Source organism: Streptomyces sp. NBC_01546, from assembly GCF_045208355.1.
GTDB lineage: Bacteria > Actinomycetota > Actinomycetes > Streptomycetales > Streptomycetaceae > Streptomyces.
Genome location: NZ_CP109379.1, coordinates 897,028 through 1,008,138 on the forward strand (window position 1 = coordinate 897,028; position 111,111 = coordinate 1,008,138).

At 73.3% G+C, this 111,111-nt stretch carries 106 protein-coding genes, 1 tRNA gene, 3 pseudogenes and 1 riboswitch (2 of these 111 cut by a window edge); of the genes and pseudogenes, 39 read left to right on the forward strand and 71 right to left on the reverse strand.

The annotated features are described in order from the left end of the window. Nucleotides 1–256 carry the 5' portion of an aldo/keto reductase gene (locus OHA89_RS04505; RefSeq protein ID WP_215144267.1) on the reverse strand. It extends 695 nt beyond the left edge of the window, so only the first 256 of its 951 coding nucleotides appear in the window; its start codon is at nt 254–256; the stop codon falls past the left edge of the window. Nucleotides 257–343: 87 nt separating this feature from the next. After that, nucleotides 344–2,140 (reverse strand): glycoside hydrolase family 35 protein, encoded by a 1,797-nt coding sequence (locus OHA89_RS04510; RefSeq protein ID WP_406365348.1) that lies wholly within the window; start codon nt 2,138–2,140, stop codon nt 344–346. Nucleotides 2,141–2,307: 167 nt separating this feature from the next. Here OHA89_RS04510 and OHA89_RS04515 point away from each other — a divergent pair, with 167 nt between their 5' ends. Further along, on the forward strand, nt 2,308–3,432 hold the full coding sequence (locus tag OHA89_RS04515) for a substrate-binding domain-containing protein (RefSeq protein WP_406365350.1): 1,125 nt from the start codon (nt 2,308–2,310) through the stop codon (nt 3,430–3,432). A 126-nt stretch (nt 3,433–3,558) separates the two neighbouring features. Here the strand turns inward: OHA89_RS04515 and OHA89_RS04520 are convergent, their stop codons facing one another. Together OHA89_RS04520 and OHA89_RS04525 are read right to left on the reverse strand one after the other, a co-directional pair. Then, nucleotides 3,559–4,350 carry a sugar phosphate isomerase/epimerase gene (locus tag OHA89_RS04520; protein ID WP_266612999.1) on the reverse strand — a complete coding sequence of 264 codons (792 nt, stop codon included), beginning with the start codon at nt 4,348–4,350 and terminating at the stop codon, nt 3,559–3,561. Continuing rightward, a complete protein-coding gene (locus OHA89_RS04525) occupies nt 4,347–5,423 on the reverse strand; it encodes a LacI family DNA-binding transcriptional regulator (protein ID WP_266613000.1) in 1,077 nt (358 codons plus the stop codon). Before OHA89_RS04525 ends, OHA89_RS04520 begins: the two co-directional genes overlap by 4 nt. A gap of 198 nt (nt 5,424–5,621) precedes the next feature. Between OHA89_RS04525 and OHA89_RS04530 the strand changes: the two genes are divergently transcribed. Genes OHA89_RS04530 through OHA89_RS04540 form a run of 3 tightly spaced genes read left to right on the forward strand, consistent with a single transcriptional unit; the run spans nt 5,622 to nt 8,736 of the window. Then, on the forward strand, nt 5,622–6,746 hold the full coding sequence (locus tag OHA89_RS04530) for a Gfo/Idh/MocA family protein (RefSeq protein ID WP_406368388.1): 1,125 nt from the start codon (nt 5,622–5,624) through the stop codon (nt 6,744–6,746). Beyond that, entirely contained in the window at nt 6,743–7,900 is a 1,158-nt protein-coding gene (locus OHA89_RS04535; protein ID WP_406365352.1) for a dihydrodipicolinate synthase family protein, read from the forward strand. Before OHA89_RS04530 ends, OHA89_RS04535 begins: the two co-directional genes overlap by 4 nt. Continuing rightward, nucleotides 7,897–8,736, forward strand: coding sequence for a sugar phosphate isomerase/epimerase family protein (locus tag OHA89_RS04540; protein WP_406365354.1), 840 nt, complete (start codon nt 7,897–7,899; stop codon nt 8,734–8,736). Before OHA89_RS04535 ends, OHA89_RS04540 begins: the two co-directional genes overlap by 4 nt. Nucleotides 8,737–8,757: 21 nt before the next feature. On the opposite strand, the gene OHA89_RS04545 is transcribed toward OHA89_RS04540, so the two are convergent. Beyond that, nucleotides 8,758–9,651 carry an SCO6745 family protein gene (locus OHA89_RS04545; protein WP_266613008.1) on the reverse strand — a complete coding sequence of 298 codons (894 nt, stop codon included), beginning with the start codon at nt 9,649–9,651 and terminating at the stop codon, nt 8,758–8,760. A 126-nt stretch (nt 9,652–9,777) separates the two neighbouring features. Here OHA89_RS04545 and OHA89_RS04550 point away from each other — a divergent pair, with 126 nt between their 5' ends. Together OHA89_RS04550 and OHA89_RS04555 are read left to right on the forward strand one after the other, a co-directional pair. Beyond that, on the forward strand, nt 9,778–11,403 hold the full coding sequence (locus tag OHA89_RS04550; RefSeq protein WP_406365355.1) for a N,N-dimethylformamidase beta subunit family domain-containing protein: 1,626 nt from the start codon (nt 9,778–9,780) through the stop codon (nt 11,401–11,403). Between the two features lie 138 nt (nt 11,404–11,541). After that, on the forward strand, nt 11,542–11,940 hold the full coding sequence (locus OHA89_RS04555; RefSeq protein WP_215144121.1) for a VOC family protein: 399 nt from the start codon (nt 11,542–11,544) through the stop codon (nt 11,938–11,940). On the opposite strand, the gene OHA89_RS04560 is transcribed toward OHA89_RS04555, so the two are convergent. From OHA89_RS04560 to OHA89_RS04575, 4 genes are all read right to left on the reverse strand, one after another. Further along, entirely contained in the window at nt 11,900–12,733 is an 834-nt protein-coding gene (locus OHA89_RS04560; protein WP_406365356.1) for an ABC transporter ATP-binding protein, read from the reverse strand. The genes OHA89_RS04555 and OHA89_RS04560 overlap by 41 nt on opposite strands. Then, nucleotides 12,730–13,803: a FecCD family ABC transporter permease gene (locus tag OHA89_RS04565; protein ID WP_406365357.1), complete on the reverse strand. Its 1,074-nt coding sequence runs from the start codon at nt 13,801–13,803 to the stop codon at nt 12,730–12,732. Before OHA89_RS04565 ends, OHA89_RS04560 begins: the two co-directional genes overlap by 4 nt. Continuing rightward, the gene (locus OHA89_RS04570; RefSeq protein ID WP_266613013.1) at nt 13,800–14,801 is read right to left on the reverse strand and encodes an ABC transporter substrate-binding protein; all 1,002 of its coding nucleotides are present in this window, start codon (nt 14,799–14,801) and stop codon (nt 13,800–13,802) included. Before OHA89_RS04570 ends, OHA89_RS04565 begins: the two co-directional genes overlap by 4 nt. Nucleotides 14,802–14,846: 45 nt before the next feature. Further along, nucleotides 14,847–14,989, reverse strand: a riboswitch (cobalamin riboswitch). Nucleotides 14,990–15,058: 69 nt separating this feature from the next. Further along, nucleotides 15,059–15,135: transfer RNA gene (locus OHA89_RS04575), tRNA-Trp, on the reverse strand. 149 nt (nt 15,136–15,284) lie between these two features. Between OHA89_RS04575 and OHA89_RS04580 the strand changes: the two genes are divergently transcribed. The 3 genes from OHA89_RS04580 to OHA89_RS04590 all read left to right on the forward strand — a co-directional run bounded on the left by OHA89_RS04580 (nt 15,285) and on the right by OHA89_RS04590 (nt 18,233). After that, nucleotides 15,285–15,776, forward strand: coding sequence for a hypothetical protein (locus OHA89_RS04580; protein WP_266942039.1), 492 nt, complete (start codon nt 15,285–15,287; stop codon nt 15,774–15,776). Nucleotides 15,777–15,918: 142 nt separating this feature from the next. Then, the gene (locus tag OHA89_RS04585) at nt 15,919–17,253 is read left to right on the forward strand and encodes a glycoside hydrolase family 18 protein (RefSeq protein WP_406365358.1); all 1,335 of its coding nucleotides are present in this window, start codon (nt 15,919–15,921) and stop codon (nt 17,251–17,253) included. Between the two features lie 95 nt (nt 17,254–17,348). After that, nucleotides 17,349–18,233 carry an aldo/keto reductase gene (locus OHA89_RS04590; RefSeq protein ID WP_406365359.1) on the forward strand — a complete coding sequence of 295 codons (885 nt, stop codon included), beginning with the start codon at nt 17,349–17,351 and terminating at the stop codon, nt 18,231–18,233. On the opposite strand, the gene OHA89_RS04595 is transcribed toward OHA89_RS04590, so the two are convergent. Both OHA89_RS04595 and OHA89_RS04600 read right to left on the reverse strand, forming a co-directional pair. Then, a complete protein-coding gene (locus OHA89_RS04595; protein ID WP_406365361.1) occupies nt 18,220–19,230 on the reverse strand; it encodes a PfkB family carbohydrate kinase in 1,011 nt (336 codons plus the stop codon). The genes OHA89_RS04590 and OHA89_RS04595 overlap by 14 nt on opposite strands. Beyond that, nucleotides 19,227–19,877: a bifunctional 4-hydroxy-2-oxoglutarate aldolase/2-dehydro-3-deoxy-phosphogluconate aldolase gene (locus tag OHA89_RS04600; protein WP_266613020.1), complete on the reverse strand. Its 651-nt coding sequence runs from the start codon at nt 19,875–19,877 to the stop codon at nt 19,227–19,229. Before OHA89_RS04600 ends, OHA89_RS04595 begins: the two co-directional genes overlap by 4 nt. An 88-nt stretch (nt 19,878–19,965) precedes the next feature. Here OHA89_RS04600 and OHA89_RS04605 point away from each other — a divergent pair, with 88 nt between their 5' ends. Continuing rightward, complete coding sequence (locus OHA89_RS04605; protein WP_406365363.1) at nt 19,966–20,766, forward strand: IclR family transcriptional regulator; 801 nt, start codon at nt 19,966–19,968, stop codon at nt 20,764–20,766. Between the two features lie 26 nt (nt 20,767–20,792). Here OHA89_RS04605 and OHA89_RS04610 read toward each other — a convergent pair whose 3' ends face one another. After that, the gene (locus tag OHA89_RS04610) at nt 20,793–21,773 is read right to left on the reverse strand and encodes a hypothetical protein (RefSeq protein WP_406365365.1); all 981 of its coding nucleotides are present in this window, start codon (nt 21,771–21,773) and stop codon (nt 20,793–20,795) included. A gap of 117 nt (nt 21,774–21,890) precedes the next feature. Between OHA89_RS04610 and OHA89_RS04615 the strand changes: the two genes are divergently transcribed. Next, the gene (locus OHA89_RS04615) at nt 21,891–22,550 is read left to right on the forward strand and encodes a MerR family transcriptional regulator (RefSeq protein WP_257552901.1); all 660 of its coding nucleotides are present in this window, start codon (nt 21,891–21,893) and stop codon (nt 22,548–22,550) included. Nucleotides 22,551–22,626: 76 nt separating this feature from the next. Continuing rightward, nucleotides 22,627–24,258, forward strand: a complete 1,632-nt coding sequence (locus OHA89_RS04620) for a sigma-70 family RNA polymerase sigma factor (RefSeq protein WP_266613026.1) — start codon at nt 22,627–22,629, stop codon at nt 24,256–24,258. Nucleotides 24,259–24,277: 19 nt separating this feature from the next. Here OHA89_RS04620 and OHA89_RS04625 read toward each other — a convergent pair whose 3' ends face one another. Continuing rightward, on the reverse strand, nt 24,278–25,132 hold the full coding sequence (locus tag OHA89_RS04625) for an RNA polymerase sigma-70 factor (RefSeq protein WP_257552903.1): 855 nt from the start codon (nt 25,130–25,132) through the stop codon (nt 24,278–24,280). Between the two features lie 67 nt (nt 25,133–25,199). Beyond that, entirely contained in the window at nt 25,200–26,591 is a 1,392-nt protein-coding gene (locus tag OHA89_RS04630; protein WP_266613027.1) for a glutamate decarboxylase, read from the reverse strand. 264 nt (nt 26,592–26,855) lie between these two features. Between OHA89_RS04630 and OHA89_RS04635 the strand changes: the two genes are divergently transcribed. Together OHA89_RS04635 and OHA89_RS04640 are read left to right on the forward strand one after the other, a co-directional pair. Next, nucleotides 26,856–27,251 carry an apotyrosinase chaperone MelC1 gene (locus OHA89_RS04635; RefSeq protein ID WP_215150502.1) on the forward strand — a complete coding sequence of 132 codons (396 nt, stop codon included), beginning with the start codon at nt 26,856–26,858 and terminating at the stop codon, nt 27,249–27,251. Further along, complete coding sequence (locus tag OHA89_RS04640) at nt 27,248–28,096, forward strand: tyrosinase MelC2 (protein WP_215150501.1); 849 nt, start codon at nt 27,248–27,250, stop codon at nt 28,094–28,096. The genes OHA89_RS04635 and OHA89_RS04640 overlap by 4 nt, the downstream gene beginning before the upstream one ends. On the opposite strand, the gene OHA89_RS04645 is transcribed toward OHA89_RS04640, so the two are convergent. Together OHA89_RS04645 and OHA89_RS04650 are read right to left on the reverse strand one after the other, a co-directional pair. Next, the gene (locus tag OHA89_RS04645; protein WP_215150500.1) at nt 28,051–28,755 is read right to left on the reverse strand and encodes a response regulator; all 705 of its coding nucleotides are present in this window, start codon (nt 28,753–28,755) and stop codon (nt 28,051–28,053) included. The two genes, OHA89_RS04640 and OHA89_RS04645, sit on opposite strands and share 46 nt — an antisense overlap. After that, a complete protein-coding gene (locus tag OHA89_RS04650; RefSeq protein WP_406365367.1) occupies nt 28,752–30,362 on the reverse strand; it encodes an ATP-binding protein in 1,611 nt (536 codons plus the stop codon). The genes OHA89_RS04645 and OHA89_RS04650 overlap by 4 nt, the downstream gene beginning before the upstream one ends. A gap of 106 nt (nt 30,363–30,468) precedes the next feature. On the opposite strand from OHA89_RS04650, the gene OHA89_RS04655 reads away from it, so the two are divergent. Together OHA89_RS04655 and OHA89_RS04660 are read left to right on the forward strand one after the other, a co-directional pair. Beyond that, nucleotides 30,469–31,824, forward strand: a complete 1,356-nt coding sequence (locus OHA89_RS04655) for a cation:dicarboxylate symporter family transporter (protein ID WP_215150499.1) — start codon at nt 30,469–30,471, stop codon at nt 31,822–31,824. Nucleotides 31,825–32,089: 265 nt separating this feature from the next. Beyond that, nucleotides 32,090–33,865, forward strand: coding sequence for a S8 family serine peptidase (locus OHA89_RS04660; protein ID WP_266613032.1), 1,776 nt, complete (start codon nt 32,090–32,092; stop codon nt 33,863–33,865). A 59-nt stretch (nt 33,866–33,924) separates the two neighbouring features. Here OHA89_RS04660 and OHA89_RS04665 read toward each other — a convergent pair whose 3' ends face one another. From OHA89_RS04665 to OHA89_RS04675, 3 genes are all read right to left on the reverse strand, one after another. Next, nucleotides 33,925–34,596: a (2Fe-2S)-binding protein gene (locus OHA89_RS04665; RefSeq protein ID WP_266613034.1), complete on the reverse strand. Its 672-nt coding sequence runs from the start codon at nt 34,594–34,596 to the stop codon at nt 33,925–33,927. A gap of 27 nt (nt 34,597–34,623) precedes the next feature. Next, nucleotides 34,624–35,874, reverse strand: a complete 1,251-nt coding sequence (locus OHA89_RS04670; RefSeq protein WP_406365368.1) for an MFS transporter — start codon at nt 35,872–35,874, stop codon at nt 34,624–34,626. 78 nt (nt 35,875–35,952) lie between these two features. Next, on the reverse strand, nt 35,953–36,753 hold the full coding sequence (locus tag OHA89_RS04675; protein ID WP_266613036.1) for an alpha/beta fold hydrolase: 801 nt from the start codon (nt 36,751–36,753) through the stop codon (nt 35,953–35,955). A 140-nt stretch (nt 36,754–36,893) separates the two neighbouring features. On the opposite strand from OHA89_RS04675, the gene OHA89_RS04680 reads away from it, so the two are divergent. Then, nucleotides 36,894–37,580, forward strand: coding sequence for a GNAT family N-acetyltransferase (locus tag OHA89_RS04680; RefSeq protein ID WP_215150494.1), 687 nt, complete (start codon nt 36,894–36,896; stop codon nt 37,578–37,580). Nucleotides 37,581–37,634: 54 nt separating this feature from the next. On the opposite strand, the gene OHA89_RS04685 is transcribed toward OHA89_RS04680, so the two are convergent. Beyond that, on the reverse strand, nt 37,635–38,663 hold the full coding sequence (locus tag OHA89_RS04685) for a hypothetical protein (protein ID WP_266613038.1): 1,029 nt from the start codon (nt 38,661–38,663) through the stop codon (nt 37,635–37,637). Between the two features lie 251 nt (nt 38,664–38,914). Between OHA89_RS04685 and OHA89_RS04690 the strand changes: the two genes are divergently transcribed. Beyond that, nucleotides 38,915–40,159, forward strand: a complete 1,245-nt coding sequence (locus OHA89_RS04690; RefSeq protein WP_322975494.1) for an alpha/beta hydrolase-fold protein — start codon at nt 38,915–38,917, stop codon at nt 40,157–40,159. On the opposite strand, the gene OHA89_RS04695 is transcribed toward OHA89_RS04690, so the two are convergent. Then, the gene (locus OHA89_RS04695; protein ID WP_406365369.1) at nt 40,137–41,618 is read right to left on the reverse strand and encodes a carboxylesterase/lipase family protein; all 1,482 of its coding nucleotides are present in this window, start codon (nt 41,616–41,618) and stop codon (nt 40,137–40,139) included. The two genes, OHA89_RS04690 and OHA89_RS04695, sit on opposite strands and share 23 nt — an antisense overlap. A 194-nt stretch (nt 41,619–41,812) precedes the next feature. Between OHA89_RS04695 and OHA89_RS04700 the strand changes: the two genes are divergently transcribed. Then, on the forward strand, nt 41,813–42,100 hold the full coding sequence (locus tag OHA89_RS04700; RefSeq protein WP_266613041.1) for a chaplin: 288 nt from the start codon (nt 41,813–41,815) through the stop codon (nt 42,098–42,100). A gap of 66 nt (nt 42,101–42,166) precedes the next feature. On the opposite strand, the gene OHA89_RS04705 is transcribed toward OHA89_RS04700, so the two are convergent. The 6 genes from OHA89_RS04705 to OHA89_RS04730 all read right to left on the reverse strand — a co-directional run bounded on the left by OHA89_RS04705 (nt 42,167) and on the right by OHA89_RS04730 (nt 47,347). Further along, nucleotides 42,167–43,024: a tyrosinase family protein gene (locus OHA89_RS04705; RefSeq protein ID WP_406365370.1), complete on the reverse strand. Its 858-nt coding sequence runs from the start codon at nt 43,022–43,024 to the stop codon at nt 42,167–42,169. Between the two features lie 16 nt (nt 43,025–43,040). Beyond that, nucleotides 43,041–43,406 carry a tyrosinase cofactor gene (locus OHA89_RS04710; protein WP_257552911.1) on the reverse strand — a complete coding sequence of 122 codons (366 nt, stop codon included), beginning with the start codon at nt 43,404–43,406 and terminating at the stop codon, nt 43,041–43,043. Between the two features lie 137 nt (nt 43,407–43,543). Next, the gene (locus OHA89_RS04715; protein WP_406365371.1) at nt 43,544–43,897 is read right to left on the reverse strand and encodes a TRIC cation channel family protein; all 354 of its coding nucleotides are present in this window, start codon (nt 43,895–43,897) and stop codon (nt 43,544–43,546) included. Between the two features lie 170 nt (nt 43,898–44,067). After that, entirely contained in the window at nt 44,068–45,183 is a 1,116-nt protein-coding gene (locus tag OHA89_RS04720; protein WP_266613045.1) for an acyl-CoA dehydrogenase family protein, read from the reverse strand. After that, nucleotides 45,180–46,373, reverse strand: coding sequence for an acyl-CoA dehydrogenase family protein (locus tag OHA89_RS04725; RefSeq protein ID WP_406365372.1), 1,194 nt, complete (start codon nt 46,371–46,373; stop codon nt 45,180–45,182). Before OHA89_RS04725 ends, OHA89_RS04720 begins: the two co-directional genes overlap by 4 nt. Beyond that, nucleotides 46,370–47,347, reverse strand: coding sequence for an NADPH:quinone oxidoreductase family protein (locus tag OHA89_RS04730; protein ID WP_406365373.1), 978 nt, complete (start codon nt 47,345–47,347; stop codon nt 46,370–46,372). The genes OHA89_RS04725 and OHA89_RS04730 overlap by 4 nt, the downstream gene beginning before the upstream one ends. A 194-nt stretch (nt 47,348–47,541) precedes the next feature. Here OHA89_RS04730 and OHA89_RS04735 point away from each other — a divergent pair, with 194 nt between their 5' ends. Beyond that, the gene (locus tag OHA89_RS04735; RefSeq protein ID WP_406365374.1) at nt 47,542–48,678 is read left to right on the forward strand and encodes a hypothetical protein; all 1,137 of its coding nucleotides are present in this window, start codon (nt 47,542–47,544) and stop codon (nt 48,676–48,678) included. Nucleotides 48,679–48,726: 48 nt separating this feature from the next. After that, on the forward strand, nt 48,727–49,647 hold the full coding sequence (locus tag OHA89_RS04740; RefSeq protein WP_266613048.1) for an SDR family oxidoreductase: 921 nt from the start codon (nt 48,727–48,729) through the stop codon (nt 49,645–49,647). Here the strand turns inward: OHA89_RS04740 and OHA89_RS04745 are convergent. From OHA89_RS04745 to OHA89_RS04765, 5 genes are all read right to left on the reverse strand, one after another. Further along, complete coding sequence (locus OHA89_RS04745) at nt 49,644–50,489, reverse strand: enoyl-CoA hydratase/isomerase family protein (protein WP_406365375.1); 846 nt, start codon at nt 50,487–50,489, stop codon at nt 49,644–49,646. The two genes, OHA89_RS04740 and OHA89_RS04745, sit on opposite strands and share 4 nt — an antisense overlap. Before the next feature lie 44 nt (nt 50,490–50,533). Next, a complete protein-coding gene (locus OHA89_RS04750; protein WP_266613051.1) occupies nt 50,534–51,298 on the reverse strand; it encodes a PIG-L deacetylase family protein in 765 nt (254 codons plus the stop codon). A gap of 53 nt (nt 51,299–51,351) precedes the next feature. Further along, on the reverse strand, nt 51,352–52,656 hold the full coding sequence (locus OHA89_RS04755) for an alpha/beta hydrolase (protein WP_257559238.1): 1,305 nt from the start codon (nt 52,654–52,656) through the stop codon (nt 51,352–51,354). Between the two features lie 120 nt (nt 52,657–52,776). Beyond that, nucleotides 52,777–53,865, reverse strand: coding sequence for an S-(hydroxymethyl)mycothiol dehydrogenase (locus OHA89_RS04760; protein WP_257559239.1), 1,089 nt, complete (start codon nt 53,863–53,865; stop codon nt 52,777–52,779). Nucleotides 53,866–53,938: 73 nt separating this feature from the next. Beyond that, complete coding sequence (locus tag OHA89_RS04765; RefSeq protein ID WP_266613053.1) at nt 53,939–54,871, reverse strand: LysR substrate-binding domain-containing protein; 933 nt, start codon at nt 54,869–54,871, stop codon at nt 53,939–53,941. A gap of 71 nt (nt 54,872–54,942) precedes the next feature. Here OHA89_RS04765 and OHA89_RS04770 point away from each other — a divergent pair, with 71 nt between their 5' ends. Next, complete coding sequence (locus OHA89_RS04770; protein ID WP_406365376.1) at nt 54,943–55,881, forward strand: dihydrodipicolinate synthase family protein; 939 nt, start codon at nt 54,943–54,945, stop codon at nt 55,879–55,881. 375 nt (nt 55,882–56,256) lie between these two features. Continuing rightward, the gene (locus tag OHA89_RS04775; RefSeq protein WP_406365377.1) at nt 56,257–56,991 is read left to right on the forward strand and encodes a transglycosylase SLT domain-containing protein; all 735 of its coding nucleotides are present in this window, start codon (nt 56,257–56,259) and stop codon (nt 56,989–56,991) included. 6 nt (nt 56,992–56,997) lie between these two features. Here the strand turns inward: OHA89_RS04775 and OHA89_RS04780 are convergent, their stop codons facing one another. From OHA89_RS04780 to OHA89_RS04825, 10 genes are all read right to left on the reverse strand, one after another. Then, on the reverse strand, nt 56,998–57,603 hold the full coding sequence (locus OHA89_RS04780; protein ID WP_257552921.1) for a response regulator transcription factor: 606 nt from the start codon (nt 57,601–57,603) through the stop codon (nt 56,998–57,000). Further along, nucleotides 57,600–58,700, reverse strand: a complete 1,101-nt coding sequence (locus tag OHA89_RS04785) for a sensor histidine kinase (RefSeq protein WP_406365378.1) — start codon at nt 58,698–58,700, stop codon at nt 57,600–57,602. Before OHA89_RS04785 ends, OHA89_RS04780 begins: the two co-directional genes overlap by 4 nt. A 147-nt stretch (nt 58,701–58,847) precedes the next feature. Further along, on the reverse strand, nt 58,848–59,567 hold the full coding sequence (locus OHA89_RS04790; RefSeq protein WP_406365379.1) for an ABC transporter permease: 720 nt from the start codon (nt 59,565–59,567) through the stop codon (nt 58,848–58,850). Continuing rightward, nucleotides 59,564–60,511 carry an ABC transporter ATP-binding protein gene (locus OHA89_RS04795; RefSeq protein ID WP_266613058.1) on the reverse strand — a complete coding sequence of 316 codons (948 nt, stop codon included), beginning with the start codon at nt 60,509–60,511 and terminating at the stop codon, nt 59,564–59,566. The genes OHA89_RS04790 and OHA89_RS04795 overlap by 4 nt, the downstream gene beginning before the upstream one ends. A gap of 95 nt (nt 60,512–60,606) precedes the next feature. Then, a complete protein-coding gene (locus OHA89_RS04800) occupies nt 60,607–61,521 on the reverse strand; it encodes a squalene/phytoene synthase family protein (protein ID WP_406365380.1) in 915 nt (304 codons plus the stop codon). 70 nt (nt 61,522–61,591) lie between these two features. Next, entirely contained in the window at nt 61,592–63,235 is a 1,644-nt protein-coding gene (locus OHA89_RS04805; RefSeq protein WP_406365381.1) for a serine/threonine-protein kinase, read from the reverse strand. A gap of 27 nt (nt 63,236–63,262) precedes the next feature. After that, a complete protein-coding gene (locus tag OHA89_RS04810) occupies nt 63,263–64,903 on the reverse strand; it encodes a peptide-N4-asparagine amidase (protein ID WP_406365382.1) in 1,641 nt (546 codons plus the stop codon). Between the two features lie 173 nt (nt 64,904–65,076). Then, complete coding sequence (locus OHA89_RS04815) at nt 65,077–65,343, reverse strand: GlsB/YeaQ/YmgE family stress response membrane protein (RefSeq protein ID WP_215149134.1); 267 nt, start codon at nt 65,341–65,343, stop codon at nt 65,077–65,079. Between the two features lie 77 nt (nt 65,344–65,420). Continuing rightward, on the reverse strand, nt 65,421–66,314 hold the full coding sequence (locus tag OHA89_RS04820; RefSeq protein WP_266613065.1) for a hypothetical protein: 894 nt from the start codon (nt 66,312–66,314) through the stop codon (nt 65,421–65,423). Then, nucleotides 66,311–67,108 (reverse strand): phosphatase PAP2 family protein, encoded by a 798-nt coding sequence (locus tag OHA89_RS04825; protein WP_266613067.1) that lies wholly within the window; start codon nt 67,106–67,108, stop codon nt 66,311–66,313. The genes OHA89_RS04820 and OHA89_RS04825 overlap by 4 nt, the downstream gene beginning before the upstream one ends. A gap of 151 nt (nt 67,109–67,259) precedes the next feature. Between OHA89_RS04825 and OHA89_RS04830 the strand changes: the two genes are divergently transcribed. Continuing rightward, nucleotides 67,260–67,886: a TetR/AcrR family transcriptional regulator gene (locus OHA89_RS04830; protein ID WP_266613069.1), complete on the forward strand. Its 627-nt coding sequence runs from the start codon at nt 67,260–67,262 to the stop codon at nt 67,884–67,886. Nucleotides 67,887–68,040: 154 nt separating this feature from the next. On the opposite strand, the gene OHA89_RS04835 is transcribed toward OHA89_RS04830, so the two are convergent. The 7 genes and pseudogenes from OHA89_RS04835 to OHA89_RS04865 all read right to left on the reverse strand — a co-directional run bounded on the left by OHA89_RS04835 (nt 68,041) and on the right by OHA89_RS04865 (nt 74,508). Further along, nucleotides 68,041–68,571 (reverse strand): TerD family protein, encoded by a 531-nt coding sequence (locus tag OHA89_RS04835; protein WP_266613070.1) that lies wholly within the window; start codon nt 68,569–68,571, stop codon nt 68,041–68,043. Nucleotides 68,572–68,667: 96 nt separating this feature from the next. Then, nucleotides 68,668–69,846 carry a DUF2201 family putative metallopeptidase gene (locus OHA89_RS04840; protein WP_257552928.1) on the reverse strand — a complete coding sequence of 393 codons (1,179 nt, stop codon included), beginning with the start codon at nt 69,844–69,846 and terminating at the stop codon, nt 68,668–68,670. A gap of 12 nt (nt 69,847–69,858) precedes the next feature. After that, the gene (locus OHA89_RS04845; RefSeq protein WP_406365383.1) at nt 69,859–71,055 is read right to left on the reverse strand and encodes an AAA family ATPase; all 1,197 of its coding nucleotides are present in this window, start codon (nt 71,053–71,055) and stop codon (nt 69,859–69,861) included. Further along, entirely contained in the window at nt 71,052–72,701 is a 1,650-nt protein-coding gene (locus OHA89_RS04850; RefSeq protein ID WP_406365384.1) for an ankyrin repeat domain-containing protein, read from the reverse strand. The genes OHA89_RS04845 and OHA89_RS04850 overlap by 4 nt, the downstream gene beginning before the upstream one ends. Next, the gene (locus OHA89_RS04855) at nt 72,698–73,834 is read right to left on the reverse strand and encodes a gala protein (protein ID WP_406365385.1); all 1,137 of its coding nucleotides are present in this window, start codon (nt 73,832–73,834) and stop codon (nt 72,698–72,700) included. The genes OHA89_RS04850 and OHA89_RS04855 overlap by 4 nt, the downstream gene beginning before the upstream one ends. A gap of 60 nt (nt 73,835–73,894) precedes the next feature. Beyond that, nucleotides 73,895–73,967: pseudogene (locus OHA89_RS04860) on the reverse strand. 80 nt (nt 73,968–74,047) lie between these two features. Beyond that, nucleotides 74,048–74,508, reverse strand: a pseudogene (locus OHA89_RS04865) (hypothetical protein). A 217-nt stretch (nt 74,509–74,725) separates the two neighbouring features. On the opposite strand from OHA89_RS04865, the gene OHA89_RS04870 reads away from it, so the two are divergent. Next, nucleotides 74,726–75,538 carry a glutamate ABC transporter substrate-binding protein gene (locus OHA89_RS04870; RefSeq protein ID WP_215149096.1) on the forward strand — a complete coding sequence of 271 codons (813 nt, stop codon included), beginning with the start codon at nt 74,726–74,728 and terminating at the stop codon, nt 75,536–75,538. Here OHA89_RS04870 and OHA89_RS04875 read toward each other — a convergent pair. Together OHA89_RS04875 and OHA89_RS04880 are read right to left on the reverse strand one after the other, a co-directional pair. Next, nucleotides 75,522–76,499, reverse strand: a complete 978-nt coding sequence (locus tag OHA89_RS04875; RefSeq protein ID WP_266613078.1) for an SMP-30/gluconolactonase/LRE family protein — start codon at nt 76,497–76,499, stop codon at nt 75,522–75,524. The genes OHA89_RS04870 and OHA89_RS04875 overlap by 17 nt on opposite strands. A gap of 152 nt (nt 76,500–76,651) precedes the next feature. Then, entirely contained in the window at nt 76,652–77,218 is a 567-nt protein-coding gene (locus OHA89_RS04880; protein ID WP_266613079.1) for a DJ-1/PfpI family protein, read from the reverse strand. 216 nt (nt 77,219–77,434) lie between these two features. Here OHA89_RS04880 and OHA89_RS04885 point away from each other — a divergent pair, with 216 nt between their 5' ends. Further along, a complete protein-coding gene (locus OHA89_RS04885; protein ID WP_266613080.1) occupies nt 77,435–78,241 on the forward strand; it encodes an endonuclease I family protein in 807 nt (268 codons plus the stop codon). Between the two features lie 26 nt (nt 78,242–78,267). Here the strand turns inward: OHA89_RS04885 and OHA89_RS04890 are convergent, their stop codons facing one another. Then, on the reverse strand, nt 78,268–79,332 hold the full coding sequence (locus OHA89_RS04890) for an alkene reductase (protein ID WP_215149100.1): 1,065 nt from the start codon (nt 79,330–79,332) through the stop codon (nt 78,268–78,270). 134 nt (nt 79,333–79,466) lie between these two features. Here OHA89_RS04890 and OHA89_RS04895 point away from each other — a divergent pair, with 134 nt between their 5' ends. Beyond that, a complete protein-coding gene (locus tag OHA89_RS04895; protein ID WP_266942092.1) occupies nt 79,467–79,991 on the forward strand; it encodes a MarR family winged helix-turn-helix transcriptional regulator in 525 nt (174 codons plus the stop codon). Here the strand turns inward: OHA89_RS04895 and OHA89_RS04900 are convergent. From OHA89_RS04900 to OHA89_RS04910, 3 genes are all read right to left on the reverse strand, one after another. Continuing rightward, nucleotides 79,988–81,646: a beta-N-acetylhexosaminidase gene (locus OHA89_RS04900; RefSeq protein WP_406368391.1), complete on the reverse strand. Its 1,659-nt coding sequence runs from the start codon at nt 81,644–81,646 to the stop codon at nt 79,988–79,990. The genes OHA89_RS04895 and OHA89_RS04900 overlap by 4 nt on opposite strands. A gap of 63 nt (nt 81,647–81,709) precedes the next feature. Next, nucleotides 81,710–82,138, reverse strand: coding sequence for a heme-binding protein (locus OHA89_RS04905; protein ID WP_215149102.1), 429 nt, complete (start codon nt 82,136–82,138; stop codon nt 81,710–81,712). A 46-nt stretch (nt 82,139–82,184) separates the two neighbouring features. Continuing rightward, nucleotides 82,185–83,411 (reverse strand): MFS transporter, encoded by a 1,227-nt coding sequence (locus OHA89_RS04910; RefSeq protein ID WP_266613087.1) that lies wholly within the window; start codon nt 83,409–83,411, stop codon nt 82,185–82,187. A 237-nt stretch (nt 83,412–83,648) separates the two neighbouring features. On the opposite strand from OHA89_RS04910, the gene OHA89_RS04915 reads away from it, so the two are divergent. After that, nucleotides 83,649–84,110, forward strand: a complete 462-nt coding sequence (locus OHA89_RS04915; RefSeq protein ID WP_257552939.1) for a MarR family winged helix-turn-helix transcriptional regulator — start codon at nt 83,649–83,651, stop codon at nt 84,108–84,110. Between the two features lie 425 nt (nt 84,111–84,535). Here OHA89_RS04915 and OHA89_RS04920 read toward each other — a convergent pair whose 3' ends face one another. Then, nucleotides 84,536–85,195: an RNA polymerase sigma factor gene (locus tag OHA89_RS04920; protein ID WP_266613091.1), complete on the reverse strand. Its 660-nt coding sequence runs from the start codon at nt 85,193–85,195 to the stop codon at nt 84,536–84,538. A 468-nt stretch (nt 85,196–85,663) separates the two neighbouring features. After that, entirely contained in the window at nt 85,664–87,154 is a 1,491-nt protein-coding gene (locus OHA89_RS04925; RefSeq protein ID WP_406365389.1) for a PLP-dependent aminotransferase family protein, read from the reverse strand. 29 nt (nt 87,155–87,183) lie between these two features. Between OHA89_RS04925 and OHA89_RS04930 the strand changes: the two genes are divergently transcribed. Both OHA89_RS04930 and OHA89_RS04935 read left to right on the forward strand, forming a co-directional pair. Next, complete coding sequence (locus tag OHA89_RS04930) at nt 87,184–88,134, forward strand: EamA family transporter (protein ID WP_266613094.1); 951 nt, start codon at nt 87,184–87,186, stop codon at nt 88,132–88,134. Between the two features lie 32 nt (nt 88,135–88,166). Beyond that, the gene (locus tag OHA89_RS04935) at nt 88,167–89,057 is read left to right on the forward strand and encodes an AraC family transcriptional regulator (RefSeq protein ID WP_257552945.1); all 891 of its coding nucleotides are present in this window, start codon (nt 88,167–88,169) and stop codon (nt 89,055–89,057) included. Here OHA89_RS04935 and OHA89_RS04940 read toward each other — a convergent pair. The 4 genes from OHA89_RS04940 to OHA89_RS04955 all read right to left on the reverse strand — a co-directional run bounded on the left by OHA89_RS04940 (nt 89,035) and on the right by OHA89_RS04955 (nt 94,939). Continuing rightward, nucleotides 89,035–92,475, reverse strand: coding sequence for an endo-alpha-N-acetylgalactosaminidase family protein (locus tag OHA89_RS04940; protein ID WP_406365391.1), 3,441 nt, complete (start codon nt 92,473–92,475; stop codon nt 89,035–89,037). The genes OHA89_RS04935 and OHA89_RS04940 overlap by 23 nt on opposite strands. Before the next feature lie 143 nt (nt 92,476–92,618). Next, the gene (locus tag OHA89_RS04945) at nt 92,619–92,993 is read right to left on the reverse strand and encodes a YbjQ family protein (protein WP_215149110.1); all 375 of its coding nucleotides are present in this window, start codon (nt 92,991–92,993) and stop codon (nt 92,619–92,621) included. Between the two features lie 52 nt (nt 92,994–93,045). Further along, nucleotides 93,046–93,738: a response regulator gene (locus OHA89_RS04950; protein WP_406365393.1), complete on the reverse strand. Its 693-nt coding sequence runs from the start codon at nt 93,736–93,738 to the stop codon at nt 93,046–93,048. Further along, a complete protein-coding gene (locus tag OHA89_RS04955) occupies nt 93,713–94,939 on the reverse strand; it encodes a sensor histidine kinase (protein ID WP_266613100.1) in 1,227 nt (408 codons plus the stop codon). The genes OHA89_RS04950 and OHA89_RS04955 overlap by 26 nt, the downstream gene beginning before the upstream one ends. 437 nt (nt 94,940–95,376) lie before the next feature. On the opposite strand from OHA89_RS04955, the gene OHA89_RS04960 reads away from it, so the two are divergent. Then, the gene (locus OHA89_RS04960; protein WP_266613102.1) at nt 95,377–95,871 is read left to right on the forward strand and encodes an SH3 domain-containing protein; all 495 of its coding nucleotides are present in this window, start codon (nt 95,377–95,379) and stop codon (nt 95,869–95,871) included. 15 nt (nt 95,872–95,886) lie between these two features. On the opposite strand, the gene OHA89_RS04965 is transcribed toward OHA89_RS04960, so the two are convergent. The 5 genes from OHA89_RS04965 to OHA89_RS04985 all read right to left on the reverse strand — a co-directional run bounded on the left by OHA89_RS04965 (nt 95,887) and on the right by OHA89_RS04985 (nt 100,670). Beyond that, complete coding sequence (locus OHA89_RS04965; RefSeq protein WP_257552949.1) at nt 95,887–96,249, reverse strand: NTP pyrophosphohydrolase; 363 nt, start codon at nt 96,247–96,249, stop codon at nt 95,887–95,889. An 8-nt stretch (nt 96,250–96,257) separates the two neighbouring features. Next, nucleotides 96,258–98,531: an AAA family ATPase gene (locus OHA89_RS04970; RefSeq protein WP_406365396.1), complete on the reverse strand. Its 2,274-nt coding sequence runs from the start codon at nt 98,529–98,531 to the stop codon at nt 96,258–96,260. A 57-nt stretch (nt 98,532–98,588) separates the two neighbouring features. After that, nucleotides 98,589–99,275, reverse strand: coding sequence for an epimerase (locus tag OHA89_RS04975; RefSeq protein WP_406365397.1), 687 nt, complete (start codon nt 99,273–99,275; stop codon nt 98,589–98,591). After that, nucleotides 99,272–99,721, reverse strand: coding sequence for a VOC family protein (locus OHA89_RS04980; protein ID WP_266613107.1), 450 nt, complete (start codon nt 99,719–99,721; stop codon nt 99,272–99,274). Before OHA89_RS04980 ends, OHA89_RS04975 begins: the two co-directional genes overlap by 4 nt. Before the next feature lie 70 nt (nt 99,722–99,791). Further along, nucleotides 99,792–100,670 (reverse strand): tellurite resistance/C4-dicarboxylate transporter family protein, encoded by an 879-nt coding sequence (locus OHA89_RS04985; protein WP_406365398.1) that lies wholly within the window; start codon nt 100,668–100,670, stop codon nt 99,792–99,794. Between the two features lie 326 nt (nt 100,671–100,996). Here OHA89_RS04985 and OHA89_RS04990 point away from each other — a divergent pair, with 326 nt between their 5' ends. Next, a complete protein-coding gene (locus OHA89_RS04990; protein WP_215149117.1) occupies nt 100,997–101,449 on the forward strand; it encodes a DoxX family protein in 453 nt (150 codons plus the stop codon). Nucleotides 101,450–101,471: 22 nt separating this feature from the next. Here the strand turns inward: OHA89_RS04990 and OHA89_RS04995 are convergent, their stop codons facing one another. Both OHA89_RS04995 and OHA89_RS05000 read right to left on the reverse strand, forming a co-directional pair. Then, a complete protein-coding gene (locus OHA89_RS04995) occupies nt 101,472–102,158 on the reverse strand; it encodes a response regulator (RefSeq protein WP_406365399.1) in 687 nt (228 codons plus the stop codon). Beyond that, the gene (locus OHA89_RS05000) at nt 102,155–103,360 is read right to left on the reverse strand and encodes a sensor histidine kinase (RefSeq protein ID WP_406365401.1); all 1,206 of its coding nucleotides are present in this window, start codon (nt 103,358–103,360) and stop codon (nt 102,155–102,157) included. The genes OHA89_RS04995 and OHA89_RS05000 overlap by 4 nt, the downstream gene beginning before the upstream one ends. A gap of 131 nt (nt 103,361–103,491) precedes the next feature. On the opposite strand from OHA89_RS05000, the gene OHA89_RS05005 reads away from it, so the two are divergent. Together OHA89_RS05005 and OHA89_RS05010 are read left to right on the forward strand one after the other, a co-directional pair. Next, the gene (locus tag OHA89_RS05005) at nt 103,492–104,385 is read left to right on the forward strand and encodes an ABC transporter ATP-binding protein (protein WP_266613114.1); all 894 of its coding nucleotides are present in this window, start codon (nt 103,492–103,494) and stop codon (nt 104,383–104,385) included. Nucleotides 104,386–104,394: 9 nt separating this feature from the next. Next, a complete protein-coding gene (locus OHA89_RS05010) occupies nt 104,395–104,970 on the forward strand; it encodes a YdeI family protein (RefSeq protein ID WP_406365403.1) in 576 nt (191 codons plus the stop codon). 103 nt (nt 104,971–105,073) lie between these two features. Here OHA89_RS05010 and OHA89_RS05015 read toward each other — a convergent pair whose 3' ends face one another. Next, complete coding sequence (locus OHA89_RS05015; RefSeq protein WP_215149122.1) at nt 105,074–105,481, reverse strand: DUF5997 family protein; 408 nt, start codon at nt 105,479–105,481, stop codon at nt 105,074–105,076. Between the two features lie 58 nt (nt 105,482–105,539). Here OHA89_RS05015 and OHA89_RS05020 point away from each other — a divergent pair, with 58 nt between their 5' ends. The 4 genes from OHA89_RS05020 to OHA89_RS05035 all read left to right on the forward strand — a co-directional run bounded on the left by OHA89_RS05020 (nt 105,540) and on the right by OHA89_RS05035 (nt 109,589). After that, nucleotides 105,540–106,316 (forward strand): LysR substrate-binding domain-containing protein, encoded by a 777-nt coding sequence (locus OHA89_RS05020; protein ID WP_266613118.1) that lies wholly within the window; start codon nt 105,540–105,542, stop codon nt 106,314–106,316. Between the two features lie 124 nt (nt 106,317–106,440). Further along, a complete protein-coding gene (locus tag OHA89_RS05025; RefSeq protein ID WP_266613120.1) occupies nt 106,441–107,544 on the forward strand; it encodes a PP2C family protein-serine/threonine phosphatase in 1,104 nt (367 codons plus the stop codon). Nucleotides 107,545–107,582: 38 nt separating this feature from the next. Then, a complete protein-coding gene (locus OHA89_RS05030) occupies nt 107,583–107,954 on the forward strand; it encodes a VOC family protein (protein ID WP_257552959.1) in 372 nt (123 codons plus the stop codon). A 138-nt stretch (nt 107,955–108,092) separates the two neighbouring features. Beyond that, complete coding sequence (locus OHA89_RS05035) at nt 108,093–109,589, forward strand: cellulose binding domain-containing protein (protein ID WP_266613142.1); 1,497 nt, start codon at nt 108,093–108,095, stop codon at nt 109,587–109,589. Nucleotides 109,590–109,600: 11 nt separating this feature from the next. Here OHA89_RS05035 and OHA89_RS05040 read toward each other — a convergent pair whose 3' ends face one another. Then, nucleotides 109,601–110,248: a hypothetical protein gene (locus OHA89_RS05040; RefSeq protein ID WP_266613144.1), complete on the reverse strand. Its 648-nt coding sequence runs from the start codon at nt 110,246–110,248 to the stop codon at nt 109,601–109,603. 323 nt (nt 110,249–110,571) lie between these two features. On the opposite strand from OHA89_RS05040, the pseudogene OHA89_RS05045 reads away from it, so the two are divergent. Further along, nucleotides 110,572–110,685: pseudogene (locus OHA89_RS05045) on the forward strand (ATP-binding protein); the annotation flags it as partial. Nucleotides 110,686–110,741: 56 nt separating this feature from the next. Here OHA89_RS05045 and OHA89_RS05050 read toward each other — a convergent pair. Further along, nucleotides 110,742–111,111, reverse strand: partial view of a SpoIIE family protein phosphatase gene (locus tag OHA89_RS05050; RefSeq protein WP_406365406.1) — the 3' end only. It continues 1,709 nt past the right edge of the window; only the last 370 of its 2,079 coding nucleotides appear in the window; its start codon lies off the right edge, out of view; its stop codon occupies nt 110,742–110,744.

Consider the following 111,111-nt stretch of genomic DNA (forward strand, 5'->3'; position numbering starts at 1 on the left):
CCATGCCCGCGTAGCCGAACTTGGTGGCGAGGACGACCTGGTCCCGACGGCCCTTGAGGGCCTGCCCGAGGTGGTTTTCGGAGCCGCCGAGGCCGCCGTAGATGTCGGCGGTGTCGAGGAGGGTGATGCCCGCGTCGAGCGCGGCGTCGACAACGGCGCGGGTGGCCTGGGCGTCGAGGCGGCCGCCGAAATTGTTGCAGCCGAGCCCGACGGCGGAGACCTGTAGACCCGAACTGCCCAGGGAGAGATAGCGCATGCGTTTCATGCCTCCGCACTCGTACGATGCCTGACCGGCCGTCGGGTCAGTCTAGAAGAGGCCCGTCACGCGAAGATCCTCCCTCCCTCACTGGAGCGTGACGACGGTACGGCGGCCGAGGTCGGGCTGGTCGCGCAGCGGCAGTTCGGTGCCGGGGCGCTCGAGTTCGAGGACGACGATCTCGTTCTCGCCCGTGTTCCACAGGGGGCCGGGGGCGTAGAGGGTGCGCTGCGGGCCGCGCGGGGTGTCGTGGTGACCGAGGAGGAAGCCGTTCAGCCAGACCAGGCCGGTCCCCCAGCCGGACATGTCGAGGAAGGCGTCGGCCGGTGCGCCGGTGAGGCCGTGGGTGAAGCGGTGGAACACGGGCCGGCCCTTGTCGGCGTCGGCGGACCCTTCGGCGGTGAAGTCGAGTCCGGTGAGGTCCGTGAGCGGGAGCGGGCGGATCTCCCATTCGAACAGCTGCTGGTGGCCGTGGCGTACGCCGCGCCAGATGCCCTTGCGGTCGTCCAGGAGCGGACCGTAGTTGACCCGGCCCTGCGCCCTGACCAGGACGTCGAGAACCACGTCGGCCTCGCCGACGGGCAGGTCCAGTCCCTCGTCGGGCGCGTTGCGGTCGAGGACGCCCAGCGGCACTCCGTCGGCGAAGACGTACGCGCGGTCACCGAGGCCGTCGATCTTCACGGGCATGACGGGGCGCGGGCCGGTGATGGTGGTCCGGTAGTGGATCAGTCCGTGGCTCTGGCCCAGGCGTTCCATGGACTCGGGAGCCGGGCGCAGCACCGGCGGGCCGCCGAGCAGGTCGAGGGCGGTCAGCAGCGGCGCGGTGCCCGCGGGGGTGGCGAGGGCGGGGGTGATCCGCGGCGGCGGCTCGGGCAGCGGCGTGTCGGGCAACGGTACGTACTTGGCGATGACCTCGCGGAACGCGTGGAACTTGGGGGTGAGTTCACCGGCTTCGCCGATGGGCGCGTCGTAGTCGTAGCTGGTGACGGTGGGCTGGTAGCCGGCCTCCCCGGGGCGCGACCCGGTGTGGTTGGCGCCGGCCCAGAAACCGAAGTTGGTGCCGCCGTGGGCCATGTAGAGGTTGACGGAGGCGCCGGTGGCGAGGAGTTCGTCGAGGGATGCGGCGGCGTCTTCGACGGCGCGGACGTGGTGGTCCTCGCCCCAGTGGTCGAACCAGCCGATCCAGAACTCCATCGCGGCGAGCGGGCCGGTCTTCTGATAGCGGCGCAGGGCGTCGAGTCGCTCGGCGGGCCGGGCGCCGAAGGTGGCGGTGGCGAGCCGGCCGGGGAGCATGCCGCCTTGGAGCATGGCGTCCTCGGGGCCGTCGGCGGTGAACAGCAGGCAGTCCACGCCGCGTTCTACGAGGCCCTGCTCCACGTGGGCGCGGTAGCGGCTGTCGTTGCCGTACGAGCCGTACTCGTTCTCGATCTGCACGGCGACGACCGGGCCGCCGCGGCTCGCGAGGAGGGGCAGCAGCTCGGGGACGACCAGGTCGAACCAGCCGTCCACCTCGGCCTCGAACCGGGGGTCGGAGCAGCGCAGGTGGAGGCCGTCGACGGCGAGGAGGCGGGCGGGCAGGCCGCCGAAGTCCCACTCGGCGCAGATGTAGGGGCCGGGCCGGACGATGGCGTCGAGGCCGAGGTCCTGGGCGGTGCGCAGGAACCGGCCGAGGTCGCGCCAGCCGGTGAAATCGGCCTTGCCGGGCGCGGTCTCGTGGAAGTTCCAGGGGACGTAGGTGTCCACGGTGTTCGCGCCCATCGCGCGCAGCCGCTTCAGCCGGTCCTCCCACAGGTCCGGATGGACCCGGAAGTAGTGCAGGGCCCCCGAGACGATGCGGTGGGGGCGCTCTGCGCGCCGGAATCCGTCCTGGTCGTGCGTGAGCATGCGCTGACTCCCGAAAGAGGGTCGTGATGCCGTGAAGTGCGGGACGCCGCCGAATATATGAACGCACCGACCACGCCGTCAATGACAATTTGATCGGAATCGATCGAATCGATCGGTTCGATTGCCTATGATGGAGCTGACGGAACGGCAGAGCGCAGGGGGACACCTTGAGACCACACGTAGACCAGCGTCAGGCGCAGGTGCTCGCGCTCGTCCGGGCGCGGGGCAGTGTGCGCGTCGCGGACCTGGCCCGGGAGCTGGGCATCTCCCCCGTCACCCTGCGGCGGGACATCGAGGCGATGGCGGCGCGGGGCGAGATCCAGCGGATGCACGGGGTGATCAGCCGGGTGGAGGCGGGCGCGGCCCCGGCGGCCGGCCGGGCGGGCACGGGGGAAGCCGGGTCCTCGGCCGGGGCCGGTCACGGAGCTTCGGCCGGTGGCGGCGAGGGGCTCGTGATCGGGATGGTGGTGCCCACGACCGAGTACTACTACGCCGATGTCGTACGAGGGGCCCGCGCGGCCGTGGAGGCCCGCGGCGCCCGGCTGACGGTGGGGCTGACCCGGTACCTGCCGGGCGAGGACCGGACCCAGGCGGACCGGCTGCTGTCCACCGGGGCGCACGGGCTGCTGCTGACCCCGAACTGGGAGGCCGGGTCGCCCGGGCCCGGGGAAGGGGCCTGGACGATGGAACTCCCGGTTCCGACCGTCCTGGTGGAGCGGTGGGCGCCGCCGGGGCATCCGGCGGCGGCACTGGACCGGGTGGCCTCCGACCACGCGCACGGCGCGGCCCGGGCGGTGCAGCACCTCGTGGGGCTGGGGCACCGGCGGATCGCACTGGCCAGCCGGACCACGCCCACCACGGCGCGGCTGCGGGCCGGGTACGAGGCTGCCGTGGCCGCGCTCGGGCTGGAGCCCGCGCCGCCGTGGCCGCCGGCCGGGCCGGGCCCGCTCTCGGACGCGGACGCGTTCTCCCGGACCCTGGAGTACCTGTGCGAGGCGGTGTCCGCGGGCGGGGTGACCGCGGCCCTGATCCACAGCGACACCGACGCGATCATGCTGATCCCGCGGCTCCAGGCGCGGGGGGTGCGGGTGCCCGAGGACCTGGCCGTGATCACGTACGACGACGAGGTCGCCGGGATGGCCGACGTACCGCTGTCGGCGGTGGCGCCGGCCAAGCGCGAGGTGGGCACCCGCGCGGCGGACCTGCTGCTGGACCGGCTGTCGGGCGAGGGTCCGGAGGAGGGCCCCCGGCAGCACCTGGAACTGCTGCCGCGGCTGACCATCCGCCGCTAGGGGGACCGGCGGGGCTCGGGCGGGCGGAGGAGCCGGGCGGAGCCGCTCACGCTCCGAACTGATTACTTCGATCGGATTGCGCATTCGATCTTGGTCGAGGTCCCGACTGACCGGCTCGGCCTGACCTCACGGGGCGCTGCCCGCCACCAGTTTCGCCAGGTGCTCCCGCCCTCGGGCGAGCTGACCGGGCAGCTCGGCCGCCTCGGGGTACCAGCGTTTCTCGTACTCCCAGCAGAGCCAGCCGCCGGCCGGCGCGGCGGCCACCGCTCCGGCCAGCGGCAGTACTCCGGCGCCGAGCCCGAGCGGGGTGAGCTCGTGCGCCGAGACCACGTCCTTCACCTGTATGTAGCCGAGGTGTGCGGCCAGGGCCTGCCGCGACCGCTCGGGGGACTCGCCTCCGAGCCAGGTGTGCAGTACGTCCCACAGCGCGCCCGCAGCCGGATGCGCGACCTGGTCCAGGACCCGGGCGGCGGCGGCCCCGGTGCGGTGGGAGTCGTGGGTCTCCAGCAGGATCCGCACACCGTGCCGCTCGGCGAAGGGCGCCGCTGCGCGCAGTCTGCGCACGGCGTTGGCGTCGGCGGTCGCCTCGGGCAGGTCCCGGCCGCCCGGGAAGACCCGTACGCAGGGGGCTTCGAGGTCGGCGGCGAGCCGGACCAGCGCTCGCAGTTCGGCGAGGACCGGCTCGTCGGCACCGGCCGCGGCCACCTTGGCGTAGCCCGCGACTCCGAGGACGGCGACCCCGGCGGCGGTGAGGGTCCGCCGTCCGGCGGCGCGTTCGGCTGCCGGGCTGCCCGGGTGCAGGGGCTCCTCGGGGTGGGCACGCAGTTCCAGGCCGTCGTACCCGTGGTCGGCAGCGAGGGCGGCACTGCGCTCGAGGGGCGTTCCGGGGAGGCCGAGCGTGGAGATGGCGTACTTCACGGGCGGCTCCTTTCGGCCGGGGCAGGTCCGGTGGAGGCGCGCACCATCAGCTCGGTGGGCAGGGTGGTGATCCCGCCCGGGGGCAGCGGTCGGCGGCCGGTGACCAGCTGGGCGGCGAGTGCGCCCGCCTCGCGCAGGGGGACCCGGACGGTGGTGAGGGCCGGGGCGGTGTCCGCGCAGAACGGCAGGTCGTCGAAGCCGGCGACGGAGACGTCCTCGGGAATCCGCAGCCCGGCCTCGCGCAGGGCGGCGGCGACTCCGGTGGCGACTGTGTCGTTGGCCGCGGCGACCGTGGTGAAGGGGGCTCCGCGGCGCAGCAGTTCGCGGGTGGCGTCGTAGCCCGCAGAGCGAGTGAAAGCCGCGTGCACGGTGAGTTCGGCGCAGGCCTCGGCGAGGCGGGGGTCGTGCCGCCGCAGGGCGGCCCGGTGACCGGCGAGCCGCTCTCGGGTGGTGCTCAGACCGGGCGGGCCGGCGATGGAGGCGATGCGCCGGTGTCCGAGAGCAAGCAGGTGCTCGGCGAGGCGGAAGGCGCCGCCGTGGTCGTCGAACGTGACGGTGGCGACGGGCAGTTCGGCGGGCAGGGGCAGCGGGGGGCGTCCGCACAGGACCACGGGCGCGCCGGTCGCGGCCAGCCGGGCGACGCGGGCGGCGAGTGCCGCGGTGTGCCCGGGGTCTTCGGGGGCGCCTCCGGTGAGGACGACTCCGCCGGCCCGCTGGCCCTCCAGCAGGGCGAGGTAGGCCAGTTCGGCCGCGGGGTCCCCCTCGGTGTTGCAGACGACCGCGAGGCGGCGGGCCTCCCCCCGGCCGGTGGGCGCGAGGGCGCTCTGCAGGGACCCGGCGAGGATCCCGAAGAAGCTGTCCGCGACGTCGTGGACGAGGACGCCGACCAGGTCGGAGGTGGCGGCCGCCAGCGCGCGGGCGGGCCCGTTGGCGATGTAGCCGAGCTCTTCGACGGCCTGCTCCACCCGGGTCCGGGTGCCGCCGGCCACCGGATATCCGCCGTTGAGCACGCGCGAGACCGTGGCGGGCGACACCCCCGCGCGCACCGCGACCTCGGCCAGGGTCACCGCCATGGCGCACCTCCCCTTCTCCTGTTCCGGTCATCGTCTCATTCGGTGTGTGGATCTCCATACTCCCAGATTCAGTAAGCGCTTTCTATCACTCGTAAGAGTCTTGCACTGGCGGTGATCGCGGCCCTAGCCTGATCGAAGTGAAAGCGCTTTCTATCGAACGGGGAGGACACCGTGGACCGCAGGACCATCAAGATCGCCATGAACGGCGTGACCGGGCGCATGGGGTACCGCCAACACCTGGTCAGGTCGCTGCTCGCCCTGCGTGAGCAGGGCGGACTTCCACTGGGAGACGGCACGGTGCTGTGGCCGGAGCCGGTGCTCGTGGGGCGCCGGGAGCCGGCCCTGCGGGAGATCGCCGAACGGCACGGCCTGGAACACGTCAGCACCGACCTGGAGGCGGTGCTGGCCGATCCGGAGGTCGAGATCTACTTCGACGCCCAGGTGACCAGCGCCCGTGAGACGGCCATCCGGCAGGCCGTGGCGGCCGGCAAGCACGTGTACTGCGAGAAGCCGACCGCCATGACCTTCACGTCCTCGCTCGAGCTGGCGCGGCTGGCCGCGGCCGCCGGGATCAAGCACGGCGTGGTGCAGGACAAGCTGTTCCTGCCCGGGCTGCTGAGGCTGAGGCGGCTGATCGAGGGCGGCTTCTTCGGCCAGGTCCTCTCCGTGCGCGGGGAGTTCGGGTACTGGGTGTTCGAGGGGGACTGGCAGCCCGCCCAGCGGCCCTCGTGGAACTACCGCGCGCAGGACGGCGGGGGCATCGTCGCCGACATGTTCCCGCACTGGGAGTACCTGCTGCACGAGCTGTTCGGCCGCGTCCGCACGGTGCAGGCCCTGACCCGGACACACATAGACCGCAGATGGGACGAGGAGGGCAAGCCGTACGAGGCCACGGCCGATGACGCCGCGTACGGGATCTTCGAACTGGAGGGCGGCCCGGTCGCCCAGATCAACTCCTCGTGGGCGGTGCGGGTGCACCGCGAGGAGCTGGTGGAGTTCCAGGTGGACGGTACGCACGGGTCGGCCGTCGCCGGGCTGCGGAACTGCCGCATCCAGCACCGCGGGGCGACCCCGAAGCCCGTGTGGAACCCGGATCTGCCGCAGACCGAGGCGTTCCGCTCCCAGTGGCAGGAGGTGCCGGACAACACCCCCGCCGACAACGGCTTCAAGGCCCAGTGGGAGCTCTTCCTGCGCCATGTCGTCCTCGACGAACCATGGCAGTGGGATCTGCTGGCCGGGGCGCGCGGAGTACAGCTCGCCGAGCTCGGCCTGCGGTCCTCGGCCGAGGGCCGGCGGCTGCCGGTGCCGGAGGTGACCCTGTGAGCATCCGGCTCCCCTCGGCGGACGGCGGGTACCGCCTGCACCGGCCGAACACCGATCCCTTCGCCCCGCTCAGCTGCGGCCCGGCCCACAGCCGGAGGTTCTACTCGGCCGCGCACGTGGTCGCCGATCCGCGGACCCCGCAGGGCGCGGCAGAGCCCGCGGTCGACTGGGAGGCGACACTGGCCTTCCGCCACCGGCTGTGGGAGCAGGGTCTCGGGGTCGCCGAGGCGATGGACACGGCGCAGCGCGGAATGGGCCTGGACTGGCCCACCGCCGCGGAGCTGATCCGGCGCTCGGCGGCGGAGGCCAGGGGCGTGGGCGGCCGGATCGTCTGCGGGGCGGGCACCGACCAACTCGCCCCGGATGAGGCGCACTCACTGACGGCGATCACCACCGCGTACGAGGAACAGCTCGTGCACGTCGAGTCCTGCGGGGCGGGCGCGGTACTGATGGCCTCGCGGGCGCTGGCCGGCGCGGCTCGCGGCCCCGAGGACTACCTGGAGGTGTACGGAGGCCTGCTCCGGCAGAGCGCACGGCCGGTCGTACTCCACTGGCTGGGGCCGATGTTCGACCCGGCACTGGCCGGGTACTGGGGGCACCACGACCTCGACGCGGCCACGGAGGTCTTTCTGAAGATCATCGCCGACTGTCCGGAGAAGGTGGACGGGATCAAGGTCTCGCTGCTGGACGCGGAGCGGGAGGTGGACATCCGGCGGCGGCTGCCGGCCGGGGTGCGCTGCTACACGGGCGACGACTACCACTACCCCGAACTGATAGCGGGTGATGGGGAGCTGGCCAGCGACGCGCTGCTGGGCATCTTCGATCCGATCGCCCCGATAGCCGCGCGGGCGGCGCTCGCCCTCGACCGGGAGGACGCCGCGGGCTTCCGGGAGCTGCTGGATCCGACGGTCCCCCTGTCCAGACACCTCTTCGCCCCGCCGACCCGCTTCTACAAGACCGGGGTGGTCCTGCTGGCCTGGCTGGCCGGGTACCAGGAGCAGTTCAGGATGGTCGGCGGGCTGGAGACGGCGCGGCCCCTGCTCCATCTGGCGACCGCGTACGAACTGGCCGACGGGCTGGGACTGTTCCCGGATCCCGAGCGTGCCGAGGACCGGATGCGCGGCCTGCTCGCGATGCACGGGATGGCGTCGTGAAGCCGGCACCGGCGCCGCCGCGGTTCAGCCTCAACCAGGAGACGATCCGTCAGTGGTCGCTGCCCGAGCTGGTCGCCGGGTGCGCGGCGGCGGGGGTGGGCGCGGTCGGGCTGTGGCGCGATCCGGTCCGGGCGTTCGGGGTGCGGGAGACGGCGAAGCTGGTCGCCGGTGCGGGGCTGCGCGTCAGCTCGCTCTGCCGCGGCGGCTTCTTCACCGCCGCCGACCCGGCCGGTCGGGCGGCCGCGCTCGACGACAACCGGCGGGCCGTGGAGGAGGCGGCCGAACTGGGCGCGGACACGCTGGTCCTGGTCTCGGGCGGGCTGCCCGGAGGCGACCGGGACCTGGTGGGGGCGCGCGGGCGGATCGCCGGGATACTCGGCGAGCTGGCTCCGTGGGCCGCCGCGCACGGGGTACGGCTGGGGATAGAGCCGCTGCATCCGATGTTCGCCTCGGACCGCTGCGTGGTCTCCACCCTCGGCCAGGCGCTGGACCTCGCCGAGCCGTTCCCGGCGGAGCAGGTGGGGGTGGTGGCCGACTCCTACCACCTGTGGTGGGACGAGCGGCTGCCGGCCGATCTGCTCCGGGCGGGCGAGGGCGGGCGCATCGTGTCCGTCCAGGTGGCCGACTGGGTGACTCCGCTCCCCGAAGGCGTGCTGCTGGGGCGCGGGCAGCTGGGCGACGGCTCCATCGACCTGCGGGGCTTCCGACGGCTGGCCGACGCGGCCGGTTATCGGGGTCCGGTGGAGGTGGAGATATTCAGCCCGGGCCTGTGGGCCCGGGACGGCACGGAGGTGCTGCGGGAGGTGATCGACCGCTACCACGAGCACGTGGACTGAAGGGTGGTGCGGCGGGGTGCGTCAGTTCTCGTAGTCGTACTTCATCCCGATGCCCAGGGTGCCCTGGGCCGGGAGGAGCCCGGCTCCGACGATGTCGAGGACCGGCGGGAGGAGCAGCTCGGCGAGCCGGGCCACCTCCTGCGGGCTCAGCGCGGCCCACGGGGCGGCGGCGAGCTGGTCGGTGAGCTTCTCGACCGCGGTGCGCAGTGCCAGTCCCGCCGGGGTGGCCGTGCCGTCCTCGGCCAGCAGGCCCTGGGCGGCGAGACGGCCGCGGGCGGCGCTCCACTCGTCCGCCGTCCACTGGCGGTTCTCGAACGCCTCGGCCGGGGCGGCTCCGGCGCCGGAGTGCAGGACCAGGGACTCGACGGGATCGAGGTGGTGGGCCTGTAGGGCGGCGAGGTGGCCGTCGCCCCGGTGTTCGCGCAGGATCGTGGCGGCGTGCCAGAGCACGGAGTGCGGCGCCTCGGGCCAGGGCAGGGACGCGTTGGCGGCGGCCAGCGGGCGGCCCGCCGTGGCGGCGGCCTGCGCGGCGCGGCGGGCCAGGCGCGCCGCCTCGGCCAGGTCCGGGGAGGCCGTGCGCTCGCCCAGCAGGGTGTCGAGGGCGCGCCGGGCCGCGGTGGCGCGGGCCTCGAGTACCCGGTCCGCCGGGGCGGTGTGCCAGGCACGGTCGACGTACCGCTGCACCATGCGCGGGCTGAAGGAGTAGAAGAGGGCGCTGACGAGCTCTGCTTCGGCCGGCCCGAGCGGGGCGGCCCGGAAGGCGAAGTACATCGGCCACCGCTCGTCCGTGGGGTAGCCGAGGGCCGCGGCCTCCTCGTAGCACTCGGGAGCGAAGTAGACGATCGCGTGGACGGGTTCCAGCAGCTGCCACAGCTGCCGGACGGCACCCAGGTCGTGTACGGCGTCGTACGTCATATCGCTTTCCCCCAGGGTCGGTTGAGGCGTGGCAGGGCAGGGGCGTCAGCCTAGACGCCGACGGGCGGTACGGGGCCGGGCGGGGCGGTGGGAGTGGGGGCGGAAGGGTGACATAACGTGCCCTCCATGGATCAGGAGCACATATCCGGGGATGGCGAAGGCGCAGGCAGGCGGCGGTTCCTCGCGATCGCGACGGGGGCGGCCACGGCGGCCGGGCTCGGGGCCGTGGCCGTGGCCGGCTGCGCGAGCGGGGACGGCGGGGCGGACGGGCCGGGCGGTGACGCGGCGGCCGGCGGGTCACGGGCGGCGAGCGGGAAGCCGTCGCCGGGGCCGGCGGGCTTCGACGTCAAGGCCGAGAACGCCCGTCCGGGCAACGCCGACTGGCCGGTGACCAAGGCCGGAGCGGCCCGCGCCATCGAGGGCTTCGCGGACCGGGTCAGCGTCCTGCCCGGGGAGTCCTTCGGTCTGTACGTGTCCACCACCGCGCCCCGGTTCACCGTCTCCGCCTACCGGATGGGCTGGTACGGCGGAGCCCGGGCCCGCCTGGTGTGGCGCTCCGAGGCCCTGCCCGGGGTGCGGCAGCCCGAGCACACGGTGGACTCCGGAACCCGGATGGTCCGCACCCGGTGGGCCCGTACCACCACCGTCGACACCAAGGACTGGCCCGAGGGCTGCTACCTGCTGCGGCTCGACGCGCAGGGCGGCGAAGGCCAGCGGTTCGTGCCGGTCACCGTCCGCTCGGCGGCGACGGCCGGCCGTACGGTCGTGGTCAACGCGGTGGCGACCTGGCAGGCCTACAACCGGTGGGGCGGCTACGGCAGTTACGACGGACCGGGCGGCGGCTATGCGACGCGCTCCCTCTCGGTGTCCTTCGACCGGCCGTACGAGTACGACGACGGCGCGGGCTTGTTCCTGGTCTACGAGGCCCCGCTGATCGCGCTCGCCGAGCGGCTCGGCATACCCCTCGCGTACACGACGACCACCGACGTGGCCCGGGAGAAGCGGCTGCTCGAAGGGGCCTCGGCGGTGCTCTCCCTCGGGCACGACGAGTACTGGTCGCCCGACCAGCGGGCGCACTTCACGGCCGCCCGCGACGCGGGCACCAACATCGCGATCCTCGGCGCGAACTGCTGTTTCCGCCGGATCCGGCTGGAGGCCTCGGACCTGGGGCCGGACCGCACGCTCGTCTGTTACAAGTCCGCCTACGACCAGGACCCCGGGTTCAAGCGCGGCCACCCCGCGACGGTGGACTTCCGCTCGGCGCCCGGCGCGGATCCGGAGAGCTCGCTGCTGGGCGTGATCTACGACGGCTACCCGGTGGACGCCCCGTACGTGGTGACCCACCCCGGCCACTGGCTGTTCGAGGGAACCGGCGCGAAGGCCGGCGACCGGTTCGAGCACCTGGTGGGGGTGGAGTACGACAAGGTCGACACCGGTTTCCCGACGCCCCGGCCGATCGAGATCCTGGCCCACTCCCCCGTGGTCTGCGAGGGCCGGCCCAGCCATCAGGACACGGCGTACTACACGGCGCCCAGCGGAGCAGGGGTCTTCGCGACCGGCACGATGCGCTGGGTGGAGGCCCTCGACGCGTCGGGCGACGGCCGCAGTGGCGCCAACCACGGCCTGGACGCGCGGTCCGGGGCGCTGACCACCCGGGTGACGGAGAACCTGCTCCGGGTGTTCGCGGCGGGCCCGGCGGGCCGGACGCACCCGGCGCAGGACAACCTCAAGGCGGTGTACGGGGGCGCGTGAGGGCGGCGGCCATCGGCCTGAACCGGTGGACTTCACCCGGAAGCGGTGTTTAGGATCGTGATCGCGGCATCGCGTGTCGGTCACCGGCTGGGTGAGGCATGGAGGTAGCCGCGAAGTGCCTTTCGGAGGCATTCACCCATGTCAGTCGCACTGAACCACACGATCATCCACTCCCGTGACAACCGGGAGTCCGCCGAGTTCCTGGCGCACGTCCTCGGCCTCCGGGTCGGGACCGAGTGGGGCCCCTTCATCCCGGTCGAGACCGCCAACGGCGTCACCCTTGACTTCGCGACCATCCCGGCCGGGTCCATCACCCCGCAGCACTACGCGTTCCTCCTCTCCGAGGAGGAGTTCGACGCGGCCTTCGAGAAGATCCGGTCGGCGGGGGTCGCGTACTACGCCGACCCGCACGGAAAGCACCCCGGCGAGATCAACCACAACGACGGGGGCCGCGGCGTCTACTTCACGGACCCGGCCGGGCACGGGATGGAGATCATCACCCGCCCGTACGGGTACCAGGAGGACGGGGCCGCGTAGCCCCGGCCGAGTGAAGGTAGACGATGTTCGGTGCGCCCGTGTCCGGGTGGACCCCGATGCGGGTGCGCACCCCGTACACCTCGGCCAGCAGCTCCTCGGTGAGTACCCCGGCCGGCGGGCCTGAGGCCACCACGCGGCCGCCGTCGAGCACGTACAGCCGGTCGCAGAAGGCGGCGGCGAGGTTGAGGTCGTGCAGGACCAGCAGCCCGGTGGCGGGCAGGGCGCGGACCAGGCCGAGGATCTCCAGCTGGTAGCCGATGTCCAGATGGTTGGTCGGCTCGTCGAGGGCGAGCAGGCCGGGGTCCTGGACGAGGGCGCGGGCCACCAGGGCGCGCTGGCGTTCGCCGCCGGATAGCTCGTCGAAGCGGCGCGCGGCGAAGGCGCCCGCGCCGACGGTCTCCAAGGCCTCGGCCACCCGCCGGACGTCGTCCGGACCGTCCTGCTCCCAGAACCGCTTGTGCGGACTGCGCCCCATGGCGACGACCTCGCGAACGGTCAGCCCGAAGGTGCCGCTCGCGTCCTGCGGGACGACCGCCACGCGCCGCGCCCGGTCCTTGACCGTGAGCGCGCCCGCGTCGGCGCCGTCCAGCAGGACCCGGCCGGCGGTGGGCCGCAGGGTGCCGTACACACAGCGCAGCAGGGTGGTCTTGCCGCTGCCGTTGGGGCCGACCACGCCGACCGTCTCGCCGGGGCGGGCGGTGAGGTCGACACCGTGCAGCAGCGTGTGCCCTTCTGTCTCGTAACGCACGCCCTCGACGGCGAGTTCCAGCGCCTGGGCCGCGATCACGGTCATCCGGTCATCCCCTCGGTGCGGGTGGAGCGGCGCAGCATCCACAGGAAGAACGGCCCGCCGACGAGGGCGGTGACCACGCCGACCGGGATCTCCTCGGGCGCCGCGGCCGTACGGGCGACCAGGTCGGCCAGCGTCAGGAACACCGCCCCGCCCAGCGCGGCCACCGGCAGCAGCGCCCGGTGCCCGGCGCCGACGACCATCCGGGCGGCGTGCGGGATCATCAGCCCGACGAAGCCGATCGCCCCGCTGTAGGCGACGAGTACGCCGACGACGAGGGAGGTGAGGACGAAGACGGCGGCCCGGAAGCGTCCGGTGTCCAGGCCGAGGGTGTGTGCGCCCTCCTCCCCCGCGAGGAGGAGGTCGAGCGGCCGCGCGAGGGCGATGAGCAGCGCCGTGCCGGCGAGCAGTGCGACGGCGGGCAGGGCCAGTTCGTCCCAGCGGGCCCCGCCGAGGCCGCCGAGCGTCCAGAAGAGGACGGAGCGGACCTGGTCGGGGTGCGCGGCGAGCACCAGGACGAGGCTGGTGAGCGCGGACAGGATGTACTGGACGGCGACGCCGGCGAGGATCAGCCGGCCGGTGGTCATGGCTCCCCCGCGCCGGGCCATGGCGTAGACGGCGACGAGCGCGCCCAGCGACCCGGCGAACGCGGCGAACGGCACGCCGAGCCCGCCCGCGACACCCGCGGCACCGGCACCGGCACCGGCGCCCGCGCCCGCGCCCGCGCCCGCGCCGAAGACGATCACGAGGACGGCTCCCGCCGAGGCCCCGGACGACGCCCCCAGCAGGAAGGGATCCGCGAGCTGATTGCGTACGAGGGCCTGGAGCACGGTGCCCGCCACGGCGAGCCCGGCGCCGACGACGGCCCCGAGGAGCACCCTCGGCGTCCGGACGTCCCACACGATGGAGGCGAACGCCCCGGTGCGCCGCTCGCCCGTCAGGCCGCCGAGCACGATGTCGAGGACCTGGCCGGGGGCGATCCGTACCGGCCCCAGGGCCAGCCCGGCCACGGCGGACGCCGCCAGCAGGGCGGCGAGGAGGACGAGGACGGCCGGGGTCCGGCGGCGCCTCACGCTGCGTCGGGGTGCAGCTCGCGGCCCAGGGACTCGACGGCGTCGGCGACGCGCACCCCGAGGACGGCCGAGGAGAGCGGCAGTACGACGAACCGCCGGTTCTTGATCGCGGGAACCTCGGCGAGGGCCGGGTCGTTCAACAGGCGCTGCTTCTTGGACTCGACGGTGGTGCTGCCGTAGTCGTAGATGAGGACGACCTCGGGCTTGCGCTCGATGACCTTCTCCCACGACACGTCGCCGAAGGTGTCCTTGAGGTCGGCGAAGACGTTCGTCCCGCCGGAGAGGGAGACGATCTGGTTGCCGATGCCGTCGCCCCCGGCGGTGAAGGCGGAGGCCTCGCCGGAGTCGTAGACGAAGACGGACGGCCGCGGTTTGTCCTTCACCCGGGCGGTCACGGTGTCGATGCGGCGCTGCTCGTCCTCGATGAGCTTCGCGCCGCGCTCGGGCACGCCGAAGGTCCGCGCCACCTCGGTGATCTCGGTCTTGAGCTGGTCGAGGCCGACCGGGCCCCCGGCGCAGTTCTCCACGTTGAGCCGGGTGTTGACACCGGTTTTGGCCAGACCTTCGCGGTCGCGGCCCTGCCCCTTGTCGAAGGCACTGGAGTAGCCCCCGTAGACGAAGTCGGGGTTCGCGCCGAGCAGGATCTCCTTGGAGGGGTACTCCTTGGCCAGCACCTTGATCTTGTCGTAGGCGGGCCGGTAGGCGGGGAGCACGGCGTCGTCGAGGTAGGCGGAACCGGCGATCCGGTCCTCCAGGCCGAGGGCGAGCAGCACCTCGGTGGCGTGCTGGTTCATGGTCACGGCACGCTGCGGCGGGGTCTGGTAGGTGCTGCTGAGACCGCAGTTGGTGACGGTGTACGGGAACCCGGGCGCTTCGGCGGACGATCCCGCGGCCTTGGCCTGCCGTTCGGCGGGCGAACCGGCGCAGGCGGCCAGGGGTATCAGGAACGCGAGGGGGGTGATTGCGCGCAGGACGGCGCGAGCGCGGGAACGCGACATGGCAGAGCCTCTCCGGGGGATCCGCGTCCCCTGGTCGACGTGAAGGAGCGAGCAGAGGCGGTGCGTCAGTGTCTGACTCCCGGCCTCCCCCACGGGGGACGAGCCGGTCACAGTGGCGGGACCGCACCGGAATCGCACCGGTTTCCTGTCCTGCACCGCCTGGGGTAACGCGGGCCAGTCTGCCAGAGGCAGTGGCCTGACGTGCCGTCGGGCCGGACCCTGGGGGTCCGGCCCGACGGCACGTCACGATGAACTGATGGCAGGGGCGGCAGGATTTGAACCTGCGGCCTACGGTTTTGGAGACCGTTGCTCTGACCAGCTGAGCTACACCCCTTCGGTGGGACCAACCATGGCACGGAGCAGCCTGAAGATCCACCAATTTCCGGGGTCATGCGGGTGGAAGTCGCGTGACCGTGCGGGTGGCGGGACCCCCGGCGGGAGAGGATCGTGGACAGGGTGATCGGTGGATCCGCAGGTGCCTCCATGCCCCGGCGCCGCCTGCGCGGCGCCCTGGCCGCGCTCGCCCTCCTCGGCCCGGCCCTGCTGGGCGCAGCCCCCGGCGGGTCGGGCGAGACCGTCTCCCTCGCCGGGAACGAGCCCGGCCAGCGGCTCGACGTCACCCTGGTACAGGTGGTGGACCCCGCGATCCCGGCCGATCCGGAGGGCCCGGCGCCCGATGCCTCGACCCGGCTGCTTGCCGTCCGCTTCCGGCTGGAGAACACCGGGACCGCCGTGTACAAGGACTCCCCCGCGCCGGCCGCGCACCTGCTGGACACCGCCGGGAAGCGGTTCACCGGCCTCAACAGCCCGACGACGGCCGGGGCCTCCTTCCCCGACACCGTCACCCTCAGCCCCGGCGGCTCGGCCGAGGGCTTCGTCACCTTCCGGCTCCCGCAGGACGCCGTCCCGGCGGCCGTCCAGTTCGCCCTGAACGGCGGCCTGGCCGACGACGTCGGCCAGTGGAGCCTCCCGTAACCTCCCGCAGCCTCCCGCCACCCCTTCACCCGCGGCAGGCGAGTTTCCGCCACCCCCTTGACCACTCTGGTCCAGACCAATAGTTTCCGGCATGCACCGCGCACGCGCTCACGCCCCGCTCCCGCCTCCGCAAAGGAAGCCCATGCGCCGCAGCATGCTCGGCAGACTGGCCGTCGCCGCCTGCTCCCTCTCCCTGCTGACCGCCTTCGCCCCCGCCGCCGGCGCGGCGCAGGACGACACGGCGGGCGGCGACCACCGCTCGTACAAGAAGGTCGGCTACTTCACCCAATGGGGCGTCTACGGACGGGACTTCCAGGTCCAGGACCTCGAGGCGAACGGCTCCGCCGACAAGCTCACCCACATCAACTACGCCTTCGGCAACGTCAGCGCGGAGGGCAAGTGCTTCACCGGGAACGTGCCGGGCGAGGCCGATGCCTGGGCCGACTACGTCCGCCCGCTCGACGCCGAGAACTCCGTGGACGGGGTGGCCGACACCTGGGAGCAGCCGCTCGCCGGCAACTTCAACCAGCTCCGTGAGCTCAAGGCCAAGCACCCCGGCCTCAAGGTGCTGATCTCCCTGGGCGGTTGGAGCTGGTCCACGCACTTCTCGGACGCGGCCCTGACCCCCGCCTCCCGCAAGGCGTTCGTCGAGTCGTGCATCGACCTCTACATCAAGGGCAACCTGCCGCAGGACGGCGCCCGCGGCGGCGCGGGCGCGGCCGCCGGGCTGTTCGACGGGATCGACCTCGACTGGGAGTGGCCCGGCTCCGCCGGTGACGCGGACACGAAGTTCCGGCCCGAGGACAAGCGCAACTTCGCCGAGCTCGTCCAGGAGTTCCGCACGCAGCTCGACGCGTACGCGCGCGGCCAGAAGCGGAAGTCCCCGTACGAGCTGACGGCCTTCGTCCCGACCGCGCCCGCCAAGATCGACGCGGGCTTCGACGTCCGCCGGATCATGCGCGACCTCGACTTCGTGACCCTCCAGGGCTACGACTTCCACGTCTCCGGCGAGTCCACCACGGCCCAGCAGTCCGCGCTCTACGCCCGCGGGGACTTCAGCGTGGACGGCACGGTGGACGCCTGGCGGCGGCGCGGCGCGCCCGCGCACAAGCTGGTGATGGGCATGCCGTTCTACGGGCAGGGCTGGACGGGCGTCAGCGGCGGCGGCGACGGCATGGGGCAGCCCGCCACCGGGCCGGCGCCCGCCACCTGGTCGGCGGGGTACGAGGACTACAAGGCGCTGAAGAAGCTGTCCGATTCCGGGACCTACCAGGTCCACCGGGACCGGCGCGGCGGGCACGCCTGGCTCTTCGACGGTACCACCCTGTGGACGTACGACGACCCGCAGGTGCTGCGCGCCAAGGCCGGCTACATCCGCGAACACGGCCTCGGAGGGGCGATGTTCTGGTCTCTGGACGCGGACACCGCCGACGGCGAGCTGATGACGGCCGTGGACCGGGGGCTGCGGGGCCACTGACCGGCGCCGCCGGGCCGCGACATCGGATCCGGCCCGGCGGCGCCCTCCACGTACGCACCTCCATGAGGCCTCAGGGGGCCCGATACGCTCGGCGGATGACCTCAGAGACGATCACCGCGGCGGCCGCGGGCACCTGGCAACTCGGCGACCTGCCCGTCAACCGGCTCGGCTTCGGCTCGATGCGCCTCACGCACCTCGCCGACGGATCCCCCAGCGACCGCGAGCGAGTGACCGGCGTGCTGCGCCGCGCCGTCGAGCTCGGTGTGAACCACATCGACACCGCCGCCTTCTACTTCTCCCCGCTGCGCTCCGCCAACGAGCTGATCAACCGGGCGCTGGCCCCGTACGCCGAAGACCTCGTCATCACCACCAAGGTCGGGCCTGGCCGCGGCCCGGACGGCGAGTGGTGGTGGGCCGAGCCCGGGCAGTTGCGCGGTCAGGTGGAGGAGAACCTCCGTCAGCTGGGCCGGGACAACCTGGACGTGGTCAACCTGCGCGTACCCCGGCGGGAGACGACCGGTTCGATCGCCGAGCACTTCGGGGCGCTCGCCGACCTCCGCACGGCCGGTCTGATCCGCCACCTGGGCATCTCCAACGCCCGCCCCGACCATCTCGCCGAGGCGCGGGCCATCGCGCCGGTGGTGTGCGTGCAGAACCCGTACGGGATCGGGTCCCCGGCCGAGGACCATGCCTTCCTGGACGCGTGCGGGAAGCAGGGCATCGCCTTCGTGCCGTTCTTCGCGATCGCCGGCGCCGGCAAGGAGGCGGGGGCGACCGCCGAGGACGGGCCCGAGGTGAGCGCCCTGGCCAAGGCCCACGGGGTGTCGACTGCGCAACTGCGCCTGGCGTGGACCCTGAGCCGCGGTCCGCACGTCCTGGCGATCCCGGGCACGGGGAACCCCGACCACCTCGTCGAGAACGTCGCCGCCGGGTCCCTGCGCCTCACCGCGGAGGAGGTCGCGCTCCTCAACGCCCTGTGACCCGGCGGTGCCGCGCCGCCAGCGCCGCCGTCTCCGTGAAGACGGGGACGCGCCCGGTGCCCCCGCGGCCGGACACGGAGAGGGAGGCGGCCGCCGTGCCGTAGGCCACTGCGTCCTCGAGCCCGTCACCGAGGGCGAGCCGGGCGGTGGCGGTGCCGGTGAAGCAGTCGCCCGCGCCGGTCGCGTCGACCGGAGCCGGGTTCACGGGCACCGGCCGGTACCGGGCGCCCCCGCCGTCGTCCAGCAGCAGTCGGCCGGCGCCCGCGGTGACCACGACCGTACGGGCGCCCAGCGCGCGGCAGCGGACGGCGGCGGTGGCCGGGTCGCCGGTGTCCACGAGGGCGAGGGCGTCTGCCGGGCAGGAGGTCTTGAGCAGCCCGGTCAGCGGGGCGATGCGGGCGAGCAGTTCCCGGGCCCGGGCACGGCCGGTCAGCCGGGGGCGGAAGTTGGGGTCGTACGAGAGGTGCCCGCCGGCCCCGTGCACGAGGTGCGCGGCGGCGAGCACGGCGTCGTGGCTGGTCGGTGACAGGGCGCCCGTGATGCCGCTGGTGATCAGCGCCGTGGACGTGGTGAGCAGATCGCGCCAGGACTCGATGTGAGCGGGCGCGAGGGTGGAACCGGCGCTGTGGGCACGCCAGTAGACGAACTCCCGGTCGCCCTCGGTGTCGGCGGACAGCAGATAGGCGCCGTTGGGCCGCGGGGCGCGGCGTACGTGGGAGACGTCCACGCCGAGTTCGGCGGCGCGCCGCAACAGCGGGATGCTGAGCTCGTCTTCGCCGACGACGGCGAGCAGGGCGGTCCGGGCACCGGCGGCCGCGGCTGCGGCCGCCGCGTTCAGGGCGTCCCCGGAGTAGGAGATACGGGCTGGGGTGCCGTCGGCGGCCTCGCGCAGCGGGGCTCCGGCGTGGATCTCAGCGAGCACCTCGCCGAGCACGAGCACGTCGTACGACGCCGCGGCCGGTGCGGCGGCCCGCGTCGACGCGGCCGGTGCGGTCACGGCCGGGACTCCCGGCCGGCGCAGTCGCCGCGGCCGCAGCACGGACGGGCCAGCTCGGCGAACACGGCGGCCAGTTCGGCCGGGTCTGCGGGCAGCCCGCTGCCGATGCCGACGGCCGCCGCCCCGGCGGCCAGCCAGTCGGGAACCTCACCGGGCCGGATGCCTCCGGTCGGGATGATCAGCCCCTCGGGCAGTACGGCCTTGAGGGAGCGGATGAACCCCGGGCCGCCGACGTGCGCCGGAAACACCTTGGCGGCGCCCGCGGCCCGGACGGCGGAGGCGATCTCGCCGGGGGTGAACCCGCCTTCGATGAACACGGCTCCGCGGCGGCCGGCGACTTCGCGGACCTCCGGCGCGGGGTGGGGGGAGATCAGGAAGCCGGCGCCCGCGTCCAGGGCGGTCTCGGCCTGCTCGGTGGTGGTCACGGTGCCGAGGCCGACGAGGGCGCGGCGGCCGCGCGCGTCGGCGAGCGGGGTGGTGCGGGTGAGGGCTTGCGCCCAGCCGGGGGTGGAGGTGGTCAGCTCGACCGCGCGGCATCCGGCGGCGAGCAGGGCGGTGGTGTGCCGGACGGCCTCGTCGGCGTCGGCGTTGCGCAGCACCGGCAGCAGGCGCTGGGCGGCTATCACCGCGTACGGGTGGCAGGACAAGGGACCCTCCCGTTTGTTCCACGTAATGGAACGACGTATTGTGTAGCGGAACCACGTGGTCTAGACCCTACCCAGTCCGGGAGTCGTCATGTCAATGGATGAGGCTCCGGAGCCCGGGGGCGGCGGCGCGCCACGCGGCGGCCGGACCTCCGCCGCGGGATCGGCGCTGGAGAAGTCCCTGCGCATCCTGGAGGCGGTGGCGGCGCCGGGCGGACCGCACCGGCTCGCCGAGGTGACGGCGGCGGCCGCCGTGCCCAAGTCCAGCACCTTCCGGATCCTCGCCTCGCTGGCCGAGCAGGGTTTCGTACGCCAGGAGGCCGATGGCCGGTACGGGGTGGGGCCGCGGCTGCGCGGGCTGTCCGCCCTGGTCAGCGGCGGGGAGCCGGCGAGCATCGGGCGCATCCTGGACGAGCTGCGGCAGGCGGCCGGCGGCCAGACGGTCCATCTCGCCCTGCACAGCGGGGAGACGATCACCTACATCCGGAAGCTGGAGAGCGAGCAGCCCTTCCGGACGGCCTCCCGGGTCGGCATGCGCATGCCGCTGCACACCACCGCGATCGGCAAGAGCATCCTGGCGCACCTGCCCGGGGCGGAGGTACGGGAGCTGATCGCCGCCACCGGGCTGGCGCCCCGGACTCCCCGGACGCTCACGCGCGCGGAGGAGCTGTACGCGCAGCTGGCGGAGGTCCGTGCCCGCGGCTTCGCCCTGGACGACGAGGAGAACGAGCCCACCATCCGCTGCATCGGCGCCGCGGTCCTCGGCCCGGACGGCCGCCCGATCGGCGGGGTCAGCGTCACCACCGTCACCTTCCTGGTCTCCCGCGAGGAGATCGAGTCGTACGCGCCCGCCCTGCGCGCGGCCACGGAGGCGCTGGCTCCGCTGCTGTGAGCCGGAGCCGGCGCCGCCGCCGGCGGTCAGCGCCCGGCAGCCTCGACGACCGATGCCGCCGGCGACGCCGACGCGCCCGGTTCGAGCCGCGCCCCGGACCCGCCCCGCAGGGCGAGGGCCGCTCCCGCCGCCACCGCGACGGCCAGCCCGGCCGCCGCGGCCAGGGTCACCCCGTCAGGCGAGGTGAGGGCCTGCCCCCGCAGGGCCTGCCAGGTGGTCAGGGCCACCAGACCCGCGTACCCCGCCGCCGCGACCAGGACGAGGCGCGTGCGTACGGCCGGGACGGACGCCCGGCCGTACCGCCGGGCCGCGAAGGTCAGCGCGAGCGCCAGCAGCGGCAGCACCTGGAGGGCGTGCATCCCGACGAAGTGGGCGATCCGCAGATCGCCCCCGGTGGCCGCCCAGCCGGTGACCGGCAGGTGCGGTCCGCCGTCCGGGACGCCGACGCTGTGCGCGCCGACCGTGTCGGTGATCTGCCCGGCGAGCTGCGCCTCGGTGGGCTGGACCATCAGGAAGCCGATCGCGAGTCCGGCGAGCGCGACGACCGAACCGGTCCGAATGGCCCAAACGGTGGCCCGGTCCGCGAGCGGCTGGCGCCACAGCACCACGGCCATCAGCAGCGTGGCCAGCCACAGCACGACGATCGTCGTGCCCATGACGGCGAACAGGCGGCTGTCGAACGGGGTTTCCTGGTTGAAGTGGCTGCGCTTGCCCCGCACCACCTGGCCGACGATCACGGCCATCTCGGTGACGCTCGCCGCCACGATCACCGCGCCCGCCCACCAGCCGACCCTGCGGCCGCGTGTGAGCAGCGAGTACATCCATGCCAGCGTCAGCCCGTACACGACGAACGAGACCGAGAACTTGAACGGCTTGTGCCAGATCGGGGATCCGACCAGCGCCCGGTCGTCCACGATCAGCCCCACCCCCGAGACCAGCGTGAGCACTCCCATGGCCGCCGCGAAGACGAGCAGCGGCCGATGCCATCCTTCGATGTGGTTCCGCATCCTGCACCCCCATAATGGATACCGGAACTACCCAGTATCCGATAGTGCCACTGTCCATAATCCAGCCCGCCCGCGCAAGCCCCCGGGCCCAGCCGAAAGCGAGAATTCACTTTGCGCATGGGAGAGTTGAGCCGGACCACCGGCGTTCCGGTGCCCACCATCAAGTTCTATCTCCGTGAAGGCCTGCTGCCCGCCGGCGAGTTGACCAGCCCCAACCAGGCCAGTTACGGCGAACAGCACGTCCGCAGGCTGCACTTGATCCGCGCCCTCACCGATGTCGGCGGGCTGCCGCTCGCCTCCGTCGGCAAGGTGGTGGAGGCGCTGGCGGACCGCGAACGCCCTCTGCACGACCTGCTGGGCGAGGCTGCCGACACCGTCGGCCTCGCCGACCCGCCGGAGGTCGACCCGGCGAGCGGCGCGCAGGCGCGGGCCCTGGTCCAGGAGCTGATCACGCGGCGCGGCTGGCAGGTCCAACTGGGCGACCCGTCGGCGCTCGCACTCACCGCCGCCGCGGCCTCCCTGCTGGCGGTCGGGCACGGGGACTACCTGGACCACCTGGACGAGTTCGCCACCGCCGCGGAACGGATCGCCGCCGCCGACCTGGCCTTCGTCGCGCGCCGGACGGAGCGGGAGGACATGGTGGAGCGGGTGGTGGTGGGCACCGTACTGGGGGATGCGATGCTGGCTGCGCTACGGCGGCTCGCCCAGACCGACGCCTCGGCGCGGCGTTACCCCCTGCCGCCCGCAGCAGATGCCGGAAAAACAACTTCCGGATAAGTGTTATCGAGGCCCCTCTCGACGGTCTCCCAGTCATTGGGCATCATCGACCGCCGGTACGGACAGGGAACATCACATGAGCACTCAGCACACGGCAGCGCTGGTGGCAGCGGCCCGCGCGGGCGATCCCCGCGCGCAGGACGAACTCGTCGGCACCCATCTGCCGCTCGTCTACAACATCGTCGGGCGGGCCCTCAACGGGTCCTGTGACGTGGACGACGTGGTGCAGGACACGATGCTGCGGGCCCTCGACGGGCTGGGCGGCCTGCGCGCGGACGAGAGCTTCCGGTCCTGGCTGGTGGCGATCGCGATGAACCGCGTACGGGCGTACTGGCAGGCCCGGCAGAGCGGCTACGGCGAGAGCACGCTGGAGGCGGCGAGCGAGGTCGCCGACCCGGGCGCCGACTTCGTCGACCTGACGGTCGTCCGCCTCAACCTGGCGGGTCAGCGGCGCGAGACGGCCCGCGCCACGCGCTGGCTGGAGCCCGACGACCGGGCGCTGCTGTCGCTGTGGTGGCTGGAGTGCGCCGGGGAGCTCACCCGGGCGGAGGTGGCCGCCGCACTGGAGCTGTCCACGCAGCACGCGGCGGTACGGGTGCAGCGGATGAAGGCGCAGCTGGAAGCGGCCCGGGTGGTGGTGCGGGCCCTGGACGCCCGGCCGGTGTGCGAGGAGCTGCGGACCCTGACGGCGGGCTGGGACGGCCGGCCCTCGGCGCTGTGGCGCAAGCGAATAGCCCGCCACGCACGGGAATGCGTACGCTGCTCCGGCCTGTGGAGCGGCCTGGTGCCGGCGGAGGGACTGCTGGCCGGGCTGGCCCTGGTACCCGTCTCGGCGGCCCTGCTGGCAGGGGTGCGGGCGGCCGGTGCGGCCGACTTCACCCCCGCGGGCGCCGCCTTCGCCGAAGGCGACGGCGCGGGCTCGGGCTTCGCCGACACGGCGGCCCACACGCACCTCACCCCGGAGGTGGGGACGGCGGGCGGCGGCCGGAGCGCGCTGCGCAGGCGCAAGCAGAACCGCCGCCGGGTGATCGGCGGCGCGGTGCTCGCCGCCTGCGTCGCGGGCGGCGGCCTGGTGTACCTCGGCACGCTCCCCGGTTCCGGCGACACGAAGACGGGCGAGGCCGCAGCCCCGGCCCCGCTGGCCGCGCTCTCGGCCTCCGAATCCGCGCTCCCCTCGGAGCCGCCCTCGCCGTCCGCCTCCCCCTCGCCCTCCGCGTCCCCTTCGCCGTCGGCCTCCGCCTCGCCGAGCCCGGCCGCGAGCCCGACCCCGGCGCCGAGCCGCAGCAGCTCCCCGGCCCCGAAGCCCCCGGCGCCGGCCCCCGCCCCGCCGGGCATCGCCGGCCAGGTCGTGGCCCTGGTCAACTCCGAGCGGGCGGCGGCGGGCTGCGGTCCGCTGAAGGAGGACGCGCAGCTGCGCTCGGCCGCCCAGGGCCACTCCGACGACATGGCGAAGCGGGACTTCTTCTCGCACACCAGCCCCGACGGAACGGACCCGGGCCAGCGGACCACCGCCGCCGGATACCGCTGGTCGACGTACGGCGAGAACATCGCCAAGGGCCAGCAGACGGCTCAGTCGGTCATGGACGCCTGGATGAAGAGCCCGGGCCACCGCGCGAACATCCTCAACTGCTCCTTCAAGGACATCGGCGTCGGCATCCACCAGGGTGCGGGCGGTCCCTGGTGGACGCAGAACTTCGGGGCGCGGTAGCCCGCTCGCGGGGTGCGGTTCAGGGCTGGATGCCGCGCAGCTTCTGCGGGTTGACGACGAAGCGCAGCGCGGTGATCCGGCCGCCGGCCGCCTCGAAGGTGACCGCGCCGAGGTTCACGCCGCCGGCGGACAGCAGCAGTCCGGCCTCGCCGTTGATCTCGTCGACGCGCATCTCCACACCCTGGACCTCCGGTTTGGCCAGGACGCCCAGGAGCCAGCGGGCGACGTGGTCGGGTCCGTGCAGGGGGCGGCGGGCGGCCGAGACGACGCCGCCGCCGTCCGACCAGGAGACGACGTCGGGGGCGAGGAGCGTGAGCACCTCGCCCAGGTCCCCGCCCGCGCAGGCCGCGAGGAACTTCTCGGCGATCTCGCGCTGTTCGGACGCGTTCGCGCTGAACCGGGGGCGCCGGGCCCGCACGTGTTCACGGGCCCGGTGCGCGGACTGGCGGACCGCGGCCTCCGACTTCCCGACGACCTCGGCGATCTCCGCGTAGGAGTACCCGAACACCTCGCGGAGCAGGAACACCGCACGTTCGACCGGGGTCAGGGTCTCCAGCACGACCAGGACCGCCATCGAGACGGTGTCGGCCAGTTCGGCCTCCTCGGCGACGTCGGGCGAGGTCAGGAGGGGCTCGGGGAGCCACGGGCCGACGTAGGCCTCACGGACGGCCTGGGCCGACGTCAGCCGGTTCAGGCTCAGGTTGGTGACGGTGCGCACCAGATAGGCCTTGGGATGCTGAACGGACGCCCGCTCCGTCCGGTTCCAGGCGAGCCAGGCGTCCTGCACGATGTCCTCGGCGTCGGCGACGCTCCCGAGCATGCGGTAGGCGGTGCCGAAGAGCAGTCGCCGGTTCTCCTCGAACGTGTCGGTCATGGGCCACACCGTCGCATTCCAGCACCCGTTGATCAAGAAGCGGGGACCCCGCTCGCCCGGACAGGGCCTAGTGGTGGAAGCCGGACCGGGGCTCGGTGGCGGGTACGGGCGGGGGTGAGGCCTTGAGGTGTTCCAGGGCATTGCGCAGGTCGGTGGCGAGCAGGGCCATCTGATCGCGGGTCACCCCGTGCCGGACGAGGACCCGCTGGATGACGGTGTCCTGGCGGTCGGCCGGCAGTGGGTACGAGGGCACCTGCCAGCCGCGCATCCGCAGCCGGTCGGAGAGGTCGTAGAGGCTGAAGCCCGCTCCGGCCGGGTCGGTGAGCGTGTAGGAGACGGCGGGGAGGGCGCCGCTGCCGTCGTAGAGGAGGGTGAACGGGCCCATCCCGGCGATCTCGTCGGCCAGGTACTGGGCGGTGTCGGCGCAGGCCTGCTGCACGCGGCGGTAGCCGCCCCGGCCGAGGCGCAGGAACAGGTAGTACTGGGCGATGACCTCGCCGCCGGGCCGGGAGAAGTTGAGGGCGAAGGTCGGCATGTCTCCGCCCAGGTAGTCCACGTCGAAGACGAGGTCCGCGGGGAGAAGGTCGGAGGTGCGCCAGACGATCCAGCCGACGCCGAGCGGCGCGAGTCCGTACTTGTGGCCCGAGGTGTTGACGGAGGCGACGCGCGGCAGCCGGAAGTCCCAGACCACGTCGGGGTGGAGGAAGGGGGCGACGAAGCCGCCGCTCGCGCCGTCCACGTGGATGGGGACGTCCCAGCCGTGCTCGGCCTGGATGCGGTCGAGTTCGGCGGCGATCTCGGCGACGGGCTCGTAGTCGCAGGTGTAGGTGACGCCGAGGATGGCGACGACGCCGATGGTGTTCTCGTCGACGTACGCGGCGAGCTGGTGGGGCTGCAGCCCGGTGGCGCCGGGCTCCAGCGGGACCTGGCGCAGCTCGACGTCGAAGTAGCGGGCGAACTTCTCCCAGCAGATCTGGACCGGGCCGCACACCAGGTTGGGACGGTCCGCGGGGAGGCCCTCGGCGCGGCGGCGGGCGCGCCAGCGCCATTTGAGGGCGAGTCCGCCGAGCATGGCGGCCTCGCTGGAGCCGGTGGTGGAGCAGCCGGTCCCGGTGGTGCCGGCGGGGGCGTTCCACAGGTTGGCCAGGATGTTGACGCAGCGTGACTCGATCTCGGCCGTCTGCGGGTACTCGTCCTTGTCGATCATGTTCTTGTCGAGGCAGTCGTTCATCAGGCGGTGCACGCCGTCGTCGGACCAGGTGGTGCAGAAGGTGGCCAGGTTCTGCGCGGCGTTCCCGTCCAACAGGAGCTCGTTGCGGAGGAGTTCGTAGACGACCTCGGTGGGCGAGTGGTCTTCGGGCATCCGGTACTTGGGGAGGATCTGGCCGCTCAGGGCGGACGCGAACACGTCCGAGGCAGCGTCGGGGGCGTCTGCGTCCTTCGTCTTGTGAAGAGCCATATCGGCACTATAGGTGAGTAAGCGACATATCCCCCTGATGCCGCGACGCGGCTTCCGGCCGACTCTGCGGTGTGATCCCCTCCATAGGCGCTCGGTGGAGCCGGAGAAATTACTGCCGGGTAGCATTACCACCGCAGATCTTCCCGCCGGAGCCGGGAAAGCCGGCCGGGACCGAAAAATCATTCGATTCGTTCTATACGAAACTTGTCCTCCGATGTCCGGATAATGGCCAACTGCCCTTGCTGCCCTGGTACTTCTTCGGTCATGAACAAGATCACCCGTCGGCAGGCCTTGGGCACCACTGCCGGCGCACTCACCGTCCTAGGCCTTGCGGGCGCCACAGCGCGCGCCGCCTCCACCGACTCCCGTGCCGCCGCCACCCCAGCCGGCCCGGTCGACGAGGTGTACAAGGGCAGACGCATCCAGATAACCGCGGGCACGGGAGGCGGCCACCACGGCGGACACCACTCCCCCGGTCTGCCCACCGTCCGGATAGACGGCCGCGAACTGCACGTGATGCGGAACGCCGACGGCACCTGGATCAGCGTGGTCAACCACTACGAGACCTATGCCGACCCGACCTCGCTGGCCCGCGCCGCCGTGCGCGAGCTCCAGGGCGCCGTGCTCGCCCCGTTCGCCCCGATGGGAGGCACGGCATGACCGTCCGCAAGAACCAGGCCACGCTCACTGCCGAGGAGAAGCGCGCCTTCACCAACGCGCTGCTGGAGCTGAAGCGCACCGGCCGCTACGACCGGTTCGTCACCACCCACAACGGCTTCATCATGAGCGACACCGACTCGGGCGACCGGGTGGGTCACCGCTCTCCCTCCTTCCTGCCCTGGCACCGCCGGTTTCTTCTCGAATTCGAGGCTGCTCTGCAGGCGGTGGACGCGAACGTCTCGCTCCCGTACTGGGACTGGACCGCCGACCGCACCACCCGCTCCTCCCTCTGGGCCGCCGACTTCCTGGGCGGCACCGGCCGGGCCCGCGACGGCCAGGTCCTGGACGGACCCTTCGCCTACGCGACGGGCAAGTGGAACATAGCCGTACGGGTGGACGGGCGCGCGTACCTGCGCCGGGCGCTGGGCCAGGGCGTGGCCGAGCTGCCGACCAAGGCGGAGGTGGACGCCGTACTCGCCATGCCGGTGTACGACGCGGCCCCCTGGAACAGCTCCTCCAGCGGCTTCCGCAACAACCTGGAGGGCTGGCGGGGCGCCAACCTGCACAACCGGGTGCACGTGTGGGTCGGCGGCCAGATGGGCACCGGGGTCTCCCCCAACGACCCGGTGTTCTGGATGCACCACGCCTACGTGGACAAGCTGTGGGCCGACTGGCAGGCCCGCCACCCGCAGTCCACCTACCTGCCGGCGGCCGGCACCGCGAACGTCGTGGACCTGGGCGACACGATGCGGCCGTGGAACGACGTGACCCCGGCGGACATGCTGGACCACCGGAAGTTCTACACCTTCGACACCGAGCCGGTCGCCGCCGCCAGCCAGCGGTAGTGCAGTTCGGGGCGGCCGACCTGGCCGTACCGGGGGGTGCGGTCCGCGCGGCCGGTGTCCACCAGGTGCTCCAGGTAGCGGCGGGCGGTGATCCGTGAGATCCCGGCCGCCTCGGCCGCCCCCGCTGCGGTCAGCCCCTCGGGGGCCGACCGCAGCAGCGCGGCGACCCGGTCCAGGGTCGGCGCGCTCAGCCCCTTGGGCAGCTCCGCCGGGCGCGGGGCGCGCAGGGCGGCCATCGCCCGGTCCACGTCGTCCTGGCCGGCCGCCTCGCCCGCCGTCGCGCGGAACTCGGCGTACCGCAGGAGCCGTTCGCGCAGGGTCGGGAAGGCGAAGGGCTTCAGCACGTACTGGACCACGCCGAGCGAGACGCTCTCGCGGACCACGGCCAGGTCCCGCGCCGAGGTCACCACGATCACGTCGACGGGGTGCCCGGCGGCCCGCAGCCCGCGTGCGAAACGCAGGCCGTGCCCGTCGGGCAGGGTGAGGTCGAGCAGCAGCAGGTCGGCGCGGGTCCGTTCCAGGGCCCGGGTGGCCTCGGCGAGCGAGTGCACGGTGCCGACGGCGGTGAAGCCGGGGACCCGGCCGACGTAGAGCGCGTGCGCGGCGGCGGCGACCGGGTCGTCCTCGACGATCAGCACCCGCACCTCGGGCGCGCTCATACGGACTCACCCACCGCGGGACGGCCGGGCGCCGGCAGCCGTACGGTGAACTCGGCGCCGCCGGACGGGCCGGAGGCGGCGTCCGCGGTGCCGCCGTGGCGCTGCGCCACCTGGCGCACGAGGGCCAGGCCCAGGCCGCGGCCCTCCCCCTTGCCGGACCAGCCGCGCCGGAACACGTCCACCCCTTCCGGCAGGCCGGGCCCGCTGTCCGCCACCCGCAGCAGCAGTCCTTCCCCGTCGCAGCGCACGGTGACCGCGATCCGGCCGCCCGGGACGCCGGTGAGCGCGTCCATGGCGTTGTCCACGAGATTGCCGACCACGGTGACCAGGTCCCGGGCCGGCGGGGTCCCGGGCCCGCCGTCGATGGCCGTGCTGTCGGGGGTGACCACCAGCTCGACGCCCCGCTCGTGCGCCTGGGCGGCCTTGCCGAGCAGCAGCGCCACGAGCACCGGCTCCCCGACCGCGGTGACCACCTCGTCGGTGAGGGCCTGCGCCAGCTCCAGTTCCGCGGTGGCGAACTCCACCGCCTCGTCCGCCCGGCCGAGCTCGATGAGCGAGACCACCGTGTGCAGCCGGTTCGCCGCCTCGTGGGCCTGGGACCGCAGGGCCTGAGTGAACCCGCGTTCGTGATCCAACTCCCCTGCCAGTACCTGGAGTTCGGTGTGGTCGCGCAAGGTGACCACGGTGCCCCGGCGGCCGCCGCCCGCGACGGGTGAGCTGTTGACGACGAGCACCCGGTCCGCGGTCAGGTGCACCTCGTCGACCCGGGGCTGGTCGGCGAGCAGCGCCCCGGTGAGGGGTGCGGGCAGCCGCAGGTCGGCTACGCCGGTGCCGGTCACCACGCCCCTCAGGCCCAGCAGTACGCGTCCCGCGTCGTTGATCAGGGTGATCCTGCGCTGGCCGTCGAGCATCAGCAGCCCCTCGCGCACGCCGTGCAGGGCCGCCTGGTGGTAGTCATACATCCGGCTGAGCTCGGCCGCGTTCATCCCGTGGGTGTGGCGCCGCAGCCGGGCGTTGACGATGTACGTGCCAGCTCCGCCGAGGGCCAGGGCGGCGGCCGCGACCCAGACGAGGGCGGTGAGCTGCTCGGCGAGACGCGCGCTGATCGCCCGGACGGTGATCCCGGCGCTGACCATGCCGACCACGCGGCCGTCGTCCGTCAGCGGGGTGACCACACGGATCGAGGGCCCGAGGGTGCCGGTGTAGGTCTCGCTGAAGGTCTGGCCGCGCAGGGCGGGGGCGGTGTTCCCCATGAAGGGCTCGCCGATCCGGCGCGGGTCGGGGTGGGTCCAGCGCCGGCCGGCCGGATCCATGATCGTCACGAAGTCCACGCCCGAGTCGACGCGTACCCGCTCCGCGTACGGCTGGAGCCGGGCCGCGGTATCGCCGCCGCGTACGGCCTCGCGTACGGCTTCCAGGACCGACGGGGAGTCGGCGACCGCTCGGGCCACCGCCCCGGCCTGGCGCCGGGCCGCGTCCTCGGCCTGGCCGCGCGCGGTGGCGTACGCGAAGACGGCGCACCCGGCCACGACCACGGCGACGAGCAGCACCTGCATGGCGAAGAGCTGGCCGGCGAGGCTGCGCGGCGGCCGGGGCAAACGGAACATGGCGCTCAGTGTGCACCGGCTCGTGAACTCAATGAACGCAAGGGTGACCGGGGTCACAGCGGCGGGCGATGGTCCTCCCGGGACGTATTCACCACCAGGAGGCATCGTGGCCGCCACGCGCGACAGAACGCACTATCTCTACATCGCGGTGATCGCCGCGGTGCTCCTCGGCATCGCCGTCGGCTTCGCCGCCCCCGGCGTGGCCGTGGAGCTCAAGCCGCTGGGCACCGGCTTCGTGAACCTCATCAAGATGATGATCTCGCCCGTGATCTTCTGCACGATCGTGCTGGGCATCGGATCGGTCCGCAAGGCCGCCAAGGTGGGGGCGGTGGGCGGGCTCGCCCTCGGCTACTTCATGGTGATGTCCACCGTGGCCCTCGCCATCGGCCTGCTGGTGGGGAACCTGCTGGACCCGGGCAGCGGGCTCCACCTGACCGAGGCGGCCAAGCACGCCGGAGAGGCGCAGGCCAAGGCGGGCGGGGCCAAGACCACGCCGGAGTTCCTGCTCGGGATCATCCCGACCACGCTGGTGTCCGCCTTCACCGGCGGCGAGGTGCTCCAGACGCTGCTGGTGGCGCTGCTGTGCGGGTTCGCGCTCCAGGCCATGGGCACGGCGGGCGAACCCGTGCTGCGCGGGATCGGGCACGTGCAGAAGCTGGTGTTCAGGATTCTGGCGATGATCATGTGGGCCGCGCCGGTGGGCGCCTTCGGAGCGATCGCGGCGGTGGTCGGGGCCACCGGCATCGACGCGCTGAAGTCGCTCGCCGTCATCATGATCGGCTTCTACGCGACCTGTCTGATCTTCGTCTTCGTGGTGCTGGGCACGCTGCTGCGGGTGTGCACGGGAGTCAGCGTGTTCGCCCTGCTGCGCTACCTGGGGCGCGAGTTCCTGCTGATCCTGTCCACCTCCTCCTCGGAGTCGGCGCTGCCGCGCCTCATCGCGAAGATGGAGCACCTGGGGGTGTCCCGGCCGGTCACCGGCATCACGGTGCCGACCGGGTACTCCTTCAACCTGGACGGGACCGCGATCTACCTGACGATGTCCTCGCTGTTCGTCGCGGAGGCGATGGGCAAGCCGCTCGCGCTGGGCGAGCAGATCTCGCTGCTGCTGTTCATGATCATCGCCTCGAAGGGCGCGGCCGGGGTGACGGGCGCGGGCCTGGCCACGCTCGCCGGCGGACTGCAGTCGCACCGGCCGGAACTGGTGGACGGGGTCGGCCTCATCGTCGGCATCGACCGGTTCATGAGCGAGGCGCGGGCACTGACGAACTTCGCCGGGAACGCGGTCGCGACGGTGCTCATCGGCACGTGGACCAAGGAGTTCGACCGCGGACGGGCCGACGAGGTCCTGGCCGGACGGCTGCCCTTCGACGAGACCACGCTGGTGGACGACGCGCCGCACGAACCGGCGGGCGCCGTCCCGCTCCAGCCGGAAGGCGCCAAGGACGGCGTACCGGTGTAACCGGTGGGCCCAGTCGGGCCGGCCGGGCAGGGCTCGCCCCCACGGTGCCCAGCCCGGTCGGTCCCGACTACTCCCGGTAGGGGCGATTTTCAGCCATGGGCCGGAGAACGCGCGTGCGGTAAAAGGTACTTCCATATCGGGGCACACGTCTGACATCTTGCGTCCACCACTCGTTTCGTACGGCCCGGTAGGTGTCATCCGCACCACCGGGTCATCGGAGGACGCATTGATACCCCACATATCCAGCCGACCTCGACGTACCCTCGTGCTGGCCGCCACACTCGGCGCCGCACTGACCTTCGGGGCTCCCGCCGCACTCGCCGGCACCGACCCCGTCGCCCCCTCCGGCTCCGCTTCCGCCCCGGCGGCCGCGGCGGCTCCCCAGGCCGCGGCCCCGACTTCCCAGAGTGCGACCTGGGTTGCCGGCACCCGCGCCTACTTCGTGATCACCACACCCGGTGACACCTCGGCGGTCCGCGCCGCCGTCGCCTCCAACGGCGGCTCGGTCTTCGCGTCCTACGACGCGATCGGCGTGATCGTCGCCCACTCGGCCTCCGGCACCTTCGCCACCGCCATGCGCGGTGTGAGCGGGGTCCAGCAGGTCGGCGCCACCCGCACCTCGGACGTGCCGGCGGACGCCTACAACCCGGCGCTGCCCGCCAACCCGGCGCAGTCCACCACTCCGGCGGGCGAGCCGGTCCGCGCCGACATGACGCAGATCAAGGCCGACCAGGCCTGGGCCGTCACCACCGGCTCCGCCTCCGTCAAGGTCGGCATCCTGGACACCGGTGTGGACGACCAGCACCAGGACCTGGCGCCGAACTTCAACGCGGCGGACTCCGCGTCCTGCGCGTACGGCAAGGCGGACACCCGCACCGGGGCCTGGCGGGACGTCGGCACCCACGGCACGCACGTGGCCGGTACGGTCGCGGCCGCCAAGAACGGCAAGGGCGTCATCGGCGTGGCCCCGGGCGTGAAGATCTCCTCGGTGCGCATCGCCGAGCCCGGCTCCTCGCTCTTCTTCGCCGAGAACACCGTCTGCGGCTTCATGTGGGCCGGTGACCACGGCTTCAAGGTCACCAACAACAGCTACTACACCGACCCGTGGCAGTTCAACTGCCCGGACAACGCCGACCAGGCCGCGATCATCGAGGGCGTCAAGCGCGCCCAGGAGTACGCGGAGGGCAAGGGCTCGCTCCAGGTCGCGGCGGCCGGCAACTCCAACCTGGACCTGGCCAACAAGACGACCGACACCGAGAGCCCGAACGACTCGACCCCGGTCACCCGCACCATCACCAACGCCTGCCTCGACATCCCGACCGAACTCCCGGGCGTGGTCACGGTCTCGGCGATGGGCACCACCGCGAAGGCCTCGTACTCCAACTACGGCCTGAACGTCATCGACGTCACGGCCCCCGGCGGCGACGCGACCGGCATCTACAGCACCCAGCCGGGCGGCAAGTACGGCACCATGAGCGGCACCTCGATGGCCTCCCCGCACGTGACCGGTGTGGCCGCGCTGCTGGCGAGCACCAACCCGGGCATCACCCCGGCGCAGCTGCGCGACAAGCTGGCCACCCAGGCCAACGACGTGGCCTGCCCGTCGGACAGCCGGTGCAAGGGCACCACGGCGAAGAACGGTTTCTTCGGCGAGGGCCAGGTCGACGCGCTCAAGGCCGTCGGCAGCACCCCGCCGCCCGGCAAGTACTTCGAGAACCTCGGTGACTTCGCCATCGGCGACAACACCACCGTGGAGAGCCCGGTCACCGTCAGCGGGGTGACGGGCAACGCCCCGGCCACCCTCAAGGTGGGCGTGAACATCGTGCACACCTACATCGGTGACCTCAAGGTCGACCTGATCGCCCCGGACGGCACCGTGTACACCCTGCACAACCGGACCGGCTCGAGCACGGACAACATCAACCAGACCTACACCGTCAACGCCTCCTCGGAGGTCGCGAACGGCACCTGGAAGCTCCGTGTGAACGACAACGCCGGCGGCGACACCGGCAAGATCGACGCCTGGAACCTCACCTTCTAGTTCCGGCCCGCCGCGGGGGCCCTCGGGAGCACGTGCTCCCGAGGGCCCCTGCCGCGCGTTCACCGGGTCCGCAGCACGCAGTCCCCGCAGAATCCGCCGCCGGGCACCCGGTAGTAGAGGCAGCAGCTGCGCCGTACGAAGGCCACCCCGAGCCCTTCCTCGTGGACGAAGGTGCCGGTACAGGCGAGGGCTCCGTCGTCGGCGAGCAGGGCGGCCGCCAGTTCCGCGGCCGCGGCGCCGGGAATCCGGTCGACCAGCACGCGCAGGGCCCCGACCAGCCCCGACGCGGTGTTGCCCCGCAGGACCTTGGGCGACACCCCGAACCGCTCCCGCACGGCGGCGTCGAGCTGCGCCAGATTGCCGAGCACGTTCTGGCCGAGCTCCCCGGCCGGCAGCTCCCCCGGCTCGGGCAGCCACAGCTCCAGCGATCCCGCACCGGGCAGCCGCCACCACACGCGGTCGGCGGCCAGGTCCGGTACCCGCCCGGCCAGCGCCGCGCAGCCCAGCCCGATCGACCACAGCCGTGCGGCGATGCCGAACTGGGCGGTCGAAGCGGCCACCCGCCCCGGCCCGCTGCGGATGCGCCGCCCCACCTCCGCGACGTACGGCGCGAGTTGCTCCCCGTACAGCGCGGTCAACGGCCGGAACCCGGGCCCGGGCGGCGGTTCCTTCCCGTACGCCACGGTGAAGAAGGGACCCAGGGATCCCAGTTGCCTCAGTACGTCGTCCACGCCGCTCACCGTATCCGCCGCCGGGCCTCACCCCGGCTGTCCGACGGCCCCCGCGGGCCCGGCCTGCCCTGCCTCCTGTCGGACCGGCCCGGCCCGGCGGACCGCAGGGCCCATCCCGTACGAGGCGGCCAGCAGGATCACGCCGAGCAGCAGCCATCCCGGGATCCCCCACCCCAGGAGCAGCCAGGTCAGCACCAGCGGACCGGCGGTCCTGGCCACCGGGACCCCGGCGGCGAAGAAGCCCTGGTACTGGCCCATCCGGTCCGGCGGGGCCAGCGAGAAGCCGATCTGCCAGGACCCGGCGGACTGCCGCATCTCTCCGTCCGCCTGGAGCACCGCGCCCACCACCAGCAGCGCGGCGGCCGCCCAGGCCGGGCCGGGCAGCGCGGAGAGCGCGAACACCGCGCACGAGACCGCCATGACCAGCCCCGACACCCGCACCGCCCGCCGCGCGCTGTCCAGGTCGGTGACCGGCCGGGCCACGCGCACCTGGAACAGCATCACGGCGGCGGTGTTCAGCACGAACAGCGCCGACACCAGCCAGCCGGGGGCGTGGGTGCGCTCCACGATCCACAGCGGGAGGGCCAGGCTGAGCAGCGGCATCCGCAGCAGCAGGATCGCGTTCAGCAGGGTGACCAGCGCGTACGGCCGGTCGCGGAGCACGGCCAGCCGGGGCTCGCCCGCCGCCCGCCCGGTCACGGGTGCCACCGCCGGCAGCCGCAGCAGCACGGCCGCGCAGACCAGGAAGCCCGCCCCGTCCAGCACGAACACGGCGAGGTAGGCCCGTTCGGTGTCCGCGCCCAGGGCGAGCCCGCCGAGCGCGGCGCCCAGCGCCAGGCCGCCGTTGAGCACGGACTGGAGGTGGGCCAGTACGCCGGTCCGCTGCTCCGGGGGGACGAGGCCCGCGAGCAGCGCCTGCCGGGAGGCCGCCAGCCCGCACTGGGCGGTGGCGTACACGACGACGGCGATCAGGAAGGCCAGGAAGGACCGGATGAGGAGGAAGGCGAAGACCGAGGCCGCGGTGGCCACCGCCAGCGCCGCCGAGGTGCCCCGGGGGCCCCGCCTGTCGGCGAGCGCCCCCAGCGGCACCCCGGCGACGGAGCCGACGGCCCAGGCGACCGTCAGCCCGAGGCCGATCTGCGCGGGCGAGAGACCGACCACTCGGGTGAAGTAGAGCGCCGAACACACGTAGTAGGCGCCGTCCCCGACGGAATTGCTCAGCTGGGCGGCGACCAGTCGGCGCGGTGGGCCGGGCGGAGGCAGGATCCGTATCGTCACCGGCCCATTGGATCAGCCGAACGGCCCACTCCACTGGGCCATTGGGGGCCTGGTACACCGGTCCACTTCGCCCCTGGATCAGAGGCCGGAGAGGAACTCCAGCAGCACCCGGTTGAAGACCTCGGGCTGCTCCACGCCCGGCAGGTGCCCGGCCCCCTCGATCACGGCGAGCACCGAGTGCGGGATCAGCGCGTGCAGGGCCTCGGCCGCCGCGACCGGGGTGTAGACGTCGTCCGCGCCGACGACGACCAGACAGGGTTCGGCGGTCTCCGCGAGCACGGGCCGGTAGTCGGGGCACTCGGCGCGGCCGCGCAGGGCCGCCGCGGCGCCCTCGGGGTCGGTCGCGCGCATCATGGCGGTCACCCGTGCGGCGGCCCCCGGCATGCCGGTCACGTTGTAGGGCGCCAGCATCTTGTCGATGACGTCTTCGGCGTAGGGCCCCATGCCCTCGGCGAGCAGCCGGTCGGCGGTCTCGAGGCGGGCCTTGCGGACCTCATCGGTCTCCGGAATCGCGGTCGTGTCGCTGAGCACGAGGGCCCTGACCAGACCCGGGTGGCGCAGCCGCATCTCCATGGCGATCTGCCCGCCCATGGACACTCCGCCGACGACCACCTGTTCGACACCCAGGCGGGCGAGGAGGGCGGCGAGATCATCGGCGAAGTCGGCGAGCAGCGTCTTGCCCGGGCGGACCGGGCTCTCCCCGTATCCGCGCAGGTCAGGGGCGATCACCCGGTACCCGGCGGCCGTCAGGGCGGCCGTCTGGGGGGCCCACATGGTGCGGTTGAACGGATGTCCGTGGATCAGGATTACGGGCTCTCCGCCGCGGGGACCCAAGTCGTCGAAAAAGAGACTCGCGCCATTGCCAAATTGGGGGTTCATGAGAGGAGTTTAAGGAGCTACATTGAGCCACCCGCGTTCACCTGACCGCCTGTTGCCTTTCACCCGTGTTTTGCACTGGGGGCAACGTCAGAAACGCAGACTGTGCAACCACCCCACCGCCCAGAAGGACCGAAGGCTCCGTGCCCGTACCCGTACTCCTCGCCGGCCGCTCCGTGCGGCTCGAGCCCCTCGCCCCCCACCACACCGAGGCTCTGGCCCTGGCCGGGGCCGAGGATCGTACGACTTACGCCTTCACTCCCGTACCCCACGGCGTGCAGGCGTCCCACGAGTACATCGACCGTGCCCTCGCCGATCAGGCGGCGGGTCGATCGGTCCCGTTCGCGGTGGTCAGAGCCACCGACGGGCGGGTCGTCGGTTCGACCCGGTTCCTGGAACTGGACTACTGGCAGGGGCCACTGGTGTGGCCCGCAGTGCCGGGCGTCCCGTTCGGCGATCCGGCGACGGCGATCCCCGATGCCGCCGAGATCGGCAATACCTGGCTGTCCCCGGGCGCCCAGGGAACCGGCATCAACACCGAGGCGAAGCTGCTCATGCTCCGCCATGCCTTCGAGACCTGGGGTGTGCGGCGGATCTCGCTGAGGGCGGACGCCCGCAACGGCCGCTCGCGTGCCGCGATGGAACGTCTCGGCTTCACCTGCGAGGGGGTCCGCCGGGCCCATTCGCGGGGGCTCGACGGCGCGGTCCGCAGTACGGCCTTCTACTCGATCCTCGACGAGGAGTGGCCGGCCGTGCGGTCGATCATCGAGCTGAGGCTGTCGGCCGGTGCGCAGCGCAAGCGGCGCCGGCGCACCTTGATCCCCGCGTAGTCCGCCTGGCGTAACGCTCCTGCGGCGGCCCTCCCCCGGCCTCCTCCCCCGGATTCATCCGAGGAAGGCCGGGGCTAGGGCCGATGCCATGAGCCGGGCGGAGGCGCCGCTGCCGTCGGCCGGCACCGAGTAGAGATCGGCGCCGAAGTCCCCCGGCAGGGAGTAGACGACGGTGCGGTCGTCCGTCCACACCACCTGGTCGTCCACGCTCCGCTCCTCGGCCAGCGGGGTCTCCGCTCCGGAGGCCAGGTCCAGTGCGTACAGCCGCCACGGCGCCTCGGCCGGCAGGCCCGGCACCCGCTTCTTGAACACCACCCGGGTCCCGTCGGGCGACAGCGACGGGCACTCGACGTTCTCGCGCAGCGTGGTCACGGTCCGCTCCGCGAGGTCCCCGCGGACCAGGTGGGTGCGGCCGCCGGTACCCAGCGTGGCGTAGAAGGTCCGCTCGTCGGCGGTGAAGGTCACTCCCCAGAAGTTCACGTCGGCGCTGCGGTACGGCTTGCCGTCCTTGAGGATCGTGAACTCCTCCAGCGAGGCGTCGAGCCTGCCGGTGCGCAGGTCGAGCACCGAGGTCCGCGTGGAGAAGTCGGTACCGGCGTACGAGTCCCCGCCGACGAAGACGGTCCAGGCGGCGAGCCTGCCGCCCGGCGAGACCCGGGCGCGGGTGGGGATGCCGGTCAGCGCGTGCGCGGAGACCTCCTTCAGGCGGGCGTCGAGAACGACGGCCCGGTAGCGGTCCGGGACCCCGCCCTTGTCGGCCTGGAGGCAGATCCCGGTCCCCGCGGCCGAGTGGAAACGCAGGCAGGCGACGCCAGAGGCGGTACGGGCCCCCTCCGGCGCGCCGGCCGGAACGGTGGCGAGTTCGTCGCGGTGCGGGCCCCAGGCCATGTTCCGGAACACGATCCGCGGGCCGCCCCCCGCCGGGTTCAGGGAGACCGCACCCCGGGTGACCTGCGGGCCCTCGGCCTGCGCCCGGTTCTTCTCGTCGGCACGGGAGGAGGCCCGTACGAGGGCGGTCACGGCCACGACGGCGAGCAGCACGAAGGCGGTGGCCAGGATCAGGATCCGGCGCTGGAGGGTCAAAAGGGGTCCTCTCCTCTCGCGGGGCGGGGGCACCATACCCATTGACATGCACATGAGCCAGGCCTGTCCGGCGAACGGCGCGGGAACGCGGCGGGCCTTGCCGGCGCCGGGCAACGGCCTTCCCCAAGAAAATCCCAAGAAAAGGAAAAATGCGGAACCCTGGCATGCTTTCGTTCATCCTTCGAACGGAAGGATCAAGCCCGCCAGACCACCGCCCCGTCGGGGCAGCACCAGCCGGAGAGCCACCGCACATGTCGTACGCACCCGAAGGGCAGCAGTACCAGCCGCCGTACCGGCCGGAGGGGCAGAACCCGCAGCAGCCCTACGGCGACCAGTACGTACAGCAGCAGTACGGGCAGCAGGAGTACGGGCAGCAGCCTCCCCACGGACACGGACCGTACGAGCCTTACGGGCAGGAGCCGGAGTACGAGCCCCGGCGCAAGTCCAGGGTCCGGCGCTGGGTGATAGCGGGTGTCGTCGTCCTCGCGCTCGCGGGCATAGCGGCCGGCGTGATGAACCACTACGAGATACCCCCGTTCACCGACAAGGGCTCGGCCGTGTCCTTCGGGAAGCCGCCCGCCGGCGGCGACGGCAAGAAGGACGCCCCCCAGCAGGCGGCGAACTCCAAGATGCTGATGCCCACCGGGCCGGCCGCCGACTTCAAGAATTCGATGACCCTGCCCGACGGGACGCACGTGGCCGTCACCACGCTGGACGGCAAGAAGTCCGGCTTCAAGGGCAAGGTGTGGGTCTGGGCGCCCAAGGAGTACAACGACCCCAAGTTCGCCAAGAGCGGCTTCCCGGTCATGATCGCCCTGCCGGGCGGCGCCGGATACCCGAGCAACTACTGGATGGGCACCGACCTCGGTCTCCAGACCAGCATCGCCAAGTGGTACTCCGAGGGGAAGAGCAAGCCGTTCATCCTGGCCATGCCGGTGCTCAACCCGGGGCCGGACGACAAGGGCGTCTACTGGGACGGCTCCGACATCCCCGACCAGCCGAAGATGGGCACGTGGCTGACCGAGGACGTGCCGGACCTGATGAAGGCGAACTTCCGGACCGTGAAGTCCCGTGACGGCTGGGCCTTCATGGGTTCCTCCACCGGCGGGTTCGCGGGCCTGAAGGCCGTGCTGAAGCACCCGGACAAGTTCAAGGCCGTGATCGCCTCGGGCCCGGACATCGTCCCGGACTCCTCCCTCTGGAAGGGCCACGACAAGGAGAAGGCCGAGAACAACCCGGAACTGCTGGCGAAGCAGCTCATCGACCGCAAGGGTCCGGACGTCTACCTCGCCTTCCAGGTCGGCGACAGCGAGAACAACAAGAAGACCCTGCCGGACGTGCAGAAGTTCATCGCCACCTTCGGCAACAAGGGGCCCGTGCACACCGAGCTGAGGATCATCAAGGGCGGCCAGCACAACGCCAAGACCTACGTCCCGAACATGGGCGAGGGGCCGATCCAGTACATCAGCAAGGTCATGGAAGGACCCGTCGAGTAACTGCCGGCGTCTCCACCGCGTCCACGGCCTCCACCCCCTCTTTGGCCTCCGGCCCGCCGAACACCTTCGGCGGGCCGCTGCCGTTCCAGGGCGCCCAGCCCGGATCGCCGGTCACCGCGAAGCGCACCCAGGCCGTGTGCATCTCGTCGGCCAGCGCCTGCGGGGCGTCCGGCCCGGCCAGCCAGGCCGCCTCCGGCACGTCCAGCCTGTCGAATACGAAGCCCAGCTCCAGGGCGTGGCAGGCGCCGAGCCCCGGGACGCCGGAGCGCCACGCGAACTCGTACAGGAAACTCGGCGCCGCCCGCCCCGCCCCGGCGAGCCTCCGCAGCGGATCGCGCAGCAGCCGGTCGGTGAGCAGCTGCCCCGCGAGGTCGGCGGGGCCGGCCCCGGGCAGGGCGGCGCGCAGCGCCCGTACGGCGGCCAGGTCCTTGCCGCTGCGCCACCGGGCCAGCGCCACCGCGAGCGGGCCCAGCCGGTCCAGCAGCCGCATCGCGCCCGTCGGGGCGAGCCAGAGCCGGTACTCCTCGGCGGTCCAGCCCAGCAGCAGCGGTACCTCGGCGGCGCGGGCCGCGTCGAGCGGGTCGCCGGGCAGCGTGTCCGGGTCGGCCACCAGGCCGAAGGCGGGACCGCCCGCGAGGGGGCTCGATCTGCGCAGCACGGCCGCCTGGGCGGCGAGCAGGGTGGGCAGGGCGGTGGCGCCGAAGGCCTCCGCGGTGGCGTCCGTCTTCAGCAGGGAGGCCATCCGCCGGACCATGGCACGGACCCGGTCGCGGTGCAGCACCTCGGGGGCGCCGCTCTCCAGGACCGCCTGTGCGAAGAGTCCGGCGGCCCTGGGGGCGGCGAGCAGGGCGCCGATGCTGATGGCTCCGGCGGACTCGCCGAAGACGGTGACGCGGGCGGGGTCGCCGCCGAAGGCCCCGATGTTGTCCCGGACCCACTCCAGGGCGGCGATCTGGTCGAGCAGACCCCGGTTGGCGGGCGCGTCGGGGAAGAGCCCGTAGCCGAGGACGCCGAGGCGGTAGTTGAGGGAGACGAGCACGACCCCGTCGCGGGCGAAGGCGGAGCCGTCGTAGACGGGGACGGCCGAGGAGCCCCGGGTGAGCGCCCCGCCGTGGATCCACACCATGACGGGCAGCCGGGCCCCGGGCGCCGGCTCGGGGGTCCACACGTTGACGCTCAGGCAGTCCTCGCCGGGGATCTCCGGGTCGGCCAGCAGGGCCGCGAACTTCGGCGGGTAGGGCACCTTCGGCGCGGTGGGACCGTAGGCACCGGCGTCGCGTACGCCGTCCCAGGGCTCCGGGGGCGCGGGCGCCGCGAAGCGGAGGGCGCCGACGGGCGGGGCGGCGTAGGGGATGCCGCGGAACACGGCGATGCCGTCCGGCCCCGTCCGGCCCTCGACCACGCCGTGCGCGGTCCTGGCCCTGGGCCGGCCGCCGGTGTCGCCGCCCGCTGTGCTCATCTGGTCCTCCCGCGTTCCGCCCCGCGCACGCGCGCGGTGCGCGCACGGTCGCACAGCGGCCCCACTGGTGACAAGCCGTGACCGTGACCTCACCAAGTAGGCCTAGCAGCCGTGACCACCCGGGCCTCCCCGCGTTGTATGCCATGTCAAACGCCGCAGACCTGCGGCACCCCATATCGCATGAGGAGATCTTGATGTCGCGTATCGCGAAGGCATTCGCCGTCACCGCTGTCGCCGGTAGCGTCGTGGCCGCCGGAGCGGGTCTGGCCGTCGCCGATGCCGGAGCGCACGGTGCGGCGATCGGCTCCCCCGGTGTCCTGTCGGGCAACCTGCTCCAGGTTCCGGTGCACGTCCCGGTCAACGTCTGCGGCAACACCGTCAACGTGATCGCCCTGCTGAACCCGGCGTTCGGCAACGTCTGCGTGAACGCGTCGGGCCACGAGGACGAGCACCACACCGAGGGCGGGGACTACGGCCACTGATCGTCGGCCGCTGATCGTCTGATCGGCTGAAGGGCCCCCGCCTCCTGGCGGGGGCCCTTCAGCGTGTCATTCGTAGCGGTAGATGCCCTTGTGGCCGAACATCTCGCGCGGGGTGACGTCCCACGGCGGCATCGGCTCGTCGAGGGCGATCACCCGGCCGCGCTGGAGGTCGCCGAGCGCGGGCGGCACGGCGGGCAGGTAGCCGGAGCGCGGGTGCTTCCGCTGCCAGCGGTCCCAGACCAGGTCCACGAAGGCGTGGTGCAGCCAGAAGGCCGGGTCGTTGGGCGCCGTTCCGCCCGTCATGTGGCCGCCGATCCACTGGTGGACCTTGTTGTGGTTGCGCCAGCGCTCGCTCTTGGGCGCGGCCCAGCCCTCCAGCTTGTTGCGGAAGCCGTCGACGGCGGAGTTCCAGGGCGAGATGTCGTAGACCGGGTCGTCGATCGCCCACTGGAGTTCGGCCGGGGTGGGCAGGGCGATCGGGTTCTGCGGCCGGCCGAGGTTGCGGGTGAGGAAGCGGGCTTCCGAGATGCCCACCGTCACCGTCCAGTTGCCCTTGTCGTGGGCGAACGGCCCGGTCATCACCTGCCGGTCCGAGGCGCGGCCGGTGCCGCCGAGGAAGTCGTCGGCCCAGAGGGAGGAGACCGGGCTGTTGTCGGTGGTCCAGTCCCAGTAGGGGATGGAGACGCCCGGGTCGACGGCCTGCAGCTCCTTCTCGAAGGCCAGCAGGTAGTACCGGTGCCACGGGAAGAAGGACGGGGACATGTGCCCGACGCGGAGCTTGCGGTCGCGGTCGGGCACGAAGTACTTGCCGTGGGTGCGCACGAAGGTGTCGTAGACGCCGTTTCGCTTGAGCTCCAGCACGGCCGCCGTGAACCGCTTCTTCTGGGCGCTGGTCAGGTTCTTCTGGTTCTGCCGGGTGTACAACTCGGGGCTCCTCCCCTCAGCCGTGGTGCGGGGCGGACGCCAGGACCAGCTGGGCCGTGCCCAGTTCGTCGACGGCCGCACGGGCCAGTTCCAGCGGTGTCCCGAAGGACTCGAAGTGGTTGACCCCGCTCAGGTAGCTGCCGTCGGCCCGGCGCATGACGTGCAGCGGGCGCCCGTCGATGCGGATCCCGGCCTGGTCCACGGCGATGTGCCGGCCCCGGTACGTCTCCTCCGCGAGCGGGGCCGGAGTGAGGGTCTGCCGGGGGCGGCGGGCACGCAGTACGGGAGCGAGCGCCGCGGCCGTGCCGGCGAGCACGGCCGCGGTGAAAGCCGTACGGAGAAGGGCGCGGCGGGTGGGAAGTGCGGCGGGTGCTGCGGACATTCGGTCTCCCTCGCTCGGTGGCCGGCGGCTACGGGTCTAACGCCGCGCGGCGGGCGAGGTCACCCCTGAGGGTGCTTGTAGAAGAGGTCGTTGGGTGCAGGCGGCCGTCTCGTGGTCGAGTCCGGCGAGGATGAGGATCAGGCCGCCGCGCGCTGGAGGCGGGGCAGGTGCAGGTCGCGGAAGATCGCGGCCGTCCGGAGCGCGAAGACGAGACCGGCCGAGATGACGATGTTCAGCGTGTCCGCGGTCCCGGCCCGGTGCAGGCCGAGGTAGGCGGCGGCGCCGGCCAGCGCGGCGGTCGCGTACACCTCCTCGCGCAGCAGCAGCGGAGGGAACTCCCCGCACAGGACGTCGCGGACGACCTCGCCGGTGACGCCGGTCAGGACGGCGAGGATGAGGACGGCGAAGGGGTCCATGTTGGCGCGGTGCGCGGCCAGTACGCCGGAGGCGGCGAAGGCGGCGACGCCGAGGAGGTAGAGGGCGTGCAGCATGGCGCCTCCTTCACGGGGCGGGCGGGTTCTGGGGGGGGCAACCCGTCGAGGGTGCCGCACCCGGCCCGGCCCGCGCATCGGCCGTTCGGCCATGCCGCAGCCCCTGCCGGTGGGCGCCGGGCCGCACCCGCCCGAGCACGCCCTCTCCCGGGCCCGCTCCCGGACGCCTCCTAGGGGGCCGGGAGTTCCGCGAAGTCGGCGACCAGGCCGCGGTGGTGGCCCGCCGTGCCGAGGGTCAGGGAGTCGGCCTTGGCCCGCTTGAGGTAGAGGTGGGCCGGGTGTTCCCAGGTCATGCCGATGCCGCCGTGCAGCTGGACGCACTCCTCGGCGGCCCGGACGGCCACGCCCGAGCAGTAGGCCTGGGCGACGGCGACCGTGAGCGGTGCGTCGGGGGACGCGGTGGCCAGCGCGTCGGCCGCGGCCCTGGCCGCCGCCCGGGCGGAGGCCACGTCGAGCCAGAGGCGTGCCAGGCGGTGCTTGAGGGCCTGGAAGGACCCGACGGGCCGGTTGAACTGATGGCGGACCCGGAGGTATCCGACGGTCTCCGTCAGGCACCACTCGGCGATGCCCAGCTGCTCGGAGGCGAGCAGCCCGGCCCCGGAGAGCAGGGCCCCGGCGACGGCCGCCCGGGCCGTGGCGGGGTCGGCGAGCCGGGTGCCGGCGGCGGCGTCGAGGGTGACGGTGGCCAGCGGGCGGGTGAGGTCCAGCGGGACCTGCGCGGTGAGCTCGGCCGAGGCGGCGGGGACGGCGTACAGCCCGGTGTCGGCGAGCACCAGCAGCACGTCGGCGGCCACCGCGTCCGCGACGGAGGTGACCGTACCGGTCAGGGTCCCGCCGCCGGAGTCCCGGACGGCGGCCGGCAGCGGGGCGCCGGGGGCGAGGGTCAGCGGTACGGCCGGTACGCACACCTGCCGCCCCGAGGCCAGCTCCCGCAGCAGCGGGGCGGCGTCCCCGGTGTCGCAGCCGAGCAGGATCTCGGTGGCGAGCACCGCGCTCGTCAGGTATGGGACGGGCGCCACGGTCCGGCCCAGCTCCTCCAGGACCACGGCCGCCTCGCGGTGGCTCGCGCCCTGCCCGCCGAGCTTCTCCGGGACGAGGAGCCCGGCCGCGCCGATCCCGGCGGCGAGGGGGCGCCACAGCGCGGGGTCGTGGGGGCGGTCGGTCTCGATCCGGGCGAGGATGCTCGCGGGTGCGCAGCGGGCCTCGAGGAGCGACCGTACGGCGGCGCGGAGTTCTTCCTCGGCCTCGGAGTAGAGCAGGTCCGTCGGTGTCGTCGGTACCGTCATCGGGTCAGATCCTTCCAGGCCAGGTCCTTGTCGTCGCGCGGTTCGGGAGGCAGGCCCAGCACGCGTTCGGCGACGATGTTGAGGAGGACTTCGCTGGTGCCGCCCTCGATGCTGTTGCCCTTGGCGCGCAGATAGCGGTAGCCGGCGTCGCGGCCGGTGAAGTCGACCAGTTCGGGACGGCGCATGGTCCAGTCCTCGTACGACAGGCCCTCCTCCGCGAGGAGTTCGACCTCCAGTGCGCTGATCTCCTGGTTGAGGCGGGCGAAGGTGAGCTTCATCCCGGATCCCTCGGGGCCGGGCTGGCCGACGGCGAGCTGCTGGCGCAGCCGTTCACCGGTGAGGCGGGCGACCTCGGCCTCGACCCACAGCTCCAGCAGCCCCTGGTGGAGGGCGTGGGTGCGCAGTTCGGGGCGTTCGCGCCAGGCGGCGGCGACCGGCGCGGTCATGCCGCCCTCGCGCGGGATGCGCATGCCGCCGATGGAGACGCGTTCGTTCATCAGGGTGGTGCGGGCGACCGCCCAGCCATCGCCGACGGCGCCGAGGCGGTGGGCGTCGGGGATGCGGACGCCGGTGAGGAAGACCTCGTTGAACTCGGCCTCGCCGGTGATCTGGCGCAGCGGCCGGACCTCGACGCCTGGGGCGTGCATGTCGCAGAGGAAGTACGTGATGCCCCGGTGCTTGGGCTGCGCCGGGTCGGTGCGGGCGATCAGGATGGCCCAGCGGGCGGTGTGGGCGCTGGAGGTCCACACCTTCTGGCCGTCGACCACCCACTCGCCCGACTCCTCGTCCAGGACGGCGCGGGTGCCGAGCGCGGCGAGGTCGGAGCCGGCGCCGGGCTCGCTGAAGAGCTGGCACCAGACCTCCTCGCCGACCCACAGGGGCCGCAGGAAGCGCTGCTTCTGCTCCTCGGTGCCGTACGCGAGGATCGTGGGCGCGGCCATGCCGAGGCCGATGCCGATCCGGCGCGGGTCGTTGTCGGGGGCTCCGGCGGCCTCCAGTTCGGCGTCGACCACGGCCTGGAGGGTGCGGGGGGCGCCGAGGCCGCCCAGGCCCTCGGGGTAGTGCACCCAGGCGAGTCCGGCGTCGAAGCGGGCGCGCAGGAAGTCCGTACGGGACGTGGTCGCGGGCGGGTGGGCGGCGAGCAGTTCCCGTACGCGTGTGAGCAGGTGTTCGGCGGTGGTGGCGGTCATCGGGAGACACCCCGGTCCCTGGGCATGACCAGGACCAGCCGGCCGGTGGTGGCGCCGTCGGCGAGGCGCTGCACGGCGTCGGCGACGGCGGGGAGCGCGATGGTTTCGCTGACCAGGGGCTTGATGGCGCCTTCGGCGGCGAGGCGGGTGAGTTCGGCGTGGCAGGCGGCGATCGAGGCCGGGTCCTTGACGGCGTAGAGCCCCCAGTGCAGGCCGAGGATCGAGTAGTTCTTGACGAGGGCGTGGTTGAGGGCGGGCGCGGGGACGGCGCCGCTCGCGAAGCCGACGACGACGATCCGGCCCTCGAAGGCCACGCACTTGGCGGAGGCGGTGTAGGAGTCGCCGCCGACGGGGTCGTACACGACGTCGGCCCCGCGGCCGCCGGTGAACTCCTTCACCCGGGCGATCACGTCCTCGGCCGTACGGTCGATCACCAGGTCACAGCCGAGTTCCTCGGCGGTACGCGCCTTGGCCTTGCCGCCGACCACCCCGATGACGGTGGCCCCGGCGGCCTTGCCGAGCTGGACGGCGGCGCTGCCGACCCCGCCGGCGGCGGCGTGTACGAGCAGGGTCTCGCCCGCCTGGAGGCGGGCCCGGCGGTGCAGGCCGAACCAGCCGGTCTGATAGCCGATGTGCAGGGCTGCGGCCTGGGCGTCGTCGAGGCTCTCGGGGGCCGGAAGCAGGGCCCGTTCGGGGGCGACCACGTACTCGGCGAAGCCGCCGTGGGGCAGGCTCGGGTTGGCGATGACGCGGCGGCCGTCGTCGGTCAGGCCGCAGATCTCGACGCCGGGGGTGAAGGGCAGCGGCGGGCGGATCTGGTACTGGCCGCGTACGAGGAGGGCGTCGGGGAAATTGAGGTTCGCCGCCAGCACCTTCAGCCTCACCTCGCCCTCGCCGGGCACCGGTTCGGAGATCTCCTCGAGGCGCATGACCTCTCGGGGCTCTCCAGGGGTGTGTACTCGCCATGCCTGCATCCGGGGCCTCCAGCCGCCGTCGAGGAACCACGCTCCGCGGGCATACTAAGCGGTCGCTTGCCCTCCTGTGAACCACGCGGACACGCGGGAAAAGGGGCGGCCCTTCCGGTGGGGCCGGATTAGCATCAACGGGCAGTTGTCATGGGGCATATGACACGACCATCGGGGGGAACCGTCCAATGAACAGAAGCCGTATGAGAGGTACCACGTCCGCCGCGGCGGCCGCCGCCGTCCTCGCGGGGCTGATCACCGCCGCCGGTCCGGCCGCGGCGGCCGAGCCGGCGTGCGCGCCCGGCATCACCGTCCTGCCCTCGCTGACGGGCGGCCCCGCGGGGGCGGTCCACGGCTTCGGAGCCGGCGGCCTGGCGGTGGGTTCCAGCGCCGGGCTGCCCGCGTACTGGACCGCGGACCACCGGGTCCACGCGGTGCCGATGCCGGAGGGCTTCCAGGAGGGCACGGTCACCGCCGTGAACGGCAAGGGCCTGATGGTGGGCACGGTCCGGAGCACCGTGCAGGGCTACCCCGGGGCCGCCTTCACCTACCAGCTCGGTGCCGGATCGGTCCAGCTGATCACCGCCTCCTCCGGACGCTCCGGCGGGGCGGACGTCAACGAGGCGGGCCACGTCGTCGCCCTGGACGACGGCGTCGCCAAGGAGTGGGTGAACGGCCATGTGGTGCGCGAGCTGCCCGTCCCCGCCGACGCGCACCCGAGTACCGTCATCAGTTCGGTGAGCGGCATCAACAAGCGCGGCGACATCCTCGGCACCGCGTACACGAACTACTGGGACCAGGACAACGACCAGATCGTCAGCAAGACCTTCCCCGTGGTCTGGCCCGCCGGCGACTACCCGACCTCGAGCCTCCCGGTGTGGAACGACAGCGACTGGACCGTGGGCACCCAGGCGACCGGCATCGACAACCGGGGACGGGTCGTCGGTTACGAGGCCCGCAGCTACCGGGACTGGCAGGAGCGCAAGCCCGCCGTCTGGAAGCGGCCGTACGACGCCCTGCCGGCCGGCCCCGGCCTGGTGGCCGGATACGAGCACCTCACGCTCGACGCCATCAGCCCGGACACGAACGCGACGGTCGGCACGGCAGTGACCTTCGTCGACGGCTACGCCAACCACACCCAGGCCGCGTACTGGCCGGGTGCGGGCCCGGTGAAGGCGCTCCCCCACCCCGCGGGCGCCACGCCGGACGCGCGCAGCCAGGCCCTCGCGGTGTCGGACGACGACCGGGTGGGCGGCAGCTACTGGGGCTGGGACGGCATCGGCTCGGGCGCCGTGATCTGGACCTGCGCGAGCAAGCAGGCGTACACGCCGCAGAGTTGATCCGTCCGGGGCATGGTGATCTCGGGGCCGGCGCGCTATCGATGCCCCATGACGGACGAGATCCCGCGCGGCCTGCCCGCGCCCCCGCCGCTCGGCGCCGCCGCCCTGCCCCCCGGTACGTACGCGGGGCAAGTGGTCCTCGTGACGGGCGGCGGCACCGGGCTGGGCAAGGCCATCGCCGCCGAGTTCGCGCGGCTCGGCGCCGATCTGGTGATCGCGAGCCGCCGGGCCGAGCATCTCGAGGCGGCGCGCAAGGAACTGGCGGCCGTCCCCGGCGCGGGCCGGGTGACGGCCGCGGTCTGCGACATACGGGACCCCGAGCGGGTCGCGGAGGTCTTCGACGCGGCCCAGGCCGCGGTCGGGCTGCCGGACGTCCTGGTCAACAACGCGGCCGCCAACTTCCCCTCCCCGGCCGAGGACTTGTCGCCGAACGCCTGGCGGGCGGTGGTGGACATCACCCTGACCGGCACCTGGTTCATGACCCGGGAGTTCGGCCGCCGCCACCTCGCCGCGGGCACCCCGGGGTCGATCGTGAACATCGGCGCCTCGTACGCCTGGACGGGCGGGCCGGGCTTCGCACACAGTGCGGCCGCCAAGGCGGGGGTGAAGAACCTGGTGGAGACCCTCGCCGTCGAGTGGGGCCCGTACGGCATCCAGGTCAACGGCCTCGTGCCGGGGCTCTTCCCGCACGCCGACATGACCGGGGACATCCGGGACGGCCTGGAGCGCGCCGCGCCCGACGCCAAGGACGGGCGGCAGCCGGCCCTGCGGGTGGGCGCGCCACGGGAGCTGGGCTGGGCCGCGACCTTCCTGGCCTCGCCGTACGCCCGGTTCGTCACGGGCCACACCCTGGTGGTCGACGGCGCGAACTGGCAGCGCCGGTCGCTGGTCAACCCCGAGGTCGTGCCGGTGCGCGAGCAGCTGGGGCGCGGGCCCTTCGGCGGGGGCAAGGCACCGGGCAGTCCCTAGCCTCCCGTGAAGTGCGGGGGCCGGCGAGCGGCCTTGGCCCCGTAGCCCTCGCGGCAGTCGTCCGAGGTGAGGGTGAGGGCGGCCGTCATCGCGACGCGGTCGAGGGCGGCGGGCAGGGCGGCGTCCGCGTAGGCGTCGACCGCGCGCTTGACGCCCTGGACCGCGAGGGGGGCGTTCGCGGCGATCTCCGCCGCCAGGCCCCGGGCCGCGGAGTCCAGCTCCTCGCCGGGGACGACCAGTTGGACCAGGTTCAGCCGCTGCGCGGTCGCCGCGTCGATGCGACGTCCGGTCAGGGCCAGGTACTTGGCCCAGCCCGCGCCCGCCTCGCGGGCGATGCGGAGGTCGCCGCCCGCGTCCACCGCCACGCCCAACCGGGCCTCCGGCAGGGCGAAGACGGCGTCCTCGGCCGCCACCCGGATGTCGGCCATCAGGGCCAGTTCGAAACCGAAGCCGAGGCAGTAGCCCTGGACGGCGGCCACCACCGGCTGCGGGAGGCGGGCGAGGACCGCGAAGCGCTCGTGGACCCAGCGGATGCCCTCGTAGTAGTTGCGGGTCCGCTCGGCGGCCGTTCCGCCGGTGATCGCGCCGCCGGGAGCGGTCACGTCGATGCCCGCGCAGAAGGCCCGGCCCTCGGCCCGCAGCAGTACCGCACGGACCGAGGGGTCGAAGCGGATCCGGTCCGCGAGCAGGCCCAGCTGGCGGGTGGACTCCCAGCTCCAGCCGTTGAGCTTGTCGGGGCGGCACAAGGTGAGGACCGCGAGCCCGTCCGCGGTCTCCAGCCGGATCCGCGCCTCCCCCTCCGCGATCTCCGTGGTGACGGTGTCGATCACTCCGGCCTGCACCCCCCGCAACATATCTGACGAACCGTCAGCCTAGGGGTGCCCGGTCAGCGGGGGAAGACCTCGAACGGCACCGCCGGGCGGCCGCCGAACCGGGCCGCCGCCTGCTGGGCGTTGCCGGTGAGGAAGGTGCGGACGTACTCCGCCGGGTCCTGGTCCGTGAGCACCTCGATGTACGACTTGTGCTCGAGCAGGGACGTGATCGACCGCAACAGGCCCGGACCGGCGTCGGCCGCGTGCGTGGGCGTGCTGGAGCCGGACACGGCGACCCAGCGCACTCCGTTCCACGGCTCCAGGCCCTGCTCGGTGAGGAGTTCGGGGAAGATCCACCGGTTTCCGGCGTCACCGGCCGCGTCCAGGGTGGCCCGGCCGACGGCCTTGTGGTCGGGGGTGTTCCAGTAGCCGCCGCCCTGAGCGCCGCCCCACGTGTCACGGTGGTTGAGCGTGATCACCAGCTCCGGGCGGTGCCGGCGGATGGCCGCCGCGATGTCCCGGCGCAGGTCGAGGCCGTACTCGACCACGCCGTCACGGTAATCGAGGAACTCCACCTCGGACACGCCGACGACGGCCGCGCTCGCCCGCTGCTCCGCCTCGCGCAGCGGTGCGCAGTCGGCGGGGGCGATGGTGTCGATACCCGCCTCACCTCGGGTGGCGAGCAGGTAGACGACCTCGCGGCCCCCATCGGTCCAGTCCGCAATGGCCGCCGCGCAGCCGTACTCCAGGTCGTCCGGGTGGGCGACGACGGCGAGGGCGCGCTGCCAGTCGGTGGGCATGGGCTGCAAGGGGGCGGGCTGATCAGGCTGTTCGGTCATGGGTCGCACCATAAACGAACGGACCGACAACGACGGAGCCCGGCACGGCCCGGTCAGGCCTCGCCGCGCACCAGGGCCAACAGCCGGTCCAGGACGCGCGGACCGCCCGCGCGGACGCCGTCGTGCTCGAACTCGTCCGTCACCCAGGTCCGCAGGCCCCGTACGGCGCGGGCGGTCTCCAGGGAGTGAGCGGTGTCCACGTACATGTCGTCGTGGTAGACGGCGGCGGCCACCGGCACCTCGTTGGCCGCGAGCCGGGCCGGGTCGTAGAGGGGTTCCCAGCCGGTACGGGCGGCCAGCAGTTCGGCGGTCTCGCGCAGCGGGGCGAGGGAGGGGTCCACGGTGAAGTGCCAGGGGTGGATGGTCTCGCCGGTGAAGAGGAGGGGCTCGTCGCCCGCGAGTGTCTTCGCGGCGTCGAAGCGGGGGTGGCCGGCTCCCACCCGGTCGGCGGCCCAGGCGGTGGGCACGGCCGGGTCCTGGGCGTAGATCGCCTCGTGGACCAGCGCGTAGAGGGGGTGTCCGGCGAAGGAGAGCAGCGCGTGGGCGCCCTCCAGGAAGGCGTCCGAGAGCGCCGGGCCGGCGGGGGTGCGGACGAAGGCGTCCTCCAGCAGGTAGTGCAGCTGGTGGCTGCCGTCTCCGGAGCCGAGAAGCAGGCCGAGGGACCGGAAGGCCTCGACGGTGAGGCGGTAGCCGCCGGGGAGTTCGGCCGGGCGCTCGGCGAGGTGGGCCGCGATCCGGCGGGCCCGCTCCACGTCCATCGGGTACCGCGCGTAGTGGGCCAGGTTCTTGCGCTCGATGCGGGGGTACGCGGCCTCGTACACCTCGTCGGCGGTGGCGGTCAGGGACGGGAGTCCGCCGGTGATCAGGGCGGCGCTGAGGCCCTCGGGGGCGGTGGAGAGGTAGTGGGTCGCGCAGAATCCGCCGAAGCTCTGGCCGAGCACGGTCCACGGGGCGCCGCCGGTCAGGGCGGGGCGGATGGCCTCGGCGTCGCGCACGATGGAGTCGGAGCGGAAGTGGGCGAGGTACTCGGCCTGCTGTGCGGGGGCGCCGCGCAGTGGCAGGGTCTGCCGGTTGACCGGGGTGGAGCGTCCGGTTCCGCGCTGGTCGAGCAGGAGGACGCGGTAGTCGGCCAGGGCCCGCTCCAGCCACGCCTGCCGGCCGATGAACCGCCGGGCCCCGAAGCCGGGTCCGCCCTCCAGGTAGAGCAGCCACGGCAGGGTCTGCGGATCCTTGCCGGAGGCGACGACCTCGCGGGCGTACAGCTCGATGTGCTCGCCGTCCGGGCGCGCGTGGTCCAGCGGGACGGTGAACCGGTGGTCGGTGAGGACCGTTCCGGGCTGGCGGTAGCTGTGCTCGATGGTCACGGACGGCCCCTGGGGTACGAGGTACGGAAGACCCGTGCCCCGGCCGGGTCGCGGCAGGGGCACGGGTGTGGCGTTCCGGCGAGTCTAGTACGGGTCCCGGCACGGGCCCGGGGCTTACGGGAACTCGACCACCGAGCGGAGCACCTCGCCGCGCTCCATCCGGGCGAACGCGGCTTCGACCCCGTCGAGCGGGATGGTCTCGGAGACGAAGGCGTCCAGGTCGAGCCGGCCCTGCAGGTAGAGGTCGACGAGCATCGGGAAGTCGCGCTCGGGCAGGCAGTCCCCGTACCAGGAGGACTTCAGCGCCCCGCCGCGGCCGAAGACGTCCAGCAGCGGGAGTTCGAGCTTCATCTCCGGGGTCGGCACGCCGACCAGGACCACGGTCCCGGCCAGGTCGCGGGCGTAGAAGGCCTGCCGGTAGGTCTCGGGGCGGCCGACCGCCTCGATCACCACGTCGGCGCCGTTCCCGTCGGTCAGGCCCTGGATTGCCTGGACCACGTCTTCCTTACGGCCGTTGACGGTGTGCGTGGCGCCCAGGCCGCGCGCCCACTCCAGCTTCCGGTCGTCGAGGTCCACCGCGATGATCTTCGAGGCGCCCGCCAGCCGGGCCCCGGCCACGGCCGCGTTGCCCACTCCCCCGCAGCCGATGACGGCCACCGAGTCGCCCCGCCCGACGTTGCCGGTGTTCAGGGCGGCGCCGAGGCCGGCCATCACCCCGCAGCCGAGGAGTCCGGCGGCCGCCGGTGCGGCGGCCGGGTCCACCTTGGTGCACTGGCCGGCCGCGACCAGGGTCTTCTCGGCGAAGGCCCCGATCCCGAGCGCCGGGGAGAGCGGGGTGCCGTCCTCCAGGGTCATGGGCTGGGTCGCGTTGTGCGTGGCGAAGCAGTACCAGGGGCGTCCGCGCTTGCAGGCCCGGCAGGTCCCGCACACCGCACGCCAGTTGAGGACGACGAAGTCGCCGGGGGCCACGGAGGTGACGTCCGGTCCGACCGATTCCACGATCCCGGCGGCCTCGTGGCCGAGCAGGAAGGGGAACTCGTCGTTGATGCCGCCCTCGCGGTAGTGCAGGTCGGTGTGGCAGACCCCGCAGGCCTGGACCCGGACGAGCGCCTCGCCGGGTCCGGGGTCGGGCACGAGGATCGTCGTCGTCTCCACCGGTGCGCCCTTGCTCCGGGCGATGACCCCTCGTACGCGATGCGTCACGTCGTAACCCCGTTCTGCTCTCGTTGGTTCCCGCTCAGAACGTACACGGGCGCCGCGCGGTACGGGAGTTGCCTCACTCCGGGGCGCCATATCCGGCCAGCTCAGGGGGTACGGACGCGCGCAGGGCGGCGCCGAACGCGGCCACCGCCGGGTGGGCGCCGGCTCCGCTGCGGAAGGCGAGATTGGTACGGCGCTGCATGCGCAGGCGGGTGAGGCGGACGGCCGGGCCGGCGGGGCCGGTGACCCCGAGCTGCGGTACGACGGCCACCCCCTGCCCGGCCGCGACCAGGGCGAGCACGGTGGCGAACTCGTCGACCTGGTGGCGCACCCGCGGGCTGAACCCGGCGGCCTGGCAGGCCCGTACGGTCATGGCGTGGCAGAGGGTGCCGGGGGTTGCGGTGATCCAGGGGTCCTCCGCGTGCGCGCGCAGGACGGCGTTCTGGTCGTCCCCCGGGGGTGGTTCGGGGAACCCCGCCGCGGGCGCGGCCAGGTACATCGCCTCCCCGTACAGCGGCTCGGTGGCCAGCCCGGGCTCCTGGGCGGCGGGCACGAAGTCGTAGGCGTGGACCAGGGCCACGTCGAGGTCGCCCGAGCGCAGGGCGTGCGCGACCGCCGCCGGGTCGGTTTCGCGGACCATCGGCTCGAGTCCCGGATGGCGCCGGGCGAGGGCGGTCAGGGCGGCCGGGACGATGGCCCGGGCGGCTGTGGGGAAGGCCCCGATGCGCAGGGCTCCGGCCAGGCCTCCGCGCGCCTCGGCGAGATCGGACTCGGCTTGTTCCAGCCGTTCGAGAACGGCCTCGGCATGTACCACCAGGTGCTGCCCGGCCGGGGTGAGGCGGACCCGGCGTCCGGTGCGTTCCAGCAGGGGCAGCCCGGCTTCGCGTTCGAGGACGGCGAGTTGCTGGGATACCGCCGAAGGACTGAAGGCGAGGGCTTCGGCGACGGCGGCGATGGTCCCGCGGCGGGCCAGTTCGCGCAGCAGTCGCAGGCGTCGTACGTCGAGCATCGGCTCAGCTTACGGGTCTGGTAAGAAATGCGAACTGGATCTGTCGGGTCTGCCAGGCCAGGCTCTACGGCATGGCACAGGACACCACTCAGAACCCGGCTCGGGCCCTCTCGCCCGCCGCCACCTCCCTCCACGGGATCCACGTACCGCTCGTCACCCCCTTCGACCGGGCCGGGGAGGTGGCCGCCGAGGCCCTCGAAGGCCTCGCCCACGAGGTGCTCGACGCGGGCGCCACCGGGATCGTCGCCCTCGGCACGACAGCGGAGAGCGCGGCCCTCGACGAGGCGGAGCGCGACCTCGTCACCGACGTGTGCGCCCGGGTCTGCCGGGAGCGGGGCGCGACGCTGACCGTCGGCGCCGGGGCGAGCGGGACCCGGGCCGCCGAGGCCTCGCTGGCCCGGCTGACCCGGTGGCCGCAGGCGCGGGCGGCGCTGGTGACCGTCCCGTCGTTCGTACGGCCCGCGGCGGCGGGGGTGCTGGCACACTTCGCGCACCTGGCCGATGTGAGCCCCGTACCGCTGATCGTTTATCACATCCCGTACCGCACGGGGCAGCCACTCGACGCATCCGCACTGCGGGCGATCGGGGCCATCCCCGGGGTGGCCGGGGTGAAGTACGCGGGCGGGGGCATCGGCGAGGACACGGTCTCGCTGCTCGGTGACCTGCCGGACGGGTTCGAGGTGCTGGCCGGGGACGACGCGTACCTCTCGCCGATGCTGGCGCTGGGCGCGGCGGGCGGGATCCTCGCCTCGGCGCATCTGGCGACGGCCCGGTTCGCGGAGCTGGCCTCGGCCTGGCGGTCGGGGGACGTGGCGCGGGCGCGCACGCTGGGGCACGCGCTGGCCCGGCTGTCCGCGGCGGCCTTCGCCGAGCCCAACCCGACGGTCGTCAAGGGCGCGCTCCACGCGCTGGGGCGGATCCCGACGCCTGACGTGCGGCTCCCCCTGCTGCCGGCCTCGGAAGCGGCGGTGGCGGTCGCTCTGGAGCGCCTGGCGGAGCTCCAGAGCTGAGGATTACGCGCCGGGAAACGTCCGCGATGGGCGATTTACCCCCTACGCGCGAGTCGCCCGAATGAGGCCCCCGGAGAGCCGAGTTGCCCGTATTGGCCGCAGAGCCGCCGGCCCGTGATGTGAGTCACGCCGGATGTGCCAACATCATTTCCCCCGGGAGGCCGATCCCCTTTTCCCGGAAAGGGAATCGGCTATTGCACAGAGACGCCGACAAGGTCATTTACCGGACGTATAGCGGGAAGTCGATCTACCGGTGGAATTGGGCTCTTGTTCCCGCCCGGCGGGCTCGCTTACGGTCACCTCGTTCCTGGTGGTACGCAGCCGAATCCGGCCCGCCTCCCGGGATCTCCGTCCCCCCACGTGAGGAATTCCGCCATGCCCGCAAAGGGAAAGCACCGCCGGCCGAAGCACCACCCGATCACCCGCAAGCTGGCACTCGTCGGCACCGGTGGCGCGGCCCTCACACTCCCGCTGATCAGCGCGACCACCGCCGGGGCGGTGGCGACGACCACCGCCCCCGCAGCTCACACCGCCGCCCCCGCGGCCCCCACCGCCACTCCCACGACCTATTCCGTGGTCGCCGGCGACACTCTTTCCGAGATCGCCGCGGACCATTCCGTGAGCGGCGGCTGGAAGAAGCTCTACGCGGCGAACCGGAGCGTCATCGGCGACAACCCGGCGATCATCCGGCCCGGTATCAAGCTGAACCTCGGCACCCAGGGCGAGACCGCCCGCGCGAGCAGGTCCGCCGCCCGGCCCGCCCTCGCGCCGGCCGCCAAGCCCGCCTACGCGAACAATCTCGACGGATGGATCCGCGAGTCCCTCGACGTGATGGCCAAGCACGGAATTCCCGGAACCTACAACGGAATTCACCGCAACGTGATGCGGGAGTCCTCGGGCAACCCCCTCGCCATCAACAACTGGGACATCAACGCCCAGAACGGGATCCCGTCCAAGGGCCTGCTCCAGGTCATCGACCCGACGTTCCAGGCCTATCACGTGCCCGGCACCTCGCAGGACTCCTACGACCCGGTCGCGAACATCACGGCAGCCTGCAACTACGCGGCAGCCCGCTACGGTTCGATCGACAACGTCAACGGGGCGTACTAGAAACGCTCAGAGCCAGCCCTGGCGGCGGGCGGCCCGAACGGCCTCCATGCGGTTGCGGGTGCCGGTCTTGCCGATGGCCGAGGACAGGTAGTTCCTCACCGTCGACTCCGACAGGTACAGCTTCGCGGCGATGTCGGCGACGGTCGCCCCGTCCACCGCGGCGTTCAGGACGTCCACCTCGCGCCGGGTCAGCGGATTCGGTCCGGCGCCGAGCGCGGCGGCCGCGAGCGAGGGGTCGATCACGGTCTCCCCGGCGAGCACCCGGCGTATCGCGGCGGCCAGTTCCTCCACCGGCCCGTCCTTCACCAGGAACCCGGCGGCTCCGGCCTCCATCGCCCGCCGCAGGTAGCCGGGGCGCCCGAAGGTGGTCAGGATCAGCACGCGGCAGCCGGGGCACCGCGTGCGCAGCTCGGCGGCGGCGTCGAGGCCGCTGCGGCCCGGGAGTTCGATGTCGAGCAGGGCCACGTCGGGCCGGGCCTCCAGCGCGGCGGGCACGATCTCGTCCCCGGCGGCGACCTGCGCCACGACCTCGATGTCCTCCTCGAGCCCGAGCAGCAGGGCCAGCGCGCCCCGCATCATGCCCTGGTCCTCCGCCAGCAGGACCCTGATCATGCGCGCTCCTCAATCCCTTGTCCGGCCGGCTCCAGCGGCAGTTCCACGGTGACCCGGAAACCGCGGCCCGGGGCTGGGCCGCTGCGCAGGGTGCCGCCCGCCACGGCGAGGCGCTCGGTGAGCCCGGTCAGTCCGCTGCCCGGCGCGGTCGAGCCTACGCCGCCCCCGTCGTCCGTGATCACCAGCCGGACCTTCTCGGCGAAGCTCCGCAGCTCGATCTCGCACGTGTCGGCGCCACTGTGCCGGACGGCGTTGGTGACGGCCTCGCGGACCACCCAGCCCAGCAGCGCCGCCGCCTGCGGGGGCAGCGGGGGCCCGGCCTGCCGTACGACGGGCTCGATCCCGGCGGCGGTCAGCGCACCCCGGGCCCGGTCGAGCTCGGCCGCCAGGCTCGCCTCGCGGTACCCGGTGACAGCCTCACGGATCTCGGTGAGCGCCTGACGGCCGACGGACTCGATGTCGCGGACCTGCTCCAGGGCCGCGTCCATGTCGCGCGGGGCGATCCGGCGGGCCGCCTCCGACTTCACGACGATCACCGACAGGGTGTGGCCGAGCAGGTCGTGCAGATCACGGGAGAACCGCAGCCGCTCCTGGTCCACGGCGGCCCGCGCCAGCTCCTGCCGAGTGTCGCGGAGTTCCTTCACCGTCTCGGACAGGGCCAGGATGGCCGCGGTGACCATGCCGGACAGGAAGGTCCCGTAGACGATGCCGAGTGCGTCCCAGCCCTGCTGCAGCCCCGCGATCACTCCGGCGAGGGCCGTGACGCCGAACATCACCGGGCCGAGCTGCCGGCCCCGGACCACCGCGCCGGTGGCGAGGCCCAGCAGCGGGAAGAACAGCAGCCAGTTGTCTCCGTAGGCGATGGCGAGGGCGCAGGTGACCGCGCCCAGCGCGATCAGGCACCAGCGGGTGCTCCGCGCCTCCCGCGCCGGCTTGTGGAAGGCGCGGAACACCAGGGTGATGTAGAGGGAGTTGAAGACCAGCAGGCCCAGGCCGCCGATCCAGGGGTTGGGTGTCTCGCCGTGGATGACGTTGGACATCGCTCCCATCCCCAGGAGCAGCCAGGGCAGCAGGGTGAAGGCACTGGGCGGGCCCACCGGGCCGTGCCCGCGGCCGTGCCCGCGGCCGTGCCCGCGGCCGTGCCCGCGGCCGTGACCTTGGCCTTGGTCTTGGTCTTGATCTTGGCCTTGGTCTTGACCTTGATCTTGACCTTGATCTCGCATCCCCGTTCCCCGCTTCATGAGTTACGCCGTCCTCGCGGACCGACGGTACGAGAGCACCGCGTACGAGCCGAACACCAGGGCCCACACCGCGACCACCGCCACCGCGACGGGGCCGGGGGCCGCGCCGGTGGCGACGGACTGGCCGATCTCGGCGAAGCGGCGGGTCGGGGTGAGTCCGGAGAGGGAGCGCAGCCACTGCGGAAACAGCTCGACGGGGAACCAGAGGCCCCCGGCCACGGAGAGCGCGAGGCTGCAGCCCACGTTGACGAGCCCGGTGGTCTGGGCGGTGAGCCGGTAGCCGTTGCCCAGGCCGAGCAGGGTGAAGGGGAACGCGCCGAGCCAGAGCACGAGGATGAGTGCGCCCCACTGCCAGGCCTCCATCCGGACGCCGTTGACGACCGCGCCCGCGGCGAGCACCGCGGCGATGGCCGGCAGCACGATGACCGAGCCGGTCAGCGCCCGCCCGGCCACCACCTGGCGCGGGGTCATCGGGGTGACCCGCAACTGGCGGAGCCAGCCGACGCCCTTGTCCTCGGCGACGCCGGTCCCCGTCGACAGGGCCGCGCCCAAGGCCCCGTAGGCGGCCATGGCCACCATGGAGGCGGTCCTCCACTCGGTCCCGCTGCTGCCCAGGTTGGTGAACATCAGGTACATGAGCACCGGCATGCCGATGCCGAAGACGACGAAGGCGGTGTCGCGCAGGGTGCGGCGGACTTCCAGGCGGACGTAGGCGGTGATCATCGGGCACTCCCCGCGGCAGTGGTGGGGCCGGTGGCGCCGGCCTCGGTCAGGGCGAGGAAGGCCTCGTCGAGCGAGGGCGCGGTGACCTCGATCCCCCGGACGGCGCCGAGGCCGGCGAGGGCGACGACGGTGGCGTCCGGATCCTGAGTACGCAGCCGGGCCCGGTCTTCCCGTACCTCCACGGAGACCACCCCGGGCAGCGCGCCGAGGGGCGCGGAGGAGTGCCCGGCCAGGTCGAAGGAGACCAGTGACCCGCCCGCGGCGCGGCGCAGTTGCTCACCCGTGCCGTCGGCGACGATCCGGCCGCGGTCCACGACCACGATCCGGTCGGCGTGGGCGTCGGCCTCCTCCAGGTAGTGCGTGGAGAACAGGACGGTGTTGCCGCGCCGGGCATAGCCGCGCATGGACGCCCAGAAGGCCCGGCGGGCTTCCACGTCGAGGGCGGCGGTCGGCTCGTCCAGCACGATCAGCTCCGGGTTGCCGGCGAGGGCGACGGCGAAGCGGACCCTCTGGGCCTGACCTCCGGAGAGCCGGTCGATGCGCCGGCCGGCGAGGGCGGTGAGACCGGCGAGTTCCAGCGCCTCGGCGACGGGCATCGGGGCCGGATAGGTCCGGGTGACGAAGGCTATGAGCTCCCGCACGGTGATCCGAGGGACGGCCCTCCCCTCCTGGAGCATCGCGCCCACCCGCCCGGCCCGAACGGCCTGCCCGGGGGTTTCACCGAAGAGGCGCACGCTGCCCGCGTCGGGCTCGTTCAGGCCGAGCAGCAAGCTGATGGCGGTGGACTTGCCGGCGCCGTTGCGGCCCAGCAGGGCCACCGTCTCCCCGCGCCGGATGTCGAGGTCGATGCCCGCGACGGCGTGGACGGGTCCGAAGGATTTGGCGGCGTGCCGGAACCGGATCGCGGGCCGCTCGCCCGGCGGAGTCTTCGTCGTCTGCGTCATGTCCACCACGCTAGGGAGCGGGGCCGCTCCCCCGGCAGATGCGCATGTACGGACACCGGCAGTACAAATGTCACCGCTCCCGCGGGGCTACGGGGCTACGGGGTGCGGGAGCGCACCCCGGCCCGGGCCCTCAGCAGGGTGCGCAGGGGGGCCACCAGGCCGTAGCCGGTGTCCCGGCGCAGGGCCGTGATGCCCGCGCGCTCCACGGCGGTCAGCTGTTGGGCCATCAGCTCCTTCATCGTCGCGGTCACGGGACGCAGCCCGGGATCGGCGAGGTCGAGGATGCCGTCGGTGGCCTCGAGGGCGGCCCGGGCACGGCCGGTTTCGGCGGCGAGGAGCGCGCGCACGGCGGGGGTGTCGCGGGCCTGTTCGAGGTCGGCGCGGGTCACGGAGTGCTCGTCGAGGCGGGCGCGCGGGATGCAGAGACGGCTGTCCGCCAGGTCCCCGGCGAGGTCCGCGAGGAAGTCGACCCGCTGGGCGGCGTCGACGAACCGCCGCCAGGCCGCGGCCTGTTCGGGGTCCGGCCCGCCCTGGTACTGGAGGCCGGTGAAGACCAGCACCCCCGGCCAGGCGTAGGCGTCGAGGTAGGCCTGGAACTCCGCCTCGTCGGCGAAGCCGTCGAAACCGGCCTCCGCGGTGGCGGCGCCTTCGAGGAACCGGGAGACCCAGTGCGCGGGCAGGGCGCGGGAGTCCACGGCGTGCGCGTAGGCGCGCAGCAGGGGGTCGGGGCTGTCCCCGGTCTTCAGGGCGGCTTCGACCCGCTCGGTCAACGCGGCCAGGTTGGCGGCCCGTTGCGGCACAGTGCCGGTCTCGGCCACGTCGTCGACCAGGTTCATGAAGGCGAGGCCGGCGGCGAGCCAGGGCACCAGGGGCGGCGCGGCGAGCAGGCGCAGCGCGAGGTACGGGGCGGGTTCGCGGCGGAGTACCCGGCGGGCGGCGTGGGTGTAGTCCTCCCGCAGCCGGGTGCCGGATATCCCGGCGGCCGTGAGGGTGGTGCGCCAACTCGGCATGGTGGTCGTGCTCCTCGGAACGGGTACGAAGGTCAGGATCGCAGACGCCGGGCGGCGGGCAGCGGCCGCCTCAGGAGCGGTAGACCTTCCTGACCTTGCCGTCGGTGCCGGCCAGCACGTAGCCGCCCTGCCCGTACTCGTCGCTGAGGTAGGGCCGCATGGACGGGCTCTGGTCCAGCATCCAGGGCTCGACGATCACGTAGCGGGTGGACGGGTTCGCCACGCCCAGGTCCTTCTTGGCCTGCTCCAGGAGGGCGGGCAGGGTGTCCCATTCGACCGTGGCCATGTCGATGAGCGGGGCGCGGTCCTTGACGGTGCCGGCGGGGCCGGTGCGGGTGACCCCGCCGTCGCGGTACTGCCAGGAGTCAACGGTCTTGGCTCCGGGGGCGGTGGGGACGGATGCTATGACGTAGTCGTCGTAGATCCGCAGGTTCACGAAGCTGGTGGTGCCGGTCTGCTGCTTCAGGGCCGCCAGGGCGGTCCGGATGCTGGCGGGGGTGAGCAGGCTGCCCTGGGGGGCCTCGCCCTTGCTCGTGCTCGCCTTGGGGCCGGGGGTCGAGGGGGTCGGGGAAGTTGCGGGGCCGGCGCTGCCGGTGGGGCCGCTGCTGATGCCACCCTTCGCGTCGCCGCCGGAGGCGGAGCCGTCCGGGAGCCACTTGACGATCCCGACCGTCCCGGCCACGAGGACCGCCGCGACGGCGGCGCCGAGCAGGACCGGGCGCCTGCGCGGGGTCGCCTCCGCCGGGAGGGGCGCGGTGACCGCGTACGGGTGGGGCACCGGGCCGAACGGCGGCGGTGTGGGCGGCCCGTACTGCCCTACGACCGGCGGGGCCGCCGCAGCCGCCGGGCCCGCCGGAGCCGTGCCGAGAGCGGTGCTCGCGTCCCGGAGCAGTCGTTCCAGCTGCTCCGCGTCGGGTCGCGCGGCCGGATCCCGTACGAGCAGCCGTTCGAGTACGGGCGCCAGCGGGCCGGAGCGTACGGGCGCCGGGATCGGTTCGTCGAGCACGGCCACCACGGTGGCCAGGCTGGTGGCCCGGCGCAGCGGGTGGACGCCCTCCGCGGCCACGTACAGCAGCATGCCGAGCGACCACAGGTCGGAGGCGGCCAGCCCCTCCTCCCCGCGGACGCGCTCGGGTGCGATGTACTCCGGCGAGCCGATCAGCACACCGGTGGAGGTGAGACCTGTCGAGCCGTGCAGGGCCGCGATGCCGAAGTCGGTGAGCACCGCCGATCCGTCGGGGCGCAGCAGCACGTTGGCCGGTTTCACATCCCGGTGCAGGACCCCTTCGGCGTGTGCGGCGCGCAGTGCGGACAGGAGGTCGAGGCCGAGCCGGAGCACGTCAGCCGTCGGCAGCGGGCCGGACGCCAGCCGGTCGTGCAGGGAACCGCCCTTGACCAGTTCCATCACGATCCACGGATGACCGTCCGTGCCGTCGGCGGGCTCGACGATGTGGTGGATCGTGACCACGTGCGGGTGGGCGAGACGGGCGAGGGCCCGGGCCTCGCGGACGGCTCGTTCGCGCAGCTGGGCGGCGAGACCGGGCTGGGCGGCGGCGGTCGCCGGGTCCGGCGGGCGCACCTCCTTGAGTGCGACCTCGCGGTGCAGTGCGATGTCGCGGGCGCGCCACACCGTTCCCATGCCGCCGCTGCCCAGGGGCGCGACCAGCTCGAAGCGCCCGTCGATCGGCTGTCTGCCGGCCTCACTCGTGTCCATGGCCGGTCATCGTAAGGGGCGCAGACGTCAGCAGCGTCGGCGGTCCGCCGTGAGGATGCCCTGCACGGTGGTGACCGTACGGTCGTAGCACCCGACGGGGGCCGGGGACCCGTACAGGCGGGAGCGGGCGGAGGTGGTGGCGACCGCGTGCCGCTGGTCGCGCGGGACGTTCGCGGTGTAGGTGGCGTCGCCCGTGTAGCGGTCGTCGAGCCGGGAGATGTCGGTCTTCCGGCCGCCGCGCAGGGTGGCGGTGTCCGCGCGGTCGCCGAGCGAGAGGACGGTGCGCAGCCGGTCGCCGGCGCCGAGGGTGGTCTCGCCGTCCACCGTGTAGGTGCGGTGGGTGCGGGTGCCGGTGGCCCCCCGGGTCACGGTCTCCTCGTCGGTCCAGGTGGCGGTGAGCGCGTCGCGGTTCTCGCCGTCGGTCCAGCGGTGGACGGAGGTGCCCCGCACGGCGCGGGTGACGGTGGTGGTGACCCGCCCGTGGGAGGTGTCGAGGTGTCCGGCGACGGTCAGCCGGTGACCGCCCTCGGTGTCGAGGCGGTGTTCGCCGCCGGGTGCGGCGGGGGTCCAGCGGGAGGAGTTGGCCGGGTCGCTCTGCTCGTTCCGGGTCAGGGCGCCGGTGACGACCTCCCGGGCCTCGTCCTGCCACAGCAGCAGGTTGGTGGGGGTGCTCCAGCCGCTCTGCCCGGCCGGCACCCCGGCCACGGACACCTCGATCCGGTGCGGGCGGCCGTCGTTGAGGAGCGCGGCGTAGGGGGTCAGGTCGTAGCGGATCGGCTGGACGTCGAAGGCGCGGAGGCCGGGGGTGACGTACCAGAGGAAGGGGTTGGACCAGCCGCCGGTCCAGACGGTGGGGAAGGGCGCGGCGATGCCGGCGAGCTGTCCGTCCACGGAGACGCGGACCTCGCGGTAGGGGCCGTCGGCGGCCTTGCAGGAGTACGGGGCCGCGTCCGGGGTGGTCATGTACCAGTACTCCTCGCAGCCGCCGCCCGAGCCGGTGGCGTACACCTCGGCGACGAGGCGCTCCGTGTTGCGCGGGGTGGTGACGGCCGGGGTGGTGAGGGGCAGGACGCGGTCGGGGGTCTCGGCGGGACCGGTGCGGCCCTCGGCGGCGTAGAAGGTGAGGGTGACCTTGACGTCGATGACGCCGGTGTAGGTGTCGTTGACGACGTTGCCGATCAGCATCTCGACGGGCTGCGGGCGGGCGAGGGTGTCGCGGTAGCGCGTGACGTCCTTCTCGACGGACCAGGTGATGCCGTCGGGCGAGGGCTGGGGGGTGGAGGTCCGCAGGATCTCGACGCCGCCGAGGGAGAGGTGGCCGAGGCGGTCGTACTGGCGGCCCTTGACCTTGCCGTCGAGGCGGAGCACCACCGCGGCCCAGTGGTCGGCGCCGCAGCCCTGGGGCGGGGCGTAGTTGCCCCGGTAGGGGGTGAAGTCGCGGAACTGCGCCTCCGCGAGGGTGACTTCGCAGGACCGGGTCCCGGGCCGGGCCACGGGTGGGCCGGCGGTGAGGGGGTCGTGCCAGTCGGTGCCGAACTCGGCGGGCGGTGTTTCGCCTCCGGGCGCGGGCACGGGGGCGGCGGCGTTCGCGGGTCCCGCGGTGCCGGCCAGGGTGGCCGCGGCGAGGGTCAGCGCGCCGAGCAGGCCCATGGTCCTGTGTCGTCTCATGGGCCAGCAGTGAAACCGGCCCGTCCGGCCGGCGCCAGGGCTCGCGCCCCGGCCCTGGCCTGATTTCGCCGGTCGCGCGCCGGTCGGACCGGTCGGGCGCCGGTCGGACCGGTCGGGCGCCGGTCGGACCGGTCGGGCGCCGGTCGGGCCGGGCGGGCCGGCAGGACGACGACTCAGTCGCGGGAGTTGCCGAAGAGGATCCGGTAACCGATCAGCAGGACCAGCGAGCCCGCGATGGCGGAGCCCCAGGTGGCGACGTCGAAGAACTGGGTCTGGATCGGCCGGTCCAGGAACTTCGCCGAGAGCCAGCCGCCGATGAAGGCGCCGGCCACGCCGATGAGGGTGGTGCCGATCAGGCCGCCGGGGTCCCGGCCGGGCAGCAGGACCTTGGCTATGCCTCCGGCCAGCAGTCCCAGGATGATCCAGCCGATGATCCCCATGTCCATGCACTCCGTTTCGGTGTTCCGGTGGTTCTCCAGGGAGGACGCGCCCGGGGCCGAAACGGTTCTCCGTACGCTCAGCGGTGGTGGGCCGGGGTGAGCGCGCCGAGCGGTGCGGCGGGCGACGGGACGGAAGCCGGGACGGGCGGCGGCGCGGGCGGCGTACGCGTGAGCAGGAGGACCCCGCGTGCCGCGGCCAGGGCTCCGGCCAGGGCCAGTAGCACTCCCGCCGCGCCGCCCTGGAGGCGTTCGCCGAGCAGGACCATGCCGATCGCGGCCGCGGCCAGCGGGTTGGCCAGGTTGACCACGGCGAGCGGGGCACCGAGCCCGCCCCGGTAGGCCCGCTGCGACAGCAGCATCCCGCCGACGGCGAACACCACCACGAGCAGGGCCACGGCGACGACCCGGACGCTGAACAGGGATCCGCCGCGGCCCCCCGCCACGGCCACGGTCTGGGTCAGGGCCGAGGCGGCCGCGGAGGCCAGGCCGGAGGCCGTGGCGTGCCGCAGCCCCGAGCGCGGGTCCTTGGCGGCGGTGAGCAGCAGGATCACGGCGGCCGTGGCCCCGGAGACGGCGAGCGCCTCGGCCAGGGTGAGGGTGTCGTCGGGGGCCGGCCCGGAGGCCGGGAGCAGCAGCAGGCCCAGTCCCGCGACGGTGGCCAGGGTGCCCCGCCATTCGGTGGCGGCCACCCGGCGGCCGGATCCGTGCGCCCCCAGCGGGACGGCGGCCACGAGGGTCAGCGCACCGAGCGGCTGCACCAGTGTGAGCGGTCCGTACCGCAGGGCCGCCGCGTGCAGCAGGGCCGCGGCGGCGTTGAGTCCGGCCGACCACCACCAGGCACCGTTGCCGAGCAGTGCCTTGGCGCTGCGCGCGGCTCCGGCGCGGGCGAGCCGCTCCTGGGCGACGGCGGCGGCCGCGTAGGCCACGGCGGAGGCGAGGCAGAGGCCGACGGCGAGGGCGGTGGCGTTCACCGCTCGGCCCCCACGGGCACGGCGGCGGCGCGCCGCGGACCCGGCAGCTCGGCCACGGCGGTGCCGATGGGGCCCCGGCGCGGGATGAGCAGCAGGGCCACGCCGAGGAGCAGGGCCGCCACGATCGCGTCGAGCCAGTAGTGGTTGGCGGTGCCGACGACCACGAGCAGGGTCAGCGCGGGGTGCAGCAGCCACAGGGCGCGCCACCGGCCGGAGGTGGCGGCGATCATGCCGAGCGCGAGCATCAGCGCCCAGCCGAAGTGCAGGGAGGGCATCGCCGCGAACTGGTTGGCCATGGTGTCGGTGGCCGGCGCGGCCCCGTAGACGCTGGGTCCGTAGACCTGGCCGGTGTCGATCAGGTGCGCGGCCTCGAGCATCCGCGGGGGCGCGAGCGGGAAGGCGAGGTGCAGGGCGAGGGCGGCTCCGGTGAGCACCGCGAGCACGCGGCGGGCCCACAGGTAGTGGTCGGGCCTGCGCAGGTAGAGCCAGATCAGGAAGAGCGCGGTCGCCGGGAAGTGGACGGCCGCGTAGTAGGTGTTGGCGGTGTGGACGAGGGTGTCGCCGTGCAGCAGCAGGCGCTGCACCGCTCCCTCGCCGGGCAGGTGCAGGGCCCGCTCGGCGTCCCAGATCCGCGCGGCGTTGCGGAAGGCCTCCTCGGTGCGTCCGGTCGAGAGCATCCGGCCCGCCTTGTAGACGGTGAACAGCCCCGCGACGAGCAGCAGCTCGCGTATGAGGCGGCGGCGAGCGGCCCTCCGGGCGGCCGCCGCCCCTGCGGGTGTGATGTGGGAGGTCATCCCCCGGTCTCTCTTCCTGTTGCGCACAGATCGACACGCCAGTGTATCGATACATCCGCGTATCGATACGATCGTGTAGCGATACGCTCGCGTTCCCGTACACTCGCACTGGAAGATGCCGCCGAGGCGCCCCCGAGGAGAGCCGCACCCCATGACGTCGACGCCGACCACCGCGCGCCGCTCCAAGATCACTCCGGAGCGGGAGCAGGAGTTCTTCGACGCCGTCCTGGAGCAGCTGCGCGAGCACGGCTACGAGGCCCTGACCATGGAGGGCGTCGCCGCGCGGGCCAGCTGCGGCAAGTCCACGCTCTACCGGCAGTGGAAGACCAAGCCCCAGCTCGTCGCCGCCGCCCTGCGCGCGAACCGGCAGGGCACGCTCGTCGCGGTGGACACCGGGACACTGGCGGGCGACCTGCGCGAGGCGGCCCGGATCGCGGCCTGCACCTCGGGGCGCGACACCCGGCTCACGCAGGCCCTCGGGCACGCGGTGCTCAGCGACGAGGAACTGCAGGCCGCGCTGCGCGAGGCGCTGGTCGAGCCGGAGCTGGCCGCCTTCGCCGTGATGGTGGAGCGGGCGGTGGCGCGCGGCGAGATCACCGCGGACCACCCGGCCGTGGAGTTCCTGCCCGCGCAGCTGATGGGTGTGCTGCGCATCCGGCCGGTGCTCGAAGGGCGCTACGCCGACGCCGACTACCTGGTCCGGTTCGTCGACGCGGTCATGCTCCCCTCCCTGGGCCTCACACCGCCCGGAACCCCCGGAACCCCCGGGGCCCCCTGAACCGGCGGGCCGCCGTCCCGATGACCGGACGGTGACCTGCCCGCGCTGCCTCGTGGGGACGGCGGCAGCGCGCCACCCGGACCGGGCGGCGGTCACTCACTCGAGGAGTGACCGCCGTCCGATCTGATGGGCCCCCGGGCGTATCAGCCCGTCGTCAGCGGACTGCGCCCATGGTGCGGGTGAACTCCTCCGGGTCGGCGTCGAAGCCCTGCAGGCGGGCGTCGAGGGACCAGGCCCCCGAGTCGTCTCGGGTGAACACCGCGACCGTGGCGGCAGTGGCGGACGGGATGGCGTCGAAGTCACCCTGGGCGAGGTCGGTGTGCCCCTCGCGGATCCGGACCCCCGTACCGGCGATGTCGGCAAAGGTCGCGCGCCGCCCACCGGTGTCCTGAATGAGCACCCCGACCACCACGCGGTGCAACTCCGATGCCATCCGGTCGAGTTCGAGGGTCATCACCTCGTCGAAGCCGAAGCCCTGGCCCGTGTGGCTGTCCCGGTTCAGGGTGATGGTCCCGTCGGGTGACCGGCTGCCGAAGTGGACCAGGTGGACGGGTACCCCGTGCAGGTCCGCGGCGCCGTACACCGCGGCCACGATGTCGAGGTCGTGCGCGGGCCGTTCGGCGGGGCTGGGGTCCCACCTCAGCGCGACCTCGACCTTGGCCAGACCCTTGCGTACACCGGTCACCGAACTCCCCCTTCGCTTACGGGTATTGCCCGGCCATGTTCCCACGTGTCCCCCGCCGCGGTCCGAACGACCGTACGTTCCCGGCCAGTGCGTCGCTCATGTGGCGAGGTCGACGCGTACGGTCTCCACCCAGGCCGGGGGCGCGGGCGGGTTCGCCCCGACCAGCGCGGCGATCAGCCGGCAGGACGGTGTCTCGTCCGGCCACGGCGTGTACCCGTCGGTCAGCACGACGACGACGTTCGGCCGGTCGGGCAGGGCCAGCGCGGCGCCGATGCCGACCCGCATGTCCGTGCCCCCGCCGCCCGCCAGGGTCACCTCGCCCGCGCTTCTCACCCGGGTCACGGCGTGTACGTCGGCGTCGCAGGCCAGTACGGCGACCCGGTTGCCGCCGACCCCCACCTCCCGCAGGACGCCGGTGACTTCGGCCAGCGCGGCCGCGAGGTCGTCCGGGCCCATCGACCCCGAGGTGTCGATGACGATCGCCACCCGCGGCAGCGGCCTGCGCAGGCTGGGCAGCACCACCCGGCCGCCGAGCGCGGGAGTGCGGCGCGAGGGGCGGCGGTACGTGTAGTCCACCGCGCCGGCCGCCCAGGCGGCGGCCTCGCGGACCGCTCCGGACAGGGCGCGGCGCCAGTCGACGGTGGGCTCCAGCAGCTCCTGCGCCCACCGGGCCCAGCCCGCGGGGATGGTGCCCCGGGTGCGCTGCTGGGCCCGTACGGCTTGGGCGGTCTGCCGGCGCAGCGCCTCAGCCTCCACCGGGCCGACCCGGGCGGGGCCCCCGTCCTCCCCGAGCTCCCAGGGCATGGGGGTGCCGTGCGCGCCGGATCCGCAGTCGACCCCGTGGGGCGTGGGCGGGATCGCGGGCAGGTAGGCCTCGAACAGGCCGCCGGTGGCCAGGCCGAAGAGCCTGGGCTCCATCCGCCCCTCGGGCAGCGCCAGCCCGTCGGCGAGCAGGTCGTCGTTGATCTCGCAGTCCTGGGCGATGTTGACCCGGACCGGATCGCGCTGGTCGGCGGCGGGCAGTCGCTCGGCCCGGCCGTGGTGGTCGCGCAGCAGGTGCGCCACCTCGTGGATCCACACCCCGGCCAGCTCGACGACCGGGGTCGCCTCGACGAAGGCGGGCGAGACGTAGCAGCGCCAGTGCCGGTCGACGCCCATGGTGCGCACGCCGTCCGAGGGGACGACGGTGAGGGCGTACAGGGCGGAGGCGAGGTACGGGCGGGCTTCGGCGGCCTTGTAGCGGGCTGCCAGCAGCTTCGCGCGGTCCAGGCTCACGGCGGGCCGGGCTCAGCCGCCGCCCGGCAGGGAGCCGGACAGCTGGAGCAGTTCCACGAAGGCGTCGATGCCGGCGGGCACGGGCCAGTCGAGGTCGCGCATCGCGGCGAGGTCGGCGGCGGCGCGGGCGGCCACGTCGGGCACGCCCGCGTCCACGGCCTTGGCCAGGACGGCCCAGCCCGCCTCCCAGCGGGGGCGGGTGAGCTCGCTCTGCACGGCCGCGACCACGGCGATGAGGAAGGCCAGCTGCCGGTCGCCGCGTTCGGGCAGGGCGAAGGCGTCCGGGTCGGCCAGCACCCGGTCCGGGTCGGGCAGGTCGAGGTGTTCGAGGTACGAGAGCAGTTCGATCCCGGCGGCTTCGCCCACGGCCCCGGTGAGCGCCATGGCCAGTGCCTCCCGGCCCGTCGAGGCCGCGTACCCCGTGGCCAGCAGCCGCAGGGCCATCTCCCAGGTGCGCGGGGAGGGCCAGCCGCGGCCCCGTGCGGCGGCCTCGGCCGGCATGTGGTGGACCAGGCCCGGCCGGGCGGTGAGGAAGCCGGAGACCGCGCCGCGGGCCCGGGCGACCGAGCCGGAGGCCTTGGCGGGATCGACGGCCGGGATCGCCACCTCGGGCCAGGTGCCGGCCATGCCACGGGCCACGGTGCGCGGGTTGTGCGTCCAGTCGAGGTGGACGAAGCGGTTGGCGAGCGGCGGGCTGAGGTGCCAGCCGTCGGCTGCGCTGGCGGGCGGATTGGCCGCGGCGACGATCCGTACGGCCGCCGGGAGTTCGAGGCTGCCGACCCGGCGTTCCAGGACCACGCGCAGCAGGGCCGCCTGCACGGCGGGCGGGGCGGAAGACAACTCGTCGAAGAACAGCAGCCCGTGGCCGGTCCGGGCGAGGCGTACGGCCCAGTCCGGCGGGGCCATCGGGACACCCGTGGTGGCGGGGTCCTCGCCGACGATGGGCAGCCCGGCGAAGTCGGAGGGCTCGTGGACGCTGGCGATGACGGTCTCCAGCTCCACGCCGAGCGCGGTCGCGAGCTGCTGCATGCCGGCGGACTTGCCGATGCCCGGCTCACCCCACAGCAGGACGGGCTGATTGGCCGTCACGGCCACGGCCAGTGCCTCGAGTTGGGGGTTGGTGGCGGGTTCGGTGCGGATGGCGCTCAGCCGGGCGCCCAGGGCGTCGGCGGCGGCCAGGGCCCGGGCGGGCTGCGGCTGGGCACTCATGCGTCCTCGCCCTCGTCCATGTACTCGTCGAACCAGTCGGCGCCGATGCCGGGGAACTCCTCGTCGACCCGCTGCCGCAGGAAGGTGAGGTCCGTGCGCTTGTAGCGGCGGATCTCCTGGGACAGCGACAGCTCCATCTCGTCGACGACGTCGATCCGGGAGCCGGCCGCCAGCAGGGCCCTGACCAGATCCGCCGAACCGCCCCAGTGCACCGCGGAGTGCAGCGGGGTGCGCTCGTGCTTGTCCCGCGCCTCCAGGTCGAGTCCCGCCGCGAGCAGCCGGGGCAGCAACACTTCGTGGTCGAGCAGGTGGAGTTCGTGCAGCAGTCCGCGTCCGCGGGCGTTCCGGATCCGGGGGTCCACGCCCGCGTCCAGCAGCGCCACGACCGCCGGGGTGTCCCCGTGCTGGACGCGCAGGAAGAGCTCCCGCTGCTGGGCCCGCAGGGCGCGCGGCAGCCGCCCCTCGCCCGTGGTCCAGGTCTGCTGAACGGCGAAGCACCCGGAGACCGCGCCGCCGAACGCCCGCATGGCGCGCTCCCGTTGCTGCTCCTCCGGGGTGTGCGGCACGTCGAGTACGCCGCCCCGCGAGCGGACCTCGTGCCACGCGCCGCGGCAGCGCACCCGTACCGGCTTCCCCGTGTCGGGGCCGGGCGGGCCCGCGGCCGGTCCGGCGTCGGGGAACAGCGCGGCGGCCACCACCGGGTGCAGCTCGCGCGGGGTGATCCGGCCGGTGCGCACCAGTTCGAGGTCGGGGAGGCGCTTCCAGATGTACCTGGGCAGGTACGGGACGGTGAGCGCCTCCTCCGTCTCCATGAAGCGGGCCCGGAGCCGGTCGGGGCCGTCCGGCTCCACCAGGAGGTGGGTGCGCCAGTCGGCCGCGATCCGGTACCGGTCCCCCGCGCCGGCCGCCACGAGCCGCCCCACCTCCGGCACGAGCCGGGTGAGGTCGATCGGCATCCGCTCGAAGAGGGCCGTGGGGTCCACCGGACGCTGATAGGGCTGTGGGGTGGGCACGGTCAGGTCGCACTCGATGCCCGCGGCCTCGTACGCCGCGGCGATGTCCCCCTGCGCGTGGAGCAGCGTGATCCGTTGGGCGCGGCCCTCCGGGTCGCCGAAGCGGGCGCCCAGCTCGGATGCGCGGCGGGCGTCCCAGAACGGCCGGACCACGGTCCAGTCCTCCGGGACGAAGCCGCGGCCCGTGTACCGGTTCCACTTCATCGGGACGACCGGCTCGCAGTGCAGGCGCAGGCGCTGCGCTCCCTCGGTCATGACGGGCGTGGTGAGCGACAGGGTCGGGCCGTCGGCGCCACCGTACGAGGCGAGCAGGATCCGCAGGTCGGTGTCGATGGTGGTGCGGCCGCCCAGGAGCCGGGGCAGGTGCCAGCGCAGCAGGTCCGGGGCGAGGTGGCGGAGGTCGTCCTCGACGGCCTCGGCGACGGAGGCGCCGTAGCGGGCCGCGATCTCGGGCAGGTCGAAGCCGATGTCCACGCCGGCGCAGGCGCAGGCCGACTGCCAGTCCCCGGCCAGGCGGTGCGCGGTGGCCTGTTCGATCATCCAGCCGGGTACGGCGTACCGGCGGATCCGCTGCCAGGTCGGGACGTCCTCGGGCCGGAGGCCGCCGGGCAGTTCGGCGTGCTCCGGGCTCACCGGTACACGCTGCCGATGGCGCGCAGGTCCGGGTGGGCGGCCCGGGCGGGGCGGAGCCGTTCGGTGAAGGAGCGCTTCACGCGGCGGGGCAGGCCGGGGCCCAGGCCGACGTATTCCAGGGGGCTGTCGGCGGGCACCGCGGCGAGCAGGCTCTTCGCGCCGCGGCCGGTGAGGCCGGTGTGCCGCAGCTCCAGCCGGCGCAGGGGGCTGCCGGGGAGGGCGGCGGCCAGGGCGTACGCCCCTTCGTCGCCGGGGTCGTTGCCGGTGGCTCCGAGGCTCCGCTCGGACATGGTCCGCCCGAGGTCCAGGGCTTCGATGCCGCCGAGGGCGCCGGCCAGGGAGCGCGCTCCGGCGGCGCCGATGCCGTTGCCGCCGAGGCCGAGGCGGACCGGGTGCGGGGAGTCCGCCGCGGCGGTGGCGAGGGTCGCGGCGCCCTCGTCGCCGAGGTGGTTGGCCGGGACGTACAGCTCCCGCACCCCGGCCTCCCGGATCATGGCGGCGAGCAGCGGGGCGGTGTCGGGGCCGAGGCCGTTGCCGCCGAGGAAGAGCCGCTCCAGGGGCTGCTCGCGTTCCAGCAGGGCATCGAGCAGGAGGCGTACGCCGTCGGCGCCGATCCCGGTGTTGACCACGTCGAGGGTGCGCAGGGCGGTGTTGCGGCGCAGCAGCGCGGCCAGGGTGCGGGCGCCGTCCTCGAGGAGCGGGTTGCGCTTGAGCCAGAGGGCCCGGACGGTGGTGTCCTCGGCGAGGGCGCCGGCCAGGGCGCTCACCCCGTCGGGGCCGATCCGGTTGCAGCCGAGGTAGAGGGTGTGCAGGCCGTGGCCGCCGGTGAGGGTCCCTGCCAGGGTGCGGGCGCCCTCGTCGCCGATGGCGTTGGTGCCGAGCAGCAGGTGGGTGGCGTGCGCGGAGGCGGCCGCGGCCGGCAGCAGCCGGGCCGCGCCGCCCGGGCCGAGTCCCTGCTTGCAGAGGTCGACGCGGCCGTCCGTGCGCAGGGTGCCGAGCGGAAAGGCCTCGTCGGTCTCGACCGGCCGGTCCGCCGCGAGCCGGGCGAGCAGCGGGTCGAGTCCGGCCGGGTCGGCCGCGGGCACGTCCGGGTGCTCGATCGCGGGGCACCGTACGGGTGTCGGCTGTGTCATCACCACTCCACCGGTTCCTTCGCCGGTGCCCGGCGTCCATCACGACTTGAGACGAAGACGCAAGACCGGTCGGATTCGAACCGACGTCCTCCAGCTTGATGCGTGGGCGCGACGACCTCTGCGCTACGGCCTTGCTGCGGACGATCATACCGACCCGGCGGCCGAAAATCGATCACCAGTTTGAGGCATCGATTCCCGACTGCCCTGATAGGTCTACCAGTTGCCGTCCTGTACTGGTTTGCCCGGCCTCGGGGTGTTTTCAAGCGGCTTGACCTGTGCGGGGTCCGGCTCCGCCCACGGGGCGTGGTCGTCACCGAGCCACTCCCCCACCGGCTGAACCCCGGTCAGGGCCCCGGAGGGCGCGAGGTCGGCACCGGACTCGTCGCAGTAGTCGAACCCTGGCAGCCCGGCCCGGGTGTAGGCGGCCCGGTCCACCGGCGAGGGCGGCTCCTCGCCGGTCACCTGCCCCTCGACGGTGGCGCCGAGCCCCAGCGGCACGGCGACGAACTGGCGCACCGTCCCGTCGCCCGAGTTGATCCCGTCCGCTCCCCCAGTCCCGGCGACAGTGCGTGCGTGCCCGATTCGGGCAGCCACAGGGTCCGGATGAAGCGGATTTGCACCCCTTCACCCAGGAGCAGCGCATTCCCATCGACTCGTACCGAACCTGCCCCCATGCCCGCCCTTTCTCCAGCTCCGGGCCGAACCCGCCACAGAATCTGCGGCCGAACCGGATTGTTATCCTCAAGTTTTGCTCAGATGTAGTGACGCTGCGCCCGTCGCCTTCCTAGCTTCCTCGTACACGTGTCTCGATGTCCCCCCACGTACCCGCGGTTCCGCGTGCCCCAGCGACCCTGACGGCCGTCCCGCGTTTTTCGAGGAAAGAGTGCAGCAATGAAGGTTCCCCAGGCCGGCGCGGTCGCCGCAGTGATCGCCCTCGCCCTGACCACCTCCGGGTGCGGCGGTGACGATCAGGCCAAGGGGACCCTCTCCATCGGCATCAAGTTCGACCAGCCGGGCATCGGCCTTCGCGAGCCCGGCGGGATCTTCTCCGGGTTCGACGTGGACGTGGCCACCTACGTGGCCAAGCAGCTCGGCTACCCGGCGGACCGGATCGAGTTCAAGCAGGTCTACAGCAACGACCGCGAGCTGCTGCTCCAGTACAACGAGGTGGAGTTCGTCGCCGCGAGCTACTCGATCAACGAGAAGCGCAAGGAGAAGGTCGACTTCGCCGGGCCGTACTTCGTGGCCCACCAGGACATCCTGGTCCGCGCCGCCGACACCTCCATCACCAAGGCGGAGGACCTCAACAACAAGAGGCTCTGCTCGGTCACCGGCTCCACCTCGGCGGAGAACATCAGGAAGGGGCTCGCCCCCAAGGCGAGCGTGCTGGAGCTCCCCGGCTACTCCGAGTGCCTCGTCGCCCTCCAGGACAACATCGTCGACGCCATGACCACGGACAACTCCATCCTGGCCGGGTACGCGGCCAGCAAGGGCAACGAGGGCAAGTTCAAGCTGACGGGCCAGAACCTGAGCAACGAGAGCTATGGCATCGGGGTCAAGAAGGGCGACAAGCAGCTCCAGGTCAAGATCAACGCCGCGCTGAAGAAGATGGTCGAGGACGGCTCCTGGGAAGCGGCCGTGAAGAAGAACTTCGGCCCCGACTACAAGTACGAGCCGGCCCCGCCGATCACAACGGGCAGCTGACGATCGTCGAGGCGGTGGCCGGGTCCGACCAGTCGGCGTCGAAGCGGGCGTTGACCACGTAGAGCCGGTCCCGGTACACGGCCGCCGTCGTCGGCTCGTCGAAGCGCGGGTCGGTGATCTGCCGGACGAAGCGGGCCCGGCGGCCGTCCCCGCTCAGGGTGAACACGTCGACGGCGTAGCTCCAGTTGCGTACGACGTACAGCGTGCGGCCGTGGACCACGAGTCCGTCGCCGTTGCCCACCGACCCGCCGTCCAGGACGGTCCGGGTGGCGGCGCCGGTCCGCGGGTCGACGCGGAAGAGCGCCTGGGCGGTGTCGTGCACCACGAGCAGGGCCCGGCCGTCGGGGGTCCGCTCGATGCCGTTGGCGCCCCAGTACGCACCGCCGGGCGGAACCGGGACCCATTCCCCGCCGAGCCCGAGGGCGCGCGGGGCGGCGCCCGCGCCGGTGAGCTCGCGCCCGGCGGGCAGGAAGTACAGGACGTCGTTGAAGGAGTCGGTGAACCAGGCTCCGCCGCATCCCACGATGACGTCGTTGACGAAGGTGGCGCCGGTCGCGGCCTGGTGGGTGGCCAGCATCCGGCCGTCACCGGCGTGGACGACCCGGATCTGACCGCTGGCCCCTCCCGCGACCAGCAGCCTGCCGTACGCGTCGAGCTTGAGCCCGGCCGAGGCCGGCCCCTGCCCCTCGGTGATGATCCGGCCGGTGCCGGTGGCCAGGTCGGCCCGGTAGATGGAGCCGTCGATCAGCGAACCCGTGTAGGCCACGCCCCGGGCGGAGACGGCTATGCCCTCGGGCTGGAAGCCGGGCGGGGTCGCGAGCGTGTCGGGCCGCCCGGCGGCGGACGGAGCGGCTTCGGCCGGGCGCGCCCGGGCGACCGGGGCGAGCGGACCTGCGAGCGCGGCGCCGCCGAGGGCGGCGGCCGCGCCGATGAACCTGCGCCGACCCAGGGGTCCAGTCACGGCGGTGTCCTTTCGACTTCCTTGGCACGAGCGATGGTTGACCCTTCTACCTCAGCACATCGCCCGCGCCCCGTCTGTCCCGGAACCGGCCAGTCCCCCCCTGCCGTTCGGCCGGGGACGCACGCGCTCCGCCGCCCCCGGCCGGCCCTCGGTCAGGCCACCGGGGCCTTCCCGCGCAGCACCGTCAGGAACTCCCGCATCCAGCGCGAGTGGTCGGGCCAGGCGCGGGCCGACACGAGCGTGCCGTCGACCACGGTCTCGGAGTCCTCGAACTCGGCGCCTGCCGCCTTCATGTCGAGCTCCAGCGCCGGGTACGCGGTCACCCGGCGGCCGGCCAGCCCCCCGGCCGCGGCCGTGATCAGCGGACCGTGGCAGATCTGGGCGATCGGCTTGTCCGACTCGGCGAACGCGGCCAGGATCCGCCGCACCTCGGGGTCGTTGCGCAGGTACTCCGGCGCGCGGCCGCCCGGGACGACCAGGGCCGCGTAGTCCTCGACGACCACGTCGGCGAAGGCCACATCGGCCGGCCAGGTGTAGCCGGGCTTCTCGGTGTAGGTGTCGAAGCCCTCCTCGAAGTCGTGGACCACGAAGCGCAGCTTCTTCACCGACGGCGCCGCGATGTGGACCTCGTACCCCTCCTCGCGCAGGCGCTGGTACGGATACAAGACCTCCAGCGACTCCGCCGCGTCACCGGTCACGATGAGGATCTTCACTGCCATGGGCTGCTCCAGGAAGGGCTGTTCACGGTCGGACCGGCCCCCGCGGGGCCACCGCTACCCTGCCCGCGGCGCGCGGACGGCACACACCAAGCTCCCCGCTCCGGACACATGGTTTTCACCTGTACGGCACATGACAATGTGATTCTCGCTCTGCCACCTGACACCCCGCCAATTCCCCGGGCGGGGACGGTGCGTGTGGAGAGGTACCCCCACGTGATGAGAATCTCGCGCCTGACTCCCTGGGCCGCCTGCCTCGCGGCAGCCGCCCTGTTCGCCGTACCGGCCGCCGCCTCCGCCGGCCAGCAGCGGACGGCGGAGCCCCTGTCCGCCGCGGCCGCGGTCGACAGCTACTACGCCCCCGCCGAGGGCAAGACCGGAGCGGCCCTGAAGGCCGCCCTGCACGACATCATCAAGACCCAGTCCAAGGTGTCCTACGACGGCGTGTGGAACGCCCTCAAGGTGACGGACCAGGACCCGGCGAACCCCGACAACGTCATCCTCGTCTACTCCGGCCGCTCGCAGTCGAAGTCCACCAACGGCGGCGGGGCCAACGACTGGAACCGCGAGCACGTCTGGGCCAAGAGCCACGGCGACTTCGGCACCGCGACCGGTCCGGGCACCGACCTGCACCACCTGCGCCCCGAGGACGTCACCGTCAACAGCACCCGGGGCAACAAGGACTTCGACAAGGGCGGCAGCCCCGTCAGCGAGGCCCCCGGCAGCTTCACCGACGCCGACTCCTTCGAGCCGCGCGACGCGGTCAAGGGAGACGTGGCGCGGATGCTGCTCTACATGGCCGTGCGCTACGACGGCGGCGACGGCTTCGCGGACCTGGAGATGAACGACAAGGTCAACAACGGCTCGGCCCCCGCCCTGGGCCGGATCAGCGTGCTGAAGCAGTGGAACCAGATGGACCCGCCGGACGCCTTCGAGCAGCGCCGCAACCAGGTCATATTCGACACCTACCAGCACAACCGGAACCCGTTCATCGACCACCCGGAGTGGGTCGCCTCCATCTGGTGACCCCCACGCGACCCCGGGCCGGGCCCCTACAGGGCCGGGTAGTCCGTGTACCCGCGGGCATCTCCGCCGAAGAAGGTGGAGGTGTCCGGGGTGTTGTACGGGCCCTCCGTGCGCAGCCGCGCCGGAAGGTCGGGGTTGGCCAGGAAGAGGGCCCCGAAGGCGAGCAGGTCGGCGGTGCCCTCCTCGATCAGGGTGAGCGCCCGGTGGTCGGTGGGGCCCTCGGTCGCCGGGTTCAGCACGAGCGGGCCGCTGAACTGCTTGCGCAGCGCCAGCGTGGTCTCCCGGGCCTCGGGACCGTGCTCCAGGATGTGCAGGTAGGCCAGCCCGAGCCCGTCGATCTCCTTGACCAGGGCCTCGTAGGCGGGCTGCGGGTCGGGCTCGTTGATGCTGTTGTACTGGTTCCCGGGCGAGATCCGCAGCCCGGTGCGCTCGGCGCCGATCGCGGCGGCGACCGCCTTGACCACCTCCACGGCGAAGCGGATGCGGTTCTCGGTGGTGCCGCCCCACTCGTCGGTGCGCTGGTTGGAGCCCGGGGCCAGGAACTGGTGGATCAGGTAGCCGTTGGCACCGTGCAGCTCGACGCCGTCGAACCCGGCCTCGACCGCGTTGCGCGCGGCCTCGGCGAAGTCGGCGATGGTCGCCCGCACCTCGGAGCCGGTCAGCTCGTGGGGGGTCACGAAGTCCTTGAGCCCCTCCCCGGTGAAGACCTGGCCCTCGGCGGCGACCGCGGAGGGTGCCACCGGGATCAGACCGTCGGGCAGCAGACTCGGGTGGCCGATCCGGCCGGAGTGCATGATCTGCGCGAAGATCCTGCCGCCCGCGGCGTGCACCGAGCCGGTGACCTCGCGCCAGGCCGCGACCTGCTCGGCGCTGTGCAGGCCGGGGGTGAATGGGTAGCCCTGCCCGACGGCGGAGGGCTGGATCCCCTCGGTGATGATCAGCCCGGCGGAGGCGCGCTGGGTGTAGTACTCGGCGACGAGGCCGGTCGCGATCCCGCCCTCCGCCGCCCGGCTCCGGGTCATGGGAGCCAGTGCGATCCGGTTGGGGAGGAGCCCGCCGGCGATGTGGACGGGTTCGAATGCGCTGGTCATGTCTGCCTCACAGAATTAGTTGGTCGGCCAATGAAGGGCTGCGGGATGCAGCGTACCCCATTACTTGGCCGACCAAGGTAAAATCTGCAGGGCGGGTAGGATCCGCAGCACGAGACGAAATGAGGACCCCTGCCATGACCGCGCAAGCAGCCCGGGAACCGCGCACCGAACCCGCCTGTACGGCGGTGCCCGGCGCCGTGCTGGACGGGCCGGTCAGTCACGCCATCAGCCGCGTGGCCCGGCTCCACCGGATCGCCGCGGGCCGCGCCCTGCGGGATCTGGGTCTGCATCCGGGGCAGGAGTTCCTGATGATGCACCTGTGGGACAGCGGGGCCGTGCGTCAGTCCGAGCTGATCAAAGCGGTGGGCCTCGACCCGTCCACGGTGACCAAGATGCTCCAGCGCCTCGAACAGGCCGGACACGTCCGGCGCCGCCCCGACCCGGCCGACCGCCGCGCCTCCCTGGTCGAGGCCACGGACGCCAGCTGCGGGCTGCTCGTCGAGGTGCGCAGGGCCTGGGGCGAGCTGGAACGCCAGACCCTGAACGGCCTGGACGCGTCGGAGCGCGCCGAACTGACCCGCCTGCTGGGCAAGGTGGAGACCACGCTCTGCACCGAGCTCACCCGGAGCGGCGGCGGGGACTGCGACACGACCTGTTAGGGCGGGTCCACGCGGTCGGCGAGGGACTGGAAGCCCGTCCACGGCAGAGCCGGGGTGCGGGCGTCCCAGACCTTCTGGGAGAGCGCGGCCAGCGGCATCCGGATGCCGGCCGCCACCTGGGCCTGGGTCTGGGCACCGGACAGGTCGGCCCATATGGCGAGGCGCCCGCCCAGGATCTGGTCCGCGTACTGCGCCGGGACGGCGGTGGTGCCCCGCAGGACCAGCGGGGTCCACTGCTCGTAGATGCGCCGGCCGGTGGGGTAGGTGAACTGGTTCGGCTCGCCCAGCACGTAGTACAGGTACTCGTCGTTGAGGTTCACGAGCTTGCGGCCCTCGCGCAGGTACTCGAGCGGCGGGCGGGCGCCGATCTCCTTGCCGGTCCAGTACTCGACCTGGATGTCCTTGGCCGCGCTCGCGACCCCGCCGCGGAAGAAGCCGTCGTTCCAGGCCTTCAGCGCCTTGCCCGACGGGCGCACGGTGTCCGCGCGGTCGTTGAGCCAGCCCGTGGCCAGGTCCTGCACCCGTGCCGCGGCCCCGTACCGCTGCCGGGCCGCGCTCGCGAGCTGCGGGAAGGAGGCCTCGGGGTTGCTGACCACCAGCGCCTGGTACTCGTCGGCGCCCAGGTGCCAGGCCCCGCCGGGGAACAACGGCCGGTACTCGCGGAGCAGTTCGTCGACGAGCTTCGCGGACGCGGGGTTGGCTATGTCCACCGCCCCCTTCACCGCCCTGCCCTGTGCGTCGCGCAGCTGGAGCTCGGGGTGGACGCGCAGCACCGCGCCGAGGTGTCCGGGCGAGTCGATCTCCGGGACGACCGTGATGTGCAGGCGGGCGGCGAGTGCGGTGATGCTCCGCACCTGGGCCTTGGTGAGGTGCGGGGTGGAGACGATCTCGGGGTGGCTGTCGGACTCGATGCGGAAGGCCTGGTCGTCGGAGAAGTGCAGGCCGAGCTGGTTGAGTTTCAGATCGGCCATCTCGCGCAGCCGGTCCTCGATCCAGACGGGGGTGAAGTGCTTGCGCGCTATGTCGAGGTTGAGCCCGCGCTGGGGCTTTGCCGGGCCGTCGCGCACGGTGCCCTCGGGGGCCGAACCGGCGCTCCGCACGGCCTGTTTGAGGGTGCGGGTGCCGTAGAAGACCCCGGCCTCGTCGGGGCCGGTGACGCGGACCCGGCCGTCCTTGACCTCGAGGGTGTAGGACTCGGGCGTGCCGGAGCCCTTGGCGCCCAGGGACAGGTGCACGTCGCCGGGGCCCGGCTCCGCCGATTCGGCGTACCCCATGCGCAGTTCACCGGCGAGCAGCCTGCCCTCGTCGGCCAGGGCGGCCTTGTCGCCCGGGTCGACGACCACGCGGGCCCCGGGGGCGGGCTTCCAGCCGGGGCCCCGGGCGGGCACGTGCTCCCGTACGGCCGGGATGGTGCGCGGGGCGACGGACAGGGCGTAGGACGGCGTCGGGGACGGGGCGGCCTCGGCGGGCGCCGCAGAAGGGGAAGGGGAAGGGGCCGGCGAGCCGGCCGGGGTACTGGTACCGGGAGTCGGCTCGGCCGGGGCGCGGGCCTCGTCGGAGGCGGCCGTGCAGCCCGGGACGGCAAGGGTGACCAGTGCGGCGACCGTGGCCGTCGCTATGACGTGGCCTCTCACGTGAAACCTCGGATTTCGCATCATGCGCCCGTGTCCCCCGTACCCAACCTGGCACGGGGGACACGGGCGCGCGACCCGGCGGTCTCAGACCAGGGCGTCGAGCGCGGCGGCGGCGAAGCCGTGGTCCTGCTCGGGGGCGCCGCCGCCGACGCCGATGGCGCCGATGAGACGGCCGTCGCGGTGCACGGGCAGCCCGCCCGCGATGAACAGCAGCGGACGGTCGAGGGCCGTGGGCAGGGTGTGGAAGGGACCGCCGGGCTGGACGGCGGCGACCAGGTCGGCGGTGGGCGCGTTCAGCTGGAGCGCCGTGAAGGCCTTGCGGGTGCTGGTCTCGCCGGAGATCAGCACGGCGCGGTCGTCGCGGCGGAAGGCGAGCAGGTGGCCGCCCGCGTCGAGGACGGTGACGCTGACCGTGGCCCCGGCCGCTTCGGCGGCCGCCGTGGCGGCGGCGACGAGCAGCTCGGCGTCCTCGGTGGTCAGCGGGGCGACGGCGGTGCGGATGGCGCTGGACATGCGGGTTTCTCCTAGCGGGGGGTGTGTACGGGGGAACGGGGGCGGGTCAGTGGTGGGCGGGTGCGGCGGCGGCCGCCTCGGGGGCCGCGGACGCGACCACCGTGCCGCCGCGTACCGCGTGTCCCGCCGTACGGCGCTCCAGAGCTCCGGAGACGAGGGCGAGCACCAGGGCGGAGGCGGCCAGCGCCGCGCCGACCCAGTTCGGGGCGGTCCAGCCGAGGCCCGCGGCGATCACGAGGCCACCGAGCCAGGCGGCGAGCGCGTTGCCCAGGTTGAAGGCGCCGATGTTGACGGCGGAGGCCAGGGTCGGCGCGCCAGCGGCCTGGTCGAGGACCCGCTTCTGGAGCGGGGGCACGGTCGCGAAGCCGAGGGCACCGATGAGCACGATGGTGACGGCGGCGCCCGCCTTGGTGTGGGCGGTGAGGGTGAAGACGGCCAGGGTGACGGCGAGCGCGCCCAGGGAGACGTACAGCATCGGCATCAGCGCACGGTCGGCGTACCGGCCGCCGATGAGGTTGCCCGCGACCATGCCGAGGCCGAAGAGGACGAGCAGCCAGGTCACGGAGGAGTCGGCGAAGCCCGCGACGTCGGTCATCATCGGGGTGATGTAGGTGATCGCGGCGAAGACGCCGCCGAAGCCGAGCACGGTCATCGCCATCGCCAGCAGCACCTGCACGTTGCGGAAGGCGGCCAGCTCGCTGCGGATCCGTACGCCGCCTTCGGGCCGGGGCAGTTCGGGGACCAGGCGGGCGATGCCGAGCAGGCCGAGGACTCCGAGCCCGGCGACGATGAGGAAGGTGACGCGCCAGCCGAGGGTCTGGCCGACGAGGGTGCCGAGCGGGACGCCCACCACGTTGGCCACGGTCAGGCCGGTGAACATCATGGCGATCGCTCCGGCCTTCTTCTCGGGGGCGACGAGTTCGGCGGCGACGACCGCTCCGATGCCGAAGAAGGCTCCGTGGGCGAGCGAGGCGACGACGCGGCCGGTGAGCATGACCCCGAAGGCGGGGGCGAGCGCGGAGAGCACGTTGCCCGCGATGAACAGGCCCATGAGCAGCATCAGCATCCGCTTGCGGGGGATGCGGGTGCCGAAGACGGTCATCAGCGGCGCGCCGAGCACCACGCCGAGGGCGTAGCCGGTGACCAGGAAGCCCGCGGTGGGGATGGAGACGCCGTACTCACCGGCGACCTCGGGCAGCAGGCCCATGATCACGAACTCGGTGGTGCCGATGCCGAAGGCCCCGATGGCGAGGGCGAGGAGGGCGAGAGGCATGAGGGGAGGTGTCCTTCACGGGGAGGGGGTGGTGCGGGGGTGGCGGGCGGCCACCGGGACGACACGTTGCTGTCGCCGCTTACGTGCGTCCACATTAATTGCAGACGCGGGATATCTGCAAGCGCGGGCTATTGCGGAGGTGGCCTATCCTGGTGGTCACACGCGATGTCACACGCGATGTCACACGCGATGTCACACGCGATGTCACACGCGGTACCCGCTTCGAAGGAGGAGCCCATGACGGCCACGGACAGCGCGCTCACCGCCCTCTCCCAGGGATGGTGCGCCCTCTCCCTCCTGCACGGGCGGATCGAGACGCACATCGAACGGGCGCTCCAGGCGGGGCACGGCCTCAGCGTGCGCGAGTTCTCGCTGCTCGACGTCCTGAGCCGCCAGCACAGCGGGCCGGGCGGGCACCTGCGCATGCACCAGGTCGCCGACTCGGTGGTGCTCAGCCAGAGCGCGACGACCCGCCTGGTCAGCAGGCTGGAGGACCGCGGCCTGCTGAGCCGCTACATCTGCGACACCGACCGGCGCGGCATCTACACCGACGTGAGCGAGGCGGGCCTGGCCCTGCTGGCCGCCGCCCGTCCGACGAACGACACCGCCCTGCGCGAGGCACTGGACGAGGCCGCGCGCAATCCCCAGCTGGCCGCGCTGGTCGCGGTGGTCGAGAACAGCCGCCCGGCTACCGCCTAGGGGTGGCCGGCGGCACCGCGGACGGGCTGGCGGACGGCGCCGAGGAGGCCGAGGGCGGACGCACGCCGCCCGGGACGGGCCTGGCCGACGGCGACACCGAGGCCGAGGCCGAGGACGGCGGCGAGGGCCGGGGGATTCGGATTCCGGCGCTGGTCCAGGCGTCGGAAGCTCCGGCGGCGCGGCGGGCGGCACCGGGCGGACCGGTGCGGGGTCCGGGGCGAGCACGAGGTAGCCCACCACGGCAGCGGCCGCCGCGGCCAGCCCGGCCAGGGGCAGCCCGAGCCCGCGCAGCCGCAGCAGGGGGAAGCGACGTACGTGCGGCCCCGGCGGATCGGCGGGCCGCAGCTCGCGGACGGTGATCCCGGCCGCGCGGGCGTCGAGGGCCTGCCGCAGCCGCCGCTCGATCCCGTCGTGCGCCGTGCGCGTCATATCCGTCCCTCCAGAATCCGTTCCAGCGCGTCCAGCCCGCGGCTCGCGTTCGACTTCACCGCTCCCCGGCTGATCCCGAGGGTGCTCGCGATCTCCGCCTCGCTGAGGTCGGCCCAGTACCGCAGCACCAGCACCTGGCGGCGGCGCGGCGTCAACCGGCCGAGCGCGGTGAGCACTTCGCGGTGCGCCTCGTCGATCACCACGTGCGCCTCCGCCGACGGTACGTCGGCCGGCGCGGCGGGTGTCCAGGCCCGGGCGGTCCGCCGTCGGCGCAGGACCGAGCGCGAGGTGTTGACCACGGCGGTGCGCAGGTAGCCCAGGGCGTTGTCCACCTCGGTGATGTGCTCCCCGTGGCGGCGGTACAGGGCCGTGAAGGCGTCCTGGACCACGTCCTCGGCGGTGGCCAGGTCGTCGACGAGGAGCACCGCCAGCCGGACCATGCGCAGGCGGTGCGCGTGGTAGAGCGCGGTGACGGTGGGCGGCGGGTCCTCCCGGCCGACGAGGTCGTGCGCGTACGAGTCCGCGTACACGTCCTTGTACGGGCGAGGAGGGACCGGCGGGGCGGAGCGGTCGCGGCGCAGCAACGACCACAGGCCCCGCCACACCCGGTCGATGACGGGCATGGCGGGGCCGGCGGTCGGTACGAGGTGGAGCACAGGGTCCTCAGCCGTTGGCGCGGCGCCGCACGGTGTACAGGGTCCCGGCACCGGCGGCGATGAGCACGGCGGCCCCGGCCCCCAGTGCGGCGGTGGTCGCGGAGGAGCCAGTATGCGCGAGCTCGGGCCCGCCGGGCGAGACGGCCGGTGCGGGCGCGGCACCCGGAGCCGCGGGGCGGCGCTGGGCCGGGCGCTCGGCTCGACGCTGGAGGCGGGAGCGGGAGCGGAAACGACGGGCTTGACCCCGTCGGCCGGTGCGGGGGCGGCGCTGGGCTGCGCGGAGGCAGGAGCAGGAACGGGAGCCGGCGTGGCCGAGGCGCCGCCGGTGGCGGACGCCGGCCCGGCGAGAGCGACGACCACTCCGGCTGCGGCCGCGGTGACGGCCGCCCGGCAAAGGGTGCGGGGGACTCGCTTGTGGTTCTTCACGGTGGTTCTCCACGGTCGGGTCGAGGGCGCGGGACCGCACCTTCACCCCCGCACGACGCGCGACCCCCGCCGAGGTTGCCGCCGATCGCCGAGAATTTTCCGCAGGGCCGTGCCCAGCGTGGCGACACCCTCCTCGATCTCGCCCGCCGAGCCGGCCGCGTAGCCCAGGATCAGGCCCGGCGGGCCCGGGGCGAGGCGGTGCCACGACAGCGGGTGGGTCTTGACCCCCAGGGCCAGGGCCGCCGAGGCCAGCGCGGTGTCCTCGAAGTCGGCGCCGTCGAAGGTGACCATCAGGTGCAGCCCCGCGGCCGCGCCGTGCACCCGGGCCCCCGGCAGCCGGTCCGCGACGGCCCGGAGCATGGCGTCCCTGCGGCGGCGGTGGCGGCGCCGGACGAAGCGCAGGTGCCGCTCCAGCTCCCCCGAGTCCATCAGCCGGGCGAGGACCAGCTGGGCGAGGACCGGGTTGCCGAGGTCGGCGTAGCGCTTGGCGGCGGTCACGGCCTCGCTCAGGCGCGGCGGGACCAGGAGCCAGCCGAGGCGCAGGGCCGGGGCCAGCAGCTTGGAGACGCTCCCGGCGTAGCAGACGCCCTCGGGCAGCAGGGCGCGCAGAGCGGGGACGGGGGCCCGGTCGTAGCGGTGCTCGGCGTCGTAGTCGTCCTCGATGACCACTCCCCCGTCGGCCGCCCAGCCGAGCAGTTCCCGCCGGCGCTCGCCGTCGAGCACGACCCCGGTCGGGAACTGGTGCGCCGGCGTGAGCAGGACGGCCCCGGCCCCGCTCGCCCGGAGCCCGGCCACGTCCAGCCCGAGCTCGTCCACCCGTACCGGAACCGTCTCCAGCCGCCCGTACTCCAGCTGCTGCCGGGCCCCGAGCGAGCCGGGATCCTCCACCGCGACACGGCGTACCCCGTCCTCCCGCAGGACCTGCGCCAGCAGCCCCAGGGCCTGGGCGACTCCCGCGACGATCACCACCTCGTCGGGGTCGGCGCGGATCCCCCGGTTGCGGGCCAGCCAGCCGACGACCGCCTCGCGCAGTGCGGGCGCGCCCTGCGGGTTGCCGTAGCCGAAGTCGGCCGGGGTGAGTCCGGCGAGCACCCGGCGCTCGGCCTGGAGCCAGGCGGTACGGGGGAAGGCGGTCAGGTCGGGGACCCCGGGCGAGAGGTCGATCCGGCAGGGCACGGCCCGCAGGGCGTCGACGAGCCCCCCGCGCGCGGGAACGGCCGCAGGCGCGGCCACCGGCGGCGGGGCGGCGACCACCACGGTGCCGCCCCGGCCGCGGCCGGACACCTGGCCGGTCTCCGCGAGCCGCTGGTACGCCTCGGTGACCAGCCCCCGGGAGACGCGGAGTTCGGCGGCGAGTACGCGGCTGGCCGGGAGCCTGCTGCCGACCGGCAGGGTGCCGTCGGCGATGGCGGCGCGGAGCCGGCCCGCCAGCCAGTCGGTGCGGCCGCCGGGCGGGGCCTGGCCGATGTCGAGCTGGAGGAAGTCCGATCCGCTTTTGGACCCCTCGTTCGCGCCTTCATTGGACCTGCTCACAGGACCATTGTGCCGCGAGGGTGGACGACATGAAGAGCATGAAAGCCATGAAGGGCGCGAAGGCCGCGCAGACCCCGTCCCTCGCCTTCCGGGACCTGGCACCCGGCATCGCCGGGATGGCGCTGGTGGGCAGCAGCGTCACCGTCTCCCGCTCCCTCGTCGACGCCCCGCTGTTCGCCGTCCAGGCCGTCCGGTACGCGGCCGCCGCACTGCTGCTGCTCGCCCTCGCCCGGGCCGCCCGGGTGCCCGTCCTGCGGCCTCGCGGCCGCGAGTGGCTGTGGCTGGCCGGGGTCGCGGCGACCGGGCTGGTGCTGTTCAACGTGGCCGTCGTACGCGGGGTCGCGCATGCCGAACCGGCCGTCATCGCCGTCGCGGTGGCCTCCGTACCGATTCTGCTGGGGCTGATCGGCCCGTTCCTGGAGGGCAGGCGGCCCAGCCGCCAGGTGCTGATGGCGGCGCCCGTCGTGGTGGCCGGGGCCGTGCTCGTGGAGGGGACGGGCCGGACCGACGCCGCCGGGGTGGCCTGGGCGGCGCTCGCGCTGGCCTGCGAGGCCGGGTTCACCCTGCTCGCCGTGCCGGTGCTGCGCAGGCACGGCCCGTGGGGGGTGTCCGTGCACGCGGTGTGGATGGGTGCGGTGATGCTGGCGGGCCTCGCGATGTGTCTCGAGCACCCCGCCGACCTGCTGGAACTCGGCGCGGCCCAGTGGGCGGCCGCCGCGTACCTCGCCGTCCTGGTGACGGCGGTGGCGTTCCTGCTCTGGTACCGCACGGTGGCCGCCGTGGGCTCCGGCCGGGCCGGACTGCTGACCGGGGTCGCGCCGCTCGCCGCGGCGGGCACCGGGGTCCTCACGGGCGGCGGGGTCCCGGGGCCGGCGGTGTGGCTGGGCCTGGTGGTGGTCATCGCCGGGCTGGCGGCGGGACTCCGGCCGCCACGCCGCGCGGCCGAGCCGCTCCCGCACCGCGAGCCCGCTTCCCCTTGAGGGCGCCGGGCCTTGTGGATCACAATCCGCAGATGGCGACGCCCTCGTACAGCGGTCCCCCGTACAGCGGTTCCCCGTACAGCAGCTGGATGCGGTACTTCTCCCCCACCGCCAACCACCGCAGACTCGGCCTGGTCTGCCTCGGGGTGGGGGTGCAGCAGGGCGAACTGCCGGTCGTGGGACCGCGCTTCCTCGACCACCACGTCGCCGTGGTGGTCACCCGCGGCCGGGGCTGGTTCAGCCACGGCGGCCGGCCGCCCCAGCCGGTGACCGCGCCCGCGCTGCTGTGGCTGGTCCCGGGGGTGGAGCACCACTACGGGCCCGATCCGCGGACCGGCTGGGACGAGTGCTTCGTCGACTTCACGGGCAGCAGCGTGGAGGCGTACACCGACCTCGGCTACGTCACCCCGGACCGGCCGCTCGTGCCGCTGAGCGGGACGGCCGGGGTGCAGCACGTGGTCGACGGGATCGTACGGGCCGCCCGGCGCGGCGGCCCGCTGCTGGAGGTCGAGGCCGCGGCCGCCGTGCACGGGCTGCTGGTGGCGCTGCGCTACGCCCGGGCCGAGGTGTCCCGGCACGGGGACGCCGTGATGGACACCCTGGCGCGGGACGCCCTGCTGCCGATATCGGTGGCCGAGCACGCCGCCCGGCTCGGGATGCCGCTGCCCCAGCTGCGCTGGGCGGTGCGGCGCAGTACCGGGGAGGGGGTCAAGGAGTACCTCCTCGGGATCAGGCTGAGCCGGGCGAAGGAACTGCTCGCCCGCACCGACCTGCCGGTCGCCGGGGTCGCCCGGCGGGTCGGTTACGAGGATCCGGCCTACTTCAGCCGGCTGTTCAGCCGCCGGGTGGGCATGGCACCCGTGCGGTTCCGGGCACAGCAGTCGGCGGGCAGGACACCTCCTACGGCACGTAGCCGACGGTGAGTTCCGCGACCGAGGTCCAGGGGTTGTCCGCCACCTCCCTCGTGGCCTTGAGCTTCACGTAGCGCGCGGTGCGCGGCGTGAGGGCGACGTCCTGCTGCGACGTCGTGTCGGCGAAGGCCCCGGAAGCCGCCGCCGTCCCCCAGGTGACGCCGTCGGTGGAGGTGAACACCTGGTAGTCGGCGATCCGTCCGTTGCTCTGCGTCTGCCGGGGCAGGTAGTGGAGGGCGGAGACGTTGTAGGAGGCGCCGAGGTCGAGGGTGATCTCGTGCGGCATGGGCGCGGTGGCGGCGTACCACTGGGTGTGCCAGATGGTGGAGCCGTCGCCGTCCAGGACGTTGGCGGCGCCGCCGTTCTCGCCGGTGGTCTCCTGGCTGTCGACCGCCTTCACGCTCATCTGGCTCTGCGGTACGAGGAGTTCACCGCCGCCGACCGGGCCGAGGTCGTCGACGGTCAGGTCGTCGAGGATCAGGTCGGCCTCGTTGTGGGAGTTCTCGGGGGTGACCTTGCGTACGCCGACCCAGGCGTCGGCCCCGGCGGTGAAGGTCTTGGTGAAGGTGGTGGGGGTACGGGCCTGGTTCAGTGCGGTGGCGGTCTCGGTGGCCCCGGATCCGGTGATGAACTGGTAGTCGCCGCTGAATCCGGTCTCGTAGCGGAAGGTCACCTTGTAGGAGCGGCCCTGGACCAGCCGCAGGGTCTGCGGCAGGGTGCGGTAGACCAGTCCGGTCCGCTCCTCGTGCGACTTGAGGGAGTTCTGGCCGCCGATCACGTCGTCCACCAGCTTCCCGCTCCACCCGGCCTGGGTGTAGGGGGCGTTGCGCTGGGCGATGTGGGTGCGGGGGTCGGTGGCCGAGCCGCCCGCGCCGCCGAAGGCGAAGGGGCCCCAGCCCGCGTCGACGTTCTCGAAGTCCTCGGCGAACCAGTGCCCGGCGAGCGGGGTGCGGGCGGAGCGGACCACGCGGACGTCGTCCAGGTAGACGGTGCCCGGTCCGGCCGCGGCGGACAGTTTGAGGGTGGCGGTGGACTGTCCGGACGGCACGTCGAAGAGCACCTTCATGCGCTGCATCTTGGTGCCGTTCTTCTCGCTGCCGCCGAGGTTGTTCGTCAGCGGTGAGGAGTCGGCGTACACCGAGGCGGCGCCGCCGCCGGCGGGGGTCGCGGTGAGGGTGGTGGCCCGGCCGGCCGGGGTGGAGACCCAGACGGAGGCGGCGTAGGTGCCGGGGGCGAGGCCGGTCAGCTGCTGGGAGACGGCGGGGGTGGTGCCGGGGGCGAAGGTGAGCTCGCTCTGGCCCTGGGCGTTGCGGGTGACGGCGGCGCCGGTCCCGGTGACGGTCCAGGCGTTCAGATTGCCCGAGTGGAACGACGGGTCCTTGACCGGGGTGCCCTCCCCCCACTTGGGGTCGGCCGGGGCGGGGACCGCGCCGTTGGTGACCACGTAGGCGGTGCGGGCGGCGGCGTTGATGGTGACCTGGCCGCCCGTTCCCACGGTGAGGTCGCCGACCGACTGGCGGCCGGTGTCGGTCAGTTTGTAGAGCTTGGGGGCGCTCCAGCCGGCGGGCAGGGTCCAGGTGGTGGAGCCCGCCTTGTCGTTCCAGTGGTAGAGCTTTCCGTCGCGGGGCAGCAGGTAGGCGTCCCCGGACAGGACGGTGCGGCCGGCCGTGGTGATCTGGCGCTTGTTGCCCGCGGTGGTGACGGTGGTGCCGTTCGCGAGGGTGACCGCGTCGGCGGTCCACTTCACGATCGGGGATTCCTGGAGGTACTTCGTCGGCAGATTGACGGCGAAGGTGGTGTTCAGGAAGGCGGTGAAGTCCTTCTTGCCCTGCCAGCCCTCGTACGCGGTGACCTCGGCGCCGCCGAGCAGCGGACTGCGGGCGATCCAGTCGTCCTTGGCGTGGTTGGCGATGAACCGGGCGATGGTGGAGTTGATGCCCTTCAGGTCGCTGCCGCCGTAGTCGACGTCGGTGGCCCAGTGGTGCCAGAGGGACTGTTCGGTGAGGGTGTTGGGGAACTCGGTGGTCAGCTGGAGTCCCATCCCGGTGATCTCGCGCTGGAGCTTGCGCGAGACGTAGCCGTCGCCGTACCAGACGTCCACGTACAGGAAGTCCAGGCCCGGGGCGGCGGCCTTGAGGTCCTGGAGCCGCTTCAGCCGCTGCCCGGACTGGCCGTCCTTGCGCGTGTCCACGTAGTAGGACTGGTCCAGCCAGTCCCAGCCGAGTCCGCCGCTCTGGTGGGCCGGGTCGAAGGTGGCCGAGACCGGGTACTCCTCGGTGGCGTTGACGTGCACGCCGAAGTCGGCGTTGTAGGCGTGGCCTGCGGTGGTGAGGGTGTTCAGGTCGACGGCGCCGCCGAGCTTGGAGCCGATGTTCTTGTAGTCCATGTGCGCGGAGTCGTGGCCCTCGGAGGCGTAGCCCTTGAGGAGGACGAACTGGCCGAGGCCGTCGGTGGCGAGGTTGACCCGCTTGGTCTCGTCGAGGGTCTGCGCGAACGGGTGGGTGGCCTGCGAGGCGAAGTTGAAGGGGATCCGCTGCACGACGCGGTCGGCGGTGTCCTGCCAGCCGGTGGGCGGGGTCCAGATGTCGCGGTAGGCGACGGCAGCGTCCTGCCAGTCGACGGTGGAGTCCGCGTTGCGGTCGGCCGTGACGGCGATCCGGACGTACGGCAGGGGCTCGGTGTCGGTGTCCGCGGCGCCGGCGGCCCGGTGGAGCCAGGCGCCGCTCCACAGGCCCGCGCGGCGGTAGGAGCCCTTGTCGGTGACCCGCTTGGCTATCCGGCCGTTCTCCCGTGCGGTGCCGCCCGAGGGCGTGTCGTACAGGGAGTTGGAGTCGATGGCGGCGGCCAGTCTGCCGGTGTTGGCCAGGCCGTACATCACGGTGGTCGCGGCGGGGTCGACGGGAGTGGTCGCGGTGACGGGGGTGAAGGTGTCCCCGGTGCCGGTGGTCGCGGTGTGCATGGTCGCGGTGGACAGGGCGGCGCCCTGCTGATCGCTGCGGACGCTGACGAGGTTGTGGTCGGGGATCGCGAAGCTGCGTACGCGCAGCGCGGCGGTGTCCTCGATCGCGGTGACCTTGAACTCCACGACCGAACCGGCCACCGAGAGGCGGGATCTGACGGTCACTCCGGAGAAGGCGAGTGCGTAGTCCACGCCCGAGGCGGAGGGGGTCGAGGTCACCGTGGGGGTGTAGCTCGTCCCGTTCACGTGCACGGTGCTCAGCACGTCTTCGTTGCCGTGCAGGACGTCACCGGTGGCCCGGCGGGTGTAGCTGATGACGCGGGGGAAGCTGCTGTCCACGCTGACGGACAGTTCGGGCGAGGTGATCGTCACGGGTGCGGCCGCCGCGGCGGGTACGGCGGGTGCGGCCACGACCAGGGTGGCGACCAGGCCGGCCACCGCGGCTGCGGCCGGCCAGAGGGGGGTTCGCATCGGACCTCCGGGAGTCGGCGCTTCCTTGGCGGAAGACCGCTCGGCACGAAGGCCCGAGCGGTCCGCTCACTGACCTGACAGCTTGCGGACCGGGGCCGGGCAGGCCCATGGACAAAGCGGAGCGCCGTCCTGGACTTACGTACTCAGGTGGAGGCCGGGACCAGGATGACGGCGGTGCCGTAGGCGCACACCTCGGTCCCGATGTCGGCGGCTTCGGTCACGTCGAAGCGCATCATCAGGACGGCGTTCCCGCCCCGCGCCTTCGCCTGCTCGATGAGCCGCTCCATGGCCTGGTTGCGGGTCTGCACCAGGGTCTTGGTCAGACCCTTCAGCTCTCCGCCGATCATCGACTTCAGGCCCGCGCCGATCTGGCTGCCCAGGTGGCGGGAGCGCACGGTGAGCCCGAAGACCTCCCCGATGACCCGCTCCACCCGGTAGCCGGGCACGTCGTTGGTCGTCACGACGAGAACGCCCGTCTGTTCGGCCCCGGGGCCGCCGCCGTAGTCTTCGATACCCATGGCACCCACTCTTGCCCGGCCCGCCGCCGCCCGCATCCGGAGGCGGCCGTGATCAGGGCATTCGGGCGGCGAGGCCGAACTCGTGGGCCACGACCACGGCCTGGGCGCGGCTGGACAGCCCCAGCTTGCTCATGCAGCGGTGCACGTGCGTCTTGACGGTGGCGGCGCTCAGGACGAGGCGCTCGGCGATCTCGGCGTTGGGCAGGCCGGCGCCGACGAGGCCGAGCACCTCGCGCTCGCGCGGGGTCAGTGCGTCCAGCCCCGGGTGCGGGGGGCGGGCGACCGGGGCGGCGTACGTGTCGATCAGTCCGCGCAGGGCCCGGGGGCTGAACAGCATCTCGCCCGCGTGCACGGTGGCGATGGCGGCGAGCAGCCGGTCGGGCGGGGTGTCCTTGACGAGGAACCCGCTCGCGCCGACCCGCAGGGCACGGAAGACGTACTCGTCGGAGTCGAAGGTGGTGAGCACGAGCACCTTCGGCCCGCCGTCCGGACCGTCCGGGCTGTCCGGGCTGTCCGGGCCGTCCCCGCGTGCGGCCAGGATCCGCTCGGTGGCGGCGATCCCGTCCGTGCCGGGCATCCGGATGTCCATGAGGACGACGTCGGGCCGGGTCTCGGCGGCGAGCCGGACCGCCTCCTCGCCGTCGGCCGCCTCGCCCACGACCTCGTAGCCGGGCGCGGCGGTGAGCAGCGCCGTCAGTCCGGACCGGATCAGGAACTGGTCATCGACGACGAGTACGGACGGCATCCGCGTCATCCCCTCCCGGTCGGGGCACGGGAATCCGCAGGCTGACCGCGAAGCCTCCCCCGGGGGCGGGCCCAGCGGTCACCGTGCCGTGGTAGATCGTCGCCCGCTCGTGCATGCCGATCAACCCCTGACCGGCCGTTCTTCCCGGACCGGCCGGTATTGGGGCCGGTACGCGCCCCCGGCCGTCGTCGTCGACGCCCACGCGGACCTCGTCCGCACCGTAGTGGACCCGGACGGTGGTGTCCGCCCCCGGGGCATGCTTGATCACGTTCGTCAGTGCCTCCTGGACCACTCGGTACGCGCACAGGTCGATCCCGGGCGGCAGGTCGTACGCCGTCCCCGTGATCCGTACGCGGACGGGCACCCCGGCCTCGCCGACCCGTTTGACCAGCTCGTCGAGCCGCCCGAGCCCCGCCACCCGGCCGTCGTGCTCCTCCGGAGCGGGCCGCGGTCCTTCCTCGCGGAGCACGAGCAGCATCCGTCGCATCTCGGCCAGCGCCTCGCGGGCACTGTCCCCCACGGTGTCCAGGGCCTTGCGGGCGGTCGGGAGGTCTGAGGAGAGCACGTAGGAGGCGAGCCCGTTCTGGACGGAGATCACCGAGACGTGGTGCGCGATCACGTCGTGCAGCTCGCGGGCGATCCTGATGCGTTCCTCCACGACGGCCCGGCGGGCCTTCTTCTCCTGCTCCAGCCGGAGTTGGCGGGTGAGCTCGCGCAGCCGGCGGGAGCCGTCCCCGGCGACCCAGCAGACGACGGTGGCGACGGTGACGAAGGCCATGCTCATCGGTACGACGCCCGGCTCGGCGAGCCGGGTGCCCCACAGGAGCACGGCGAGCGCCCCGGCCGCGGCCTTGGCCGAAACCCTGCGGGGGCACAGGGAGGCCACGGTGTAGAGGGCGGTGGCCAGCCCGCACGCGGCGACCACGTGGTAGTAGCCGAGGGTGAAGTAGACGCCGGCCCAGAGCCCGGTGTTCACCAGGATCGCCACGGGGTGGCGGCGGCGCAGCACGAGCGGCAGGTAGATCACGGCGAGCAGGGCGTAGGCGAGCGCGTCGGTGTCGCGCCAGTAGTCGTGGGGGTCGGGCCAGTTGTGGAGCAGCGTGGACGACATCCACATCGAACCGGCGGCCCATACGATCTCGCCGACGGCCGGAAGTACGGCGCGGATCCGGACCACTGCCGGATGTGCGGACAACTGCACGTCAACCCCCTCGTGTACACCCCTGGTTGTACAGGGTCGCCACCCGAGGGGGTAGGCCGGTTTCAACCCGTGGATGGGCGCGGCCCGTGAGCGGCCGCCCGTAGATTCTCCAGGGCCGGTTCACCGGCCGGCACGGCCTCTCCCCCCGGGGCCCTCGTCGCGCGGCCGTGCCCGTTCGGGGGCGGGCACGGCCCCGCTCGCGCGCCGGCGTCGCTCCGGGTCGGGCGAGCCAGGCGGTGGAGACCGGCAACGGGCCCGGGCGTGGAGGCTGACGCCCCGTCCGACAGGGGTGCATATTGGGCATATCGGGCTACAGTGCGGTGAGCCACCCACGTGAACGGCGCTGCCGTCGCCATAGTCGTCCCTGGCGACCGCCAGGTCGCCGCCCCGCGCCGCGCGCCGCGGCCGGGCGGATGTCTTCGTAGAGGAGCCGGCTCATGCTGAAGCCCACCAGGACCATCCTCGCTCTCGCCGCCGGAAGCCTGGTGCTCGGCCTGGTCGGGGCCGGGGCCGCGGTCGCGGACGAGGAGCCGATGGCCGGCGCCGCGTCGCAGCAGATGGCGGCCCAGGCCCGGTACGCGTACGGCAAGGTCGTCTCGAAGGGCAAGCTGAAGGTCCGCAGCAAGCCGAGCACCCACTCGCGGGCCGTCGGCTACGTGTACCCGGACCGCAAGGTCGAGATCAAGTGCAAGAAGTACGGTGAGTCGGTCGACGGCAACCCCATCTGGTACCGCCTGGCCGACGAGAACGGCTCCGAGGAGAACGGTTCCGAGGAGAACGGCAACAACGAGAACGGCACCTGGCCGGGCAGCGGTAACCCGAACGCCGGCACGGGCGGCAGCGGTGGGAGCGACGACAAGGCCTACGACGGCAAGCGCTGGGTCTCGGCCCGCTACGTCAAGAACCTCACGACGGTGCGCTACTGCCACTGACCCCCGGCGGGCCGGTCAGCGGTCCGGGCGTACGGCGCGCGGCCCCACGCAACGCGCCCCGTACGCCCGGACCCGCTCGCGCAGTTCGCGGTCGGCCGTGACCACCACGCAGCCGCGGTCCGCATGGGCCGCGGCCAGCTCCACGATCCGGTCGTCACCGCTCCCGGGCGCCGGGTCCACCCGTACGCCGGGAACGGATTCGACGCCCCGGGCGGCACCTTCGACGACGAGGATGATCTCCTCGTCCCCGCCCCGTGCCGCCAGCCGGTCGCGCAGCCGCTCGGCCGCGCCCCGCCGGTCCCGCCACCAGCCGTCCGGTACCGAGCCGACGACGTTGGCGCCGTCCACGATCAGCACGGTCCCCGTCGAAGCGGCCAAGACACCCCTTAGAAGTCGCCGTAGTTGACCTGCCAGGTGGGCAGGCCCATCCGGCGCCAGACCGCGACCACCCGGTCCCGGTCGTCGAGCGAGACCCGTACCGCGTACCGGTGCCGTACGTGCGCGTCGAAGAGCTCCGCCTTCACCACGTCGTCGCGGCGCGTGTCTCCGGCCGCGCGCATCCACAGCTCGTCGTACGGGACCCTGTGCCGCGCCAGCCAGGACTCGGTCTGCGGGCGGTGCTCCTCGCTCCGCCCCGACAGCAGCACAATCACGTCGCCGTCCGCCCGCCGGAAGGCGTCCAGGGCGTGGCGGACCGGCTCGTTGAGCCGGTCGAGCTCGCAGCGCGAGAAGTCGTACGGGCCCCGGTCGCCGATCAGCGCGAGCGTCCCGTCGATGTCGCACATCACCGCGGCGGGCAGGGCCGGGTCGGCCACGTACTCCCGCACCGGCGGCACGGCAGTCTCGCCAGAGGTGCCGTTCAGCCACTCCGCCGTCAGCCGCCAGCCGCCCTTGCGGGCCTTCTGGTGCTTGTCGGCCAGGATCCGGATGATCTCCTCGCCGACCTGGTCCTCCCGGGCGGCATCCCGGCGCAGGCACTCCTCCAGCGGGACGTCGGTGAAGTCGTGCACGACGAACGTGGCGAGTCCGCCGACCGCCGCCTTGAGGCGCTTCGGGATGTGCTTGGTCAGGTGGGTGTTGTCGACGACCACGTCGAAACCGCCGTCGACGGCCGCGCGGACCGCCGCGTCCTGGACGGCCAGCACGGTCTGCTCGTGCGCGTAGGACCGGCCCCGCTCGGGGTCCGGCAGGTCAAGCATGCGCCGCAGGTCGTCCAGGTTGACGCGGCGCATCCGGCCGCCGGAGCGCGCCTGGAGGGCGCGGGCCGCGGTCGTCTTGCCGGAGGCCGGCAGACCCGTCATGACGTGCACGACGGGCAGCGCGGGCTCCTGCGGGGCGCGGTCCTCCGGACGGGCCGCGGCCGGGGCCGGACCGGGAACGCGCGGCGCGGCCTGGGGCGCGGCCTTGGGTACGGGTGCTCGCACCGCTTCGGGCGCGGCTTCGGACACTGCCTGGTCCTCCTCGTCGGTGGTGTAGGGGTCGCCGGTCTCGGGCCGCACGTGGCGCCAGGTGGTGAGCTCGGTCGGGCGGCCGTCGAGCCGCATGAACATCGCGGGGCGGATCTCCCGGTCCTCCAGTTCCCTGACCGCGCGGGCGAAGGCGCCCCGGTCGCCGGCCAGGTGCACGAGTCCGGCGTAGGCCTCGTCGATGGCCTGCTCGTGGCGCGCGGCCTCGCCCTCCAGGCGGTCGATCACCTCGCGCACCCAGGTGTCGAACTCGTCGGGCACTTGCTCCAGCAGCGCGTCGAGCGGCTTGCCGCCCGACGCCTCGATGTCGGCGACCGTGCAGTTCAGACCCTGGGCGAGCTGCTTGGCGGGCAGGCCGGCGAACCGCTGGATGCCGTGGCCGCGCCAGATGTCCCGCTCGTTGACACCGGTGAGCACCTTGTGGAGCCGTACGTACTCGGACAGCTTGGCCTTGGCGCGCACGCCCGAGGCGAAGCGCAGCACGAAGCCCTCCGCGTCGGTGCCGTTCGCCGCGGCGCCGCCGGGCAGGGTGTTGGACTCGGTCAGCGCGATCAGCTCGTCGAGGGGCATGGCGGGCCAGACGGTGACGACGGAGCCGATCCCCTGCCAGTGGGGCGCGGCCTCGGCGAGCGGGACCTCGGTGCCGTCCGCTCCGAACGCGGCGAGGAGGACGAGGTCGCGGCGGTTGCCGTAGTCGACGACGATGCGGTTCTGGGGGTACAGGATCTCGGCGAGGTAGGTGGTGCCGGGGCGCAGCGCCGCGGTGTCCCTGGTGTCGAGGAGGCGCTGGGCCCAGGTGGCCTGGGCGCTGATGAAGGAACCCTTGGAGGCGACCCGCCAGCGGTCCGCGTAGTGGAAGACCACGGCGAGGCTGCCGTCGACCTTGTCGTACACCTCGAACGGCTCGTCCGGCAGGGCGGGCGCGTAGGGCTGACCCGACTCGTGCTCGCCGACGTTGAAGAACTTCGGCAGCGGCAGGGCGACGATCGCGCCGGTGGTGTCGTCGGCGACGAGTCCGCGGCAGCGCGTGGTGACCTGGTTCCAGACGCGCTCGTACTGGGCCGTCCGCGTGTACGTGTAGATGGACAGCGGCAGTTCGGGGTGCGACTTGCGGGTCACGTACCCGGCGTCGATCGAGTCCGCCAGTGCCTGTGCGGGCAGCAGGTCATGGAGAGTCAGGCGGTCCTGGCTCATGGGTTCCTCCCGGTTTGAGATGGCTGATTCTCGCCTGCGGGAGGGTCTGCCCGGTAGTCAATTATGCCTGGTCGCGGCACCGCCCAGCCGGTTGATGTCTTTCGGGCGCAGGGTGCGGCCGGCGACCTCGGTGCCGGGTGAGGCGACGGCGATCATGGCGCGGCCCATCGCCTCGGAGGGGATGACGAGGTCCGGCGCGATCCGGCGTACCAGCGGGATCAGGGGTGTGGTGACCGCGTAGAGGATGCGGTTGAGCCGGGCCTTGGAGGGCACGCCGCGCACCGGCTGGACGATGCCCGGGCGGAACATGTAGGCCTGGAAGGGCAGTTCGAGCAGGTCGTTCTCGGTCTGCCCCTTGACCCGGGCCCACATGGACCGGCCCTGCCCGGTGCTGTCCGTGCCCACGCCGGACACGTAGACGAAGGTCAGGCGGGGGTTGGCGGCGGCGAGGGTGCGGGCCACCGCGAGGGTGAGGTCGTGGGTGATGCGCCGGTACTCCTCCTCCTTCATCCCGACGGAGGAGACGCCGAGGCAGAAGAAGCAGGCGTCATAGGCGGCCAGGTCGAGGTCGGGGGCGGAGAGGTCGGACGGGTCTTCCTGGACGCGTTCGCGCAGTTTGGGGTGGGTGACGCCGAGGGGGGTGCGGCCGATGGCGAGGACGCTGGTGACGGTGTCGTCGCGCAGGCATTCGCGCAGCACGCCCCGGCCGATCATTCCGGTCGCGCCGAAGAGGATGACCTTCACGCGAAGTCCGCTTCGTGGGTGATGCAGAGCTCGTTGCCTTGCGGGTCGGCGAGGGTGGTCCATGCCGAGGGGCCCACCCGGCCGTCGTGGAGGAAGGTCGCGCCCTTGGCGAGCAGCCGCTCGACCACGCTCTTCGGGTCGTCGGAGCCGATGCGGACGTCCAGGTGGACGCGGTTCTTGACGGTCTTGGGCTCGGGGACGAGCTGGAAGAGGATCCGGGGGGCGCGCTCCAGGCCCTCGGGGTGGCGGATCGCGGCACCCAGCTTCCACACGAGGGTGCCGCGGTGGGTGGTGGTGTCGTCCTCGCTCGCGTGGCCCGCGGCGATCAGGCCGCGGATGAATGCCTCGTCGCTCGGCTCCACTTCCCAGCCGAGGGCGTCGGCCCACCAGTCCGCGAGCGGGTGCGGGTCGGCGGAGTCGATGGTCACCTGGAACGTGTAGGCCATGCCGGGACCCTACTGAGCGGACACCGCGGCCGCCACAGGAGCCGGCGGGCGGGGCAGGGGGTACGGGGGGTCATGGCCGGGAGGTCAGGTGGGCGGTGAGGAACGTGACGAAGGTCAGCAGCCAGGCGGCGACGGCGATCCAGAGCAGGACTTCGCCCAGCGGGCGCAGCCACGGCAGTCCGGTCGGGTCCGCCGCGGAGAGGCAGGCGGTGGCCGTCATGCCGAGCGGGAAGACGGTGGCCCAGCGCCGGATGTCGTAGTGCGGCCGGGGGTGGCGCAGTTCGGCGCCGAGGAGGACGGCGTACCAGACGAGGGACAGGGTGAGCACGATCAGCGTGGCGGTCCGCAGGGCCGTGTGCGCCGCACCGGTCCATACGGGTGACGCCGTGAGCTTGGCGCCGGCCAGGGCGCAGATGGACAGCGCGCCGCCCGCCACCCAGTGGTCGCCCGCGCCGCCGATGACCTCGCGGAGGTCGAAGCGGACCAGGGCCGCCACGTAGAGCAGCAGCCCGAGGCAGAAGGCGGCCAGTGCCGCCCAGGCCAGCCAGTCGGGGTAGCCGGCGGCGGCGAGGGTGGCCGCGAGCACGGCGAGCCCCTCGGTGGCGACGCAGACGAGGAACGCCGCCCCCGGCATGCGCCGCCGCCAGTGCCGTACGACGCCGAGCAACAGCCCGGGCCAGAGCACTGCGGCCAGCGCCAGCAGCGCGGCGGCCACGCTCTGCCAGCCGAGTTGCGAGAGCCGGGTTCCGAGCACGGTGGTGGCGGCGACGGCGGTGAGCGCGGCCGGGGTGTCGGCCTCGGCCCGGAACCTCCCGCGGTCCCCCAGCAGCCGGGCCGTGAAGTCGGCGGCGAGAACCAGCCACAGCGCCCCGGAGAGGGCCAGCGCGATCAGCGAGAGCACCTCGTACCCGGTCAGGTGCAGGCCGACGGAGAGGATGCCGGCGGCCATGACGGCGGCTCCCGCCGCCGGCGGGAGGCCGGTCCACCAGGCGCGACCAGAAGGAGGGCTCGAAGGAGGGCTCACGCCTCCAGCGGACCCCAGCGCTCCGCTGCCCGCCAGCGGACGGGGGCTCCGCCGGGCCGCCTCCGCGCGCCGCCGGTGTCGTCCCCGGGGGGCGGGGTAGCGTCGCCACCGCTCGTCCGGTGGCCGGAACTCGATCTTGCCAGAGTGGTTAGGCCTACCTAACCTTTGGCTCGCCCGAGTGCGCGTCCCCCATTCCCGCGCACCACACCGGCCACCACTTCGGGACCCGTCCCCACCGAAGGAGCCCCCACATGACCCCCCTTCTCGACAGAAACCAGCCGTACGCCGTCGCCCTGTTCCGGATCGTCACGGGACTGCTGTTCGCCTCGCACGGCGCCGCCTCCCTCTTCGGCGTCCTCGGCGGCGCCCACGGCGGCGGCACGGTCCCCGTCGGCGCCTGGCCCGGCTGGTACGCCGCCGTCATCCAGCTGGTCGCCGGCGTCCTGGTCCTCCTCGGCCTCGGCACCAGGGCCGCAGCCCTCGTCGCCTCCGGCTCGATGGCGTACGCGTACTTCAGCGTCCACCAGTCCCAGGCCCTGTGGCCGTTGCAGAACGGCGGCGAGCCCTCCGCGATGTTCTGCTGGGCCTTCCTGCTGCTGGTGTTCACCGGCCCGGGCGCGCTCGCGCTGGACGGGCTGTTCGCCTCCCGGACCTCAGGAGGCCGCAGCCGGGGCGAGCGCAGCCCGGAGGCCGTGGCCGCCTGAGGAATCGTTTCCCGGCCGATACTCAGCGCGGTGCCGTGACCAGGCCCATCTCGTAGGCCGTGATCACGAGATGGACCCGGTCCCGGGCTCCGAGTTTGCTGAACAGGCGCGCCACGTGCGACTTGGCCGTGGCCGCCGAGATGAACAGCTCCTCGGCGATCTCCGCGTTCGACCGGCCCCGCCCCACCAGGGTGAGCACCTCGCGTTCGCGCTCGGTGATGCCCTCGACCGGCCGCGGGCCCCCTGCCGCCGGCGCGGGACGGGGGCCCCGGACGATGTCCGCGATCAGGCGGCGCGTCACCCCCGGCGCGATGAGGGCGTCTCCGGCGGCGACCACCCGGATCGCCGCGAGGATGTCCTCCAGGGCCATGTCCTTGACGGCGAATCCGCTCGCACCGGCGCGCAGCGCCCCGTAGACGTGGTCGTCCTCGTCGAAGGTGGTGAGGACCAGGACGCGGACCGCCTCGCTGTCCGCGGTGATCAGCCGGGTGGCCTCGATCCCGTCCATGCCGGGCATCCGGATGTCCATCACCACGACGTCCGGGCCCAGTTCGCCGGCGAGGCGGACCGCCTCGGCGCCCGTCCCGGCCTCGCCGACGACTTCCAGGTCGGTGGTGTCGGCGATGAGCACGCGCAGGCCGGACCGGACCAGCGGCTGGTCGTCCACGAGCAGGACGCGGACAGCCCCTGCCACGGGTGCGCCGGTCATCGGAGCTCCTCCGCCGCGGCCGCGGTGACGGGCAGCGGGAGGGCCGCCTCGACCCGGAAGCCGCCGCCGGGGCGCGGCCCGGCGCTGAACCGGCCCTGCAGCAGGCCGACCCGCTCGCGCATCCCGGTGATGCCGAATCCGGACCGCTCGAATCCGGCCCGCCCGGCGCCGCCCGGGGTGCCGCGTCCCTCGTCGACGACCTCCAGGGTCAGCTCCTCGGCCCCGTGGCCGATGGTCACCCGGCAGTGCCCTGTGCCGGCGTGACGGACCACGTTGGTCAGCGCCTCCTGCACGATCCGGTACGCCGACAGGTCGATGTCCGGGGGCAGTTGACGCTCCGCACCCTCCCGGCGTATCTCGACGCGCACTCCGGCGTCGGCCGTGGTCCGCACCAGTGCGTCGAGGTCCGCGAGGCCGGGGGCCGGGCCGAGCGGCGCCTGCCCGTCGCCCGCGTCGGGCTGGGCCTGGCGCAGGGCGACCAGGGTGCGGCGCAGGCCCGACAGGGTCTCGCGACTGGTGGCCTCGATGGCCCGCAGGGCGGCGCGGGCCTCGGCCGGCTGGGTCTCGATGACCCGGCTGCCCACCCCCGCCTGGATGGCGATCACGCCGATGCTGTGGGCGACCATGTCGTGCAACTCACGGGCGATGCGCAGCCGTTCGGCGGTCACGGCCTCGGACACCTCCTTGCTGCGCAGGTCGACCGTGTGCTCCCGGCGTTCGCGGATGACGAGGCCGGTCAGGTAGACGGCGCCCAGCGACAGGAAGGCGATCAGGCTCGTGCTCATCAGGTCATAGGGCCCGCTCGTCAGCAGCGCGATGGCCGGGCATTCCACGACCAGCACCAGGACGACGGCGATGATCCCGGCGCGGCGCGGGCGGGTGGCGACGATGACGCCGACGACGAGGTCCGACGCCAGGAAACCCAGGAGCCGGCCCGGGGTGTGGTCCCTGGCCGCCCCCGCGACGAGCGCGCCCGCGAGGAGGGTCAGTACCAGTGCCACCATGGGCCGGCGGCGCAGCAGTCCGGCGAGCGGGGTCAGCGCGAGCAGCAGCACCGCCCCCAGGAGCGGGCCGGCGGCGTCGGGCACCCCGCCGATGAGCAGGCCCACGACGAGGAGGTGGAGCGCAGCCCCGCCCCAAGTCCTGAGGCCCGCCCCGCGTTTCGGCATGGGGATGGTCGCGGCGTTCGTTGAATCGTCCATGCCGTGACCGTAACCAGCGGACCCGGGCCCGTGCATCGGCCCCCGGATGTACACCCCCGGGACGGTGCGCCCGTGGCATTGCCACCGCCCGTCCGATGCGCGCCGGCGGCCCGTCCCGGCAGGCTGGGCGCGTGATCGAGGTCAGGGAACTCACCAAAGTGCACGGCGCCACGGCCGCCGTCGACCGGCTGTCCTTCACGGCCGGGCCCGGCACCGTCACGGCGCTCCTCGGACCGGCCGGGGCGGGCAAGACCAGCGCGCTGCGGCTGATCCTCGGGCTGGACTCCCCCACGGCGGGCACCGCTGCCGTGGGCGGCGTCCCGCTGCGGGGCCGCCCGCGCAGCCCGCACCAGGTCGGGACCCTGCCGGAGCAGGCCGCCCTGCCCGGCCGGAGCACGGCCGCCGCGCTGCTGAAGGCATTGGCCCGCCGCCACGGAACCGGGTCGGGGCGGGTCGCCGAGGTGCTGGCGGAGACGGGCCTGGCGCGGGAGCCGCGGCGGCGCGTGGGAACGTACTCCCCGGCCATGCGGCAGCGGCTGCGCATCGCCGCCGCCCTGCTCGGGGATCCCCCGGTGCTGCTCCTCGACGAACCCCTGGCCGGTCTGGACGCCGAGGGCCTGCGGTGGGCGCGCCGGCTGCTCCGGGCATGGGCCGCCGAGGGCCGGACGGTCGTGATCACCGGTGAGCGGGCGGCCGAGATCGCGGGGACCGCCGACCGGCTGGTCGTCCTCGGCCGGGGCCGGCTGGTCACCACCCTGTCCGCGGCGGAGTTCGCCGCCCGGCACGCCACGAGCCGGGTCGTGGTGCGTACGCCGAGCGGCGCCGAGCTGGCCGCCGTGCTGACCGGCGAGGGCGCGACGGTCGTACGGTCGGGCCCGGCAGGCCGCGAGCAGCTCGCCGTGACCGGTACGACGGCGGAACGCGTCGGCGCGCTCGCCATCGAGCACCGGATCGTGATCCTCGAACTGGACACCCGGCCGCCCTCGCCGGAGGAAGCCCTGCAGGAGCTCACCGGCGGCCTATAGCGTGGGCTCATGGACGAGTTCGACGGAGTGGAGATCATCGCCTTCCCGGACGCCGAGGCGTTCGAGGGCTGGCTGGCCGAACACCACACCCGCCACGAGGGCGTGTGGATCAAAGTGGCGAAGAAGAAGTCCGGCATCCCGTCGGTGAGCGATGACGAGCTCGTCGACACCGGTCTGTGCTACGGCTGGATCTCCGGGCAGCGCCGGGCCCTCGACGCGACGCACTACCTGCAGAGGTACGTGCCGCGCCGGCCCCGGAGCCTGTGGTCGCAGGTGAACGTGGACAAGGTCGCGATGCTGACCGCCACGGGGCGGATGCGCGAACCGGGACTGGCCGAGGTGCGCAGGGCGCAGTCCGACGGACGGTGGGCGGGGGCCTACGAGTCGCAGAAGACGGCGGCGGTCCCGCCCGACCTCGCGGCGGCGCTCGAGGCGAACCCGGCGGCCCGCGACGCGTTCGAGGCCCTCGACAGGACCGGCCGCTACCTGGTGGCGCTGCCGCTGCTCCAGGCACTCAGCCCGGGGACGAGGCAGGTCCGGCTCGACCGCGCGGTGCACATGCTGGCGACGGGCGAGCGGGCGTAGGAGTCCGTACGAGGGCGTGGGAGCGCGTAGGAGCGCGTGGAAGGCATCGGGCCCGGCTCCCCGAAAGGGGATCCGGGCCCGATGACCAGGAGCGGGACGCGGGTCAGGAACCGGCGTTCTTCGCTGCCTTCTCGGCCTTCTCTGCCTGCATCTCCTTGATCCGGACCGCTTCCTTGCGGACCTCGGCCTGGGTGGCGCGCTCGCGCTCGAGCCAGTCGGGAGCTTCCTGCTTCAGTGCCTCGATCTGCTCGGTGGTGAGCGCCTCGGTGACCCCGCCGCGGGCGAGACCGGCGATGGAGACACCGAGCTTCGCCGCGACCACGGGGCGGGGGTGCGGACCGTTGCGCCGCAGTTCCACCAGCCACGCGGGCGGGTCGGACTGGAGGGCGTTCAGCTCGGTGCGCGAGACGACACCCTCCTGGAACTCAGCGGGGGTGGCCTCGAGGTACACACCCAGCTTCTTTGCCGCGGTCGCGGGCTTCATCGTCTGGGTGCTCTGGTGCGACGTCATGGTGTCAAGAGTATCGAGCGTGTGCGCTACCTCCGACCACGACCGGTAACCTGGCGGGGTGACAGGCTCGGAAGTACCCCATTCGTTCCGGCTCGCTTACGTCCCCGGGGTGACACCCACCAAGTGGATCCGGATCTGGAATGAGCGACTGCCCGACGTCCCGCTGACCCTGGTCGCGGTGTCCCCCACCGAGGCGTTCGGCGTGCTGCGCGACGGCGATGCCGACGCCGGTTTCGTACGGCTCCCCGTGGACCGGGACGACCTCAGCGCGATCCCGCTCTACACCGAGACCACGGTCGTCGTGATCCCCAAGGACCACCTGGTGGCGGCGGTCGAGGAGGTCTCCACGACGGATCTGGCCGAGGAGATCGTGCTGCATCCCCTCGACGACACCCTCGGCTGGGAGCAACTGCCGGGTCGGCCCGCGATCGAGCGTCCCGCGACGACCGCGGACGCCATCGAGCTGGTGGCGGCGGGGGTGGGCGTACTCGTCGTCCCGCAGTCGCTCGCGCGCCTGCACCACCGCAAGGACCTCACCTACCGGCCCGTCACGGACGCCCCCGAGTCGCGCGTGGCGCTGTCGTGGCCGCAGGAGGAGACCACCGACCTGGTGGAGCAGTTCATCGGGATCGTCCGCGGGCGGACCGTGAACAGCACCCGGGGCCGCCCGGCCGCCGCCCCGCAGCCGAAGGCCACCGCCAAGGCGAAGGCAAAGGCGAAGGCAAAGCGTCCGGACACGGGCGGCGGCGGCACGCCGCGCAAGCCCGCATCCGGAAAGCCGGCCGCCCGCAACCCCAAGGGCGGCAAGGGCGGCAAGCCCCGCCGCCGCTCGTAACCGGACCGGCCCGCTCAGGGAGCACCCGGGCGGCGGCGCGATCCACGGAGCGCGGCGCGAGAAGGGAAGCCCGCGACGGCCGGGTCTGGCGGACGCCGATCCCTTCGCGGTGTATGCAGGGAGGATGGATCTCCGGCCGCCGCTCGCGTCCCACCCACGGTCCCGGCAGGTGCGCCACGCACAGCTGGCGGTTCCGTTCGCGCTGATCGCCCTGGTCACGGTGGTCGACGTGCTCGCCCCGCCCGATGTCCACCTCGGACCGTTCCTGGTGGCCGCACCGGCTCTGACCGCCTCGTTCGCCGGGCCGTGGATGACGGGGTTCGTCGGCCTGGTGGCCGTGCTGGCCCAGACGGTGGTGGCGATGGTGCGCACCACCCTCACCGATCTGAACCACACCTTCCAGATCGGCGCGCTCATCATGATCTCGGTGTTCGTGACCCTCTTCGCCCACCTGCGGGAGGTGCGCGAGCGGGAAATGGTCCAGCTGCGGTCCGTGGCCGAGACCGCACAGCAGGTGGTGCTGCGGCCGCTGCGCGACCGGATCGGTCCGCTGGGCGTGGCCTCCCTGTACCTGGCCGCCGCGGCCGAGGCCCGGATCGGCGGGGACCTGTACGCCGCTGCCCGCACGGCCACGGGGACCCGGCTGATCATCGGCGATGTCCGCGGCAAGGGGCTGGAGGCGGTCGGGGACGCCGCGCTCGTCCTCGGCGCCTTCCGTGCCGCCGCCCACCAGGAGGCCGGCCTGCCGGGGCTGGTGGCCTATCTGGAGGCGGCGGTCTCCCCGGACCTGGACGACTCCGGGGACCAGGGCGAAAGCTTCATCACCGCGGCCGTCCTGGAGATCCCCGACGACGAGCCGGTCCTGCACCTCGTCAGTTGCGGTCACCCGCCGCCGCTGCTGCTCTCGCGCGACGGCCGGGCCGTCGCCCTCGACGTGGACCATCCCTCGCCGCCGCTGGGTCTGGCCGGTCTGGTGGAATCCGCCGTGACCGTGCAGACCTTCGCCTTCACGGCGGGGGACGTCCTGCTCCTTTACACGGACGGGGTCTTGGAGGCACGCGACGCGGCGGGGACGTTCTACCCCCTCGCGGAACGCGCGGCCGCCTGGTCGGGCACCCACCCGCGCGCCCTCCTGGACCGGCTGTGCGCGGACCTGCTGTCCCACGCGGCCGGCAGCACCCTCGGCGACGACGCCGCGATGGTGGCGATCGAGAGGCTCCCGCAATAGGAGCATGCCCGCCCTGTCGCGTTTGCCAGAATCTGATCATGCTGAGCATCGGAACGATCGTGATGGGCGCCGCGGACGTACGCAGGGCGGCGGAATTCTGGGGCCGGGCGCTCGGGTACGTCCCGCGCGACGGCGAAGTGGCCGACGGCTGGACCGTCCTGGTCCCCGCCGACGGCACCGGCCCGGGCCTGGCCCTCGGCCGCAGCGTCTCACCCGTACAGGAGCACCCGCGGGTCCACCTCGACCTGTACGCCGCGGACGCGGCGGAGCAGGAGGCGGAGGTGTCGCGCCTGGTGTCCCTGGGAGCCCGGCACGTCGACTGGGACTCCTACCCCGAGGACCCCGATTTCGTGGTCCTGGCCGACCCGGAGGGCAACCGCTTCTGCGTCATCGACACCAGCCACGGCTGAGACTTAACACCTGCCCATCGCTTCCTTAAGCGGAACCTAAGAGTCTTCAGTGCCGCCCCCAAACGAACGAATGTCCGTTTCGGGGCGGCTAGCGTGCTGCCGCACCCAACTCCCCAGTAACACAGAGGCAGGCACGCGATGAGCAGGACAGTCGGGCACCGGCGCAGGACGAGCCGTACGGCGAAGGTCACGGGCGCGATCGTGGCGGCGGCGGTGATCGGTGGGGCGGCCTTCGCGTTCACCGGGACCGCGCAGGCCAGCTCCGTCGGAGCCGTGTACACGAAGTCCAGTTCCTGGAGCGGTGGTTACACCGGCCAGTACGTCATCACGAACCCCACCGGACAGAGTCAGTCGGACTGGACGCTCCAGTTCGACCTGCCGGCGGGCGTACGGATCGACTCCCTGTGGAACGGGGTCCACACGGTCGACGGGCAGCACGTGACGGTGAAGCCCTCGAGCTGGAACCGGCAGCTGGCCGCGGGGGCCTCGGTCACCGTCGGCTTCGTGACGAGCGGTTCGGGCACCCCGGGCGACCCGACCGGGTGCCGCATCAACGGGCTGAAGTGCTCGGTGGACCAGGGCGCGACGGCTGGCCCGAGCGGACGCCCCACGGTCCGTCCCACCTCCGCGCCGACCGCGGCGCCCACGTCCACGGCCACGGCCACCGCCGCCCCGACCGCGACCTCCGCCCAGCCGACCCGGACCACGTCGCCCGCCCCCACCGCGACCGCCCCGGCCACCCCCGGCGCGCGGTTCGCCCCGTACGTGGACACCTCGCTGTACCCCGCGTACGACCTGGTCGACACCGCGGACAAGACCGGCGTGAAGGAGTTCCACCTCGCCTTCATCACCTCGGGCGGCGGCTGCGCGCCGCTGTGGGGCGGCGTCACGGACCTCGCGAGCGACAAGGTCGCCGCCCAGATCGGTGCCCTGCGGGCCAAGGGCGGCGACGTCCGGGTGTCGTTCGGCGGGGCCGCCGGGCACGAACTGGCCCTGAACTGCGCCACCGTCGACGATCTGGCCGCCGCCTACGGGAAGGTCATCGACCAGTACCGGCTCACCAAGGTCGACTTCGACATCGAGGGCGCGGCCCTGCCGGACACCTCGGCCAACGCGCGGCGCGCCCAGGCCGTCGCCCGGCTGCAGAAGTCGCACCCGGGCCTGGACGTGGCGTTCACCCTGCCCGTGATGCCCGAGGGGCTGACCCAGCCGGGCGTGGCGCTGCTGGCCGACGCGAAGAAGAACGGCGTGCGGATCGACGCCGTCAACATCATGGCGATGGACTACGGGCCCGCGTACAGCGGGGACATGGGGCAGTACGCCATCCAGGCCGCGACGGCCACCCAGGCACAGCTCAAGGGTGTGCTCGGGCTCTCCGACGCGGCGGCGTGGAAGGCCGTCGCCGTCACGCCGATGATCGGCGTGAACGATGTCGCCAGCGAGATCTTCACCGTCGCCGACGCCACGCAGCTCGTGGACTTCGCGGCGGCGAAGGGGATCGGCCGGCTGGCCATGTGGTCCTCGACGCGCGACAAGCAGTGCGCGGCCGGAGCCGTCAACTACGCCGATGCCACGTGCAGTTCGATACTCCAGCAGCCGCTGGCCTTCACCAAGGCGTTCGCGGCGCTGAAGTAGCCGTAAGGGCGCTACGCGAGGACGCCCGCGCGCGCGGCGAGGGTGAGTGCCACCTCGAGTCGCGGCGCGGGCTCCTCCACGGCTCGGGCCGGTGCCAGCAGCGCCGCCACGGCGGCCTCGTCGGCCTTGCGTTCCCGGGCCGTCTCCACGAACCGCTCGACGGCCTCGGTCAGGATCCGCCGCCGCTCGTACGGGACGTCGCGCGACTCCACGGCCAGTTCGAGGAACTCCTCGTGCGAGCCGGCCCAGGGCGCGGCGCCGTCCAGGCCGTCCTCCTGCATCTCGTCCGGGTACGGGATCCGGTGCCACGCGCCGTCCTCCCACCAGTAGACGAAGCCGAAGAGGTTGCCGGCGGCGTCCTCGCGCAGGAGGTCCCACGGCAGCCAGGCGGGGCCGCCCGCGAGGAAGTCGATCTGCCGGCCGCCGACGTGGGTGTGGCTGCCGTCCGGGTCCTGGCCGCAGAAGACCGCGCGCGTCCCGTCGAGCACGGTCAGGCGCCACCAGCCGCCCGCGCCGGTGGAGTGGCACCACACGCCGTCGTCGTCGACGGCGAAGTCGGTCCGGACGGAACAGGCCGCGTCGAGCACGGCCAGGGTCACCGCCCTGGCCCAGAGCAGCTCGGGGCGGTCCAGGTCTTCGGGCAGGCTCGGCTGGTGCATCGTGTGGGTCCCCTCCCGTACGGCCGGGCTGTATGCCGGTCCTGTGGCCCGGTCCTGCGTGCCGGTCCTGTGAGCCGGACAAGCCTCGCACGGGCCGGTCTCCCCCATCGGTCCCGGCCCCGGCTTCCGTCCCGGCTTCCGTCTCGTCCTCCCACTCGGCCGAATTGCCGATGTTCCCGGGGGCACGGAGCCGGGAGTCTGGAACGTAGGCATTCGCCCTGCTTTCTCCCACTTCCTCCGCGGACAGGAGCTGCCCCGTGCTCGTCCTCGACTCCTCTCGTACCGACGACACCGCGCTCGCGCGGCGTGCCGCCGTGCGTTTCGTGCGGGCCAGGTGCCCCTGGGCCGACGTGCACGACGTCCTGCTCGTCGCCAGCGAGCTCCTGGGCAACGCCGTCCGCCACACGGACGACGGCGGCTGGCTGCTGCGCATCGCCTGCCGGCGGCCGGAGGAGCTGGTGGTCGAGGTCTACGACAGCAGCAGCGCCCGCCCTCAGCGCCGGGGCACGCGGCTGACCTGGGCCAGGACCAGGACCGTGTCGTCGGCCGGGACGCTGGGCAGCAGGTTCGCGAGGATGCGGTCGGCCGCCTCCTCCATGGTGCCCCGCGCCTGCCGCAGCTGGTCACGCAGCGCCTCCATGCCCGCTTCGATGTCCCGCCCCCTGGTCTCGATGAGGCCGTCGGTGTACAGGGCCAGGGTGGCCCCGTCCAGAAGGTCCAGCTCCGTCGTCTGGTACGGGAACCCGCCCACGCCCAGCGGCACCCCGGGGGCCTGCGCCACCGTGTCGACAGTGCCGTCCGGGAGGCGTACCAGGAGCGGCGGATGGCCCGCGTTGGCCATGCGGGCGCGCCCGGTCGCGGGG

Bases quoted from the DNA above. Each gene is read 5' to 3' on its own strand.
- OHA89_RS04880 (WP_266613079.1), bottom strand. From the start codon at position 77,218: ATGGCAGTGAAGATCCTCATCGTGACCGGTGACGCGGCGGAGTCGCTG.
- OHA89_RS04885 (WP_266613080.1), top strand. From the start codon at position 77,435: ATGAGAATCTCGCGCCTGACTCCCTGGGCCGCCTGCCTCGCGGCAGCC.
- OHA89_RS04905 (WP_215149102.1), bottom strand. From the start codon at position 82,138: ATGTCCAGCGCCATCCGCACCGCCGTCGCCCCGCTGACCACCGAGGAC.
- OHA89_RS04510 (WP_406365348.1), bottom strand. From the start codon at position 2,140: ATGCTCACGCACGACCAGGACGGATTCCGGCGCGCAGAGCGCCCCCAC.
- OHA89_RS04845 (WP_406365383.1), bottom strand. From the start codon at position 71,055: ATGAGTGCCCAGCCGCAGCCCGCCCGGGCCCTGGCCGCCGCCGACGCC.
- OHA89_RS04630 (WP_266613027.1), bottom strand. From the start codon at position 26,591: ATGGCTCTTCACAAGACGAAGGACGCAGACGCCCCCGACGCTGCCTCG.
- OHA89_RS04960 (WP_266613102.1), top strand. From the start codon at position 95,377: ATGCTGAAGCCCACCAGGACCATCCTCGCTCTCGCCGCCGGAAGCCTG.
- OHA89_RS05040 (WP_266613144.1), bottom strand. From the start codon at position 110,248: ATGCACCAGCCGAGCCTGCCCGAAGACCTGGACCGCCCCGAGCTGCTC.
- OHA89_RS04730 (WP_406365373.1), bottom strand. From the start codon at position 47,347: ATGCAGGCATGGCGAGTACACACCCCTGGAGAGCCCCGAGAGGTCATG.
- OHA89_RS04640 (WP_215150501.1), top strand. From the start codon at position 27,248: ATGACCGTCCGCAAGAACCAGGCCACGCTCACTGCCGAGGAGAAGCGC.
- OHA89_RS04695 (WP_406365369.1), bottom strand. From the start codon at position 41,618: ATGAGCACAGCGGGCGGCGACACCGGCGGCCGGCCCAGGGCCAGGACC.
- OHA89_RS04750 (WP_266613051.1), bottom strand. From the start codon at position 51,298: ATGACCGAACAGCCTGATCAGCCCGCCCCCTTGCAGCCCATGCCCACC.
- OHA89_RS04555 (WP_215144121.1), top strand. From the start codon at position 11,542: ATGTCAGTCGCACTGAACCACACGATCATCCACTCCCGTGACAACCGG.
- OHA89_RS04830 (WP_266613069.1), top strand. From the start codon at position 67,260: ATGACGTCGACGCCGACCACCGCGCGCCGCTCCAAGATCACTCCGGAG.
- OHA89_RS04985 (WP_406365398.1), bottom strand. From the start codon at position 100,670: ATGGCCGCCGGCATCCTCTCCGTCGGCCTGCACCTGACCGGGTACGAG.
- OHA89_RS04610 (WP_406365365.1), bottom strand. From the start codon at position 21,773: ATGCGGAACCACATCGAAGGATGGCATCGGCCGCTGCTCGTCTTCGCG.
- OHA89_RS04585 (WP_406365358.1), top strand. From the start codon at position 15,919: ATGCGCCGCAGCATGCTCGGCAGACTGGCCGTCGCCGCCTGCTCCCTC.
- OHA89_RS04650 (WP_406365367.1), bottom strand. From the start codon at position 30,362: ATGTTCCGTTTGCCCCGGCCGCCGCGCAGCCTCGCCGGCCAGCTCTTC.
- OHA89_RS04700 (WP_266613041.1), top strand. From the start codon at position 41,813: ATGTCGCGTATCGCGAAGGCATTCGCCGTCACCGCTGTCGCCGGTAGC.
- OHA89_RS04775 (WP_406365377.1), top strand. From the start codon at position 56,257: ATGCCCGCAAAGGGAAAGCACCGCCGGCCGAAGCACCACCCGATCACC.
- OHA89_RS04715 (WP_406365371.1), bottom strand. From the start codon at position 43,897: ATGCTGCACGCCCTCTACCTCCTCGGCGTCGCCGCCTTCGCCGCCTCC.
- OHA89_RS04560 (WP_406365356.1), bottom strand. From the start codon at position 12,733: ATGACCGTGATCGCGGCCCAGGCGCTGGAACTCGCCGTCGAGGGCGTG.
- OHA89_RS04780 (WP_257552921.1), bottom strand. From the start codon at position 57,603: ATGATCAGGGTCCTGCTGGCGGAGGACCAGGGCATGATGCGGGGCGCG.
- OHA89_RS04690 (WP_322975494.1), top strand. From the start codon at position 38,915: ATGTCGTACGCACCCGAAGGGCAGCAGTACCAGCCGCCGTACCGGCCG.
- OHA89_RS04795 (WP_266613058.1), bottom strand. From the start codon at position 60,511: ATGACGCAGACGACGAAGACTCCGCCGGGCGAGCGGCCCGCGATCCGG.
- OHA89_RS04805 (WP_406365381.1), bottom strand. From the start codon at position 63,235: ATGGACACGAGTGAGGCCGGCAGACAGCCGATCGACGGGCGCTTCGAG.
- OHA89_RS04970 (WP_406365396.1), bottom strand. From the start codon at position 98,531: ATGAGCCAGGACCGCCTGACTCTCCATGACCTGCTGCCCGCACAGGCA.
- OHA89_RS04740 (WP_266613048.1), top strand. From the start codon at position 48,727: ATGACGGACGAGATCCCGCGCGGCCTGCCCGCGCCCCCGCCGCTCGGC.
- OHA89_RS05015 (WP_215149122.1), bottom strand. From the start codon at position 105,481: ATGACGTCGCACCAGAGCACCCAGACGATGAAGCCCGCGACCGCGGCA.
- OHA89_RS04530 (WP_406368388.1), top strand. From the start codon at position 5,622: ATGAACGGCGTGACCGGGCGCATGGGGTACCGCCAACACCTGGTCAGG.
- OHA89_RS04990 (WP_215149117.1), top strand. From the start codon at position 100,997: ATGACCCCCCTTCTCGACAGAAACCAGCCGTACGCCGTCGCCCTGTTC.
- OHA89_RS05000 (WP_406365401.1), bottom strand. From the start codon at position 103,360: ATGGACGATTCAACGAACGCCGCGACCATCCCCATGCCGAAACGCGGG.
- OHA89_RS04910 (WP_266613087.1), bottom strand. From the start codon at position 83,411: ATGCCTCTCGCCCTCCTCGCCCTCGCCATCGGGGCCTTCGGCATCGGC.
- OHA89_RS04790 (WP_406365379.1), bottom strand. From the start codon at position 59,567: ATGATCACCGCCTACGTCCGCCTGGAAGTCCGCCGCACCCTGCGCGAC.
- OHA89_RS04980 (WP_266613107.1), bottom strand. From the start codon at position 99,721: ATGGCCTACACGTTCCAGGTGACCATCGACTCCGCCGACCCGCACCCG.
- OHA89_RS04590 (WP_406365359.1), top strand. From the start codon at position 17,349: ATGACCTCAGAGACGATCACCGCGGCGGCCGCGGGCACCTGGCAACTC.
- OHA89_RS04580 (WP_266942039.1), top strand. From the start codon at position 15,285: ATGCCCCGGCGCCGCCTGCGCGGCGCCCTGGCCGCGCTCGCCCTCCTC.
- OHA89_RS04525 (WP_266613000.1), bottom strand. From the start codon at position 5,423: ATGGCGGTGACCCTGGCCGAGGTCGCGGTGCGCGCGGGGGTGTCGCCC.
- OHA89_RS05025 (WP_266613120.1), top strand. From the start codon at position 106,441: ATGGATCTCCGGCCGCCGCTCGCGTCCCACCCACGGTCCCGGCAGGTG.
- OHA89_RS04615 (WP_257552901.1), top strand. From the start codon at position 21,891: ATGGGAGAGTTGAGCCGGACCACCGGCGTTCCGGTGCCCACCATCAAG.
- OHA89_RS04770 (WP_406365376.1), top strand. From the start codon at position 54,943: ATGGCACAGGACACCACTCAGAACCCGGCTCGGGCCCTCTCGCCCGCC.
- OHA89_RS04710 (WP_257552911.1), bottom strand. From the start codon at position 43,406: ATGTCCGCAGCACCCGCCGCACTTCCCACCCGCCGCGCCCTTCTCCGT.
- OHA89_RS04800 (WP_406365380.1), bottom strand. From the start codon at position 61,521: ATGCCGAGTTGGCGCACCACCCTCACGGCCGCCGGGATATCCGGCACC.
- OHA89_RS04765 (WP_266613053.1), bottom strand. From the start codon at position 54,871: ATGCTCGACGTACGACGCCTGCGACTGCTGCGCGAACTGGCCCGCCGC.
- OHA89_RS04815 (WP_215149134.1), bottom strand. From the start codon at position 65,343: ATGGGGATCATCGGCTGGATCATCCTGGGACTGCTGGCCGGAGGCATA.
- OHA89_RS04605 (WP_406365363.1), top strand. From the start codon at position 19,966: ATGTCAATGGATGAGGCTCCGGAGCCCGGGGGCGGCGGCGCGCCACGC.
- OHA89_RS04995 (WP_406365399.1), bottom strand. From the start codon at position 102,158: ATGACCGGCGCACCCGTGGCAGGGGCTGTCCGCGTCCTGCTCGTGGAC.
- OHA89_RS04675 (WP_266613036.1), bottom strand. From the start codon at position 36,753: ATGAACCCCCAATTTGGCAATGGCGCGAGTCTCTTTTTCGACGACTTG.
- OHA89_RS04935 (WP_257552945.1), top strand. From the start codon at position 88,167: ATGGCGACGCCCTCGTACAGCGGTCCCCCGTACAGCGGTTCCCCGTAC.
- OHA89_RS04570 (WP_266613013.1), bottom strand. From the start codon at position 14,801: ATGTCGCGTTCCCGCGCTCGCGCCGTCCTGCGCGCAATCACCCCCCTC.
- OHA89_RS04895 (WP_266942092.1), top strand. From the start codon at position 79,467: ATGACCGCGCAAGCAGCCCGGGAACCGCGCACCGAACCCGCCTGTACG.
- OHA89_RS05010 (WP_406365403.1), top strand. From the start codon at position 104,395: ATGGACGAGTTCGACGGAGTGGAGATCATCGCCTTCCCGGACGCCGAG.
- OHA89_RS04725 (WP_406365372.1), bottom strand. From the start codon at position 46,373: ATGACCGCCACCACCGCCGAACACCTGCTCACACGCGTACGGGAACTG.
- OHA89_RS04635 (WP_215150502.1), top strand. From the start codon at position 26,856: ATGAACAAGATCACCCGTCGGCAGGCCTTGGGCACCACTGCCGGCGCA.
- OHA89_RS04870 (WP_215149096.1), top strand. From the start codon at position 74,726: ATGAAGGTTCCCCAGGCCGGCGCGGTCGCCGCAGTGATCGCCCTCGCC.
- OHA89_RS04620 (WP_266613026.1), top strand. From the start codon at position 22,627: ATGAGCACTCAGCACACGGCAGCGCTGGTGGCAGCGGCCCGCGCGGGC.
- OHA89_RS04855 (WP_406365385.1), bottom strand. From the start codon at position 73,834: ATGACACAGCCGACACCCGTACGGTGCCCCGCGATCGAGCACCCGGAC.
- OHA89_RS04945 (WP_215149110.1), bottom strand. From the start codon at position 92,993: ATGGGTATCGAAGACTACGGCGGCGGCCCCGGGGCCGAACAGACGGGC.
- OHA89_RS04735 (WP_406365374.1), top strand. From the start codon at position 47,542: ATGAGAGGTACCACGTCCGCCGCGGCGGCCGCCGCCGTCCTCGCGGGG.
- OHA89_RS04940 (WP_406365391.1), bottom strand. From the start codon at position 92,475: ATGCGAACCCCCCTCTGGCCGGCCGCAGCCGCGGTGGCCGGCCTGGTC.
- OHA89_RS04625 (WP_257552903.1), bottom strand. From the start codon at position 25,132: ATGACCGACACGTTCGAGGAGAACCGGCGACTGCTCTTCGGCACCGCC.
- OHA89_RS04550 (WP_406365355.1), top strand. From the start codon at position 9,778: ATGGATCAGGAGCACATATCCGGGGATGGCGAAGGCGCAGGCAGGCGG.
- OHA89_RS04900 (WP_406368391.1), bottom strand. From the start codon at position 81,646: ATGCGAAATCCGAGGTTTCACGTGAGAGGCCACGTCATAGCGACGGCC.
- OHA89_RS04825 (WP_266613067.1), bottom strand. From the start codon at position 67,108: ATGACCTCCCACATCACACCCGCAGGGGCGGCGGCCGCCCGGAGGGCC.
- OHA89_RS05030 (WP_257552959.1), top strand. From the start codon at position 107,583: ATGCTGAGCATCGGAACGATCGTGATGGGCGCCGCGGACGTACGCAGG.
- OHA89_RS04950 (WP_406365393.1), bottom strand. From the start codon at position 93,738: ATGCCGTCCGTACTCGTCGTCGATGACCAGTTCCTGATCCGGTCCGGA.
- OHA89_RS04915 (WP_257552939.1), top strand. From the start codon at position 83,649: ATGACGGCCACGGACAGCGCGCTCACCGCCCTCTCCCAGGGATGGTGC.
- OHA89_RS04645 (WP_215150500.1), bottom strand. From the start codon at position 28,755: ATGAGCGCGCCCGAGGTGCGGGTGCTGATCGTCGAGGACGACCCGGTC.
- OHA89_RS04720 (WP_266613045.1), bottom strand. From the start codon at position 45,183: ATGACGGTACCGACGACACCGACGGACCTGCTCTACTCCGAGGCCGAG.
- OHA89_RS04890 (WP_215149100.1), bottom strand. From the start codon at position 79,332: ATGACCAGCGCATTCGAACCCGTCCACATCGCCGGCGGGCTCCTCCCC.
- OHA89_RS04930 (WP_266613094.1), top strand. From the start codon at position 87,184: ATGAAGAGCATGAAAGCCATGAAGGGCGCGAAGGCCGCGCAGACCCCG.
- OHA89_RS05035 (WP_266613142.1), top strand. From the start codon at position 108,093: ATGAGCAGGACAGTCGGGCACCGGCGCAGGACGAGCCGTACGGCGAAG.
- OHA89_RS04810 (WP_406365382.1), bottom strand. From the start codon at position 64,903: ATGAGACGACACAGGACCATGGGCCTGCTCGGCGCGCTGACCCTCGCC.
- OHA89_RS04545 (WP_266613008.1), bottom strand. From the start codon at position 9,651: ATGACGTACGACGCCGTACACGACCTGGGTGCCGTCCGGCAGCTGTGG.